The following is a 115,343-nucleotide window of genomic DNA, read 5'->3' as shown; positions in this document are numbered from 1 at the left end:
ATTTGCTTCAGCTTATTCAAGTGATTCAGGTAGTGCCAGAGAAACGACTGAAGTTCTACTAAATAATGATGGACAAAATGATTTGAACTATACAGAAGATAAGAGATTGCGTGAAATTTGTTTTGGTACTTATGAACACGATACAAATAACAACATGTGGGAAGCTGCCGCAAATTACAAGAATACTGAAAAGGTGTTGGTTGATGAAGAGTTTACCTTAGAAGGAATGTACGAAGCTATCTAATCGGCAGATGAAATTGGACTGGCAGAAGATCTTCCTACAGTGAAATCGAGGATGGTAGAAGCAATAGCACAACGCGAAAGTGATCGTCTCCTTGTTAAAATGAATAAGCTAGTTATTGAAAGCTTCTATGTCTGATTTTAGGATGTAGAAGTTTTTTTATTTTAAAAATCTTGACAGAATGTTGTTCATTTGATAGTATTCAATAACTTAAAACGTAATGATTACGATTTGCGGAAGGTGAATCGTAACCTAATGGGGGGATAATCAAATGAAAAAAACTCATTTTAGGTTCTAGTTTATTGGTAGTTGTCGGTTTGGTCAGTGTTTGTTCATCAAACAAGGAGGATGCTTCAGAAGAAAAGCTGCAAATTGTCACCTGCTTTTATCCTGTTTATGATCTTACAAAAAAGATTATGGGTGATGAAGGCGAAGTAGAAATGATGGTTTTAACAGAGGCAGAATTACTTTTAAGATATATATCCCATGTACAGGAGCTTTCAGATATATCCAATATAGCGACCACACGCTCACTGGTGTAGAAGAGGAGGTCTATCGTCTTTATTTTGGACGTGAAAAACAAAAGAAACTATAGAAATAATCAGATCATTGGTCCACTTATTATCAGTTAACTTAATAGGGTGGAAATTTGCTCAGGAAATATTGGTTCACTATTAAAAAGAAAAGGAGGAGGAAAATGCGTCAAACGATTATTTTAGAATGTATTGAAACAGGGGAACGCTTGTATTCCACAAGTAAAAATCAACGAAATACGCCTGGCAGACTAGAGTTGAAAAAATATTCTCAAAAGCTAAGAAGAAAAGCGATTTTTAGAGAAATCAAGAAATGAGGGAAAAGGAACTTGGCTAAGAAATCAAAAGTTGCAAAATATGAAAAGCAAAAGTATTTAGTAGAACACTATGCAGCATTGCGATATGAATTAAAAAAGAAGGGGGATTATGAAGCATTGCGTAAGCTTCCGAGAGATTCGAACCCCAATAGAATGAAGTTAAGAGACCGGATTGATGGAAGACCAAGAGCTTATATGCGTAAGTTTGGTATGTCAAGAATCAACTTTAGACAATTGGCACATCAAGGAAAAATTCCAGGTGTTAAAAAAGCCAGTTGGTAATATAGAAAAGTTAGGAGAGATAGCTAATGCCTATATCAGCAAGGGAAATTTCCCAAAAAAAGAAGCCGTGATGTACCTATTAAAGTTTCAAAGTCTGAAATTTCTTATGACGAAACTTTGAGAGACAATAGGCAAAGTCATCCTATCTCCTTGAAAGGATAGTATAAAGAAAAAAAGTAATCGAATAGCAGGTAAGAATTTCAGATGGACATTCAAGGCATGGATCAGCTTATTTAGTTCAATATGACGACTTGTGAAGCAAAAGAAAATAAGAATGAGCTGATCATCATTGGACAGAATTTAAGTGAGGAAACGTTTATAGACTTATAGGCTTTTCAAAAAAATTAGTTGAGAAATCAGCAAAATATAAGGATTTAAGCTTCCACATAAGGAGGAAAATATGGAAAAAACAGATTTATAAGGATTTAAGCTTCCACATAAGGAGGAAAATATGGAAAAAACAGATTTATCGAGTGCATATCGACGATTAAAAAGTCCGAATATCAAGACGCGTAAACGAGCATTAAAAATTATTAAAGAGACGAAAAGAAATAAACTAAGAAGATAGCGCTGTAGATACTTCAATGCAAATTATTGTGTTGGAGTATTCATTTTAACTACTCCTGGATATTCAGGCAAAGGAGTATGCAAATGAAAGAAAATATGGAAAATCCTTGAAAATATTTACTAAACATGATTAAATGATAATGAGAATCATTCTCAATTAAATTTTGTTAAAATAAATGAAAGGAGTTAAATGAATGAAAAACGAATCAGTTTTAATCCGATACATTAAACAAAAAAAAGGATTGCTGTCAATCTCGGGAATTTTAGCAACATTGGCGACCATGGTACAATTTATACCATTTTATTGTATTTATAAGATTATCGAATTATTGATGCTGGGAAACTATTCGGCGAATAGTCTTATTCATTGGAGTTTGATATCAATGGGAAGTGTTTTAGCCGGAATGGTTCTACTTTATGCCTCTGCCATGTGTTCTCATATTGCGGCTTTTGATATTTTATATGAAATTCGTATGGATATTTTGCAGCACTTATCTAAGCTTTCTATGGGTTTTTTCAATCAGAAATCCAGTGGACAATTAATGAAGATTATTGATCAGTGTGTTGAGAAGATGGAGTCTTTTATTGCTCATCAAATTCCAGACATTGTTTCTGCTTTAATTTTTCCCTTTATTTATCTTGGATTGATGATCACGATAGATTGGCGTTTAGGGTTGATTTCCCTGATTCCGCTTTTTTTAGCAGTTGGGATGTATTCTTATCTTATGGGACAAAGTATGAAGGGAAACAAGGTGAAGGAATATCATGATGCATTAGAAGCGATGAACAGTAATGGTGTGGAATATGTTCGGGCGATGCCGGCAGTCAAAATTTTTGGGTTGTCTGTGGACAACTTCAAACGATTTCATCAAAGTATCAAAGATTATCGAACCTTAGTAATGGGATGGTCACAAGAATTTCGCTCAGGTTATGTGCTGTTTACTACATTAATATCCTCTGTTGTCTTATTCGTAATGCCTTTTGGGGCTTTTTTAATCAGTCAAAACCCTCAGGATAAGTCGTTAGCTTTGACTGTCATGCTATTCATTATTTTAGCTTCGGGCACTACTGGGCCCTTCATGAAGTTGATGTATGCAGCTGCCACTTTTAGCAATGTAAATGAAGGTGTTAAGCGGGTGGATGAGATTTTTGCTGAATCGCCTGTAAAAGAAATCCAAACAGAGGGTACATTTTTTAATAATACTATTGCTTTTGAAAATGTTTCCTTTGCTTATACAGAAGGGAACCAGATTTTGAAACAAGTCAGCTTTGAGTTGAAGCCGAATACAATGAATGCGCTGGTAGGACCTTCCGGTGGAGGGAAAAGTACCATTGCACAGCTGCTTTTGAGATTCTATGAGCCGTCAGAAGGTACAATCAAAATTGGGAATAAGGATATCCGTGAGGTTACCATTGACACATTGATGCATGAAGTCTCTTTTGTTTTTCAGGATGTCACCTTGTTTAATGATACCATTGAAGAAAATATTCGAATGGGAAACAAGGAGGCTAGCTTAGAAGAGGTTAAGTATATGGCTCATCTGGCACGCTGTAATGAATTTATCCAAGAATTACCTAATGGCTATGCAACAAAGATTGGAGAAGACGGTGTTTATTTATCTAAAGGTGAGGCACAGAGAATTTCCATTGCTCGTGCTCTTTTAAAAAATGCGCCAATCCTTGTTTTAGATGAGGCGACAGCTTATGCGGATGCAGAAAACGAAGTATATATTCAACAGGCAATTAATGAGCTGGTCAAAGGGAAAACAGTGTTGATTATTGCTCATCGTTTATGGACCATTCAACATGTGGATCAAATCCTTGTTTGTAATAAAGGGGAAATTCAGGCAAGTGGGACGCATCAAGAATTGCTTTCAACTAATCCCTTATATTATAGGCTATGGACTATTAATGAAGAAACAAAGGACTGGGAGGTAAAGTAAGATGCGAAAAATGATTTATAATATTACTTCTGGAGAACCCCAAAATTTAGTTCAATCTACTATTTGGGCAACATTGGAATCCTCTGTAAGACTGATACCTCCTATCATTGCTTTTTATGGGATTTCTGAATTATTTGAAGCCTACCAGCAAAATCGGTTGTTAAATACAAAACTATATTTTTATTTGATTTTTGCCAGCTTTGTTTGGTTTTTGCTTCAACTCCTTATATCCACTGTTACGTATGATAAAGAGTATATTGCTGCTTATGAGGTTTCGGAAAAAGGTCGCACAAAACTGGCGAATCATCTGCGTAAATTATCATTGGGCTTTCTAGACAGTCGAGATCCTGGAGATCTCACAACAATGATGCTGGGGGATTACACGCTATTGGAAACGGCTGTTTCTCATATTGTTCCGCAAGCAGTATCTGCACTTATTCTTTTAGGGATTGCTTTTGTTTCCCTTTGTCTGATTGACTGGGAAATGACCATATGCTTATATGCTATGCTGCCCATTGCATTATTAGTGATAAAAGGTTCTAATATGCTAATGAATAAGCTGGGAGCCCAGCATATTCAAGCAAAGGTTGAGAGTGCTTCAAGACTACAGGAATATTTACAGGGAATTAAGGAAATTAAAGCTTACTCTTTAGGTGGAGAACAGTTTACCAGAATTCAAAAAGCATTTAATACACTGCGAAAAGAATCGATTCGGCTTGAAGGGGTACTGGGCCCAGTTGTGATGGTTTCTATTTCGCTGCTTAGAATGGGGCTGCCAATTTTAGTTTTTATGGGCTCTTATTTATTGGCACAAAAAAGCATTACAGAATCTATCTTTTTAGCTTTTATCGTTGTGGCTAGTCGGATTTATGATCCCTTTACAGCGTTAATGATGAATTATACTGAAATGCGTTATGCATTGATCAGCGGCGAACGAATCATGGCTATTCGCAATCAGCCGGAAGTTGAAGGAAGTGAAAAACTGGGCGATGATTACACTATTCGATTTAAGAATGTGGGTTTTGCTTATAAAGAAGAGGCGGTACTGAAAAATATTGATTTAGACATTCATCCAAAAACCTTAACTGCTTTGGTAGGTCCTTCTGGGAGCGGCAAATCAACCATCGTAAAATTGCTTGCTCGTTTTTATGATGTGAACGAAGGAGCCATTGAAATTGGTGGTAAAAACTTAAAAATGATTGATCCGGAAAATCTTTATTCCCATTTATCAATGGTTTTTCAAGATGTTTATCTTTTTAAAGATACTATTTTAAATAATATTTGTGTGGGAAATCAACATGCCAGCTTTGAGGAAGTGATGGAAGCTGCAAAAAAAGCGCATTGTCATGAGTTTATTAGCGAGCTGCCAGATGGCTATGATACGTTAGTTGGGGAAGGCGGTTCGACGCTGTCCGGTGGTGAAAAGCAGCGGGTCAGTATTGCACGGGCTTTTTTAAAGCAATCAGAAATTATTCTGCTGGATGAAGCAACAGCTGCTTTAGATTTAGAAAATGAAGCCGGCGTTCAACAGGCAATCAAAAAACTGGTAGAAGATAAAACAGTGGTTGTCATTGCACACCGCTTAAAAACAATTATGAATGCCGATAGGATCGTGGTGTTGGACAAAGGAACAGTCAAAGCACAGGGGACACACGATGAGCTTTATCAACAGTGTGAGCTTTACCATAGGCTGGTAGACATGCAGAATGAAGCCGCAAATTGGAAATTTAGTAATAATTAGCTGATATCAAAAAGCAGTAAAGCTAGTTTGATTGCTTATTAATGATAAAGGAGATGTATACAAATGAAAAAGAAGACTACGGCTTCACTTGCTTCAAAGGATTATTTAACAATCGGCTTATATACCTTAGTACAATTTGTCATAGTGATGACTTTATCAATGGTAACGGTTCCTTTTCTTTTATGGCTATATCCTTATGCAACAGCCTTTGTTCTGTTTTTTACCTGCCCGATTTACTTATTAATAGCTTTTAAAGTAGGGAAAAAAGGAACTTTGTTAATTTTTGGTGCAGTTAACGGCTTATTTTATGCGATTATGGGAACGATTTATGTGCTGCCATTTACATTAATCGGCGCACTGATTGGTGAATTTATTTTGGCAAAAACTAAAGGATATCGTAAATTGACAGCCCAGACTGCAGCTTTTACTATTTATAATTTATTTTACGGCTTTTCAAATTACATTATGTTGGCAATTTCTGCCGATTATTACTTTTCTACTATGCAAATTGAGGGAATTTTGTTAGAGGCATATACAAAATATATGATAACACCATTTTGGATTTTCATTTCTATTATGGCGCTAATTATGGCAATTAGCTTGGGCTGTTTATTTGGTTATCATTTATTAAGAAAGCATTTTATTAAAGCGGGGATTATTTCTCCTGTAAATTAAGTATTTGATTTGTAATGGGAAGCAATAAGCGTTGCTTCCTCTCTAACATGAAATGAAGGAGAAGATGATGAAAGGTAGTATTGATCCAAAAATTCAGTTTCTTATACTGATTGCTCAAAGTATTCTTGTCTTGGCTGCAAATGTAAATCAATTGATTTTATTAAATATTTTTGGCTTATTTTATTTAATTTATAATGGCTTTTTTAAAACAGCGGCTAAAATAGCTGTGTTAGTCTCAATAACAATAGGACTTCATTTATATATAGTGACTGCAGAACAACAATGGTTAAAATATATCGGTTTTTTTAGCTTTATGTTTTTAAGATTTGGACCGGTCTTAATGATAGCCAGAGTCCTGCAGGATGTTCCTGCTGGGCGGCTAATGTCTGCACTGCAATCCTTAAAATTACCGAAAAATTTTAGTGTTACCTTAGCAGTAGTATTAAGATTTTTTCCAACTATCAGGCAAGAAAACAGTATAATCCAACTCTCCGCTAAATTGCGAGGATTATCCTTTTCACAGCCTAAAAATTGGCTGCATCCTTTAAAAACCTTTGAACACACGTTTGTTCCTTTGATGATGAGAACCATGAAAATAACAGACGAATTGACTGTCTCCGCAATGACTAAAGGAATTGAGTATCCTGGACAGCGAACTTCTATTTATCAAAGCCGGATTACCATAAAAGATCTTAGCATGGTGTTGTTTTTTATCGGCTATGTATTCAATGTATTTGTATTCAAAGTTTGGAGGCTCTAAAATGAACAATCCCATAATTAGATTGAAAGAAATTTCATTTTGCTACGGAGCTGAGGGGCATCAGTTGAAGGATATTTCTCTAGATATTGCTGAGGGAGAATGTGTGCTGATGACAGGACCTTCAGGCTGCGGGAAAACAACATTAACTCGTTTGCTTAATGGGCTAATACCACATTATTACGATGGAGAACTTTCAGGAAGTTTCTATTTAAAGGAGAAAAATGTAAAGAATCTAGAGGTATGGGAGTATGGAGAACTTATAGGAAGTATTTTTCAAGATGCACGCTCTCAGTTCTTTACTTCCAATGTTTTAGATGAGCTCGCTTTTGCCTCTGAAAATTATTGCCTTGATTTACAATTGATTAATAGTCGAGTAAATAGGGTTCTTGAGGTAAATCAAATTGCGTATTTAAAGGAACAAAAGTTAGACAGACTTTCAAGTGGAGAAAAACAAAAAATTGCGATGAGTGCGGTAGAAGTTCATGGACCTGAACTTTTTGTTTTGGATGAGCCGTCAGCTAATCTTGATCATCAGGGAAGTCTACAATTAACTAAAGCCTTGCACAAGCTAAAAAAGGAGGGAAAAACAATTATAGTGGCTGACCATCGAATCTGCTATTTAATGGATGTAGTAGACCGAATCATTTATATGGCAGATGGGAAATTGATTCAGCAGTGGAGCAGAGAGGAATTTCAACAGCTGTCTAAAGAAACATTAGACAATTTAGGAATTCGTGAAAAGCAGGAGATCATAATCACAGAAATTTTGAAAAAACAGGACAAGGAGAATATAGAGAAGTCTCCTTTTTTGGAACTTTCAGATGTGGCTATTGGGCATCATCGTTTTTCTCCCAAGCTGCTCAGTAATATTAGTTTACAGCTGAACAAAGGAGATATTTTATTATTAACTGGAAAAAATGGTTTGGGAAAAACAACCTTGGTCCGTACTCTTTGTGGTTTAAATCATGAAAGGGGTGGGCAGATTTTCATTGATGGCAAGCAATCAGCTATGAAAAAAAGACGAGAAAAATGCTGGTTTGTATTGCAGGATGCTGATTACCAGTTATTTTCTGACAGTGTATTAAATGAATTACTACTGGGGATTAAACATGATGCTGCAAATCTGAAAAAAGCAGAGAAGCTTTTAAACGACTTAGGATTGTTAGAAGTTAGAGAACAACATCCAGCAACACTTTCTGGCGGACAAAAACAAAGATTAGTTTTTGCAGTAGGATTGATGAGAGAACCGGAGCTGTTGATATTGGATGAACCAACTTCTGGCTTGGATGCTGGCAATATGCTTCGTGTGCAGCAGATGATTTTAGATTATGCTAAACAGGGACTGTCTTTTCTGATTGTCACACATGATTTTGAATTTGCCAGAGGGTTTGGACAAAGAACAATTCAACTTATGGGAAATTAGTTTTTTTAAGTTCTGCATCATTTAAAAAAATCCGTATTCTGGGAGTAATTTTTCTATTAAAATGCAACTTCATGAATCGTTGTGGTCAAGCATTCGGACAGTGAGCCGCAAGCGATTCTACTGTGAAAAGCGGCTGCCCGATTTCATTGCTGAATTGAGTCAAATAAACGGCAGCTATTCTTTTAAAACAGCTGCTGATTCCTGATTTTCCTTTGATATTTCGGAAATTCTTGACTATCCGATTTTCTCGTTTTTTACTAGCTCAAACATAAAGTGAGTGGGACAGCAATAAAGTTCCAAACGCTCTTCGTATCTAACTCTAAATAAACGGCGGTATAAAAGCAAAAATTCTTTTTGCGACGAGTAACCGCAGGAGCAACTCCTTCGGAATTAAGCCAAACGATCCTGAAAATATGAGGCGCCCAGGTCCTTCACCGAGTAGGTAACAGAACTTCATCTACTCTGCTAAAGTAATCCTAGTGAAGCCTGTCAACTCTTGTATGTTTCATGCATCGAAGTTGATATGATCGCAGCACAGCGGAGTGTATCCATTCATAGCTAATCATTTTATGATTAGTGTTCCTTGACAATTTTCGGAGCTGATTGCTTTTGTCTCGATCTCAAACGTTCTCTTACCAGGCTGCCCTTATTAAACAGCAATAGAGTGGAGTAATGTATGGACAAAGTCTTAGTATATTGATGATATTAAAAATTATCCAGGTCTTTAAACCAAGAAACGTGGAGCATATCCAATAGTAACATATGAGACCAAACAAAGTAGGGCTTGTAAAATAAGCATACATATGAAATAATCGATAATGAGAATCATTCTCAATTGAGAGAGGGGAACAGAAGTATGATTAAATTTTATGACACTTGGTGGCAGGAAGGAAGTAAGGGGGATCAAGATATGGAGGACAGTCACCAAACAGGATGGCAAAATGTCATAGGTCTAATAGACAGGGATGATGTATTAGACCGGGATATTTTAGATTTTGGGTGTAATCAAGGTGGTTTTTTAAGGAAATTATATGATGAAATTCCTTTCCACAGTGCTTATGGAATTGATTTGGCAAAGCAAGCAATAAAAACAGCAAATCAGCGTGCAGGTACTTATCCGATCTGCTATGTCCAAACGGGAGAAGCAAGAGCGCTGAAGCAAAAGTTTCATACAATAATTAGTACCTCAGTATTGTACTTAATCAAAGATTTAGATAATCATTTTTCAATGATGTCAGATGTCTTAAATGAACAGGGTGTCTACTATGCTTTGTTTACAGATCAATCTAAGAATCCAAGCTTTGAGTATATGAGGGCTAAAATTGATCGTTTTGGAGCAACCAAAATGCAAAATAAAACGTTAACAGAAGTTGTGGATAGTTTAGTTAAAAATGGTTTTTCAGTTGAGCTGCGTAAAGAGTATACAAGTACAATTTATGATGTTACTAATTATCATGATTTTTATTTAACCGTGGATGACTATATTCTTTCTTGTGAAAGTTCATACTTGATTAAAGCTACTAAGAAAGGGGTGCAGCTATGAAGAAACTATCAGTAATAGGGGTAATTATGATCCTCTTTTCTTTAGTATTGACTGGCTGTAATGGTACAAACAAAGAATCATCCGATGAGAATAATCAGGAAGCAGAGACTGTCAATATTGCTATCTCGGATGAACCAAAAGCTGAACAATTAGATGCAACTACCTACAATTCTTCAATGGCGATTTACAGTGCAGTCTATGAACCTTTAGTGGAGTATGATGAAAAAGGAGCTTTTAAGCCGGGACTAGCTGCTTCTTGGGAAATTTCTGAAGATGGCAAAAAATATATTTTTTATCTGAATGAAAAAGTAAAATTCTCAGATGGCAGCCCAGTTGATGCAGAAGCAGTTAAATTTACTATTGAACGGGCAAAGTTTAATAACGAAATGAGCTCACTGCAATTGCTTTCTAATTTAGAAAAAATTGAAGTGATAGATGAACAAACAATCGAACTAACATTCACTGAGATTTCTAATCAGATATTAGCAGAGCTGTGCCAGACACGCCCATTAAGAATTATGAGTCCTCACTCCGTTGAAGAGGAGAAGGTATCTGGAAAATTCATAGAAGCGATTGGTTCAGGTGCATTTATGATCAAAGAAAGTTCTGCTGAACACGTGTTAATGATACCAAATCCTTATTACAATGATGAGAATCCTGTGAATTATCAAATAAACTTTAAGATGATCGAAGATGGAAGCTCAAGAACTTTGGCTTTAAAGAGTGGCGAAGCTGATATTATTGGCGGAACACTGGGAGCAGTAACAGATAGTGATATAGGTTCTTTTGAATCAGACACTGAGTATAATGTAGTAGAGTTTGAAGGGACGATGTCGCATTTTCTAGCGTTTAATCCTGATAATCAAGAATTAAATACAACCCTTCGGAATGTGGTTGAGCTGGCAATTGATAAAGCTTCTTTATCGGATAAGGAACTTGTAGGGTTATTTCGTGAAAATGTACAGTATGTTTCTGAAGTAAATCAAAAAGCCGTTACTTATGACATTGAAAAGGCAATGAGCATACTTGAAAGCGAAGGATACGCTAAAAATAAAGCAGGTTACTATGAAAAAGATCATCAGGAGCTTTCTTTTGATTTAGTGATTCAAACAACTGAATTCCCAGAATGGAAACAGCAGGCGGAATTACTTGAAAATGATTTGAAAAAAGCGGGTATTAAAATCAATATAACTATTTTGGACAGAGAAGGTTATTATGACGCTTTATGGAAAACGAAGGAATATGATTTGATTTTTTATCGAACCTATACAGACGCATTGCTGCCTTATAATTTTTTGAATTCACTCTATCATAATACAGAGGAAGAACATGGTGTGTTAGCTAATGATGAGGTGCTGTCTCAGTTATTGGATGAGTTTGGTCAAGTCATTGATGAACAGCAAAAACAACAAATAGCTGATAAATTATTTAAACGTATCTCAGATGAAACCTTGGCGATTCCAATTGATTACAAAGATGAAAAGTTTGTAGTCTCCGATAAAATTTCAGAATTTTCTTATTCTGGTTTATCTGATTCTCCGATTGATTATAAAAATTTAATGGTGAAGTAAAATGAAGAAAAGGTTTCTGTTGAAGAAAACTTTGCATTTATTGATAAGTCTATTGTTTTTTACTGTTTTGTTATACGGATTATTATATGTATCGACGGGTGATCCGGCACTGGGTGTTTTGCGCAGGTCGGGAGGACAGAATGTCTCGCTGAAAACAATTGAAGAAACAAGAAGGAAGCTAGGAATTGATGGTAATTTTTTTGAACAGTATTTCCATTGGCTGGGGAATATTTTAAAAGGCGACTTCGGCTATTCTTTTATGACGAATGTGCCTGTTCTTCAGATCATTGGCGAAAAGGCAAGTGTGACCTTTAAATTATTAGGGATTTCTTTTATCTTTAGTACAATCATTTCTTTAGGAAGTGGAAGTATTATTGGCAATTTTTCCTCTTTAAAGTGGGTTCAGCAGATTCTTTCTGTGGTATTGTCTTTTCCTATCTATTGGTTATCTCTTGTTCTCATTTTTATTTTAGGTGTTCAATTAAAATGGCTGCCATTTGTTGGCAGTAATTCTGGAAAGCACCTTATTTTGCCTGTGATGGTTATTTGCCTTTCTGAAGGAAGCTATTTGACAAAAATGGTCAGCGATTTGATTACTCTGGTCAGTGGTAGTGAATCACAAAGGATTGCAAAATTTAGAGGGGTAAAATGGTATTATCGCTTTTCCTATCAATTAAAAGAGTCTTTTGTACCCTTAATCTCTCTATATGGCAACAGTTTTACACATTTATTTGGCGGTACAGTAATGGTAGAAATCATTTTTAGCATTGCTGGATTAGGGAAGCTGTTAATGGAAGCTATTTCTACTAGAGATTATCCTGTTATCCAAGGAATTACGCTCTTTGTTGCTTGCAGTACGTTTTTACTTAATTATATAGTGGATGTTTTCATTCAAAAGGTGGATAGTCGTATACAGATCAATCAAGGGGGAGCTAAATGAAAAAGCGAGTCATTATTATTTTAGTCATCTGCCTGGCTGGTTGGCTTGTTATCAAGCATTTGAAAGACCCTTATGCGATTAACAAAATTGAAAGCTTGCAGGGGATAAGCTGGCGTCATGTATTTGGTACTGACTATTTAGGGAGAGATTTATTTAGTCGAATTGTGCACGGCAGTGTTTACTCTTTGTATATCGCTTTTCTTGCGCTGACAGGTGTTGTTATTATTAGTTTGCTGTTGGGCAGCTTAGCTGGCTGTATAGGAGGAAGAGCAGATACAAGTATAATGATTTTAGCTGATAGCTTGATTAGTATACCGTCCTTGATTTTAGCTTTGGTTTTTGCAGGTCTTTTTTCTAATTCAATTTCCACAGTAATGGTTGCTTTAGTGATAAGCTGGTCAGGAAAATATATTCGTTATGTCCGCAATTTAGTCTTGAATATTAAGAAAGAGGAGTTCATTCTTTTTGCACCTTTACGAGGCTCTTTTGGGAGTCATGCGTTTCTTCACCATATTATTCCTAATATGATGGCTGAGCTGTTTTCTCTATTTACGACTGACTTAGGCAAGATGGTTTTAAGTATTTCTGGTCTTTCGTTTTTAGGGATTGGTGCACAGCCGCCAACACCTGAACTAGGAACTATTCTTTTTGATGGAAAGGCGTATTTCTTTACTGCCCCGCAGCTCTTTATTTTCCCTGGAATAATTATTGCGATGATTGTACTTGTTACACAATCCATAAGTCGGCAAATAAATAAGTACTGGGAGGTAAATAATGATTGAATTAACAGAATGTTCAATTACCGCTGAACAAGGTAAATTATTAGATTCCATTTCTTTAAAAGTTCCCAAAGGTGCTTATTTCTGTTTGATTGGTGAAAGCGGGGGTGGGAAAACATTGTTAGGTAAAATGATTTTGGGAATTTTACCCCCCAATTTAAAAGTTAGCGGAAAAATAAATTGTGATCGTAAAAAAATGGAGATTATCCTGCAAAACCCCCTTGGAAGTTTGCAGAGTAATAGTAGGATTGACTCACAATTTCATCATTTACTAAAATCAAAAGGAATGAAGAATAAAGAAGATCGAAAAATGAAGATGTTCCAAGCGTTAAGCCGGGTTGGTTTTACAGCTATTCAAGAGATTGCTGCTAAACGTCCTTATCAATTAAGCGGCGGTATGTGTCAAAAGGCAGCTTTAGCAATGGCACTGATTTCACAACCGGAAATAATTATTGCAGACGAAGCAACTAGTGCACTGGATGAACAAAGTCAGGAAACAATTTTACAACTGCTAAGTAACATTTATTTAGAAAAGCAGCTGACTATTTTTTTCATTACACATGATTTATCTATTGCTAAAGCATACAGTACTCACCTGGGTGTTATGCAAAATGGACAACTAATAGAAGTTGGTCTGACAGAGCAGGTATTAAATCATCCTACAGAAAATTATACGAAGGAGTTGATCGGAATTTTTGAACAAGACGACTCATTTATTACAGGTAAGCAATTTAACTAAAAAGTTTAACAATCAATTACTATTTAAAGCTCTTGATTTTGTGATTGACAACAATCAGTGGGTCGGGATCGAAGGTGAGAATGGTATGGGAAAATCAACACTAGTCAAGATGATAATGGGGCTGGAACACTATTCTGAAGGTAAAATTTATTTTAACGGGCAAACCATTGCTGAACTGACTAGACAAAAATGGTACCAAGAGATTCAGCTAGTTCCTCAATATACCAGAAGGTCTCTGGACCCAACGAAAACGATTAAGCAAATATTGGTTGAGCCATTAAAAAGGTTTAAATTGGTTGAGCGTGGAAAGTATCAGCTGAAAATAGAAGAACTTTTGGATGTATGCAATTTACCAGCTGGACTGTTAGATAAAAGACCAGGGGAAATCAGCGGGGGACAATATCAAAGGTGTTGTCTTGTCTTAGCTTTATTAGTACAGCCTAAGTTGTTAATCTGTGATGAAGCAACAGCCGGTTTAGATAAAATTAATGAATTAAGGATGATTCAGCTCATAAAAAAGCAAAAGGAAATGGCTGTTTTATTTATTTCTCATAATAAAAAGTTGTTAACAGAGGTCTGTGATCAACGAGTCCATCTAAAAAATTTTAAATGATGTAAAATAAGTTGTTCAATTAATTGAAGTACAGCAGATAAAATGATTTTTATTTGGAGAGGAGAGTATGTAAGGATGATGAAAAAGAAAAAAGTAAGTGTTACATTAAAAAATGAAGCAGACAAAGAAGAACAAGCAAATCAAGAGATGGTAACTAGTTTTACATTGGCGACTTCATCAAAAATATCAGGAAGCCAGCAGACCAAACGATCTGATAGTTGTTGTAAAGCAGCTATCGAAGAATATGAATGTGATTTTTATGGGATTCGTCCTAAGGAAATGGATCAATTACAAAGCGAAGTGATTAATAACTTATTTGGAGCAAAAAAAGATAGAGAAACAGATATGTCTGTTCATGAGCTTATTGCCGGGATAATTAGAAAGGCAAATGATAAAAATGAAAAGTAGGAGTAGAGATTATGCTTATGGTTTTCATGATAATGTTCAGCCTCTATTTTCAAGCGGGAGCGGATTAACAGAAGAAGTGATCAGGAAGATGTCAAAGATAAAGGGAGAACCTGAATGGATGTTAGACTATCGATTAACTTCATTTGAAAACTTTAAAAGATTACCCTTACCAAAATGGGGTCCTGATTTATCAGGAATTCGCTTTGAAGATGTCATTTACTATCAAAAGTTGAGTGAGCGGGTATCAACTGATTGGGAAGATGTACCGGAAAAAATCAAGAATACTTTTGTACGTTTGGGAATACCTGAAGCAGAACAAAAATTTTTAGCTGGAGCTGCTGCTCAATATGAATCAGAGGTTGTCTATCACAATATGAAAACAGAGTTTGAAAAATTAGGAATCATTTTTACAGATACAGACAGTGCATTGAGAGAATATCCCAAGCTTTTCAAACAGTACTTTGGAAGGCTGGTTTCTTCCTCCGAACATAAATTTGCTGCATTAAATGGTGCTGTGTGGTCTGGAGGTACCTTCATTTATGTACCAAAAGGGGTAAAATGTGAAATCCCTGTTCAAACTTATTTCAGAATTAACGGAGAAAATGCGGGTCAATTTGAACGTACATTGATTATTGTTGAGGAAGACGCTTCTATTCAGTACATTGAAGGGTGTACAGCTCCTAATTATACAACCAATAGTCTGCATGCTGCTACAGTAGAATTATTTGTAAAAAAAGATGCATTTTTCCGTTATACGACTATTCAAAACTGGTCAGATAATGTCTATAATTTAGTAACAGAACGAGGTTCAGTTGAAGAAAATGGGATTTTAGAATGGATTGATGGAAATATCGGCAGTAAAGTAAATATGAAATATCCTTGTACTTATTTAAATGGTTCGCAAGCAAGAACTTCAATCCTGTCCATGGCATTTGCTAATTATGGACAACATTTAGATGCCGGATGTAAAGTGATTCATAATGCGCCAAAAACTTCTAGTACGATTGTCTCAAAATCAGTAGCTCGAGATGGTGGCAGAACGGATTATCGCGGCACAGTGAGATTTGGCAGAAAAAGTAGTGGAGCTAAATCTCATATCGAATGTGATACGATTTTGATGGATAATGATTCAAAGGCAGATACTGTTCCCTTTAATGAGATCTTAAATAGTAATGTAGCTCTGGAGCATGAAGCGAGTGTATCAAAAATATCAGAAGAAAAATTGTATTATTTGATGAGTCGAGGAATTAGCGAAGAAGAAGCCACGGCGATGATTGTCAACGGATTTATGGAACCGATTACAAAAGAACTGCCAATGGAATATGCAGTTGAACTGAACCAATTGATTACAATGAGTATGGAAGGGTCGGTTGGCTAGATCTATGTTTTAAACTAGAAATGTTGATTTTACAGCATTTCTAGTTTCTTTTTTTATATCTTGAATATACATTTTAAGTGCAACAGTTGATCATAAAAAAAGGCTCATAGCTAAAATCCAGTTAAAATAGGTTTGTCTAGAACACTATTTGAAAGGAAGATAGCTATGCGCCACTATAACCATCTTACAATACTTAAGCGAGAAAACATATTTTTATTATTCAACCAAAGCAGTCCGTACGCACCATTGCCTCTCTTATGGAGCGCAGCCCTTCTACAATCTCTAGAGAAATAAAGCATAAGCTTATTCTCCTGTCACTGCTCAGACCTTGTATTCCTATAGGAAGCAAAATTGTGGGCGGAAATTGATCTTGTTTAACGACAGAGTGTGGAAAATTGTTCGAAGGCTATTCGTAGAAGAACAATAGTCTCCCGAAGAAATCTCTCATCGATTGAAAAACGAACAGACAGGTATCGCTATAAGTTATACAACAATTTATCGCAGCATTTATAACGTTCTCTTTGAAACAGCGCCTATAAGCCAAGGGAATCGTGGACTGGTTCGTTCACTTAGACACCGTGGAAAAACCAGACACCTGTAAAGCAGAATTCGCATATTTTCGATTTGACATTCCAAGAGAATATAGTTTTAATTAATATAATAGCTTAAGTCCAACTAAAAAAGACCATGAAATTATTAGATGAGTTGAATTTCTTGATTCATGATCTTTTACTAAACAATAAAAAAATTTATGAGAATGGTAAAAATCTATCTGCTGCTCAAAAAAATACTAACTATTTTAAGAGGATATTATAGGAATAAAGAAATATTTCTTCTGGATGAACCTTTAGCTAATCTTGATGGGGACAATCAGAGATTAGTGATGAATGTTCTTATGAAATTAAAAAAAGAGAAAATTGTCATTGTTGTTGATCATTCATAGGAACTAGTTGAAGTTGCTGATCAAGAAATAGTAATAGAAGAGGAGTAACATTATGTATTTGAAGCAATTGAATTTCTATGGTGAAAGATACAATGAATTTCCTTTCAATCTTTCATTTTTAAAAAACTTGAATGAAATTGTATTTTCTAAAAACGTTACATTTATCACTGGAGAGAATGGGTCTGGAAAGTCAACTTTAATTGAGACAATTGCCGAGCTATTGGATCTAAATATGGAAGGAGGATCCAAAAATAATACTTTTGCTACATATGATTCTTACTCAAACCTAAGTGAAAAGTGTAGATTAATTAGATATCCTTCATATCCAAAGGATTTATATTTTTATCGAGCAGAGTCATTCTATAATCTGGTGTCTGATTTAGATTACTTAGGAGTCTCAGATGAATTATTTGATCAAAATTTACATAATTTTTCTAGAGGAGAATCCATCAAAAATTTGATAAAAAATAGGTTTTTTGGAAATGGCTTATACTTATTAGATGAACCAGAAACGGGTTTATCACTTCAATCGCAATTAGAATTACTTGTCATGATATACGACTTAGTTGATTCGAGTTCACAATTTATAATTTGTACACATTCTCCAATACTAATGATGTATCCAAATGCAGATATTTTAGAGTTTGATGACAATGGAATAAGCAATGTGACCATAGAAAAGTCAAAAATTATTGAACAATGGGAGATGGTTCTCAAAAGGAAAGAGGTATTTATTTCCCAGCTTTTTGATGGATAAAAAAATGTATAGTTTTTTTTAATATATGTAAGTAGAATGTGTGTATCAGAGCTGTCAGCCGCAATATCTCTATGTGATATTTTGAAATCTATAAAATTGATACTTGAAAATTATAGTATAATATTTTTGTTAATTTTTAAGATAGCTCCTCAATTTTTTGAATACAAATAGTGTGAATTTTAGTGATATTATATGCTTTCATACCTCTATTAAAAACCAATAGTATTACGATTTTAATACTCTATGAAAGGCTATAACCAACTTGGAAATCAAGAGGAAGGGGTTGTTGGCTAATAACAAAATAGAAGCTAGGAACACTGTTATATAGGCATTCCCATCTTTTTTTGAGTGTGCCAGGCATGGCAATTATCTAGTAGATAAAGGGATTATATTTTTTAAGCAGTAAGAAGGTTGCTAGAATAGCCTTATTACTGCTTTTCACATTGTCATAGACTCGATAAAATACCAGAATATTATCGAAATGCAGTAGAAGCAGGATTCAGATTTAGTGATCTGTAATGAGTTTACCTAGATACAAAGAGGTGAGAGTGTATTATTGTTCCGCTCTCTTTCAGAACACACGAAAAAACATTGAAGAAATGGGAGATTCTCTTTCCTCTGGAGGAATACTTCTGTATTAATTTAGTGCTTTTTCTGATGCTAACCAGTTGGCTTTGGTTGAAAATTAAAAAACGCTCCTCTAATTGAATAGAGGAGCGAAAAGGAGTATTTACTCAAAGAGTAAAATGAAAAATAAAAAGGTTGTTGTTGGTTTAAAGATATATTACCATCATCTATTTCATCCGACCAATAATAACACTTTTTATTGAAATCTCTTAAGGTTTTTTTAATAAATAACAAGTAGTATATTATGATTTGTTGGGAAATACGCAGTTGATAGCATACAAATACCAATATTCCAGTATCTGTTCTTATAAAATTAAAACAGTAAAAAGCTTAGCATTACAGCAATTCTTTTTTCAATTCTTCATCTGTTTTCGGTGAAAGGTATTTTGGTGCAATATCTAAAACAGTAAATGCTCCAAAGTTTTGTTCATCGGCTAAACGGACACAAGCTCTTGCATAAGCAACTAAGACACTGGCAGTGAATTCCGGATTACTGTCCAGATATAAATTGTACTCAATCACCTGATTGCTGGACTTATGTGTTGTTCCTGTATGAAGAACGGTTCCACCATGAGGCATTGTCTTGTGGTCGCGGTTTAATTCTTCTTGAGAAATAAAATGTACTTCTGTATCATAATCTGAAAAATAGTTTGGCATGGAAATAATTTCTTCCTGAATTTTTTTTGCATCAGCACCATCTTCCAAGACGACAAAACATTCTCTAAAATGCTTGTCACGGGTGGTGAGAGATAATTTTTCGCCTGCTTTTAATTTTTCAATAACTTCAGTGTTTGGAATGGTATATTGCGTTGCATCAGCCACACCGGAAATTCTTCTCAATGCGTCAGAATGTCCCTGACTGACACCTTTACCCCAGAAAGTATTCGTTTCTCCATTTGGTAAAATGCTTTGTGCGTATAGACGATTTAAACTGAACAGTCCCGGATCCCATCCAGTTGATATAATTGAAACGGTTTGATTTACTTTTGCAATTTCATTTACTTTAGCAAAGTGTTCTGGAATTTTAGCATGTGTATCGAAGCTGTCAACAGTATTGAAAGACTGGGTAAACTCTGGAGTTTGAACCGGCAAATCGGTTGCTGAACCACCGCATAAAATACAAACATCGATTTCTCCTTTTTTCTTCTTTAAATCATCGATATAGTAAGCTTTGGCTCCATCTGTTTCTACTTGTTCAGGAGCTCTTCTGGTATAGACACCAACCAGCTCGAAATCATTGTTTTGTTTTAATGCACGTTCAACACCTCTGCCTAAATTTCCGTAACCAATGATGGCTGCTTTTATCATTTGACACACTCCTTCCTATTTAAAATAAATTATACCAAAAAAGGATAGCTGACGAAAAGCAGCATTTAAATAAAAAGTACGGGGTCGGGACAAAAGCGATCAGCTCTGAGAATTAAGAAGGAATGTCCGAAGATTGTCAAGGAACACTATTCATAGAATGAATAGCTGTGAATTGTTACCTATCTGGAGGTCCTCATATTTTCAAGATAGTTCGGCTTAATTTCGAAGGAGTTGCTCCTACGGTTACTCGTTGCAAAAAGAATTTTTGCTTTTGTACCGCTGTTTATTCAGGGGTAGACACGAATAGAGAGTGAAACTTTATTTCTGTCTCACTCTCTATTGTATTAAAAATTTTCAGATACTCAGATGAAAATCGTCCTTTTTGAATTTACCTATTTTTCACTAAAAGCTCTATTATATCAAGTAGTTACAGAAGCTGCTTTCTAAACAAATAAAATACACTTCAAAATACTGTTAGTTCAATGATTTTCTGTATTAGTTTCAAAAATTTGGGCTAAATTCAAATTTTGAACTGTTGACAATTACTCTAGTTAGACTATAATAGTTTTCGTTCAATAGTCTAATTAGACTGGAATGGAAAATCTTCTGAAGTAGAAAAAAGACTAGTTGCAAATAAAAATTCTATTGTTGAATGATGTATTGGAGGAAAAACAGATGATAAAATCATTTTTGATGATCGGTCAGTCAAACATGGCAGGGCGGGGATTTCTTGATGATGTAGAACCGATTTACAATGAAAGAATAAAAATGCTGCGCAACGGAAGATGGCAGATGATGGCAGAACCGATTAATTATGATCGTCCAGTTGCAGGGGTAGGACTGGCAGGCTCTTTTGCTGCTGCATGGTGTCTGGAAAATCGGACAGATGAAATAGGCTTAATCCCCTGTGCGGAAGGCGGCAGTACGCTAGCGGAATGGGCTGTAGACGGGATTTTATTCAGAAACGCAGTCAGTCAAGCAAAGCTTGCTATGGAAAACAGTGAGCTGGCAGGGATTATGTGGCATCAGGGAGAGAGCGACAGTTATGGAGAAAGCTATAAAACCTATTACAAAAAGTTCCTGATTATTTTGGATACACTAAGAAAAGAGCTGAATGTACCTGATATACCAGTTATTATTGGCGGACTGGGAGATTATTTAGGACAATCTGGCTTTGGCAAAGGATGTACAGAATACAAACTGATAAACAATGAGCTGGAGAAAATCGCTTTTAAACAGCCAAACTGCTATTATGTTACCGGACAAAATTTGACTTGTAATCCAGATGGTATTCATATTGATGCAATTTCCCAAAGAAAATTTGGTTATCGTTATTTTGAATCATTCTCAAAGAAAAAGCATATTATGGATGTGTTAACCGATGAAGAGAAATTCATTAATCCGGACATAAACCGTGTATATACTAAAAATGAAAAAATTTATTTGGAAAGTATGGAGTTTGCACTGGGGAAAATTTCCTATGACACATTTGAAGCAAGAATGATTGCTGTGAATGAGGAGGGTGAATAAAAGTGATTCCTTTACTAATATTAGGCTTGCTAAAAGAGAATCCGGGTGCTCATGGTTATGAGCTTCTGGTACTGATGAGAGAACGAAACTATAAATATATTGTGAATTTTACAAAAGGGTCATTCTATTATAATTTGCAGCAACTGGAAGAAAAAGCACTGATAGAACGAATTGAAACAGAAGTAGCCAGTTCTTTAAAAGAAACACATAATTATATTTTGACGGACGCAGGAAATCACGAGTTTAATCTCTTGATGGAAAAATATGGCTCAAAAACAGACTATGTCAATTTAACTTTTTATGCTGCCATGTTGTTTGCAGAAGACTATGATCCGATAAAATTCAAGAAGCTGGTTCAAACTCAGATCAGTCAGACGAAAAAGAAAGTACAGAATATCGAAGAAGCATTGAAACATCGGGAAACAATTCTGCCTAGCTTTGCAAAGATGCTGGAGAATTCGCAGACACACCATCTTGTAAATATTCGGTGGTTTGAAGAATTACTGGAGGATGCAGAAAACATGCAGTAATGCAAAAAATGAAGAGCTGCTAAATAAAAAAGGGATAAGAGATTCTATTCGTTAATCAAGCTTCTATCCCATTGGTTTATGTACAGCAGTCTCAGTCAAAGGTTAGTTACTATTTCTAATAATTTCTGCTATTTCCTCTTTTGATAAATTTGTAATCGGAATAATTGGTTCCGGTGTTGTATAAGGACCTAGTTGTTTTTCATACCAGGCAACGTCAAACCATTGTCCGTTCTTAAATGCATTATTATGGTAGATCCCCATTTGCTCGAATCCAAGCTTTTCATGAAGCTGCTGACTTTTTCTGTTTGGCAGAGTAACTCCGCCTATCACTGTCTTAATACCCTGTTTTTTTAAAATAGAAATGAGAATTGTATAGAGTTGCATTCCAACTCCTTTGGCGGTTTGTTCCTTGTCCAGATAAATAGACAGTTCAGCGTTCCACTCGTAAGCTTTTCGTTCCATATGGCGATGAGCATAAGCATAGCCGATGATTTTTCCCTCTTCTTCACAGACCAGATAAGGGTAAGTTGTTGTAAAACTGTTGATGCGTTGGGTAAATTCATTTTTTGAAGGAAGAGCATATTCGCAGGTGATAGGTGTATCAATATATTGACTGTAAATACTTAAGACTGCTTCGATATCTCCCGGGGAAATAAGTCTGATTTTCATAGAGTCACTCCTGAATTTTTTATCTAATTTTAACGTAAACTATTAATAAATTCTAGTAAAAATAAATCAAAAAATTTCTTTGAAGTAAATGGAATGGAACGCTGTTGAGATAGGTTCTGAAATCAATTACCATAAATCTAAGAGGAAAGTCGTCAATATGAAGCGTTGTATTGTGCTCTTTGAAATAGTCTTTTATAAATGAACATTAAAGGTGGAAGCAATATGACTATTTCAGATAAAAAAATATATCCAAGAACAAATGATTTAGAAACAGCGTATTAAAGAAACAGCCATTTATAGGATATGTGTTGGATAGGAAATTGACCAAGGTACAACGAGTTGTATTACAAGGATTGTTTTGATCTATAGAAGAAATTCAGGTGCATATCACTGACCTGAACGACTATTTTGTCGAGTATACCACCAAATAACAGGAGGTATTCGAATGATTACAAGAATTGCCGGGAGCCAGTGCATGAACAGCAGAGATTTTCATGGTAGAAGTTGGCTGGAATGCTCAAGCATTTTCTACGAAAGAATATTTAACAAGTTGGGCTGGACTTTGTCTTGGGAGCTATGAAAGCGGAGGCATTCGCAAAAAAACTAAGAGTGGGACAGAAATAAAGTTCTGAACTTTCTTCGTATCTATCTCCGAATAAATGGCGTGACAAAGGGACTGTGACATAAGTATATCTGGGATCCCTAAAACCGAATAAACGGTGTTCTAGAAGCTGTCTCTTCGGAAATAAGTCGAACTATACTGAAAATATGAGTAGCTATTTTCGTATATTCCGACTTATTTCTTGAGACAGAACACTTCTGGCACAACCTCTTTGTCATAACATATACTTGTTTATATTAATGCCTTATTTTGGGGATAATGCATTAAAACAGATAATTATTTTTCCTGTAATATTTGCAGCCTATAAAGATAAACTACGAGAAGAAGTAGGTGCGTTTCACAGGTGCTTTCTTTTCATCGAGTAAATTTCGCTTATATATAATTGTGGGTGTATTTAAATTTGCTTTGTTGTCAGCAAATGCTGTTAAAGCATAGTATATTTTGTAGAAATTTTCAATGGGAGAGGTAAATTCATCATGCCATGGCTTAACATGTCCTGAATAATGAATGATATGAGGATGTTTTCTTGTTTCCTCATATTGCCTTTCTCCTTCAATAGTTGGATGCTTTTTTTCCTGATTAATAATATAGCTTTGAGCATTCCAGCTGGGATGAAGCGGCAGCCATTGGTCGTGAAGGATGGCATTCAGCGCATCCTGATCATGAAAACGAAGCTTCTCAGGATGATACTGGATATACTTCAGTACTTGTCTGGTTATATCTTTTTCAAGCCATGACTGGACATTAATCAGCATAAGTCCTGAATTAAAGTAAAGATCTGAGTCAGTTGAAATTCCCATTTTCTCAAATCTGTTATGAAAGCCGGCATCTTCAACAGCTGCCAAAGGATAATCCTTAAGATCGATCTCCCATAGATAGGAAAGGTCATCGACAGCAATCATATCACAATCTAAATAAAGGATTCTTTTTACATCCGTATCTCTGAAAAGCTCTGGAATAGCGATTCGATAGTAGGCAGTTTTTGGGATTCTTGAACTTTCAACAGCATTGGAAAAGAATCTTTTATTGATATGTAAAAGGTTTACTTGAGTATTGTAGTGACTCAAGGTATCAATTAAAAGTTTCTTATTTTGTTTGTTAATATTATCATCAATTACATAAAATGCGTATTCTTCATTTGATTCTTTTCTGTTTTCTAAAATAGACACAAAGAGTGTGGTCATATGTTTTGTGAATCCTGAATTGCAGCAGGAAACAATAATTCGCTTTTCTCTATTCATTTTGAGACCTCTCCCTTCTGCAGTATACTTTCAGATAATTTCTTCATGTAAAGATCCTGATAAGGATGGTTTTCCAGTGTATTCCAAGGTTTATCATGTCCGGTAAAATGAATAACAGCCGGATTCCGAGAACCTGCTTTGTAAAGCTTTGTATAATGTTCATTAGGAGCAGGGTGTTTTTCAAAAATCAGTGAACTTTGCATGTTCCATCTTGGATGAAAAGGAGCCCATTGCTCGTAGAGAACAGCATTCAAGGCATCCTGATCATGATAAATAATTTTGTCGCCATGATCTGTCAAAAATTGAATCGTCTTTTCAGTAATATTTTCCTTATTCCAGCGTTCCAAATTAATGACCATGACACCAGAATTAAAATAGAAGTTATTTGAATCAATACCCAGACGCTTTAGTGCTTTTGTCTGTCCAGGATCAATTACAGCACCGATTGTTTGATCGTGTAAATCTAAATTAAACAACGTAGTAATGTCATCGAGAATCAGTGTGTCGGCATCCAAATAGAGAACTTTACACGTATCATCTGCAGGTAAAAATTTTGGCAGCGATATTCTAAAATAAGCAGTTGTGGTGATATGATCGCTAACTAAGAAATCCTTATATAAGCTGTGATCAACACTTACAAATTCAATGGATGCTTGATCCGAATGTAAATTAACTGTCTTGCGAAGCTGTTCCTTACTCTTATCAGAGATATCGTCATCAATTACATAAAAGTGAATCCTTGAGTTAGGATCATTGACATTGTCAAGTAATGTAGCAATCATCACACTTAAATAAGGAGCATAGTGCTCATCGGATGCGGTCACAACGGGTACTTTATAAAAGTCCATAAATATCTCTCCCCTTTAAGGTTTATTAAATATACATTAAATGCATTTCTTTTTTTTTGCAAAAGATACACGCTTTTGAATATAGTGCAGTAAATACAACTTTTAGGTATACTCGATGGAAGTGCTTGATCTTCCAGCTTTTTTTAATGAATGATAAAAAAGTATTTTGTTGTTAAAGGAAGACTAAATCTTTTAGACTTAGAATGAAGGTGATAAGCGAATTGAAATGATTTTCAGTTGCTTTAGTGCATCGGATTGATGATTTCAATTGAATCATTGACTTTTTCTGAAAAATGAAAGGACACAAGAGGAGCAGGAAAATAAATAGCAGGTTAAATGAACATTAATTTAGGGAACATAGGTGAATTAAATTTTGAGGACAAAATGGCTGCTGCTATTTCACTGGAATCTGCAGACGGCTTGTTGAATATAAATGGAAAGATTTTTTCTCATGCAACAGAGAGATTGGATGAAAATGAAAAGATTAGTGCTGATATTGATGCGGAAGTAGCTCAAAAGAAAATCGTTATTCAGGTGAACAGTATCATTGAGTATATTAAAAGTATACCAGTAATGTATGAAGCAATACAGAAAATTGACTCAGAAGAGGTTGAGCACATGACTTCATTCAATGTTGCAGAGCTGAATGTAAACATTATTGATGGAAAAAAAGAACAGTTCAAAAAAAAGTTAGCTAAAGGATAAGAAGATGTAATTGTTCCTGCTAGTAAGGTTTCTGATAGAGAATAACAGGAGGAGAAAAGTATAGTATATTTGGTTTCAAAATTGATGTAATAAAACAGAAGTAAGATTCAAGAGCCTTTTGATTTTCTGCTATGTGCTGGGATCGAAAGTTTTTTTGTAGTGGTAATAGGGGAGCGTGTGCCTTTGTCATAATATAAATACTAATAAAGTTGACAGATCATCAAGACCTTGGTAAACTATGCTTAATATTTATTTGATATCAATTTGATATCAAAAAGAAGGCGGGGAAGAAAATGAATGAAGGATTGAAAAGTAAAGTTCCATCAACAGAAATAGAATTGAAGGCTCGTAATGGGATGCCGTTTTTACTCCTTAATATTTTGGGGATTATTCTATCAATCGCACTGTTTATCTTCGGCATTGTCTATTTAGAAAAAGAGTCATTTGTACTTGGAGGTATGATGCTGGGGCTTGCTATTTTTTACTGGTGTCTGCCAATGATTCTTTTATTCGCAGGGCTTAAAGTGATTCGTCCGAATGAATCAATGGTTATGACGCTATTTGGGCGCTATATAGGTACCTTAAAAGGGGAAGGATTTTACTTCGTTAATCCATTTACCACTGCTATCCCAGTTCCAGTGAATCTTTCAAATCAGGATGGTGTGAATATCCTCGAACAGGAAACTGCAGCTGCAAAAGGTGCAGCAGCGCAAAGAGCTGTTACGAAAAAGCTATCATTAAAAACGATGGCACTAAGTAACAATAAACAAAAAGTCAATGATCAGCAGGGGAATCCAATCATTATCAGCATTGTTGTCATTTGGCGTGTAGCTGACACTGCAAAGGCGATGTTTGATGTAGATAATTTTGTAGAATATCTGTCTATTCAATGTGATTCTGCTTTGCGGAATATTGTGCGGCTCTACCCTTATGATGCTGCTGATAACGAAGATGCCAATGAAAAAAGTCTTCGTGGTTCCAGTCAGGAAATTAGTACAAAGCTGAGCGAAGAAATTCAGTCAAAAGTGGAGGTTGCCGGTTTGGAAATTTTGGAAGCCCGCATTACTCATTTGGCCTATGCGCCGGAAATTGCGGCTGCAATGCTGCAGCGCCAGCAGGCTTCTGCAATTGTTGATGCACGTCAGCTGATAGTTGAAGGTGCTGTTGGTATGGTGGAAATGGCTTTAAAGGAATTAAACGCTCAGGGAATTGTTGATCTGGATGAGGAAAGAAAAGCTGCAATGGTAAGCAATCTGCTTGTTGTATTATGTGGAAATCGAGACGCACAACCTGTTGTCAACAGCGGGTCATTGTATTAAACTTAACCTGTTCCTTATTGACTGCTAAGGAGGTCTGCTGTTATGGAAGGGAAAGAGCAAAAAGCAAAAAAGCAAGTGCCCCTTCGTCTTTCAACCGCACTGTATAATGAATTGGCGGCTTGGGCAGAAGATGAATTCCGAAGTGTGAACGGTCAAATAGAGTATTTGCTGACAGAAGCAGTCAAAAAGCGTAAACACTCCGGAAAAACAAAAGAGTAATTAAAGCAACACCAAATAATAGTGGGAAATATATGAAGTACGGGACTGTAACATAAGTATGTCTGATACCCCTTAAAGCCGAATAAACGGTGTTCCAGTCTTTGTATGATTCGAGCATTCGTTAAGAAGCGTAGGATCAAGTTCTTACATGCCCCTCAGACATGCTTCGAGGATCGAAACGAAGACCTTGAATTCTTAGCGGCTCTGTCATTTAAAAAGTGATGAGATCGGAACGAAGTCCTTCAATTCTTAGTGGCTTTGCCATTTAGAAATTGATGAGATCGAAGTGAAGTGTAGTGAGAACCGAAGACGCAGAAAAACGGATACAGTGTAATGTTTTGTCTCGAGAATCGTTAGACTCGTAGAGACAGCAGTTTTTCTCCGCTCCGCATACAGTTCTACTACATCAAGTGAGCTGGTTTCATTCAAGGAATACTTATCGAAACTACGCATACCATTTTGCTAAAGTACAAATATGAGCAGAAGTGGTAAAGTAGAACTAGCACTTGTCGGTCCTAATCTGTGCCGAGTAATCGCAGGCAACATCTCAGAAATAAGGCGAACGATACTGAAACTATGAGCAGCTCCAGGGAGGTGTCAAGGAACACTATTCATTTTATGACTAGTGTTCCTTGACAATTTTCGTATATTCCGCCTTGGTGTCATAAATCACTACGATTGACTTGTCAGAGTAGATGATACCTGCTTGGTTCTTGAGCTAGAACACTTCTGCTCCTGCGGTTACTCGTCGCAATTAAGTTCGTGCAAGTGCTCCTGCGGTTACTCGTCGCATGGAGAAGCTTTGTCACAACCTCGTACTTCATTTTTGTATACTTTTTCAGGTTGCCGTTTTTCTTTAAATACTAAACATTCTCCTTATTCCAATAGCACAATTCTATTGGATGAATTGCTCACTACGAACAACATTTTTTATAATGAAGGAAGCGTTAGTAATTACTGGGTATCTTTTCATTTTCTGCTTCTTACAACTCCTTGCAAACACTTAGACTGGTTTTTAACATTTCTTTGATTTTGTATCAGTTTTCGGTTGACGAAAGTCTTTATTAATGGAAGAATGTTATGGGAAAGACAAGGAGGAGACTTAGTGAGGAAGATTGGATTTGATTCAGAAAAATATCTTACAGAGCAGTCCCAATATATATTGGAACGTGTGAACCAGTACGATAAATTGTACTTGGAGTTTGGCGGTAAATTAGTTGACGATAAACACGCTAAAAGAGTTCTTCCAGGTTTTCAGGAGAACAGCAAAGTCAAGCTGCTCCAAAAGCTAAAAGATCAGGCAGAAATCTTGATTTGTCTTTATGCAGGAGACATTGAAAGAAATAAAATCCGCGGCGATTATGGAATCACCTATGATATGGATATTCTTCGACTAATTGATGAATTGAGAGGATATGGTTTGTTTATTAACAGTGTGGTAATTACCCGTTATAATAATCAGCCGGCAACGAAAGTGTTTATCAATAAGCTCGAGCGCCGCAATATCAAAGTATATAAACATGAAGCAATCGAAAACTATCCTTTAAATGTTGAAAAAATTGTTTCTGAGGAAGGTTTCGGTAAGAATGAATACATTGAAACTGAAAAGCCGATCGTTATAGTGACTGCACCGGGTCCGGGAAGCGGTAAGCTATCTACTTGTCTTAGTCAGCTCTATCATGAAAGTAAAAAAGGACATAATGCAGGGTATTCTAAATTTGAAACATTCCCTGTTTGGAATGTTCCGCTGAAGCATCCATTGAACATTGCTTATGAAGCTGCTACTGCAGATTTGGGGGATGTCAATATGATCGACTCTTTCCACTGGGATTACTATCAGGAAATGGCTGTCAATTATAATCGGGACGTTGAAACATTTCCTGTTATAAAGCGGATTATTGAAAAAATAACCGGTCAGGAATCTGTCTATAAATCTCCAACAGATATGGGCGTTAACAGAATAGAATCTGGGATTATTGATGATGAAGTGGTTCAAGAAGCCTCTCGTCAGGAGATCATTCGACGCTATTTCCAAATAGAATGTGATTTTAAAAAAGGACTGGTGAATGAGGAAGCAGTCAGCCGTATCAGTTTGATTATGGAGGAAGTCGGTTTAAAACCGGAGGATAGAAAAGTTGTTACGCCTTCACACGATTATGCAGCAACATTCGAATCATCTACGACTGATCCAATTGCAGTGATTGCACTGGAATTACCGTCAGGAGAGATTATTACCGGCCGAACTACATCGCTGATGGAAGCTTCTGCATCGGTTATTTTGAATGCGATTAAGACATTGGCAAATATTGACGATGACATTCATTTACTATCACCAATTACACTGGAAACCATTCAACGATTAAAGAAGAATGAAATGCATATTTCAAACAGTTCTTTGACAATCAGCGAGGTACTGATTGCTCTTGCGATCAGTGCAGTTACTAACCCTACCGCACAGAGGGCTTATGAAAAGTTGGCAGAGCTGGAAGGAGCACAAGGGCATTCAACTGTTCTGCTGGGCAAAAGTAATGAACAGACATTGAGGAAATTAGGCATTGATATTACCTGTACACCTGCCTATCCATCAGAACAACTCTATTATCAATAGAATTTGAATAGGTTTGAATGAAAATAGATAAGTAAGAGGCTGTGCCAGTTTTTGCTTGTCTGAAGAGGGCATACAAGACATGCCAACGCTTTTCTAAATAGATGCATTTGTATTGAACATCGAATATTGTGAGACTCGTAGATACAAGGATTTTATTTATTGTAGGAATATCTAGTGAAATTGTCAGTTCTGCTTCTAACCTAAGAAATGTGCATTCAGCATGGGAGAACAACTCGGTAGAAAACACCAAGTTGTTCTCTTCTGTTAATTGGAACAGCTGCCAATTAAGGATGAATGTTTACACATTCAAAGATTGTCGTCTGTATACCATTCCACAAAGCATACAAGTTAAAAATTTCCTATCATTGAACATCATTAATAGAATATTTTTTATGTAATTTATATTTTGGTCAGAGCACCAGCAGCAAGTTGGCATGAAATGCTCTGATTGAGATAGACAGGTAAAACATTTATATTCATATTGAAAAAGTTTGATTCCTTTTTTTGAAGAAATCAAACTTTTTATTGTTATCACTAAGGAATTAAAAAAAATTGTTCAAAAAAGTGAAAAAATTAATTTTTAGTGTAACCTTTTACCAAGTTATAAGGTATTATATATATATACTGATGTGAAAGCGTTATTTGAAAAGACATGTTATTGTTGTTATTTGTTAGTTAGCTGCAAAGTTTTTTTATTGGCTTCAATTATCAGTAAAAAATATTAATTACCCAGAAAAGGAGAAAGAAATGAAAAGTAAGAAAATGGTTAAATTAACACTGGTGACACTGCTGGCACCAACATTATTAAATGCTCAAGTTGCATTGGCAGATTCAGTTGAACAGACAGCAGATTCAACAGCAACAGCTGTTTCAGAAACAGTTGTACCTGCTGCTGAGGAAATTACACCTGCAGCACCTGTTGCAGAAGCTCCGGTGGTGGAAGAGGAAGCAGTAGTGGAAGAACCTGCCGCTGAAGAAGCTGCACCTTCAAATGAACTTCCATCAGTTGAGCTGCCTTCAGCAGAACTGCCACCAGTAGAACTGCCAGGAGCTACGCCTGCTGAGCCTGAAGTACCTGGTACAACTCCTGATGTTGACATTACGCATATTCCACCAGTTCCTAGTGAAGCGGATGCACCGATAATTTCAGTAGTTCCAATTAAAACAATCAGATTGGGTAAAGCATTTAATCCTCTGGAAGGTGTATATGCTTTCGATAATGTTGATGGAAATATTTCATCTAAAATAGTTGTAACAAGTAATAACGTTAATATTAATGTAGAAAATGAGACTCCTTATACTGTTACTTATTCAGTAGAAAATTCTGCTGGTAAAGTAACTACGGCAACAACGGATGTCTATGTTGTTGATGACAGTTATTATGGTATGCTGGATGTGTCAATTTCAGATTTCACAGTTGCACAAAATGGTGATTTCATAACTGAAATCAAAAATCGTATAGTTGTAAAAAATCCAGATGGCAGTATAACTGATCCTTCTGAATATCATCTCTATACTAGTGGTTCTGCTGGCGGAGGAGATGTGGGTGATTACCAACTCTCTGTCGTTGTAGAATCCTTAAAATACGGAACTTTTGCAGAGACAACAGTAAATATTAAAGTAATTAAAGGAATTTCATTGGAAGCTTCAGATCGCACTGTTTTCTTGGGTGATACATTTAACCCATTAGAAGGTGTGACTGCAAATGAAATTAAAGCGGACGGCTCTACTGTTACTTTAGGAGCCTATGATGGAGCTTCTGATAAAGGAATTGCTGTTTATGGAACAGTTGATACAACAACACCAGGAGACTACCCAATCACTTACTCAGCTAAAACAGCCAGTGGTGTTGTTGAAAGAAAAACAGTAACCATTACAGTTGCAGCAAGTATAGTGACAATTACTGCTGAGGATGTAACTATTATGCAGGGCGAAGCATTTGATCCATTAGCTTATGCAAGTGCAACAGACGAAAAAGACGGTACACTTGCAGTAACAGTTACTGCAAACGATGTTGATGCAAGCACCACGGGAACATATAATGTGACTTATGCAGCAACTAATTCTTACGGAACAACTGAAACAAAAACTATTACAGTAAATGTAGTTGAGAGAACAGCAACTATTACTGCTGCAGATCAGGAAGTTTTTGAAGGTCAGGAAGTTACATCTGATATGATTCTAGGGTGGGCAACAGTGACAGATCCTGTGGATACAGACCTTGCGGTTTCTTATACAGTTGTTGAAGGTGATATTGATACATCTGTAATAGGTGCTGTTTATACAGTGGATTACTCAGTAACCAACTCTGCAGGAAATACAACAACTGCACAAATCTCTGTAACAGTTATTGAAAGAGAAGTGACAATTGAAGCTGCTGATCAGACTGTTGAAATCGGTACAGCTGTTACTGATGAGATGATTCTGAGCTGGGCAACAGCAAGTGATTCAGTTGATGGAACAGGTTTAGCAGTTACAGATTTTACAGTACTTGACGGACCAATTGATACAACCGTACCGGGTACATTTACAATTGAATATTCATTTACAAATTCTATTGAGAATACTGTGACAAAAACAATTACACTGAATGTCGTAGATTCAATCGAACCGACAATTTCTGTTGAAGATAAGGTTATGTATGTTGGTGATAAACTGACTGAAGATATGATTCTTGAGTGGGCAGTGGCTGAAAATGCTGAAGCTGTTGGTTTTGAAATAGCAGGTGATCCTATTATGGTTAAGGCTTCGGACAGTACGTTGGTTGAAGCCGGCGTACACACCATTCGCTTCTATGCACTACGTGGAGAAAAAATGGCGGAAACAACAATGACTCTGACTGTAAAAGATAAAGAGGTTGTAACACCGGCTGATCCAGCTCCTGATGCAGGAAATGAACAAAAAGCTGTTAAAACAGAAGCAATTAAGTCTTCAGAAAAAGAATTACCAAAAACAGGGGTTAAAGAAAGCAGCTTCATGTCTGCTATTTCAGGTATGATTATGGTAGCTGGTGCTTATTTCCTGAAAAAGAAAAAAGATAAAGAAAATAATTTAGACTTGTTTTAAAAATGATAGAAGAATAAATTGATTTTTGGTGAAGGTTTCTTATTAATTAAGGCAGGATTTGCATTTAGGCAAATCCTGTCTTTCGTTTGTCTGGCAGGGTCAAATTCTAAAGGTCAAAGTCCCTGATTACATCCTATTAACGAAAAGTCCTTAGTTGAAAACAAGGGTATCTATAGTGACGTGGAAACTGAAGGAAGTTGTAGACAAATCTCTGTTCCAACGAACAGGAATCATATAGAAAGCAGGGGTTGAGGAGAGGACTGCAAGAGAAGTTGAAGCCCAATAGTTACTGGGTCAATCAAACGATGTAAATGTGACGGATAGATGGGGAGGAAGAGTTTGAGCTTTAATCCCATATCTCTGTACCAAAAGTCTTCAGTGGTAGAAACCCGGAATGTGAGAAGTTAGCCAAAATTCTTTTTGTACCTGCGGTTATTCCGCAAATATAAAGACTGTGATGAGTAATCACAGGAGCGGATACTATAGTAATGAAGGCAACTAGCGAAAGCTGGTAAAAGTGAACGGCTGAACAATTTTATTGTTAGGAAATTTCAATTGAGAGAAGATACAAGGCCACTAGCAGAATACGAGAAAGAAGGGAGTAACACACATGTATACAGAAAACAAATAATTCAAATTCTAGAACCAGAAAATCTAAAGGAAGCAATGAAACAAGTGAAGCGAAAACAACGAGCTACTCCTTGTTTTGCTATATGATTTTTCGCTCATTTGAATAATTGATTCCTATTTGAGTTGCAGTCAATGCTTGTATGTTGGACCAGATTTTCATGAAAATAGATCGTTGTAAATTTTCTCGAGAAAGTCATACTCTATGTTAGAACAGCTTCTTTTTAATGAAAGATGAATATTCTGTTTTCTTTTATGTAATACTAATGTTTTACAATATAATCACACACTTTAAGAGGGTAGGGAAAAACTAAAAAATTGCGAAAAAAATAAATTTTTAATACAGGTTCAGTACAGGTTTGGATGTTATTATTTCTATTATATGAGTTTTAGGAGGAGTTTCCATGCGTGTTTTAATGGTTGAAGATGAAAAATATATGGCGAAAGCTGTTGCCGAAATATTAAAAAAAAATCATTATACTGTGGATTTAGTACATGATGGATCAGAAGGGCTTGCTTACGCACGTTCGTCCATTTATGACATAATTATATTAGATATTATGTTGCCTGGAAGAGATGGTCTAACAATACTCAGTGAAATTCGAAAAATCGGAATTGGTACCCCGGTAATTCTATTGACTGCAAAAGGGCAAATTGAGGACAAGGTTAAAGGTCTTGATTTTGGAGCAGATGATTATCTTGCAAAGCCTTTTCATACCGATGAGCTTTTAGCACGCTTGCGTGCTCTACACCGCAGAAAGCCGGAACTACGCAACAATGGTGTGATTACTTTTGGAGATATTGAATTTTCGCCTCATACGCTTGTATTGAAATGCGTCAAAAATGAGACTATGCTTAAATTAAAAGAAGGGCAGCTTTTAGAACTTTTAATTGATAATAGAAATATCGTGGTTTCAAAGAATACTATTATTGAAAGAGTTTGGGGGTATGATACTGAAGCGGAGGACAATCATGTGGAAATCCACATATCACGTTTACGCAAACAATTAACGCGAGTCAAATCACGAATATCTATAAATACCATACGTGGAGCCGGATACACGTTAACCGGAGGGGAATAAAAAATGTTTAAAAAGCTACGCAATAAATTTTTGGTTTTGAATATACTTGTTACATCAATTGTGATGTTGACCGCTTTTTGCGTTGTTTATTTGACTACATACAGAAATACCCAGTCAGAAATTGAACAAAAGCTCAATAATGTGACAGGATCGTTTACCGTTAGTGAATCGGAATCTCCAGAAGATTCTGGTGTAGATTCGTCGGGCAAAAGCGTTGATGAGAAACGGGTTACTTCATTTAATAAGGTCACCTCCGACTATGCTCCCTCGTTTATTCTCACTGTTGACAAGTTTGGAAATATTTTGGAAATAAATAGTTTGATTGATATATCCGGCACTCAATATGCCGAGGCTGCAAGTATTGCATGGGAAGAAAATAACGATTCCGCTATTGTTATAGCAGGACGTACATGGAGGTATAAAATTGCACCTTTGCAAATTACCCATATACAAAATGGCGAGCAAACAAGGTTTGAATCCGAAGAGCAGTTTCAAATCTTGTTCTTAGATGTTACTGATATGCAGAAGAATTTAAGTAACTTAGCAATAACCTTTTTACTTGTAGGAATGGGAATGTTGGCTGTTATTTTTGTTATCAGTATCATTTACGCCAATCGAGCCATCGAGCCTATCTCGGAAAGCTGGGAAAAGCAGAAGCAATTTATAGCCGATGCATCTCACGAATTAAAAACACCGTTGACTACTATCATGACCAATTGTGATGTTTTAGAAGCCAATGAGGATGAAACCATCAAAAGCCAAAAGGAGTGGCTTGGTTATATTAGAATCGGTACTGATAGAATGAGTAAACTTATAAATAGACTTTTAACTCTTGCAAAGATAGAGGGAATGGAGACCAAAACCGAAAAGCAATCTTTTGATATATCAGCGATGATTCATGAGGTTATGCAGTCAATGGATGCCGCTGCTGCAATCAAGAATTTACGAATAGAACGAAGAATCGAGTTTGCTGGGGATATTTATGGATATGTGGATTTTCTCCGTCAAGTATTTATTATACTATATGAAAATGCAATCAAATATACGGATGAAAGCGGCAGTATTGAGATAACGGTACAGAGGATGAGAAACCGTGTATCCTGTACAGTGAAAAATACGGGAAAAGGAATCTCTGCAAAAGACCTCCCCCATGTTTTTGACCGCTTCTACCGTTCTGATACTGTACGAAGCAATGATGAAAATAGTTATGGACTTGGATTATCTATCGCTAAAAGTATAGTGGAACAGATTGATGGGAAAATTACCGCTAAAAGCATGGAAAATGAATGGACTGAATTTACTTTTACATTTGAAATCTAAAACATATCTGATATTTTATCCTTTTTCCAGTACCTCGGAGTCGAAAAGTATTTTTTACTTTTCGACTCCGAGGTGTTTTATTGGTAAGTTTTTTTTGAAATTATTTTCAGAGAATTCTAAATTTTTTATTTCAGTACAGGTCCATGCAAGGTTCGGATATCAAACTATTAACCATAGCAAGGCAGCAGCTATGGAAAGCAATTGGTATTGACAAAACAAACCAAAATTAGAAAAGGAGTTTATGAATATGTACATTGTCAAAAATGCATTACAAAACCTTGTTCGCAACCGTGGACGAAACTTGATGATTGGTGGAATCATTTTTGTCATAATCGTGTCAGTGGTAACGGCTCTGATGATTAACAACACCGCAAATGGTGCAATAACTGATTATAAAACACGATTTGGCTCGGAAGTCAACATTTCGCCTAATATGCAGAGGGTGCAAGAGGAAGCAATGAAAAATAACACAGGTGATAATCTTATAATAAGACAACCTAAAATCAGTTCGGAGGATTTAATTAAATTCGGGGAATCGGATTATTTACAAAGCAGTATTTATACCGCAACTACTAAAGGCAACAGTGACCAGTTAAACCCTATCGATAAAGAAAAAGGTACGGGCGGCGGTCCATCTCTCAGCTCTAAAACCGAGGGAGGAGATTTAATAACTGAGCAAGTCGGCAGGAATTATTACCACAAAATTATGGCAGGAGATTATATGGATTTTGAAAACGGCCTGCGTGAACTTACTACTGGTAGCAGTTATCCTAAAAATAGAGATGAATGTATAATCAGTAAAGAACTTTTGGAGAGCAGCGGACTTAAAATTGGTGATACAATTACGGTTACTTCTGCACTGGAGGAAGTAGGGGATACTCCCGAAAATTCAAATTATACTGATATTGAATGGAAAATGACTATTGTTGGGACTTATACCGATATCACCGATGAATACAGCGCTGGTATGATGGAAAATGCTTATGCTAACCGCCGTAATGAAATTCTGACTACTTTTGAAACACTGAGTGAAAAAATTGTGGATGGATTGTTTGGGATTGAAGTAGCTGCAAAATATTATCTTAAAAATCCTGATTTGCTCGATGCTTTTACTGCTGAAGTTAAGGAAAAAGGACTTGAAAGTGTGTTTGATGTTACAACCGACTCAAGTAGCTACAGCAAGGTAGTCGGTCCTGTTGAAGGACTGAAAAATATATCAGTCACTTTTGTTATCATTGTACTTGCTTTTGGAGCAATTATCTTAGCATTGCTTTCTTCTATCGCTATCCGTGAACGTAAATATGAAATCGGTGTTCTTCGGGCAATGGGTATGAAAAAATCTAAAATCTTAGCAGGGCTTTGGTGTGAAACCTTAGTTATAACCACGATATGTCTGATTATCGGGCTTGGAGTTGGCGGTCTTGCTGCACAACCCGTAACTAACATGATGCTGGAGCAACAGGTTGCGGCAGCTGAAGAAGCTGCAAACAATAATAATATTTTGTCGCCAGGTGCATCATTAACACAAATAGGGGGAAATCCTGATGAATCCAATACACAACCACTTAAAAATCTTGATATTTCTCTTGAACTTATGACGATTATTGAAATTGTGGGGATAGCACTTCTATTATCTTCACTATCCGGTATTATCACTACAAGAAAGATTGTAAAATATGAACCGATTAAAATACTCATGGAAAGGAACTAGGTGAGAAAAATGACAAACGTATTAACACTGAACAACGTGACCTATCAATATGAGGATACAAAAAAGAATGTATTAAAGGGCATTGATGCCGCTTTTGAGAAAGGTTATGTTTATACTATTGTAGGTAAATCGGGGGCTGGTAAATCCACACTGCTTTCTCTTATTTCAGGATTAGATACAGCTACAAGCGGTGAAATTTTGTGCGGAGATATGAGTTTGAAAAAAATTGATAGAGACAAATACCGTGCTGAGAATGTTGGCGTTATTTTTCAAGGATATAATCTCTTAACGAATGCAACTGCGGTACAGAATATTGTATTGTCAATGCACATCAGTAAGTCTCATGAAAAAGATAAAAAAACTTATGCCTATAGATTGCTTGAAAAGGTAGGTATTGATAGGGAAACTGCAGACCGTAAAATTCTTAAGATGTCTGGTGGCGAACAGCAACGAGTGGGCATTGCGAGAGCTTTGGCACATAATCCTGCTATACTCATTGCCGATGAGCCTACTGGAAATCTTGATAAAGATACTGAAAAAGATATTTTGAATACTTTCACAGCCTTGGCACATGAAGAAAATCGCTGTGTTATTATTGTGACCCATTCACGAAAAGTGACTTCTATTGCTGATGTGGTATATGGTATACAGGATGGACGGCTTAATGTAATAAAGCAAAGAAGGGAGTCGTAGCAGATGAATGGAAATAATGATAATGAAGGGTATGCATTGGACGAGTTTTTGGATGAAACTCCGGCACAGCCGTACCTGTACTCTAATCCCTCGCAGGGACAGCCCTATCGCTATCCTAAAGATGTATCGATGAAAAAGAAGAGTCCAGTTATTCTCACTCTGCTTTGCGGTATTTTTATTACTGGTATTGCAATGTTCGCTTTTCAAATTTGGAGATCTTTAGACAATAATGGCAGTCAAATTCCGCAAAATCAGCCAAGTTACGGACAGCCGTTTCAAAACGGGGAGAATGCTTATGGCAATAGGGATAATGATACGTATGGGAATCATAATGGCGGCGAGGCTGACGGTGGTGAGCAATTTGGGCAATATCAGGCAGACGACGGCACGGTGATACAATTCCGCATAAACGACGGAAGAACTGAATACTCCACGGATAACGGCAAAACATGGAGCGAAACTTCACCAGAAGGAATGCCGCCTTTACCATGAAAATAAATGATGACCATAAAAGGATAACTACCCTTGTATATAGAAAAATCTAAAGGAAGCAAAGAAGCTGAGTAATGGAATACAATAAAAGTATGAAGAAATATTTTTCTGAAATGCATAGCTATTGATCAGAAAATTTGCAATTGATAAATAATAATCGTTTATTTCTAATAATCTGCCATCAATAAAAGTGTGTAGGAAATAGCAGAGAAATTTTTGATTCAGAACATAAACGATATGATTTTCATTGTTATTTTTTCTAGACTTTTGTACTGGTAAAGGAGTCGTTGGCGTGGACAGATACGAAGTTTCAAATTTGGGGGATGTGTTTTCTTCTATAATTCTCAAAGAAGAGAGGACCAAGCGAACCCCTGCCAGCTATCACTAGAATAATTAAAATATAAGTTAAATTGTCTGGCGAAGAAATGTCGGGATAGGTGTACAACATATCGTGCAGAGAAAATCAATCAGCTACTCAGTGTTTTACTGGTGGAGGATGAAGAAAGTCTGGACAATTTTATTTCTGAAGAATTGAAGGTTGAGGAGTACAATGTAATCCATGCCTAAGACGGAGCAGAAGCATTGGGGCTTTTTAACGAGCATCAGGAAGAGCTGACACTGTTTGTGAAGTAAAAATAGAGGCGAAAACGGGAGCTGTGGCGAAAAAAGAAGAATGTCTGGATTTTAGATGAGCAGAACGGTGCGGAAAGAAACAACCAATAGCTTGATTTGGATGAGATTATGATATCGGTAAAGCGATGGTTGTCGCTGTGAAAACAGCAGGATAGGACGAAGTAATCAAAGGGTCTCTTGAAAGAGATCGGATAACTATTTACTGGAAAGTAAAAGGTCAAAACGGTCGTTCAGAAGCTTTTGTGAAAATAGATGTGAAAACAGGCGATAGTTTAGAAATAGGATTAGATAACTAACATTAACTTACGCTTGAAAAAACAAAAGAAACTATAAAAAGCAGCCGTGAAAACTTTTCATAATAGAAGGTTTTCCGGCTGCTTTTTTTTAAGATAGACTAGAGCAAAATAGATAATCTCTTTGTAATTTTTCATGCCTCTTCCCTAAGTATTCCCGATTGAATCAGGTCCTGTTTTTTCTTCAAATCCTTCAGATTTTTTTGAAATTCTCTGGCGTACAGCATGGAGAAAAGTGTATCCAGAATATATTCAAATGAAACTTGAGATGAAAATGTTCCGATTTTAACAAAATCATATTCGTCCTGTATCGTAATAATTGGCAGAGAAACCTGTTTGACTAAAGGTGATTTATTGTTCCCTGTCAATAAAATACTGGGAACCCTTTCCTGTTGAAAATAGGACAGGATACGATGATATTTTTCGTTCCTCCCTGCATAAGAAATAAAAATGGCACAGTCTTTTTTTGTTAAACTTGCTGCATTCCAGGATTCATCTGAATACTCTTCAGCAATAATGACAAATTTATTTATTTTAATCAGTTTATTTTGAAAGCTCCGTGCCCGGAGCTGCGAATCACCTTTGGAAAATAGAAAGACTCTTTCTGCGGAAGAAATCATTTCAACCGCATTATTAAGTGTTTTGTCATCTAGCTGAACAAAGGTTTTTCTCACTGCATCCATGGTTAGATCAGCCATTTTCTTGGCAATAACCATTGGAGGATCATTTGGCTCAAAAGGAAAATTAACATTCACAGGTCCAGGTTTATGCAATTGACTGTGAACAACAGCTGAAACAGCCAGTTTAAATTCCCGGAACCCATTGCAGCCGATTTTCTTGCACAATCGAATCACTGCTGAATGTGAAGCATACGTCAGCTTGGCCAAATCTGCTATATAAATCGTTGGGATATCGGCTGTATTTTGTAAAATATAATCAGCTATTCTCTTTTCTGTAACAGTGAACATTTCCTGATCTTTCAGTTTATCAATCACTAACATACCAATTCCTCCCTGATGCTGTTTATTGTAACGCATTTTGGTTGTTTGGGCGACTATTTTCAGTTAAAGATGTTCAATATCTTTGAACATTATGTTCAAGAATTTGCTGGTGTTTAGCAAAATTATGAAAATGATGACCTGTTTTATATGTTTGTCTTATCAAATCAAAGAATGCAGCTATAATTAAAAGTGCAAGTAAATGACAGGAGGAATTTCAATGTTAACAATCGCTTATATAGGAAATGGGAAAAGTACCAATCGCTATCATTTACCATTTTCAACAAAACTAACAGATAAAATCAAGGTTAAGACAATTTATTCGCCGAGAGAAAGTACTGCTTGGGCAAAGCTGCCTGGTGTGCATTACACTACAGAGATTAATGACATCTTTAGTGATTCTGAGATTCAGCTGGTTGTGGTTTCCACACCAAGCAACCTCCACTTTCATTATGGAAAGATGATCTTGGAGCATGGTAAGAATGCGCTTGTTGAAAAGCCATTTACTGAAACTGCTGAAGAAGCAAGAGAGCTGTTTGCTTTAGCTGGAGAAAAAGGTTTACTTGTTCAATGCTATCAAAATCGTCGGTTTGACTCAGATTTTCTGACAGTTCAAAAAGTGATCGAAAGCGGCATTCTGGGTGACATATTAGAAGTGGGAATGCATTATGATTATTTCCGTCCAGAAGTTCCGGAAAGTGTAGAAGCATACTCCAAAAACTCAAGCTATTTGTATGGTCATGGCTGTCATACTATTGATCAGGTACTGTCCTATTTTGGGAATCCGGACAGTATCCGCTATGATGTTCGTCAACTGCTGGGAGAAGGTCGGATGAATGACTATTTTGATCTGGATTTTTATTATGATGTGAAGAAGATTTCTGTTAAATCGAGCTACTTTAGATTGAAGGAGCGACCAAGCTTTGCAGTGTATGGTAAGAAGGGAACTTTTGTGAAGCAGACGAAGGATCGTCAGGAAGAGCATCTAAAAATGTTTTATATGCCTGAAAATAGTGATTTTGGGATTGATTTACCGGAGCATTATGGTATTCTGACTTATATTGATGAAAATGGTGTGTACCATGAAGAAAAAGTAGTATCCGAGGTGGGGGACTACAGTCGTGTCTATGACGGGTTGTATGAAACAATCATCAATGGAAAAGAAAAAGTGATTAAGGATAATGAAACAATCCGACAACTGGAAATACTTGAAGAAGGAAGCAAAATGATTCAGAAATAATCAGTAATAGAAAAGGAGCTGTATCTATGAAACTGGCAATTCTCGGAGCGGGAATGATTGTAAAAGATTTTTTGACGATGGTGGGAGCAATACCGGAAATAGAATTAAAGGCTATTGTCGGAACAACAAGAAGTATAGAAAATTTGCAGAATTTAAAAGAAAACTATGGGATTGAAGCGATGTATACGGATTTTGACCATTGTCTGACCGATAATTCATTTGATACTGTCTATGTAGCTCTTCCTAATCATTTGCATTATGCATACGCTAAAAAGGCCTTGGAATATGGGAAAAATGTTATCTGCGAAAAGCCATTCACTTTGAGGCTGTCTGAGCTGGTGGAGTTGAAGGAAATTGCGCACGCAAATGACCTGATACTGATTGAAGCAGTGACTAACCAGTATTTAGCAAACTATCAGGCGGTCAAAGACGCTTTGCCGAAGCTAGGTGAATTAAAAATTATTGAATGCAATTATTCTCAGTATTCATCACGTTACGATGCGTTTAAAGAAGGGACAATCCTGCCTGCTTTTGATCCCAAAAAAGGCGGAGGGGCACTGATGGATATCAATATTTATAATATTCATTTTGTGGTTGGATTGCTGGGAATGCCAGAAAGTGTTCAATATAAAGCAAATGTTGAACGGGGAATCGATACATCCGGGTTATTATTTTTGAATTATCCGAATACAAAGGTTGTCTGCATTGGTGCGAAGGATTCTGCTTCAGCGATTCGCTCGACCATTCAAGGGAATCAGGGGTCAATGATAATTAATGGACCTACAAGTATTATCAATCAGGTTGAACTGCAGGTGAATAAATCTGAAGCTCAGGTTATTGATCAAAAACTGGGAGAGCATCGTTTGTATGAGGAGTTTTGGATCTTTAATCAGGTCATCGCTGCACATGATACTAAATTTGCGGAAAGAAGGCTGGAGCACAGTCTGAAAGTAATGGAAGTCGTTGAACTTGCTTTGGAAGATGCAGGGATTCAATTAGGCTAAAATGATAAGAAAAAAATCATTTATAAAAAATAATCTGCAAAAAAATTGCGGTCATCGGACAATGAAAGATTTAATCTTTATTGTCTGATGACCATTTGTTCTATTCAGTCGAAAAGAATAGGGGCTAGTGGTTCAATAGCCAAGACTATAAGAGCAGCAGCAGCACAGCCCTAGCCGAGAACTGTAGTTCAGAGTGGACGTTTATATCGTTTACCCATGATTTTTTAGGGCAAGTGAGGGATCATGAAAATAGGTAAAGTAATATTCAAAAAGGGCTGGGAATAGATCAATAGATTGCAGAGTGCTGTTTCATTTCCGCCAAAATAGAGTATACAAATCATTACTGGTACAACAGAAAGTACACATGTAATGCTCCTTCTTGATCAGGTAGGAATTTTTAAGCTGATACAATACACAATAACAATCTATCAGGGGGAGTGTCCCAGTGTATGATTAATTTTAGATAAGTTGAGGCTGTTTGCATAGCGGAGAAATTTATTCTTTGTGTTATCCGTTGTTTTTTCTATAATGAATCTGCTCTCGTTTTTAGGGTAACCTAAATTCAATCAAATGATTGTCTTTAAAATAAGAAAGCTCAAGTGGAAACAATTGGAAATCCTCTACCAGTTGATAGTGATTGATATTTTTTGTATGGTGGTATCATAAATACTGGGGAATAGGATGGAATGAACAACAAGAAGAAATAGTTGTATCAGCTTTGTTTAATTGTAAAAAATTACAAATAGCATGCTGGATTTCTCTTGACTTAAAGTTCGCTTCAACTGTTATAGTTACAGTAAGTAAAGAGAGGAGCGTTATGGAATGGAGTATACAAAACTTGGGAATACTGGTATGGATATTTCGAGAATTTGTTTAGGAGCAATGAGCTTTGGTGACCGGGGAAACTGGGTTCATAAATGGGTATTGAATGATGAGGAGAGCCGTCCTATTATCAGAAAGGCGATCGAGCTGGGAATTAATTTCTTTGATACGGCCAATGTGTATTCGATTGGTCGAAGTGAAGAAATTCTAGGAAAGGCATTGAGGGACTATGCGAATCGGGATGAAATTGTGTTAGCCACCAAAGTTCATGGGAAAATGCACGAAGGACCCAACAGCTCAGGGTTATCCAGAAAAGCAATTTTATCTGAAATCAATCATAGCCTGAAACGTCTGCAGACAGATTATGTGGATTTGTACATTATACATCGCTGGGATTATAATACACCGATTGAGGAAACAATGGAAGCGCTGCATGATGTTGTGAAATCAGGAAAAGCACGTTATATTGGCGCCTCAGCAATGTATGCATGGCAATTTCAGAAAGCTCAGAATATTGCTGAACAAAATGGCTGGACCAAATTTATTTCCATGCAGAATCATTTAAATTTGATTTATCGTGAGGAAGAACGGGAAATGATTCCGTACTGTCAATCTGAAAAAATTTCGTTAACACCTTATAGTCCGCTTGCTTCCGGAAGATTAACAAGGGAGCTGTCTGTCCAGACTGAGCGAAGTACAACAGATGATATTGCCCGTTCAAAATATGATGGAACCGCTGATAAAGATCGTTTAATTATTGAACGAGTGGCAGAGCTTGCTGAGAAATATCAGGTGAGCAGAGTGCATATTTCATTAGCATGGCTGTTACAGAAAGATTCGGTAGCTGCGCCAATTATTGGGGCAACAAAGAGTAGGCACGTGGAAACAGCAGCTTCAGCGGTAGATTTTCAGCTGTCTGCATCAGATATCTTTTACTTGGAAGAACCTTATATTCCACATAATATTGTTGGGTTCTCCTAGAAACGGAAGGACAGGCAGAAAAAGGACGTAGGCTGGAATGCTTTACTGAAAGGAAATCAGATAGTTAGTAGTACTGGTTTCTATTTTTATGTTTTTCTACAGCGTATTGTCATGCTTAAAAAATTCAGAAAAAAATCTTTATTGACTGGAATGAAAAGTACCGATTAGTTTCAACACAAAAAGCACTATGCTATTTGCTATAAAATTTTGGGCAATGAACAGGGTTGCTAGTGATGAGAGAATGTGATTTTTAGAATATGGGAAGGATGCTTTTTCAATAATTTTTCTCTATTCGCATCAAAAAGATATTTTGATTTTTTTCAAGATTTCCTGTAGACTGAATAGGATTTGACCAAGAAGAAAGGAATTCTGAGAGTAAAACAGCTTGGAACCTCCTTTTAATGCTTGAAAAATAGAATCATTCCATATTTTTGGAAAAAACAAAATACAATTGAAAAATAGAAGGAGTATAACAACCATTGGATATCTATTTAAAAAAAGCGACATTACATATTATTGACCGGGAAGCCGGTACACCGGTTTTTTCTGAACATGAGCTGGATTTGACCACAGAATACATTCGTATTTATCTGACGAACAAAATAAATAAGCTGTCAACTGCTCAAACAAAAACAGGACTTCTGGTTGCTGAAAGTCCATTCGTGGAAAAAATAAATGGTATTCCTTCCGAATTCATTCCAAAGAGTCAGGAAATTGTTCAGCACTGGTACGATAGTTATTCTGGAAGCGAGGATGGTCCCAGTGCGGATATTCTTGTCGTTCTATATGAAGAAGATACTGTTCTGCATTTGGCGATGTTGAAACTGAACTATAAAGAAAACTATACACATTTTGTCGATTATGAAAATGAAGCTGTTTATAACAAACTGATTATTAATCGGGCAATCCTTCCTTCTAAAACGCAGAAACCTGATGAAGGAATTATTATAAACCTTGATACTCTGAGTTACGAGCTTTTGGAAAAACGTTACGAATTCTCTGGGGAAAAGATTTGGTATTTTTCTGAAAAAGTCATTCAGTCTCAGCCGGCTCCTTCATTGGAAGAAAATATCAAGGAAATAAAAAAAGCGGTCAAACGTATCGGAAAAAAATATGATGAGGATGAGTTTGAACTGATTGCTTCTGTAAAGGAAGCTGTTTATGAGAGTATTGAAGAAACTGGAACCATCGATAACCAGCAGATTGCTGAGCAGGTGTTCAAGGAAAATATTTCTGCTCGAATGGCTTATCAGGAAGAAGTAAACGAATCGAAGTTTGTCGATAAAACACCTCCGGTTCGGGAGGCCAGGGAAATATCCGAGAAGAAATTCGGAAAGCAAAAACTGAAAATGGACAACGGCATTGAACTAATTGTACCAATTGACGTATACAGAAACAGTGATCTGATTGAGTTTGTCAATAATCCAGATGGAACAGTTTCCATCACGTTGAAAAATATTGAAAAAATCAGTAATCAATTATAAAAAAGACAGTTCCAGGATATTCTCAATAATTGGAGAATTCCGGAGCTGTCCTTTTTCTTACTTTGCTGCTTCTATTTGGTTCAAAGCCTTTTCTGGAATATCTTTTTGTGATACTTCTTCCCAGCTGAGGACTCCTTTACGTTTGTTTACTTTCAATTTTAAGTAGGCACCGATGCGTAATGGTTTTTCACGGTATTCAGTCATTTTTTGAGTGACTTCATGCCCATCTTTATCGTAGGCTTTTTGTGTGTAATGATAGCTTGTAAATGGTTCTCCAGTTGAGCTTATTCCATTTTCAGCATCTCCTGTAACTGTGATCTTTGTGTAATAATCTTTTCCTCCGTAATAGTAATTGTAACCATACCAAGCACCTCCAGAAAGAAGCAGAAAGATGATTAGTAGTCCAATCAATTTTTTCATTATGTTCACCTCTTTTCTTAGTATCGCTTTTTTTAAAATTTTTTTCCATAGAAATATCTTTCTATGAGGTGACAGTTTTGTTAGTCTGATAATGAGAATGAACGAGGAGGGAATAGTGTGAAAAAAGTAAAAGTTTTCATGGATCGTTCCATAGGATATAAAGATGACTTTGGGAATATTGGATAAATGTCAATAAAGTAGACACACAAAAAGAGCAAATACCTAGTGAGAATCAAAGTATTTATCCTCCATTTCATTTGGTAAGCATATTTAGGGTGCCATGAGGGCGTTGGGAGTTATAGAACCCTTCGATGTACTCAAAGCATGCCAGTTGTACTTCTTTGAAAGAAGAAAAAGCTCTTTTGTTAAGTTAATAATTTTTTCTGGCATTTAAAGTGTACCGTGCGGTCAGAGTGTTCTCATTTTGCCTTGTCCTAATTCTATGCTAACATCAGGACCAGAGATCTCAACTCCAGGTTCCGAGACTTCAAATGAAAACATTATTACAATGAAACAGGCAATTGAAGAAGCTAATGAAACTTTAGCATGTTTGGACGATGTACCATTGCCTTACCCTGATGATGTTCAAGCTACTAAAGAACAACTAGTTTCAGTGTCAAAAGAACAGAATGTAACAGTAAAACAAATTTAATCAGCAACGAAGCAATTAGAAGAAGCGATTAACAAAATAGATAAATAGAAAAATGTGTAGAATGGTTTTCTGATTTCAGGAAACCATTTTATCAGTATTTATTATGTTGTTTATTAATATATATTATGTTGTTTTGTGTTATAATATAGAAAAGAAAGGAAATGAGGGATAGGGATGTCAACAACTAAGAAAAAGCCAATTCATATTTCAGTTGATGAAGATTTAAAGGAGCAAGCAGAAATGTTGTTCAATGATTTAGGACTAAATATGACAAGTGCAATTACTGTCTTTTTAAAACAGGCTGTAAAAGAACAAGCTATACCGTTTGAAATTCGTAAAATAAATAGTGAGACTTTACAAGCAATAAAAGATGTAGAAGATGGGAATTTGCAAGGAGGCTTCTCTTCGGTTAAAGAGTTAATGGAGGATTTAAATGCTTGATATTTTTTATACCTCTAAATTTAAAAAAGATTACAAAAAAATGGTAAAACAAGGGAAGCCACTTCAAGAACTTGAGAAAATAATCACGTTGCTTCAAAAGCAAGAAGCTCTACCTGAAAAACATAAAGACCACCAACTAACGGGCAACTACGCAGGCTTTAGAGAGTGTCATATTACTCCTGACTGGCTATTAATCTATCAAGTTAAAGAAGAACAGCTGATTCTTGCACTAGCAAGAACAGGTTCACACAGCGAATTATTTTAGAAAAAACCAACTTTCTTACTGAGAGTTGGTTTTTTCATAACTTCTTAAGCAAGCTTTTTGTGCGACGAGTAACCGCAGGAGCAAGCTTTTTGTGCGACGAGTAACCGCAGGAGCAGAAGTGTTCTGTCTCAAGAACCAGGTAGGTAACATGCACATAGCCATCAAGCTAAGAAATAACTATTTTTTCGAAAGAGACCTCTATCAAAAATCTCAAAAAACAAAGTAAAATAAGGTGAGGATAGAAATTTTTGATAGGAGGACTCATTATGAAAACATCAAAAGAGAGACAATTCCAACACTTTTGCGAGACACTCCATCAACTGTTTGATACAAAGAAACTTCAATCACTTGCTCGCGATACTCATTTTTCCGTTAGAAACAGTAAATTCAGCGGCAATGAATTACTTGCCTGTGCTTTTTTCTCTCAGTCAATTGCGACAGAAAGTTTGGTAGAATTATCTGCTCATTTAGCGCGACATCTCCACTTGTCGATTACGCCTCAGGCATTACATGAACGCTTCAATGAGACCGCCGTACTTTTTTTAGAATCTTTTTTTCACCAGTTAATACAAGAAAAAATGCCCACATCGGGCTGCTCTTTTATGAATGAACAAACTTTTTTTCGACGGATTCGGATCGCAGATGCAACGACCTTTTGTGTAGATTCGAAGCTTCATGACTCTTTTCCGGGTTCAGGTGGTGTCTGTCATACTGCCGGTGTGAAAATACAATTGGAGTACGATCTGACAACCGGTCAAATGATTGAAGTATTTCTAGGGGCTGAAAAGGATAGTGATCATCTGTTGTACTTAAGAAATACCGCGCACATTCTTCCAGGTGATTTAGTCATTCGAGACCTGGGCTATTTTAAACTTAAAGAGTACCAAGCCATCCAAGCGGATGGTGGATACTATGTGACTCGTACGAAGATCAACACGCTATTTACTGTGAAACATTCCGCACCCGAATACTCTAAACGAACCGGAAAAATCAAGAAAAAGGAAGAGTATCTTCGTCTGGATCTCAAACGCCTGGCAGATGAACTACCGCCTGGTGAGAGCCTAGAATATCCCGAAGTATACTGTGGAAAACAACACTTATTAGGTCAGCGACTGATTGTCTATGCCCTAAAACCAGAAGAACAAGCCACACGTGAAAAACAAATCGCACGTGTAGCGAATCGCCGAAAAGTTCTGAGCAAAGAAAGCCATCACTTAAAGAAACTCAATGTATATCTGACCAATTGCCCTGTTGAAAAAGTAAGCATCCAACAAGTGCATGAATTATATTCTTTAAGGTGGCAAATTGAACTTTTATTCAAGATATGGAAATCTACTTTTGCGATTGATAAGGTAAAACCAGTCAATGTTCAGCGGTTAAAATGTCATGTCTACAGTAAATTGATAGTGATTTGGCTACTGTCTACTACCATGTTCAAAATGCGGGAGCTACTCTATGAAAAAGCGCAGAAAGAATTAAGTGAGCAGAAGGCTATGTCTGTATTGGTTCCTTTTTTACCTGATTTATTTCCAGCGATACAGGCAGATGGCATTCTTTTACGTAATCTTCTGGGCGAAATCTTTCGTTTCTTAGAGCAGAACGGGAAGAAGTCACGACGCAAGGGCAAAAAGACCAGTCTTGATATTTTGGTAGCTATTTCATTAGGATAAAACAGCGTGTTTGTCCTTCTTTAGATTCGTGCGGTCTTTTTTTGACAGATAATCATTAGACAAAGTGACTTTCTATATTTATTTCTTAGCTTGATGGCTATGGGTAACATGCATCATATACTCTGACAAGTCAATCGTAGTGATTTATGACAATACGTCGGAATATACGAAAATTGTCAAGGAACACTAGTCATAATATGACTAGCTGTGAATTGATACCTCTTGGAGATTTCTTTTCTGAAGCTGTTTAAACTGACGAGCTGTGAGGATCGTATTGTCATCGATTTTAACTTCAGAATATTGTTTCACCCATCGAGTGACAGAAGATAGGGCAATACCATATTCTTTAGCTAATGCGTTTTGTGATTTTCCACTTTCATAAAGTTTTACGATTGATTTTTTTAATTCCTCGTCAAACTTTCGCTTTGTTTTACGTTTGTCTCCCATAATCAAAAGTCCTTTCTTAAATAGTGTCTACTTTATTAGCATACATGCATATCTACCCAATTAATTATGGCTATGTTGAAGGAGTTATCGGCGATGATGGCGAAGAATAAGATGTCTATATTTTGGATATGTCAGAGCTCTTGAAAGAATTTGAAGGAGAAATAATTGCGATAGTTCATCGAAGAGATGATGTGGAAGAGAAGTGGGTGACAGCTTCTTATTCAGTTCGTTTTTCAAAGGAACAGATTGAAGATGCAATCCATTTTATTGAACGATATTTTGATTCGTATGTAGCATTGCTTGAGTGAAGACTTCAGACAAGGTGCCTCTTAAAAAAATCAGATGTTAAATCATACTTTTTTCATGCCGTCATGGTAAAATAAGGTCAAAGAAAGGAGGCATTTACTATGTTGCCGATATACGGTTTTTTTCATCCATCCTATTTTCTGGTAATTATCGGACTGGTTATTTCCATGATTGCTTCAGCTTATGTGAACAGTACATTTAAAAAATACGATCAGGTGAAGAGTAGAAATAATGTTACAGGAACGAGAGCTGCACAGTTTATTCTGCAGTCTGAACATATTGGAGATGTTGGTGTGCAGCAAATTTCCGGTCATTTAACAGATAATTATAATTCAGGAAAAAAAATACTCAGTTTATCTGCTGCGACTGCTCAATCCACTTCTGTAGCAGCAATTGGTGTTGCAGCCCATGAATGTGGTCATGCTGTTCAGGATCACACAGGGTACAGCCCTTTAAAAATCAGAGCTGCGATTGTTCCAGTCGCAAATTTTGGTTCCATGCTGTCATTTCCAATCATTATGATTGGTGTGCTGCTGAGCTGGAATCAAACGTTGATTAATATTGGTATCCTTGCTTTTTCATTGGTCTTACTATTTCAACTGGTCACTTTGCCGGTTGAATTTAATGCATCAAAACGAGCGTTGAAAATCTTATCTGATGGGAACTTGTTAACAGAAGAAGAAGTACCTATGGCTAGAAAGGTTTTGTTAGCAGCGGCGCTTACGTACGTTGCAGCAGCTCTTTCCACTTTTCTTCAGCTGTTACGTTTAATTCTCCTGTTTAGTGGAAATAATCGCAGAAATTAACTAAGAATCAGTTGAATTACTGTGTTGTATTTTGGCTTTATGTTATGATTAATGTAAATTTAATTAGCAGGGAGACGATACAATGAAAGCATCAACAAAAATAACTGTCGGACTAAGTATTGCTGCTGTGGCAAGTGTAGTAGTTGCTGTAACTGCTTCAGAAAAAATTATTAAAAAGGTTTCTCAATTATCAAATCGCTGCAAAGCTAAAAAAATCGTTAACGATAGATTTGGCGGCAATGAAAAGGTAATGGAGGTTGTCGATCATCTTTCAGATGATGAGCTGGACTCAATCCTAAATTTATTGGATAAAGTAAAAGAAGGTCGCGATAAGACTTCTGAGTATGCAGATAAACTTAAGGATAACGCAGGCGGAATGAAAGATAAATTCACTTCATTCTTGGAAGATTTACTGCAAAATTAATAGAAATTTTTAGACAGAAAGAATGCTGGAAAGGTATTTGCTTCTGTCTTTCTTTTTACAGAGAAAGAGAATAGACAGCTGTCCTGTCAATCAGTATAATAAAACAGGTATTGTGGAAATTAGCGGAGGGACAATGATGAAAGAACAACTGTCAGAACTGACGTTGACTAATAAAGAATATTATATGAATAAAGCTATTCGTATGGCAGAAAAAGCTGCTTCTATTGATGAGGTTCCGATTGGAGCGGTTATAGTTTTGGATGGAGAGATTATTGGAAGAGGCTATAATCTTAGAGAGCATACACAACAGGCAGCTTCACATGCAGAAATGTTTGCGATTGAAGAGGCATGTAAGCATGTGGGCAGCTGGCGACTGGAGGGAGCACAACTCTTTGTGACATTGGAGCCTTGCCCAATGTGCAGCGGTGCTATGCTTTTGTCCAGAGTCGATGAAGTTTATTATGGAGCTCCTGATCCCAAGGGAGGAACAGCAGGAACATTCATGAATCTGCTGGATGATGAACGTTTTAATCATACTGCTTATGTAGAGAGCGGTATTTTGGGAGAAAAATGCGGACAGCTGTTGACTGATTTTTTTAGAGAGCTTCGACAAAAAAAGAAAGAATTAAAAAAACAAAAGAAAGACTAGCCAACGAAATAAAAATGCGGTATACTATAAAAGCCGAAAGGCAGGACAATGGTGGGCCAGTGAAGCGTGTCAGATCTGGAAGGAAGCAGCACTAAGCAGGTGCCACCATGTGTCTGAATTATTTCAATGATATCAAGCCTTAGAGGGCTTTTTTATTTTACTTTTTGGTCCAGAGGACAAAAAGGGGCAATTCCATAGTATAAAAAGAGGTTGGGACAAAAGCGATCAGCTCCGAGAATTAAGAAGGAATATCCGAAAATAGTTTCTCATATTTTCAGGATAGTTCGGCTTAATTCCGAAGGAGTTGCTTTTGTACCACCGTTTATTCGGGGTTAGATACGAAGAGAGTTTGGAATTTTATTTCTGTCTCACTCTCTTTTTTATCTGTAGTATTTGATGTGTTTCTTATAATGGGAATATGATATCCTCTTCGAATAGTACGTCAGATTAATGCCACTGTAGCAAACATATTTCTAGGTGAAGGTTCATTAGTCAATTCGATCTCAATTATTTCATCTGCAAATGTATCATTTACTTTGTATTTGAATAGCCCATTTTCTTTACGTCCTCCCCAGCAAATTTCAATAGAATTGTCAGCGCTGTCTAGTAAAGCAGTTTTGGTTGTACCGAAATAATCGTCAAAGTAAAAGCAGCAAAGCCCATTGGGGTAAGGAGTTAAGAAGAAATTAAATAAATTATCTCGAGTAACGATAGTGTTTTTCTTAGCGAAATCTTCTAATAACTTATATCGATTAATGGAATTTTCTTTTGCATAAGGGTCTTCTTTTTTTATAAAAGGAAGTATAGGATGATTTGTTACAAAAAGATGGTTTTCAGGACTTCCTTTTGTTACTGCTCGGTCTTCTTTCATTCCATCTACTATTTCATAAAGCAGCAGATCGCCATTTTTATCTGCCAACAGATAATTGACATTATCACCGATTGGCAGCTCATCTAATAATACTTTTGCCTCTTGGACAGTGGAACAGGTTTCTAAAATTAATCGAATGGCAATCCAAAATCTCAAGCCCTCAACTTTTGGCTTCCGAAAAGGACCGACTGGAGAACCACAGGCAGACATGCTGACAGATAATCCATGCTCATTTACACCACAATCAATACCGAAAAGCAGCATACTTGTTCCGATAAAATGATTTGCTCCTGTATTTGTATAATGAACCAGACAAAAATCCTCACTTTCTGCATCAAAATCATAATTTCTCATCACAATTGGATGCTTGGTTTCACCATTCAATGAATGACTTGCAAATTGGCTGCATCCAGGGGTAGTAATGCTGTAGTGATAAAAGAAAAATTCATTTGGAGTAAGCCCTGTTCTCTCCATAAAACCTTTGATTTCTTCATTAATTGAGGGACAATATTTTTCAAAATAGTCGACCGCTCTTTTGGCATCCTTATCAGACAGCTGTTTTTTCAAGCCTAACAAGTTGGTAGTATGTAAAACAAGTTGTTCTCCTATCCTATAACCTATATCAAAATTCTTCCCTGTACGATTATTAACCGTAACTTTTTTCTTTAAAACAGATTTTTTATTAGACATCTGAATAAACTCCTTTGGAATACCTGTTTTTATTAAGCTTATTATAACAGAATACAGAAGTAAGACGACCTGATAGGCTTCAGATAAATAATGGATTTCGAAACCTTCAAAATAGATTAGAAGTCGGCTCACCTAATTATTTGAGGTAGTCTTGAAACGGGAAATTTTTAGTTGTGGAGCATAACTTTTCAATTTTTTTGTAGTTGTTAATGCTTGTTGACTTTTACAAAAAGATACTCAATGAAATTTACAAATGATATTTCCCTTTCACGAATGTGAATCGTGTGGTATAGTTTTTCTGAGAGCAAGAAAAGGAGAAGAACCATGGATGAAGAAAAATTATTGATAAGAATTGCAGAAATGTATTATCAGGAAGATAAAAAGCAAAGCCAAATATCAAAAGAACTAAATATCCATAGAACAACAATCAGCCGGCTGTTAAAGCGATCCAGAGAAGAAGGGATTGTTCAAATTACGATCAATTATGATAAATCCGGCAGTTATTCATTGGAGCAGGAGCTGGAAAAGCGATTTGGTTTGGAGAAGGCGATTGTAGTTCCTGTTGCATCAGATTTATCAGCTCAGCAAAAAGAACAAATCTTAGGGAAATCAGCCGGAGAATATTTTTTAGGCTTGTTATTAAATGGAATGAAAATCGGCTTTTCCTGGGGGCATGCACTGGCAGCCATGGTTGAAGAAATGGGCAACATTGAATTAAACGAAGTAACTTGTCTTCCCATGATTGGAGGACCTTCCGGGAAGCTTGCCAGTGCGTATCATGTGAACACTATTGCCTATGCTGCATCTAAAAAAATCGGCTGTAATGCGCTGATGATTGACTCGCCTGCTGTAACAGAGACAAAAGAATTGCAGACAGCTTTAATGAAAAATTCTTTCAATCAGGAATTATCCAATCTATGGAAAGAGCTTGATATTGCAGTTTTTGGTATCGGCAGTCCAAGTATGAGTGAAAATGACAGATGGAAAGGGTTCTATGGAGAAGATGTAATGAAGGAGTTGGAAACAAAAGAAGTTGCTGGTGATATTCTCTCCCGTTTCTTTGATTATTCCGGAAATACGATTGACAGCAACCTTAACGATCGTATTATTGGCATATCAATGAAGCAACTAAAAAAGGTACCTCAACGAATTGGAATTGCAGAATCGGATGAAAAAGTTGGAAGTATTCAAGCTGCGTTAAAAGGACAGCTTCTTACAACGTTGGTTACAACAGAAGAAACAGCTGTGAAAGTTCTTAAGATGGAATAATCCGCATGATAAAAAATAAGTTTGAAAGTGTTTAGTCTATGTATCAGACTAAGCACTTTTTATTTTATCAAAAAAGATAAAGATAGCATCGTTTGTGATTTCTTGAAATCAAATGTGAAAAAAGTGGTTGACATTGTGAATTTATGATCATATAATAAAAATGTGATATCACAAATGTTGATCGTAAATATCAAATGTGAAAAGAGGCTGTGAAATGAACTGGTTGAATATTGAAAAAAGAGTCGTAATTGTTACTGGAGCTTCATCTGGTATTGGGGCAGCAATTGCTGAGGAATTATGCGAACTGGGTGCTTTTGTTATTAATGGAGATATAAATGAGGGGGATTATTATCATGAAAATCTTCATTTTGTGCGGACCGATGTAACCTCTAGGGAATCTGTAAAGCAGCTGGTTGATTTTACAATAAGCATGTATGGAAGAATTGATGCTCTGGTTAATAATGCTGGTGTGAATGTTCCAGCATTGCTGGCTGATAAAAAAGAACATAGTGAATATGAACTGACAGATGAGCTGTTTGAAAAGATGACCAGCATTAATCAAAAAGGGGTTTATCTGGTTAGCCAGCTGACAGGTAGAGTAATGGTAAAACAGAAAAAAGGGGTCATAATCAATATGTCTTCTGAAGCTGGGCTCGAAGGCTCTGAAGGCCAGAGCTGTTATGCGGCAACAAAGGCGGCCGTGAACAGCTTTACACGATCATGGGCAAAGGAACTGGGAAAAGAAGGAATTCGTGTAGTTGGTATTGCACCGGGGATCATGGAAGAGACCGGTCTTAGAACACTGAATTATGAAACCGCATTAGCTTACACCAGGGGGAAAACGGTTGAGGATATTCGAAAAGGCTACAGTCAAACCAGTACGATTCCTTTGGGAAGGAGCGGGAAATTATCTGAGATCGCTGACACAGTAGCGTACTTGATTTCAGACAAGGCAAGTTATATCAGCGGGGTTACGATCAATGTAGCTGGAGGAAAAACAAGAGGATAGGAGAAACTAAAATGGCAAATGTAATTCTGGTTGCTCATGGACGTTTGGCGGTGGAAATGAAGCATTCTCTGGAAATGATATTTGGAACAGTAGACCGATTTTACCCAGTTGCTTTTGATCAGCAGGATGGATTGGAGAGTTTGGAAGAGAAGTTGAGCAATGTCCTGAATCAGACAACAGGAGAAACATTAATTCTGGCTGATCTCTTTTGCGGCACGCCCTATAATGCAAGCTGCAGTCTGGCGATGAAAGAACCGAAAAAGAATATTCAAGTCTTGTCAGGCATGTCGTTACCATTAGTTTTGGAAATAGCAAGCTTGATTGAAACACTGCCGATAAATGAAATCGTATGCATAGTAAAAAAAATGGCAGAGGAAACGGTACAATCTTTTAGTGGAAAAATAGAAGAAGAAGAGGAGGAGGAAGATTTTTAATGAAAATTAAATTGGCAAGAATTGACGATCGTCTGATTCATGGACAGGTTGCAACAGTCTGGGCAAAAGAAGCAGGTGCGGGCCGGATCATTGTTGTGAGCAAAGAAGTGAACGAAGATACCATTCGAAAAACACTTGTGAAGCAGGCGGCACCTCCGGGAATTAAAGTGAATATTGTGGATGTTGAAAAAGCAATTAAAGTTTTTAATAATCCGAAATATGATGAGGAAACAGTTTTTTATTTATTTACAAATCCAAGTGAAGTTTTTGAACTTGTTGAAGGAGGAGTTCCCATAACGTCAATCAATATTGGAGGAATGCAATTTAAGACTGGAAAAACGCAGATAACCAAGGCGATTTCAGTCAGTGCTGAAGATGTGGAGGCATTTAAGAAGTTGAAACGTGCAGGGGTCGAACTGGATTGTCGGGTGGTTGCAACAGATCCAAAGATAAACTTTGAAGCTAAATTGAGTGAGGCTGTATTGTAAAAAGCATGGGAGAGAAAGCACCTTCGTTGATTTTAAGAATCATCAATTGACCGTCGTACTGCTCGTTGCCAGGCGGCTTCACCGGGAATCAAGGAGGGAAAGACTACTAGTTATTTTATTTAATTATCGATGATCAAGTACTTGTATCAAATTTGATGCTTACAAATATATTTTATGAGGAGGAGAAAAGGTGGAACTTTCAGTAATTCAAATTATTCTAATCTTTGTTTTTTCAGCTGTTTCAGGGATGGGCAGTGTTTTGGATGAATTTCAGACACATCGACCGTTAATTGCCTGTACAGTAACAGGATTGATTTTAGGAGATATGACAACAGGTATTATCTTAGGCGGTACTCTGGAACTGATTGCATTAGGCTGGATGAATATTGGTGCAGCTCAATCACCTGATTCTGCATTGGCAAGTGTAATCTCAACTATTTTAGTTGTTGTGGGGCAGCAGGATATTCAAGCTGGAATTGCGATTGCATTGCCGGTTGCAGCAGCTGGACAGGTGTTAACTGTCATCGCTCGAACAATTACTGTTGCTTTTCAACATGCTGCAGATCGAGAAGCGGAGAAAGCGGCATTTAACAAAATTATTTTCCTGCATTTCAGTGCACTGTTTGTTCAGGCAATGCGGGTGGCTGTTCCGGCTACTATTGTGGCGGCATTTGTCAGTGCAGAAATGGTTGATAGTATGTTATCCATGATTCCAGAGGTTGTGACAGGCGGACTTGCAGCAGCAGGGGGCTTTATTGTTGTTGTTGGATATGCAATGGTTCTAAACATGATGAGTGTAAAATACCTAATGCCGTTTTTCTATCTGGGGTTTGTTTTAGGCGGTTATCTGGATTTTAGTCTGCTTTCCTTTGGGGTGGTGGGTCTGATTAATGCACTTGTCTACGTTCAGCTGAATCCAAATTTTCGACAGCAGGGACAGCCTCAGTCTGAAGCAACGGTAGCAGCAGCTGGTATTTCTTCTATAGCAGAAGATGAACTGGAAGATTAAGGAGGAAGAGTAATGGAAGCAGCAGAAACAGAAGTAAATACAGAAAAACAAATACAGTCTTTAATTACAAAAAGAGATTTACTTACGACCTTTGTTTTTTCAAATTTCCAACAGGCTTCATTCAACTATGAAAGAATCCATGCCCTGGCTTTTTGTGTAGATATGATTCCAACGATAAAGCGAGTGTATAAAACGAAAGAGGAGCAGGCAGAAGCATTAAAAAGACATCTGACTTTTTTTAATACGACTCCTGCAGTCTGCGGTCCGGTTATTGGTGTGACCATCGCCATGGAAGAGGCAAAAGCCAGCGGAGCTGATATTGATGACGGAACAATTAACAGTTTGAAGGTTGGATTGATGGGCCCTCTGGCCGGTGTCGGCGATCCGTTAGTCTGGGGAACTTTACGACCCATTACAGCTGCAATCGGTGCTTCATTGGCTTTGACTGGAAGTATACTAGGTCCTGTAATTTTCTTTATTGCCTTTAACACGGTTCGTCTGGCAATGAAATGGTTCGGTTTGACCTATGGCTTTAAAAAAGGTCTGGACATTGTTCAGGATTTATCTGGCAGTCTTCTGCAGAAATTAACGGAAGGAGCAACAATACTTGGGCTGTTTATTATGGGTGTTCTAGTAACTAAATGGACCACTATCAACATTCCTTTAGTTGTTTCAGAAACACCGGGAACAGATGGAGAAATGGTTGTAACGACTGTTCAAAATATTTTGGACGACTTAGTTCCGGGCTTGCTGGCACTGGGATTAACTTTGCTGATGATGAAATTGTTGAAGAAAAAAATCAGTCCAATCTTATTAATCTTTATTTTATTTGCAATTGGAATTATTGGTTATGGTGCAGGTATTTTACAGTAGAAGGGAAGCATAAGAAAAATGAAGACAAAAGCAGTGCGACTATATGGGAAAAAAGATCTTCGTCTGGAAGAATTTGAACTGCCAAAAATTAATGAAGATGAAATACTGGCTTCAGTTATTACCGACAGCATTTGTATGTCCACATGGAAACTGTCAAACCAGGGAGCAGATCACAAAAAGGCGCCGGATAATTTGGCAGAACAGCCAATTATTGTTGGACATGAATTCTGTGGTGAGATTTTAGAGGTAGGTGCAAGCTGGCAAAGTAAATACAAACCGGGTGAAAAATATGTTGTTCAGGCAAATTTACAGTTGCCGGATCGCCCGGATTGTCCAGGGTACTCATATCCATTTATGGGCGGAGATGCGACGTACATTATCTTGTCAAAAGACGTTATGGTACAGGATTGTTTAATTCCTTATAATGGCGAAACGTATTTTGAAGGTTCGTTGATTGAACCATTGTCCTGCGTTATAGGTGCTTTTGAAGCGAACTATCATCTAATTGATAACAGCTATGAACATAAAATGGGAATTAAAGAGGATGGAACATTATTAATTATGGGAGGTACCGGACCAATGGGGCTGTTGGCGATTGACTATGCACTTCATGGGCCCGTCAACCCGAAAAAGATCGTTGTTACCGATGTGAATGAAGAAAAACTAAAGCGGGCGGAAGCACTTTACCCAAGCCAAAATGGGATTGAAGTATTTTATGTAAATGTGAAAGATGAGTCAGATCAGACTGAATTCTTGAAAAAGACAGTCGGAGGGAAATTTGATGATATCTTTGTGATGATTCCGGTGTCTAAAGTCCTGAGTGAAGCGTCAGCACTGCTGAATCCTGATGGCTGTTTGAATTTCTTTGCTGGACCACAGGATAAAACTTTTTCAGCAGAAATCAACTTTTATGATCTGCATTATTCCTTCACCCATTATGTTGGAACTTCCGGGGGCAACACAGAGGATATGCGAAAAGCAGTCGAATTAATTGAAGCCAAAAAAGTAAATGTTGCCAATGTTGTTACACATATATTGGGGCTAAATGCGGTAGGAGAAACAACGCTTAATCAGCCGGAAGTAGGCGGCGGGAAAAAGCTTGTTTATACACATAAAAATTTTGAACGTACAGAATTATCTGAGCTGGAAGATCTTGACAACGAATTGGCTAAAATTGTGGCAGAAAATCAAGGAATTTGGTCAAGACAAGCAGAAGATTATGTATTGAGACACTTTGAAGAAATTTGAGGAAGAGTCAAATTAAGAAGTACAAATAGAAAGAAAGGATTTCTCTTGTCCTTGATAGAGAAATCCTTTCTTTCTATTTTAGCCAACTACTTTTATTTTTTAAAAGCTTCTGCCTCCGCCGCCGAAGGTTCCTCCACCGGTCGAGTGGGTAGTACTTCCACCACCACCACTGCTGCCGCCGGAGCCGCCATTGCTTTTTGGAATTCTTCGCTGTGTAACAAATGAATTTGTGAGACGATCTTCTTTACTAGTAAGCTGCAAAGCGGATTTCTCACGATATGGATAATTGTAGGAATCAAATTTCAGGCGATAGCGCGAAACAGCAATTCCGACAAAAATTCCTGTAATAACCAGAGCTGCAGCAACTGCAATAATAATTTCGGTTATAGTCAATGTTTTATAATACGTAATTTTCCCGGTTTCACTGTCAATTCGGTAGTGCCCTTTAGGAACTCCGGCATCAACGTAACGGCTGACATTTTTCAGGAAGCTTTGTGCTGCCTGAAAGTAGTTCCCATCGATCATGTAAGGCTCTATATCATCTAGGGTGTTTTCGATTCTGCTGTCAGTCATGTAGTCAATCATGTTGCCGGAAGTGGAAATAATAAATTTCCGGTTGTTCATATCAATATAGAAGGTGATCCCATTCTCGTTTTTTCCAATTCTGTCCATCATATACAAGTCGGCAAAACGGGTAGAATCATCTGTATTCGTTGTATTAGTCACTATAAAGACTGAGGCTTTTGCTTTCGTTTCGATTTCTTCCGCTGCTTTATTCAATTGTTGAATCTGTTCAGCAGTCAGCAATCCTGCCTGATCATCAACGGTATTATTTCCAGCTAGAGCAAAGGAAGGGAGCAGAAACAAAGAGCCGATCAGCGCTATAAAAAGTATAAAGTGCTTTCTCATATCATGTAGCCCCCAATCAAAAAGAGAATCAGAAGAACTGCAAACATACCCAAACTGAACAAGCCTAATCGTTTGCCGCTGATTGGCAGTACACCGTTCACTTTACCTGTTCGACCGTTCATTGCGTAGTAATAAACCTGATCACCGCCGGATTGATTACGATACGTGACCAGCCACATCGGAAGTAAGACATAATTGGATTTTTGCCTGTCAACAGAAATGGATGTTCGGACATTTGAGAGCGTTGTATAACCTACTGCGGAATCTTTTAGCAAAGATTCCGAATAACCCTTCAGTTCCTTGTTTACCTGATCTTTGATTGCTTCATATTCAATATCCCTTTTCTCGGCTTGAAACCCTGCCAGATATTGGCTTTTAAAATCAACAGCTTGATTGATCGGGAAGGGCTGAACCCCCTCCATCATTTTTTGCTGAGTATTTTTAGATAAAGCATTTTTCAGCAGCTCCCGAAAGTTCAATTTTCCTTTTCTTCCTACTGCAAATTGCTTTGTTTCAGTAAATTCAATATCTCCAACCCGCCAAATTCGAATCGCTGTTCCAGCTGCATCCATTTCTCCGCTAATCTCAGAATCAACAGACCAATAGGGAAAATAGACGCCAGTCAATTTTTCAATCTGCTGTTTGTTGAAAAAATCTTTAGGAATAAACCACTTCTTTTTAGTCCAAGCTAAAAATTGTTCAACAGCTTCTTCTTTTTCAATGGAAAAAGGCAGCACTTTGTCAGGTAAAAATTTTCCGCTGAGTCTGCCGGAAAGAACGACTGGATTATGACAGTAATAACAGTATGTTGCTGCTGTGGTTGCATCAGTAACGATTTCAGCACCACAGCTGTTACAAATAAAAAGTTCCATATTTTCAGATTCAGCCTGTTGTGTCTGACTATCTGAAGAATCAGGTGTTTCGATTGGTTGAGTAGTATCGTTTGCTGAATTGTTCGTATTTTCTTCCAGCTTTGCCTCACGCTGTGCCCGCTCATAAGCAGTAACTTCTTCCTCTGTATAAATATTTAAGCAATATTCACAATGAAATTTTTGATCTTTCGGATCAAATAACAGCGGACCGCCGCAATTAGGGCATTTATGAGTAAAAGAGTCCATTGCAATTTCCCTTTCTATCGTTAATAAGAAAGAGAGCAGGAAATGTTCACTGCTCCTCTTTCAAGTATGCTGCATATCCAAAAATTAAATAGGGACACCTTGGAAAGGTTTGCCGCAATTAGGGCAGAATTTAGGAATCCCGCCTGCTAAATCAACAATTTCCCCACATTCGCTGCATTTCATTTCTAATTTTGGTTTTTCATCTGTCGGTTTAGGTGTCCCGCAGTTAGAACAGAATTTTCCGGTGTTCTCAGTACCACACTGAGGGCAGACCCAACTGCCGCCGGTGCTATTTTCAGCTGCCTGATTTTGTTGGGCAGCTTGCTGCTGTTGCATCTGCTGCTGATTTGTTTGAGAGGCTTGACTGAAATAGTTCCCGGTAGTATTCATCCCCATGCCGACTCCCATAAACCCGGACATTGAACCACCAGGGTTTTTCCCGGCTTCCTCTATTCCACGAGCTATAGAGCCTTGAACATATCCTTCACGTACACTAGCATCACCTAGCATTGCTCCCTGATTTCTCATGTTAATCAGTTTTGTAGAGTCATCTGTATAGGAGATACTGGAGACTGCCGCCGAAACAATTTCCATTCCTCTCAAAGCACGCCAGTTATCATCCAAAATATTGGATAAATAGCTGCTCAGCTCCATACTTTTTGAAGGGACATAGGAAATTCTTTCACCGTCAGCTGACATTTTATTGATAGCTGATTGAAGAGCTGTTAAAAATTCTGCCAAATACTGTTCATTGATATCGCTGATTTCAACCCGGTCTTTGTTTCTTGGAATCGCATTGGTGAAGAACAGCAGAGGATCAGTAATCTTAATTGAATAGGTTCCATGAGCTCTTAAAAACAGCTCTGCGTTATAAAAGTTATCAAAATAGTTAATTGGTGAAGAAGTACCGAATTTGATTCCTTTGATTTCCTGTAAATTGATATAATAAACTTGTTGTTTTTGAGGAGTTGTTCCGCCAAATTTTACCCGGCTGAAGGTTTCCTTAACAGCTTCTTTCAGACTTCCGTTAAATAGAGAAGGGGCAGAATCATTTTTAACGATATAATAGCCTTCTTCTGCTGTATAGTCGATGACTTTTCCGCCATCTACAAGGATCATCATCATATTAGGATATACGTGGACAACAGAATTGTCTGTGATTACGTCACTTGTTCCTTTAGTATTTGATCCCCGACGATCATTTTTTCTGGCAAAAATACCTTTAGTCATGACAGTAGTATCTGACATATCACTTGGTTCAATAATTTCAACCCACTGATCTGCCAAGCCGCCAGTAACTGAATCAATTGCTGCTTTAATAATTCCCATTATTATTCCTCCTTGAAAAAGACTTTTCGTTTTATTATACCATAGCTGTTGAATGGAAAGACATGAAGAATACTTAACTTATAAATAAAAATAAGCAGATAAATCAGGGCATATTTTGTAACCAGTTCAACCTTTAAAAAAGATGTTTTTTGTTTTTTTACCTTCAATCAAAAATATGCTACAATAAATCGACAACAAGAGGGAAAGGCGGATTTTTTGTGCGCATTTTAGCAATTGATACATCAAATCAAACATTAAGTGTAGCTGTATGTGAAAACAACCGAATACTAGGTGCATATACCAGCACTGTACAGAAAAATCACAGTACAACATTAATGCCGGCAATATCGAAAGTGATGGAGGATAGTCAACTGAAGCCAAAGGATCTGGATCGAATTGTGGTAGCTCAGGGACCCGGCTCATACACAGGCTTGAGAATTGGAGTAACCACAGCCAAAACTCTGGCTTATTCTTTATCGATTGATTTGGTGGGGATTTCCAGTTTGTTGACTTTAGCAGCTAACTGCCTGAACATGGATAGTCTGATTGTTCCTCTATTCGATGCGCGGAGAAACAATGTCTACAGTGGTGCTTATCAATATGACAAAGTAAATGAAAATTGGGAAACAGTGATCCCTGATCAGCATATCTCAATGAATCAATGGCTTGAAAAATTAAAAGATTTTCCATCCATCTATTTTGTTGGGGAAGATGTTGAGAAATTTCGAATAACTATTGAAGAGAAGTTGGACAATGCTGAAATAAATAAGCATCCTCAGTGGCAGATTCCTTCTGGAGCTGTTTTGGCTCAATTAGGGGCTGGTAAGGAACCAGTAAAAGAAGTTCATCACTTTCTGCCCGAATATCTTAAACGGGTGGAAGCTGAAGAAAACTGGTTGAAAGATCATTTTCCGGGAGATGAGAACTATGTTGAAAAAATTTAATTTTATAGAAAAATTATTTGGAAAAAAGGAACTGCCGAAAGAGTATGAAAGTGCTGTTATTGCGATTGGAAACAATGAATACTTTGTAAGAGAAATTACGCAGGATGATATCAAGGATCTTCTGATGATTGAACGAGAAGTCTATGAAGGAGAGGTTCCCTGGACACGCTCTGCGTTTTTGAATGAACTGCATTCAAAAAATCCGCATTTATATATCCTTGTTCAAAAAGAGGGGAAAACTGTCGGATTCATCGGCTGTAGGGTCATTGAAGCGGATGGACACATTACAAATGTTGCAGTGGCAAAAAAAGAACAGGGAAAAGGGATTGCTGTATACTTATTAAAAGAAGCGATAGCCTTCTCTAAAAATCATCAATGTACAAATATGTCATTGGAAGTGAGGCTGAGCAATAAACATGCTCAGGGAATCTATCGTAAGTTGGGATTTTCATCCAATAAAATCACTGAGGGCTATTATGATGATGGCGAGCATGCACTGGAAATGAAAATGGACTTGTGAGATGTGTAAATGATGAGTGAATTAAAAGAATTGCCAAGTGTCTCTCAATCAGAAGAAAAGCTGTGGCTGTTAAGTGAAAACAGTTACTTCCATGGCTCTCCCTGGACAAAGGATCAATTTAAAGAAGACATTTCTCAACCCAACAGTCATTACCTGATTTATACTGCAAATGAGGTTTGGTTAGGTTTTGTGAGCTATTATCAGACGTTTGATGAAGCGGATATCACACATGTGGTGGTTGAAAAATCCAGACAAAGCAGCGGTGTTGGCAAAAGGATGTTAAAGAGTGTCATTCAATGTATGAAAGAAAGTGGTGTGAAAACAGTCTTTCTGGAGGTCAGAGAATCGAATGAGCCTGCAAAAAAACTCTATAAATCACTTGGCTTCCGGCAGATTGGCAAACGAAAAAATTATTATCATCAGCCAACTGAAGATGGAATGGTGATGGAAATGAGAATGGAGGAGTTGAATTAAATGACTGTTTCTGAAAAAGAAAACAATTTGCTTTTGGCTATCGAAAGCAGCTGTGATGAAACGAGTGTTTCTGTCATAAAAAACGGCGGTGAAATTCTTTCCAATGTTATTGCTTCTCAAATTAAAAGCCATCAGAGATTTGGCGGTGTTGTTCCTGAAGTGGCCAGCCGTCATCATGTAGAACAAATTACTATTTGCATAGATGAAGCGTTGACAGAAGCAGCCGTTTCGCCGGATGAACTTTCTGCGGTTGCTGTTACTTATGGTCCGGGATTAGTTGGTGCTTTGCTGATTGGCGTGTCGGCAGCCAAGGCCTTTGCTTGGGCTCATGACTTGCCGCTGGTTCCTGTCAACCATATGGCAGGTCATATATATGCTGCAAAACTGGTACAGCCTTTGGAATTTCCGTTAATGGCTTTGCTGGTCAGCGGCGGACATACGGAGCTTGTCTATATGAAAGAAGATGGCGAGTACGAAATTATCGGTGAAACACGAGATGATGCTGCCGGGGAAGCCTATGACAAAGTTGGACGAGTACTTGGTCTTGCCTATCCAAGTGGAAGAGAAATTGATATATTGGCCCATCAAGGGTCAGATACTTTTCATTTTCCAAGAGCAATGATGAAAGAATCTAATTATGATTTCAGCTTCAGCGGACTAAAGAGTGCTTTTATCAATACCGTTCATAATGCAGAACAACGTGAAGAAGTGTTGAATAAAGAAGATCTAGCTGCTAGTTTTCAGGCTAGCGTAATTGAAGTTTTAGTTTCCAAGACAATACGAGCCTGTCAGGAGTATCAGGTAAAGCAGCTGATTGTGGCAGGAGGAGTTGCCGCAAATCAGGGCTTGAGGACAGTATTGGAACAGGAAACAGCAGATCAGCTTCCAAATGTTCAGCTGATCATCCCGCCATTAAAGCTTTGTGGAGATAATGCGGCAATGATTGGAGCCGCAGCGTTTATTGAACAGAAAAAAGGCAAGTTTGCAGATTATCATTTAAATGCAGTGCCGGGCCTCAGTTTTTAGCAGCAGAAGAAGCACAGGAGCAAAGCCCTTCATGCAACGAGTAATCGCAGGAGCAAATCTCTTCATGCGACGAGTAATCGCAGGAGTAAAGCCCTTCATGCGACGAGTAATCGCAGGAGCAAGGCCCTTCATGCGACGAGTAATCGCAGGAGCAAGGCCCTTCATGCGACGAGTAATCGCAGGAGCAAGTTATGCAAAAAGTCATAAGACACACGCCAATATATATGGGACTGTGACAAAAGTATGTCTGAGATCCCTAAAACCGAATAAACGGTGTTCCAGTCTTTGTATGATTCGAGCATTTGAAGAAACTGTAGGAGCAAGTTCCTACATGCCCCTAAGACATGCGACGAGCATTCGAAGAAGCGTAGGAGTAAAGCCCCTCCATGCTTCGAGGATCGTGTTCGATTCTCGATACAAACGCGTCTGGTTGGAAAAGCGTTGACAACCCGTTTTCCTCAATAGTTTTCAGACAGCCTCTAGCCAAGGAGCAAATTTTTTGCTATACTTTGCAATGAATTGAATAGAAAATTTACAGTCAAAGAGAGTACTAGTTTCGGCATTCAGATCAGCGATCCCGGGAAGGTGTAAGCCGGGAATGGAGGAAATTGGGAAGCGCACTTTGTAGTTACTGAATAAAAGCAGTCGGCTGACAGCCGTTATCTGTCAAAGCAGGTCTGTTTATAGACAGACAATCAGAGTGGTACCGCGGGAATTTCTCGTCTCTAATAATCCTTTAATGGATTTATTAGAGGCGTTTTTTATTTATATTTAGGAGGGAAATAAATGAACAATAAGCAAATTGTAGCAGAAGCGATCTTCACTGCTGTAAAAGAAGAATTGAGTTTTGAGCAGGTCTTAAGTCTGCTGGAAAATCCCAAAACATCAGATCATGGAGATGTTGCCTTTCCGGCTTTTTCACTGGCGAAGGTTTTCAGAAAAGCACCTCAGCAGATTGCAGCAGAGCTGGCAGAAAAAATAGATCCAGCTTCATTCGAAAAAATTGAAGTGGTTGGTCCATATCTAAATTTTTTCATGAATAAAAAAGTAGTCAGTGGATCAGTAATCAAAGAAGTTATTGAAAAAGGGGCTGACTTTGGTGAGGCTTCAATTGGAAATAACGGAAATATTACAATCGATATGTCTTCTCCAAATATTGCCAAGCCTATTTCGATGGGGCATCTTCGGTCTACAGTAATTGGAAATGCAATTGCAAATATTCTCGAAAAAATCGGCTATAAGCCTGTCAAGATTAATCATCTGGGCGACTGGGGAACACAATTCGGAAAATTGATTGTTGCATATAAAAAATGGGGTTCAGAAGAAGCTGTGAAAGAGGAACCAATTAATGAGCTTCTGCGTTTATACGTTCATTTTCATGAGGCAGCAGAAACAGAACCAGAATTGGAAGAAGAAGCAAGAGCATGGTTTAAAAAGCTTGAAGATGGAGATGAAGGAGCTATTCAGCTGTGGCAATGGTTCAGAGATGAATCATTAAAGGAATTCAATAAAATCTATGATATGCTGGAAGTTTCTTTTGACTCTTTCAATGGAGAAGCATTTTTCAATGACAAAATGGATGAGATCGTTACATTATTGGAAGAAAAGCACTTGTTAAAAGAAGACAAGGGTGCAGACATTGTTGATTTAACAGCTTATAACTTAAATCCTGCTTTAATTCGTAAATCAGATGGGGCAACACTTTATATTACCAGAGATTTGGCGGCTGCCGTTTATAGAAAACGGACATACAATTTTGCGCAATCAGTCTATGTTGTAGGAAACGAACAGTCTAATCATTTCAGACAGCTTAAAGCAGTATTAAAGGAAATGGGCTTTGACTGGTCTGATGATATGCATCATGTCCCCTTCGGGTTAATTACTCAAGGCGGTAAGAAGCTTTCAACCCGTAAAGGAAAAATTGTTCTCTTGGAAGAAGTACTGAATGAAGCAGTGGAATCTGCGGAACAGCAAATACTTGAGAAAAATCCTAGTTTGAAAAATCGACGGGAAGTAGCAGAACAAGTCGGAATTGGGGCTGTTATTTTCCATGATCTGAAAAATGACCGCCTGAATAATTTTGATTTTGTCTTAGATGAAGTGGTTCGATTCGAGGGTGAAACAGGACCGTATGTTCAATATACACATGCAAGAGCCATGAGTATTTTGAGAAAAGCGGACTTTAAAGCGAATGGGTCTGATGACTATAGTTTGAATGACAAAGACAGTTGGGAAGTAATTAAATTATTGCAAAAATTCCCGGAAACTGTTTTGCAGGCTGCTGAAAAATATGAACCTTCTGTGATTGCCAAGCATGCTATTCAGCTGGCTCAAGCTTTTAATAAATACTATGCTCATGTAAAAATCTTGGCTGAGGATGAACAAAAAGAAGCTCGTCTTGCTCTTGTTTCAGCAATGGCTGTATTACTTAAAGAGGACTTGCGTTTGCTGGGACTTCATGCCCCGGATGAAATGTAACAGGATTGTTTTATGGGGATTCCAAACAGAGACTAAATCTTTTCGTTTAATCTATGGTGCTGGAACGGAATCAAATGAAGAGTATGAAACTGTTATGAAAGAATTACTGGAAGCCGCGTTGTATGAAGGCTGCTGCGAATCAGAAAATATCAGAGTTTTTAATTTAATGAAAAAGTTAATGGATATCTAAAGCTGGAAGTAATTTTGAAAGAGGAGTTGGCTAGAACAACGTTCCAACTATCTGAAAACAAATAAGTCATACATCAACAACTTCTTTTTTGAAATCAAAGAGTTGTTGGTGTTTTTTTAAAAGAGGTGGAAATAAATTGGTAAGAAAAATTGAAGTCGTTCCATATAATCCGTTTTGGCCAAGTCAATTTTTAGAGGAGAAGAAAAAGATTACAGAGGTTCTTCCTGCAGCTTTGATTATAAACATCATTCATATTGGAAGTACTTCTGTTCCTAATTTAGCAGCAAAACCAGTCATTGATATCTCATTAATTGTTGATGATATAAATCAGCTGGATCAATACATTAATAATATGGCGGAGCTTGGCTATGAATGCTGGGGAGAGTATGGGTTGCCGGGAAGAAGGTACTTTCAAAAAGGCGGAGATGAGCGTACCCATCAAGTACATGCTTATCAATATGATAATCTGAAAGAAATAGGACGACATGTTGCGTTTAGAGATTATTTACGTACACATCCGAAAGTTGCTTCAGAATATGGTGCAATAAAAATGGAGGCAGCCAATCAAAATCCGACAGATATTGACGGATACATGGCTTATAAGGATGAGTTTGTGAAGAAATTCGAAAAGGAAGCATTGAAATGGATTTGGAAAAATAAATAATAGATAGATATTTCAATTCAATGGACTGTCAACCCTGCATGTTTGAAGACTGCTCTACCATAAAGTATTTTTAATAATCCTAGTGAAGTCATTACCATAAAGGATAAATATTAAGCTTTTTTTACGTCTTTTAAATAATCTAGTATTTTTAAAAAAAGGGTGCTATACTTTTCACAAGTTTAGTGAATTAACTTCAAAAAAGGTGGAACCCATATCTATGACAGAAAATTGGACTGAAGATAAAGAATATATGTCTTATGTAGAAGATTTATTGGCAACTGAAGAAGTACAGAGGTTGGGAAATTACATTCAACATATAAATTCTACTCGTTTAGAGCATTGTATCAGTGTTTCTTACAACAGTTACAAGCTTGCCAAACGATGGAATGGTGATGCCAGAGCGACAGCAAGAGCTGGACTGCTTCATGATTTGTTTTATTATGACTGGCGTACAACTAAATTTGATGAAGGCTCTCATGCATATATGCATCCAAGGATTGCTGCCAGAAATGCAGAAAAAATTACAGACTTATCTGACTTGGAACGTGACATCATCATCAAGCATATGTGGGGAGCAACTATTGCTCCGCCAAAATATAAAGAAAGCTATATTGTAACGATGGTTGATAAATACTGTGCCATTAAAGAAGCCTCTACACCTTTATTGGAGGGCGTTAAAGGAAAATGGGCACAATACTTTGGAAGAAAAGAATCTGTACAGGTACAACCAGTACAGATAAAAAACGAGACACAGCTGTAAGACATGATGAAAGAGCTGCAGGGCTGACTTGTCCTAACTGCAGCTCTTTTTGAATTCAGCTTTAGAATATGTATTAACTTAAAGTATTTCTGTCTGTTTCTAAAAGAGGATTGTGGTAAAATAGTAATAGTTGAATAACTAGAGATGGCGATGGTGTTCGCCGATAAGCATTTATTCCAGTAATAAATTAATGACGCCTACTAAATTAGGAATTATTTTCCTGTTTGGTAGGCGTTTTCATTTTGGATCGGGGGGAATTTGTAATGGGGAAAATGAAGAATCAAATAATAACAATAGGAATGTATATGTTGAAATGGCTGGTGATTTCTGTGATTATCAGCATAATAATGGGATCATTATCTGCATTTTTTCTGACCAGCCTTACATGGGTTACAAATTATCGAATGAGTCATCAATGGCTGTTGTTTTTGTTGCCGATTAGCGGAGCAATCGTTGCTTTTCTTTATAGTCATTACGGAAAAACTGCTGTTGGCGGAAATAACTTGGTTATTAAGGGGGCCAATGGGAGTGAAGAGAAGATTCCGTTGCGCTTAATTCCGCTTACTCTATTTGGAACAATCACAACTCACTTGTTTGGAGGCTCTGTTGGACGAGAGGGGACAGCGGTACAAATGGGCGGAGTAACAGCAGAATTTATTGCCAAGCTATTTAAACTTTCTGGTTATGAACGAGAGATGATACTTATCAGCGGTATTAGTGCAGGGTTTAGTTCTGTTTTTGGAACTCCGCTTGCAGGAACCTTATTTGGCATTGAAGTTCTTGTCTTAGGGAAGCTCCGTTCAGAGGCTGTTTTCCCTAGTTTTTTCTCTGCATTCTTTGCAAATGCTGTAACAGAAATGTACGGTATAACACATAGTCATTATTCAATGGGGGCAATTCCAGAGTGGTCGCTATGGTTGTTTATGAAGCTGCTGATAGCGGGGATTTGTTTCGGTCTGATTGGGTGGGGGTTCAGTCATTTAATTGTTTTTCTAAAAAAAGTCTACAGTAATTGGTTTGAAAATGCTATTGTATGTAATTTTATAGGAGGAGCAGTTGTTGTTACGGCAGCTCTTTTACTTGGGAGCCAACGGTATTTGGGATTAAGTTTACCGTTATTATCGGATGCCTTTCAAGGACATGCTTATATGTTTGATTTTGCAGGAAAGTTTTTCTTTACTATCCTTTCGTTGGGTGCAGGGTTTCAAGGGGGCGAAGTTACACCTTTATTTGAAATTGGCGCAACTTTAGGAAGCAGTCTGGCACAGGTTTTACATGTTTCGATACCGTTTTTAGCAGCGCTCGGCTTTATTGGTGTTTTTTCCGGCGCCACGAATACACCAATTGCCTGTTCTGTTATGGGGATAGAGCTGTTTGGGAGTGAAGCAGCTGTTTTTCTTGTTATGATTTGCATTGTCAGTTATTTGTGTTCAGGTAATGCTGGAATTTATTCAGCACAAAAAGTTGAACAGGGAAAGGGACAGCTTTCTTTGCCTCTGTTTGACGACTGGAAAAAGAAGCGTTACAGTAAATAAAATTGAGTGATTACTTTCGACGATTTTCCACTTGTGCTACACTAAATTGGATGGGGTGAATTTATGAAGGAATATCAATATCCGTTGGACTTAGACTGGACAACGGAAGAAATGGTTATTGTGACCAATTTATGGTCTGCCTTAGAACAGGCAAATGAATCAGGGATTACTGTTGAAAAATTTCTGGAAAGCTATACAGCATTCAAAAAAATAGTAAAAAGCATTGGTGAAGAAAAGCGATTGGGCAATGAATTTGAGAAAGCATCGGGCTACTCATTGTACCGTACCGTTCAAGAAGCCAGGAAAAGAAAAAACGGAAAGTTAAAAATGGGAGGTTGATCAAATGAAGACAGTAAATATAGAACAAGTAAAAAACTGGCTGATGGAAGCAGGCGAGTTTATTAAAGAGAGTTTGACAAAAACATTGGAAGTTAAGGAAAAATCTAATCGTAAAGATTTAGTGACTAATATTGATGAAGAGACACAACAGTTTCTTATAAAAAAAATACAGGAAGTTTATCCGAAAGATAAAATTCTTGGGGAAGAGCAGGGCTACAGTACAATTGATTCTTTAGATGGACGTATTTGGATCATTGATCCGATTGATGGAACGATGAATTTTGTGATAGAGCAGGAAAATTTCTGTATTATGCTTGGTATATTTGAAGACGGTATTGGACAACTGGGGTTTATCTATGATGTGATGCGCGGTGAATTGTATTGGGGTGGGAAAGAGCTTGGTGTCTATCGAAATAAAGAAAAGCTGTCGGCTCCTGACCCCGTTGATTTGCGTGACGGTCTTTTAGGCTTCAATGCTTATATGTACGGGGAAAATGTTCATGGGGCTAAAGCGGTGGCAAATGCAAGTATGGGAATTCGGGTGAGCGGATGTGCCGGTCTGGAAATGATTGCACTGCTCAAAGGGAGTCATGTTGGGTATATCTCTAACCTGGCACCATGGGATTATGCACCTGGGATGGTTCTGCTTGAATCTTTCGGCTATCAGTCAACTACTCTTACAGGGGAAGCATTGTCGTTTGATGGAAGAGAATATTTTGCTGCGGCAATGCCGGAGAACCATCAGAAAATTGTTGCAATGTTTAAAGAAAATATGACTGAAAAGCAAAGGAATGAATGATTATTTTCAGAAAAAGTATGCACAGTCTAAAGTTTTCAGCATTTATGAAAACTTTGGGCTGTATTTCATGAAAAAAATTTGTTATAATAAACAGTCGGATTTAGATAGTAAATTGTGTAGTAAGCAAACGGATAGGAGCAAACAATGGTAAATTATAGAAATGATATCCGGAACGTAGCAATTATTGCCCACGTTGACCACGGAAAAACAACACTGGTAGATGAGTTATTGAAGCAGTCATCTACATTAGACGGACACACTCAATTACAAGAACGCGCAATGGATTCCAATGCAATTGAAAAAGAACGCGGAATCACAATTTTAGCAAAAAATACTGCTGTTGATTATCAGGGAACTCGCATAAACATTATGGATACACCAGGACATGCGGATTTTGGTGGTGAAGTAGAACGAATCATGAAAATGGTTGATGGTGTCTTACTGGTTGTTGATGCCTATGAAGGAACAATGCCTCAAACACGTTTTGTTTTGAAAAAAGCATTGGAACAGCATTTGACTCCAATTGTTGTAGTAAATAAAATTGATAAACCTTCTGCTCGACCTGAGCATGTTGTAGATGAAGTACTGGAACTGTTTATTGAATTGGGAGCAGATGAAGATCAGCTTGAATTTCCTGTTATTTATGCTTCTGCTTTGAATGGAACATCCAGTTTGTCAGATGATCCTGCAAATCAGGAAAAAACAATGGGACCAATTTTTGATACAATTATCGAACATATTCCGGCTCCAGTTGACAATAGCGACGAACCGTTACAATTTCAGGTTTCTTTACTTGATTATAACGATTATGTTGGGCGTATCGGAATTGGCCGTATTTTCCGTGGTACGATAAAAGTTGGAGATCAGGTTGCTTTGCTTAAGCTTGATGGAACAGTGAAAAAATTCAGAGTAACCAAACTATTTGGCTTCTTCGGTTTACAGCGTTTGGAAATTCAGGAAGCAAAAGCTGGAGATTTAATTGCTGTTTCAGGGATGGAAGATATCTTCGTTGGTGAAACAGTTACACCGATTGATCATCAGGATGGTTTGCCGATTCTTCATATTGATGAGCCGACACTGCAAATGACTTTCCTTGTTAATAATTCTCCTTTTGCCGGCAGAGAAGGAAAATTTGTTACAGCTAGAAAGATTGAAGAACGTTTGATGGCACAATTGCAGACAGACGTATCTTTACGAGTAGAACCAACAGATTCACCGGATGCCTGGACTGTTTCAGGTCGCGGGGAGCTTCATTTATCTATTTTAATTGAAAATATGCGTCGGGAAGGGTATGAGCTGCAGGTTTCACGTCCGGAAGTTATCGAACGTGAGATTGAAGGAATCAAATGTGAACCTTTTGAACGTGTTCAAATCGATACTCCTGAGGAATATATGGGAAGTGTTATTGAGTCATTGAGCCAGCGTAAGGGCGAAATGCAGGATATGATTCATACGGGGAATGGGCAGATTCGTCTGATTTTCCTTGCACCTGCTCGTGGATTGATCGGTTATACAACAGAGTTCCTGTCTATGACAAGGGGCTATGGAATCATGCACCATACATTTGATCAGTATCTTCCTATGATTCAGGGAACAATTGGCGGACGTCACCAGGGCGCGCTTGTTTCCATTGATACAGGAAAAGCAACTACTTACAGTATTATGAGTATTGAGGAACGCGGAACAGTTTTTGTAGAACCGGGAACAGAAGTATATGAAGGTATGATCATTGGAGAAAACAATCGTGATAATGACCTGACTGTAAATATTACCAAAGCAAAACAAATGACTAACGTTCGTTCAGCAACGAAAGATCAAACTTCTGTAATCAAGAGACCAAAACTTTTAACACTGGAAGAATCACTGGAATTTCTTAACGACGATGAATATTGCGAAATAACACCGGAAAGTATCCGTTTGCGTAAACAAATTCTAAATAAAAATGAACGTGAAAAAGCTTCTAAGAAAAAGAAAAAAGCTGACTAAGATTGCCTGGTAGTTGGTAAATGCATTAAGAGAATAGATTAATTACAAGTAGGATGAGACTAAAAATAGTCCTAAAACAAAAACGGAAATCAAAAAATCTGTTGAACAGATTTTGATTTCCGTTTTTACTTATTTTTTGATGATAACTACATCCTATCTAGTTTCCAAATGATGATAACGGATTCTCATTGATCGTTTTTAACTGTCGAACGTGCTAGTGAGTTCGATCTAAACAAACCTTTATATGCCCAAAAATGAGTGACTGTGAGTTTAGACACAAACTCTCTTCATATCTAAACACTCATGCGTGTTTGTCCGCCCTCTAACCAATGAGTTGAAAGATTTTATTCTGCTAATTGTTGGACTTTTCGACTACTGAAGATACTTTGTGTGTAGAGAAATAAAGGAGTACCTATGTCATCTTCTCCAAGCTTTTCGAGAAGATGAGCGCCGAAAAGCTGAAGTAGCTCCAACAAGGTTAGTAATGAAGCAGAAAGTATTATTTTTTGACAGTAAGATAACCTAATTTTAGGCTGCTAAGCTTCTCATTCTACTGATTTAAGTTGAAAAAAAGCACTGGTATCAATTTTTACTCAGTACTTTTTTAGTTGCTCTTAAGCTTACCTTTTTCATACAGCATCTGTTACGTACTACACAGTCAATAATACTGTGTCTGTTTTACGCGTGACAAAGCTTTTATTCTTTTCGTAGGAAACAACTTATCGTATACTAATCAGATCAATGATTTCGGCAGCCTGTTGATCATATGCATTTGGGATGCTGAGCGTTTGAATATTGTTCAGTAAATTACCAGTTTCTTGGGAAACCCAGTCAGGATCTGATTCATATCGTGGGTCTTGATAGTGATTTGGAATTTTATAAAAACGAATTGAACCATTATGGTTAGACAGATAGGTTACAATCACTGTAGAAGCCATTGTTCCATCCATACTAAAGCTAAGTTGGAAACTTGGTTCCGTCAGTGTCTGTGAACCGTTAAATGGTAGTACTTGGGCACCGGCTGCATTTTTAGTTACTGAGACTTCAATCGGTTGCCCTGTAATGCCATAGTATTGCAAAAGTGCTTCGGTCACACGTGCGTATTCAATCTGTTCTTCAGAGTAGCCTGCTAATGGTGTGGGTACAGTTGCCGTATTTCCTTGCAATACTTCGGCCATCACGTCTGCCTCTTCTATCGGATAGTTCCCGGCATAATTTGATGTAATCAGAGACAGCCCACCATTATTATTGACAAATAGATAGAGTTTGTTGCTATTGTTCCCACCAAAAAAATAAGTATCTTCAGCTACTGGTTGTAGAGCAATTTCTGTATTTACATTTACTGTCCGAAGCTTATTGCCAGATGTGCTGTTTGCACTATAAATTCTGATTAACTTTGTTGAAATAGTGTTGAAGGTGGCATTGTATTCATACGTTTGTTCACCCATAAGAAAAGTTACTTTACCTGAGTTTCCGTAAGTAAAGTCCAGCGTAACGGAATCTGGCATATTTATTCCATTAAAATAAAAAGCTAGTGGATAACTTAAGGATTCTCTGGTCACTGCATAAGGATAACTTGAAACTTCTTGCTCGGAAGCTTCACCAATCTCTTTTTCCTGATTGATTTTATCCTTTTCATTTATCACAGATTGAGAGTAAATAGAACCGTCAGCATCCTTTACAGTAACTACACCTTTACTGAACATAAGAACTCTGCCAATAGGTAATGTATATTGCTCTCCTGACTTCAGATCTATACCATTGACTTCCGCTAGCTTTTCATGCTTAATATTCACTTTTTGACCAATTGCCCAAAGGGTGTCACCCCATTTCATTGTATATTCCTTCTGCCCATCTACGATTTGGATGGTGTCAGGACTATTGGGGCTCCATTCCTTCGCTAAAACCGTAGAACCTGCAAGCATTCCCAAAATAAAGAGACATCCCGTCAATAGCATGACAGATAATCTTCTCATTTTCTTTACCTCCTTCTATATTTCATTTTGGTTACGATTTCATTGTATTATCTTTACGAAATTATTTCAATAAATATCACATATATTCGTAGTATTTATTTTTAATCTGTATCAGTTTGATTCGATCACCTAATTTTTTTCGATCTCTTACTGTCTCAAGAGAATCGATAGAAAATGTAGATTCTTCGCCATCTTGTTGAATTGCAGAAATGGTAAATTCTAATACCTCACTTTGATCATTTTCTGCCAGCATATGTGGATGGTTTTTATAAAAGACCGTAATAATTTCAAACTCACCTTTATCTACTATTTGTGAACCATATTATTCTTCTAGTTCGGATAAATTTGGCAGCTTCTTAGTGGCTTCTATACTTGTTCCTGCTGTTTCAAGAGTAATGGAAGAGAAAGATATTGTTTTTCTATCAACCTCTTTTTTTTGATTTACTGCTAAAAAAACAGTAATACCAATCACAGCCAGCAAACCAAGAATTAGTCCTCTGTTTTTCATATTCACACCCCAAATGTTTTTTGGTAACTTAAAATCTATTCAGCTAAAACTTTCATTTGATAATTTAATTGTGTTATCTTACGGTGAGGAACGAACATTTTATATTGAGCGGCACCGAGCTGCAATAATTGTTTTTGCGAGTTTCTTTGTTGCGCTTTTTATTGTCGGAGTGCTCAATGATGGTGGTTCTTTGTCAAATCCAACGGTTATTTAATTGATCAGTTTTTCATATTTCTTTGATTTTTAATAGCTTTTATAACAGGTATACTTTTTTTTTCAAGAAAACCAAGAATTGAGATGAGGAAACGAAGTTAGGACAAAAATGAGCTTATCCAATAATGAAGAAGGAATAGATGAAAATGGTTTTTTTAATATTTCAGTTTATCTTGGTATACTTTCAAAAGGACAGCTGTCGGTTAGCCACATTTTCAGGTTTTGAAAGTGTGGCAATTTTCAACATGATTATTGTTCAACCGCGGTCTGTAAAAAAGTACTTATAGTTATCATTATTTTTCTAAGCAGTGCATCAAGATAGCAAAAAACTCCATTAAAAATTAAATTTTTCACAAATATTAACAGAGGGTATAATATTTGTGAAGATGATCAAGTTCTTTTCGTATGGTACCGTTTCAAAATTCTTTCTACTAGATTGGTCACCATAAATCCTGCTGCAAGAGAAGCTGCGGTCATAATAACTGTCATTGCATACTGAAACCCTGACATGTAGCTCCCTAGAACAAAGCTTCTGATAGCCTGGTAGGCGGGACCGCCAGGCACAAGAGGAACTATGCTGGGAATATTAAAAAGTATGGTCGGCATTTTTTTCTTTCTTGAAAAATAGACACTGAGCAAACCAATGCAGACTGCACTGAAAAAGTTTGCAAAAACTTCGCCAGCTTCTAAATGTTTAGCTGCAATAAAAAGCATCCAGCCGGCAGCGCCTGTGATTCCACAGGCATTAAGGGCTTTTCTTGGAATATTGGTAATAATACCAAACGTAACAGTACTCAAATAGCTGAATACCAGATTTATCACTACATTCATATCTTTTCTCCTATAAAAATAAAATAAAAATCATCGAAATACCAATCCCGATAGATCCCGCAACAAAGATGGCTTCAGTTGCCCGAGCCATTCCACTGATTAAATGACCGGCAAGTATATCTCTAAAGGCATTTGTAATTGCTACACCCGGAACGAGCGGCATGACTGAACCAATGATGATATGATCCATATTGACTGCTAAATTCAGCTTCACTGAAAGATAAGCTAAAAAGCCAATTAGGAAAGCGGCAATAAAATCATCAAAAAATTTCAGTTTCAAAAATTTATTGATTACGAATGATGCTGAAAATCCAGCCATACCAATAAAAAAAGTAGGAATAAAATCTTTCCAGGAACCGCCAAAAATATACATCAGTGTACAGCTGACAATTCCTGCTGACAAGATTTGCAGAGGTATAGAGAAGGTTGGAGTATTAAAGTCAATCTCGTTCAAATTTTTTTGAAGTTTCTCAATTGAAATCTTTTTTTGCTCAAATTCCCTGGACAACTGATTGACAGTAGCCACTTTCTGGAGATTAATTCTTCGCTCTCTTATATTTTCTAATTGGGTGTAAGGTAATGACTTAAAGCCCATGAAAATGCCGGTTACAGTTACATGGCTGACACTGTCCTTATATCCTGCGTTGGCGGCAATGCGTTCCATCATTTCTTCAGTTCGGTAGACTTCAGAACCATTTTCCATCATAATTCTGCCTGCAGTCAAACAGATATTGAGTATGAGCTTTATTTCTTTATCAATTTGTTTTTCCATAGTAAAGACCTCTATAAAAGTAATTTGATGCAACAAAATTAGTTTACCATTTTTTTAGGGACTATAAAATAAAAGATATAATTGTCTGCACATATTCATTAGAATTTCTTAATGAAACTGAAGAACAAATAAAATATACTTGATTTTTAACTGAATTAGTCCTATGCTTGTCGTAACAAACCAAAGGGGTCCTTTGAACATGGATAAACAGTGGTCGCTGTATTTAGGAAGCAGTTTGATTGTCGTGATTTTACTTAGGAGAGCAATTCTTCAGGAGAAGTTTTTTCTCAGTGGATTTTTAATCACTCTTTTACTGGTACAGGTGACAGGTGGTATATTATGTTATTATCAAAGTAAAAAGAAAAAGAGAATCCCGACTTCTAAATAGAAGGTTGGGGTTTTTATTTTGCTTGTTTTAAGAAAAAATGAGATGGAAGCTGTGGAAAATACTTCAAATATTGAATAAATACCAAACCTTTCTTGAAGAAAGATAGAATTTATTGGAGCGGTTGTCTTTTTAGAGTATACTAAAGGTAAATATTATTGTTGATAAAGGAATGAAGAATAATGAACGTATTAATGATAGAAGATAATGAATCAGTTTCAGAAATGATGCAAATGTTCTTTTTAAATGAAGGCTGGAAAGCAGTCTTTGAATATGATGGAAAGAAAGGTCTGGACACATTTCTTGAGCACCCGGAAAAATGGGACATGATTACACTTGATTTGAATCTGCCTACAATGGATGGGATGATGGTGTGTCGGGAAATTCGTAAAATTTCTCAGACGGTTCCGATTATTATGCTGACAGCAAGAGATTCAGAAAGTGATCAGGTAATTGGTTTGGAAATGGGAGCCGATGATTACGTAACGAAGCCTTTCAGCCCATTGACTCTAATTGCAAGAATAAAGGCTCTTCATCGACGTTCTGAAATTGTTGAGCATGTGGCTGGGGATGAAGAATCTGATGAATCGTTCGATGTTATGACACAACATTTCAAAATGAATACAAAGACGAGAGAGGCTTATTTGGATGATCAGCTGATCGAAGGTTTGACACCTAAAGAATTTGATCTGCTCTATACACTGGCTAAAAAGCCGAGGCAGGTCTTTTCAAGAGAACAGCTGTTGGAAATGGTTTGGGATTATCAATACTTTGGTGATGAGCGAACTGTGGATGCTCATATCAAAAAACTGAGACAAAAAATTGAAAAGGTAGGTCCTCAGGTTATTCAAACAGTTTGGGGAGTAGGGTATAAATTTGATGATTCTGGGGTAGCTTCATGAAATACCTGTATCAGCAGCTTTTGGCTTTTGGGGGCCTGATTCTCTTAATCATAGTTATTGTTGGAACGTCATTTACACAGATGACGAAAAAAACAATGCAGGATGCAAATTATGATCAGCTTTTCAGGTATGCGGAAGCCGCACTTAAAGCTAAGGATTCGTTCAGTCCAGCACTTTTTACAGAAACTGAGCGGGTAAATTTGGCTTTTCAATTTACTGAAAATACATTTGAAACTCAAAACCTTCAGTTTGTATACCTGGATACTAATATGAATAGAATATTTCCGGAGCAGCTTGAAAAGCCTTTGGAAATTAAAATTTCGGATGCTGAGCTGGAGAGGATGGCTAAAGGTGAAACGGTTTACAAAACAATTGACAAAGATATTTATGGAAATAAAAATGCAACCTCATATGTGATTACACCAGTAACTTATAGTTATGGCGGTAATGAGCAGAGCAATTTGGCCGGTTATTTAATGGTCACTCAGCCTGCAAAAAACGTTACGGACAGTGTAAATGAAGTAACGTCCAATTTATCCAAGGGCTTTATTATCTCAAGTGTGGTTGCTGTCATAGTGAGTTATGGGTTTGCGGCCTTTCAGGTGCAGCGGATTAATCGTATGAGAAAAGCTACCCGTGAGATTACTAATGGTAATTTTGATATTAAGCTCCCTGTCCATGATAAGGATGAGTTTGATGATTTGGCTGAGGATTTTAATAAGATGGCTGAATCGTTGGCATATTCACAGGAAGAAATTGAACGGCAGGAAGAACGGCGAAGACAATTTATGGCAGATGCTTCCCACGAAATGAGAACTCCGTTAACGACTATCAACGGACTTCTGGAGGGCTTGGAATACAACGCCATACCGGAAGATCAAAAAGAAAATGCGATTAAGCTAATGCAGAATGAAACGGCACGACTTATTCGACTAGTTAATGAAAATCTTGATTACGAAAAAATAAGGACAGACCAGATTAGTATTGTCGTCAAAAAATTTAATGCAACAGAAACATTAAAAAATATTCTTACTCAGTTGCAGGGGAAGGCTGAAGCAGCAGGAGATACGCTGTATTTGGATGCAGAGGAATCTGTTGATGTTTATGCTGACTATGATCGCTTTACTCAGGTTATTGTGAATATTGTTCAGAATGCCATTCAGTTTACAACGGATGGAGAAATACATGTGAGTCTGGAAAAAGGATATCTGGAAACAATCGTAAAAATCTCAGATACTGGAATAGGAATGACAGAAGAGCAGTTGAAAAATATCTGGGATCGCTACTACAAAGCTGATCCATCCAGAAAGAATACGAAATATGGAGAGTCCGGATTAGGATTGCCGATTGTACAGCAGCTGGTTCGTCTTCATAAAGGAAAGATTGCCGTTGAAAGTGAAATTGGCAAAGGAACAACCTTTACCGTAACCTTCCCGGATATTGAAGTGGAAAAAGCTTAAAAAGCTAGTAGTCTGACCACATTATAAATTATAATAAAAGATAGTCTATAAATGATATTCAATGATAGAAAATTTCAGCTTGTATACTTCAATGACAAGAACGAGCAGCTGTTAGTCCCGTTTGTGCAGGAATAGTTATGCAAAGCTATGATGGGAATAAATTCGTCAAAATTATTCTATATACGAAGAGATAGCTGTATGCAGATGACAAGCTTTGAAGGTGTAAACATTCAAGATTTAAACGGAGTCTGCCTCTCTTGATCCAGTAAAATGCTAGACGAATGATGATCTTCGAATGTGAAACATTCATTCCATAATTGGAGCAGTTGTTCATTTATATTGGCACATGTCTAATAGTCTGGTGTATAACTTGCTGCGCTTGTCGCAGCTTAAGGTCATACAAGAACTTGCGCCTGTGCTTCTTCAGATGCTCGCTGCATACCCAGTAGTCTCATATGTAATACTACTGGATATGCTCCACGTTTCTTGGATTAGAAGCATATCTTGTTTTTAACGTGTAATACACTAGCTGGAAGTACACAAAAAGTTCTGAGTCAAAAACTCAGAACTTTTTTTAAACCTTATATAATTAGCTGATTTTCTTATCAACGTAAGGACTGTTAACAATTTTTTCATCAGCGGTAACTAGCCAGATTGAAATATTTGCTTTCTTTGTCAGAACTTTGAGAAGGGGAAGAAGGAGCTGCGTTTGGAATACTGTCAGTTTTGAAAAATCGTTGAGGAGGATGATTTTTTCTTTTCCTGATAAGATCATCTGCAGCAGCTGCAGTTTAACTTGATCAAGGAGAGAAAGCTCATCGAATTTTTCTAAAAAGGTAGACATTGAGAAATCGAATATTGAGAGCCATTCTCTGAGAACGGCTTTATGATCACTAAATTTGATTGAGCTGCAGAAAAAAAGATTTTCTGTAATTGAAAGATGGGGGAAAAAAGCTGCTTCATCCACAATGAGTCCCATCTGCTTACTATGCTTTTGGAGGACTGCTTCAATGAAATGAGGTCGTTCTTTTTCTATGTTCTCTTTTTCTTTAAAGAAAGCATAGACACTATGATTCGTTGAATCTGAATCATCAATCTGTGAAATTATATAATTGTAATCTGTGGTAGAGGCTGCATGAATCATTTAAATCACTTCCCAAAAAAATTTTTATTTCGATAAATACCCCAGTTAGTGAAGATGATGGAACAGCTTACTGTAATTAATAAGAGAATAAGGCTGTTCTGGATAAGTCGTTCACCAATTTTATTAAATGAAAGTGTCTGCGTTCCCATTGATATCACTTCGGCAGTCTGATTTGTGTCCAAACTGCTGGAGGGGACAGACTCTGTGATTGTGGCATGAATGCCCAGGCGAAAATCTTCACGTTCAAGTAAAGAATGAATCTTCAGTAAAACAGCTTCGTATGTATTTTGAAAAATAATCAGCAGCAAACTGACAAGAATTAATGAACTGAAAAGTAAAAGAATGATTTCCAGCAAAACCTGCATCATAATATAGATTTCCGAAAATCCAAGTAAACGCCATTTCTTTATTGTAGACTGGCGGCTGGTAACCCCAAAATAGGAAGCTGTGATAAGGGCTGCTAAATATACAAAAATAACACCTATATAGCCGTACAGATAAAATGAATTCCAGCTTTGATAGGAGGTGATTGTAGCTTGATCAGGAGAAAAAAGGATTAGCCGATCAATTCCCAGCTTATTGATATCAATTAGATTGAGTAATATATTTGCTGTGAGTAAAAAAACAGAAAAGACTATGATGGAAAGTACAGTAGATTTTCTGTAGTAAAGTAAATCTGCAAAAGCATAACGAATGCTTTTCAAAAGTCATCACCTCTTTAAATGCTTATATTTAAAATTATAGAAAAAGAATATGAATTAATCATGAAGAACTAACAAAAAAGCTGGAACAATTTAAAAGCGTTCCGTAATTTTTCATCACGAAACGCTTTAATAATATAAGCTTGTTTATTGCTGATTGCTATATCCCTGATACGTATCAGTAATATATTCATCGACAGTAGATTTCCCGTCATTTTTACTGAAGGCACTTGTTGACTCGTCGTCTTTTTCTTTCTCGATTTTTACGATCTGTTCCAATTGGCCTTTGTAGTTGTAGGATGTAGGATCAACTGTTTTAAGTCCACTCTTCGTATAGAACCGTAGAAGATCACCTGAGTTAATTTGATCTGACATGCTAAGCTGTGTATTCGCAGCTTCCTTCATTGCTTCTGCTTCCTGCTGCACCTCTTCTGATGGCTCTACAAGCAACCTGCCTGTTGCTGTTTCATAAATGTTTGAACCAAGCATTGTATATTTGGAAGAAACATAATTGCCGTTTCTAAAGGCAACAATCTGATCATGATCAGAAGAGAAAAGGTCTTGTCCAAGCAGAATATAATTCTCTGTATCTACTCCCAACAAATGGAGCAGAGTAGGTAAAGCATCCACTTGCCCACCATACGTAGTGTTAATCCCTCCATCTTCTTGTCCAGGTATGTGAATCATATAAGGAACACGCTGCAGTTGAGCATTGTCGAAGTCATTCCATAAAGATTTTGATTTACCCAACAGTTCTGCCAAATCCTTCGTTCTTGAAGAAGAGATTCCGTAGTGATCTCCATATAGTACGATTACAGAGTTTTCATATAAACCGGAAGCTTTCAGATAATTAAAGAACTCTTCAACTGATTTGTCCAGATAGTTTGCTGTAGCAAAATATCCGTTAATTGTTTCGTCAGGCGTGTCCGCAAGTGGGAAGCCTGCTTCGTCATCTGTAAACTGTGAATAAGGATAGTGATTTGAAACAGCCAGGAATTTTGTATAGAAAGGCTGTTGCAGATGTTCCAGATATTGAACAGACTGCTCAAAGAAGGGTTTGTCATGCAATCCGTACTGGAACGAATTTTCATCGGTTACATCATAATAATTGGCATCAAAAAAGTAATCGTACCCTAAATGCTTATAGGTTTCATTTCTGTTCCAGAAGTTACCGGCATTTCCGTGGAAGACGGCGCTGGTATAGCCCTGTGTTTGATCAAGAATGGCTGGAGCTGCTTCAAATGTGTTTTTCCCGCCAATTTGAGTAAACATTGAACCCTGACTCAAACCGAATAATGAATTTTCAAATAAGGTTTCAGCATCACTTGTTTTTCCCTGCCCTACTTGGTGGAAAAAGTTTTCAAAGCTAAAGGTACTGTTGCTGTGATACAGGCTGTTTAAAAATGGCGTCACTTCATGTTCAACACCATTCTCATCTTTTAATTTATAATCAATGATAAATTGCTGCAGACTCTCCAAATGGATATAGATCACATTTTTACCTTTGGCAATTCCAAAGGTTTCGTCGTTAGGAGCGGCATAGTGGTCATTCACATATTCTTCAACAGCAACCATATCACTGTCGCTGGCTTCTGCTCGAACCTGATTGGTCTGGTAGGTTTTTACTCCGTCATAAACGGTAAAAGCATTTAATCCTAAAAATTTCACGATATAGTCACGAGAGAACTCTCTCCCTAAAAGTTGAGGACGCTCTGTCTCGGCAAGAAACAGATTGAACAGGAAGAAGGCAGCGGATAACAGACTGATTGAAACGGCGACTCGTGCTCGAACCGGTCGGTCTTCCATTTTGATCTTTTTAGTAAGAAGAAGTCCACCGACAATGATAAAGTCAATCCAGTAGAAAATATCGTAAGCTCTGAATAGCCGAAGGGCACTTTCTCCAAGACCACTAGCAACTTTTCCGGCACCAAGCATTGTGTTAACTGTAATAAAGTCAGTAAACTCTCTGTAATAAACTAGGTTAGAGAATAAGAGCAAGGTCATCAGGAAATAAATGACCATCATTGTGATATAGGCACGCCTTGTTTTACGTACATATAGAGCGACTGCCAATAGGAAAAATGTAGTGGCAATTGGATTTATTACTAAAATGATCCACTCGTTGAAGTTTTCCAGTCTTAAATGAAAATCTGTTGTGTAAGCCAAAAGGTTCTTGAACCATAAAAGAACCCCCACTGTGGTAAAAAGACCCAGACGCGTATTTAAAAAGTGCGGTAATCTAAAATTTTTCCAGCCTGATAAACGACCGGATGCTTTTTTTTCTGTGTTTAATTGGTTATTTTTCGTTAACATAATAATTCCTTTCCAACATTAAGTTCGAAAAAAACACTGAACATGTTTTCATGAAAATAGTTGTTTGCATACAGATAATTTTACCTTTTTCGCTGTTTACTGTCAATTATCCGTATAAGTATTTGCTTGTTTTGTCCGTATTTTTGTGAAACTTTAATAATCTGGGTGAATAAAGACATATGCTTCTTTTTTTGCTATACTTTTTTATGCAAAGCTGTTCTCATTTCTATGACTGATTATTTGAAGGATACGGCTAATTACTTTGGAAAGAACCAGGTGAAAATAAATGAAAATACAAGTGACAAAACAGGCAGTCAGTAAATTGATGAAAGGCTGTCCTCTGATACAGGAAGAGGATCTTCTCCACCCATTGGAGCAGTTCCCAAAAGAATGGGTCACATTTACAGATTCTTCAAACCGATTTATCGCTTACGGGTATTTGGCAAATCAGAACAAAGGAATTGGCTGGCTGTTAAGCTGGAAAAATGAATTGACTGCTTCTTTTTTTGATAAACTTTTTCTCAAAGCCAAGGAAGCACGCAGCTTTTATTTTAATGATGATAATACAACTGCTTTTCGTTTGTTTAACGGAGAAGGAGATGGGTTAGGCGGCTTGACTGTTGACTGTTATAACGAATTTGCAGTTTTTTCATGGTATAATGATACAATTTATGCCAACCGGGAAATGATTATTGCCAGTTTTCGTAAAGTTTTTAAAAATATTGAAGGAGCCTATGAGAAAATTCGTTTTTCGTCTGACCAGCTGCCGGAATCTCAGAAAATGTTTGGCAAGAATGCTTCAGAACCACTTATAATAGTAGAAAATGGCGTTTCATATGCTGTCTATCTTAACGAGGGGCTGATGACCGGTATTTTCCTTGATCAGAAGGACGTGCGAAGTGAACTGATTAACGGTTATGCTGCAGGCAAACGAGTATTAAATATGTTCAGCTATACCGGGGCATTCTCGGTTGCTGCAGCAATGGGAGGAGCAGCTGAAACGACCAGTGTTGATTTGGCAAAAAGAAGCTCGCCTAAAACAGCTGAGCAATTTGCTGTCAATCAGTTTCCGCTGGATCATCAGAAGATTGTTGTGATGGATGTTTTTGAATACTTCAACTATGCGAAAAGAAAAGCTTTCACATTTGATTGCATTATTCTGGACCCTCCAAGTTTTGCAAGAAATAAAAAGAAAGTATTTACAGTTGCCAAAAATTATGGCGACTTGGTAAAGCAGTCCGTTGATATCCTTTCAAATAAAGGAAGTCTTATCGCTTCAACAAATGCGGCAAATATATCTCTGAAACGATTTAAAAAGATGGTGGAGGAAGCACTCTGTGATAAGAATGTCCGCTATAAAATAGAAGAAATTTATCAGCTCCCAGCAGATTTTAAAGTAAATCCTGATTTTTCCGAGGGGAACTATTTAAAGGTTCTATTATTGAGAATAGAAAAGTAAAAGAGAAAAATTAAGGGACAAAGACCACAGGGATACATACACTGAAGGGGCATCTCAACTTAGGAATTTCTGTTATAGAAGCAATGACAGCTTGTTGTAGTGCATATAAGCTAAATTAATCTAGGGTGTGTCTGAAAATTCAAGCGGCGAATAGTTTGATGATTTTTATCGAACTCCTCATCATAAATACTCGGGACTGTGACATAAGTATATCTGAGATCCCTAAAACCGAATAAACGGTGTTCCAAAGCCCCTCCATGCTTCGAGGATCGGAACGAAGTCCTTCAATTCTTAATGGCTCTGACATTTAGAAATTGATGAGATCGAAACGAAGTGTAGTGAGAACCTTAGACGCAGAAAAACGGATACAGCGTAATGTTTTGTCTCGAGAATCGTTAGACTCGTAGAGACAGCAGTTCTGGAAATAAGTCGAACTATACTGAAAAATTTGAATGCTACTAACTTTTCAGACACGTCCTAATTATTTGGTAAAAAACAGGAGTTGAATTGTTGCCTGTTTTTTATTTCTGTTAAACTTTATCTGCGAGGTGGAGAGTAATGGCAAAGAAACAAAAAAAACACAAGACAAATGCAATGAGAATTTTGGAGCAAAAAAAGATATCCTATAAAGAGTACGAATTTCCATGGAGTGAAACCCATCTGGGAACAGATAGTGTTTCAGCTTTAATTGGAGTCAATGAAGACAGAATTTTTAAAACGCTCGTAGCTGTAGGGAATAAAACGGGTCCGATTGTTGCAGTTATTCCGGGAAACAAAGAGTTGGATCTGAAAAAGCTGGCAAAGGCGAGTCATAACAAGAAGGTAGAAATGCTTCTTTTACGAAATTTGGAAGAGACAACGGGCTATATTCGTGGAGGCTGTTCCCCAATTGGAATGAAAAAGCTATTTCCCACTTACTTTGCTGTGGAAGCAGGAATGTATTCAGAGATCATTGTTTCTGCCGGTCAAAGGGGACTTCAGTTTGAGCTGTCACCAAGAGATATTATTGAGGTAACAAATGCTGAAGTGTCGGATATTACTCTGTTATCGGAAACCTGAAAAAAACGGATGTAATAGACTGTAAAGAAGGAATACTGTTCCAAATTTAAACAAAATAGATTATTTCATTACTTTTTGTAATGCCTGTTTGGCTAAATTGTCTGCACCTTTATTTTTGTTTTCCGGAATCCATTGAATGATTAAAAGAGTAAACTGCTGCTCCAGTTCCTGAAATTTTTTTAAATAGGGCTGAAAATCAGAATTTCCTGTATATTTTTTTTCGATGGTTTGAACAACTATTTTACTGTCTGAATGCAGTAGAATTGTAGTCTGAGTGTAGTGATGCTCAATCAGCCACTCTATGGCAAGAATTAACATTCTGAATTCCGCTTCATGATTGGAGCATTCGCCTAATGGAAAATGCAGTTGTTCATGGATTCCTTCACCAGTGACAACCATTCCGCCGCCGCTTGGGCCCGGATTTCCTTTTGTTGCAGCATCGACATAAATTCGTAACATAAATATCTCCTTATAATTTTCAGATTAGCAGCTAAATGTGATACTATTATAGCATATGAATTTTTAGATAAGGGGTCAGCGTATGAAGCAAAAAAAATATTTTTGGCAGCCGGAGCTGTCAATGACCATTATCTATTGGTCCTGTACTTTTGCAATATTGTTTATGAGCCTGATTTTGTCATTAGAGAATACAAAACCCTATTTGGTTAGTAATATAGTCATGGTCGTTTTCTTTATATTTGTTTTTTTAGGGATCAAGCGTTATTTTAAGTTAACAGAGAAGAGTATAATGATCCAGTATTTACTACCATTTTATAAAAAAGAACTTTCGTTTGAAGAGATTTCTACAATTAAAGTAGGCATAAAAAGTATTGAAATAAATTCCACTAGATTGTCTTCAAAGCCGAAGCTTTTCATTATGACAAAGAAACAAAAAGAACAGCTGATAGAAGTATTAAAAGAAGAAAGAGCATTTCAAGATAAAATTATTTATGATGATCAGTTAAAATTGGGTGAACAATAGATAACCATTGGAGAAACGAACTGTAAACGGGTAAAGTTTATAGTTCGTTTCTGTTTAATTAACTTTCCATTTACAAAAAAATAAGCTAAGATAAAAAGGAACTTTTAAAAAAGGGAGTTGTACCTATGTGGAAAAGTGAGCTGCAAAAGAAAGAAAGTTATGAGTTGATGCTCCAGCAATTAAGCGGACTTACCGAAATTGAGCATAATAGTATAGCAAACTTGGCAAATTCCTCTGCTTTACTGGGAGAGACATTGCCGGAAACTGTTTTTGCAGGATATTATTTATTTGATGGGACTGAATTGATTCTTGGTCCCTTTCAGGGAAGAGTCTCCTGTACCAGAATAAAAATGGGAAAGGGCGTCTGCGGTGAAGCTGCTGAAACCCGTGAAACACTGATTGTTGAAGATGTAAAGAAGCACGGAAATTATATTTCCTGCGACTCGGCTGCTCAATCAGAAATTGTGGTCCCAATGGTTAAAGAGGGGATGCTTATTGGTGTGCTTGATATTGATAGTGGTGTGACCTCAGCGTATGACCGAATAGATCAGGAATATCTGGAAAGATTTGTTCAAGTGCTAATAGAGCATACAGAATTTTAGAAAAACAGAAGCATTGTCTTCGCACAGTAAACTCATTTATGAGATAATTCAGAAAAGTGGATAGGAGATAGTAAACTGATGGAAATCTATTTGAATTTCAAAACAGAAGCAGCAGAGGTCATTAAATTTTACGAAAAAGTTTTTGATACAAGTACAACCAGTATCATGACTTTTGGTGAAATGCCGGAAGATCCTGAACACCCAGTAGCTGAAGAAGCGAAAGATCTGATTTTAAATGCAAGTATGATTATTGAAGGAACTTATGTCATGTTTTCTGATGTTCCTGAAGGGATGGGTCTTCCTTTAGTTGTAGGGAATAATGTTTCGCTGGTTGTCAGTACGGATGATGAGGATAAAATTGAACGGGAATTTAACCTTTTGGCAGAAGGTGGAAATGTGACAATGCCTCTTGGACCAACATTTTGGACAAAGAAGTATGGCATGGTAACAGATAAATTCGGTATTAACTGGATGTTCTCTTATTATAAAGAAGATGTTTAACTCTGGAGCCAAATGAATCAACTCAATAGAAGACAGAACAGGGGAATGGACAATTTTTTCCTGGGATGTAAGGGAAAGATTGTTTACTTGGGGATGGAAAGATAGTTGAAATTTTGATACTGAGATCTGGATTGCTATCCAGATTTCAGTAATGTTTAATTTTATAGCTGGATTATAAAAAAATCTGATTTGGAAGCTGTTTTTCTTATTTTTCAATTGAAGTATGGATGTTCTTTAATTCAATAGAAATGGATTAGAAAATGGGAGTAATTTCTTTATTTGAAAGAGAAAATCTGTTATACTATGAGGGTAGCATTCATCTGGGGGCGTTACGGATTCGACAGGCATAGTTGAGCTTGAATTGCGTTTCGTAGGTTACGTCTACGTAAAAACGTTACAGTTAAATATAACTGCTAAAAACGAAAACAATACTTTCGCTCTAGCTGCGTAAAACCAGCGGGTGAAGATCCTCCCGGCATCGCCCATGTGCTCGGGTAAGGGTCTCAAATTAAGTGGGATACGCTGAATTTTTCCGTCTGTAAAATTTAGAGGAGATCATCAGACTAGTGAAAGCTTGGGCCAGTTGTGCGGCATGAGCTTTAGCGAAATCTAAATAGTACAACTATGAGCGTAGATATTTAAGTGGCAATATGTTTGGACGCGGGTTCGACTCCCGCCGTCTCCATAGAGTTTTAATAAAATAGAGCTAGAAACGTTGATTTGTTAGGGTTTATCAATTGTTTCTAGCTCTTTTTATTCGGACTAAATGCCATATTAAATGCCATTTAATTTAAATTCCAGTGTAACTGGCAAACAAGGCAGCAGTTCTTTCTTTTCGTTCTTTGGTCATATGAGCATAGATGTTTATTGTAGTTTAAATGTCCTGAACAATTTTGAATTTCCTTGATTGAAGCGTTGGCTTCAATCAGTGAGAGCGCCTAAAACCATGAGTTATGATTTTCTTAAGCTTATTTTTTTGCATATGCGATCTAAATATTTCTTTGTAACAGCAGGCTGCAAAAATTCATTTTCAGAATTAGAGAAAAGCAGCTGATTTTTATTTATCATATTAATGCCAAAAAATAAATACTGCTTCTTTGTGTTTTACGCCATTCTTTTAGTATTCCAAGTGGGTTTTATCGTCAACATGAATAAATCGCTTTAGATTACTTGTTTTTGGCGTTTGAATGATAAGTTTTGACTCTTCACCACGAGTTAGAGTTTTGTTCATTCGGATGATTTGTTTTTCAAAATTTATATCTTTCCATATTAAAGCTAAAGCTTCGACTTTTTTCATTCCGATAAAAGCTGACACTCTAAATAAAGTGTACATTTTCGGGTTATTTTTTCTAAATATGAGAAAAAGAAGGAAAGTTCTTTTTAGAATAATAAATCGCCTCTTTTTCATTACTATTATTTTTAGCTATCGGCAGTGTAATGAGTTTAGTTGGATTGTTGGCTATATCAAGTTAATCTGAATACTATAATCAAACACTATGTCGGCATAATTTAAGACTATTTTAGAACATTTTAATTTCTTAGCCCATAAGTTTATCACTTCTTGACAATGTGTAGTATTAACTTCCTCTCTCCCTGTTTCTCTAAAATGGGGAGTTTTTTCAATAGTTATCTTTTTGGTAACCCCTTCATTCTAAAAAGTTTACCTCTGAACTATACTGTTCACGCACTTCTCTAGCCAGCTGCGAATCAGTGATCAAGGCAGTCAATTGATCCAATGCAGCAAAAGTAGCAATTGATTTTTTTTCAAATTTACTGCTGTCAACCAAGGCAATTGTTTGCGAAGCAAATTCAACCATTCGTTTTTTCAGTTCGACTTCGTAAAGATTAAAATCGGAAAGTCCGCCTGTTGTTGAAATTGCGTAAGAAGAAGTGAAAAGTGTATCAATATTTACCTTTCTTAATATCTCAATGCCCAACACACCTTCTACTGCATTAGAGGTTCCTTTTACGACGCCACCAATCAAAATTACAGTCAAGTTCAAATTTTCCTTGAGTAAAGAAGCCGTGCGTAACCCATTTGTTAGAACAGTAATTCTTAAATCGGATTGACTAATGAGTTTAGCTAATTCATAACAAGTGGAACTAGCATCCAAAATAATACATTCGCCGGTTTTGATTAGCTGAAAAGCAATCTTTGCAATTTCAGCTTTTTTTTCAATGTTTTTTTGTTTTCGAATATCATAGTTTTTATCAACCTTTATCACTTCGTCTTCTTTCGTACAAACGGCACCGCCGTGCGTTCGAACCAACATATTGTTCATATCGAGATAATTCAAGTCAGATCGAATCGTTGCTTTTGATACGTTAAAAACCTCTGTTAGTTCATTTACAGAGACAGATCCCGTTTCTTGAAGTATAGATAATATTTTATTTCTTCGCTCACTTGTATACATAAAAATTCCTCCGAATTCTCTCTATTCTCCATAAATTATAAACAATATCTTTAAACCATACAACTTTTTCCTTTCGTTTTGTCTTGTGATGTAGATAATAAATTAGAATGATTACTAACTGAAGTGAATTTTTGTTAAATCGAAAACAATCGAAAATAAACGAAATTAAATGTTGACAAAGCGAAATCTCGATATTATTATTAGGGTATAAAAAGAAAGGAAGTGATGGAAATGAAAATTGGAATTGGCTCAGACCATAATGCGTTTGAGATGAAACGGCAATTGCAATCATATATTCAATCAAAAGGAGTTGAAGTGATTGATTACGGCTGTTTTTCTGCTGAAGAGGTTGATTATCCAGATATTGCTTTTCACGTGGCGAATGCTGTACTGGAGCAAGAAATTGAACGCGGGATTCTGTGCTGCGGTACTGGGATAGGAATGGCAATGGCAGCAAATAAAATTCCAGGTGTTCGTGCAGCACAGGTACATGATACGTATTCAGCAGAGCGAGCACAATTAAGCAATAACGCACAAATTATCACATTAGGCTCCAAAGTTATTGGTATAGATGTAGCGAAGAAAATCGTTGACGAATATTTATCAGTTCAATTTGAAGGGGGCAATAGCGAAAGAAAAATTAATCAAATTATGGAAAAAGAAGCAGAATTTATAAAAAAATAGTAAAGGAGAATACCCCATGAAGTTCTTTTTAGATACTGCAAATGTTGAAGAGATCAAACGAATCAATACATTAGGACTAGTTGACGGTGTCACAACCAATCCTACGATTATTTCCAAAGAAGGACGTGATTTTAAAGAGGTGATCACCGAAATTTGTGAATTGATTGACGGACCTGTCAGTGCAGAAGTTATCGCACTTGACACAGAGAATATGGTGAAAGAAGCTAGAGAGATCGCGACCTGGGCAGACAATGTTGTGGTTAAAATCCCGATGACTGAAGAGGGGCTGCGTGCTGTAAATATTTTGTCCAGCGAAGGAATCAAGACAAATGTCACATTAATTTTTACTGTTGCCCAAGGCTTGATGGCAGCTAAAGCTGGCGCAGCATATGTTAGCCCCTTTGTCGGACGGCTTGATGATATTGCGACAGACAGCTTGGGATTAATTAGTAATCTAAAGAAAGTACTGACACAATATGGCTATCAAACGGAAATTATTTCTGCAAGCATTCGCAGCTTAAAGCATGTGGAAGAGGTAGCTGAACTAGGTTCAGACATTGCGACTATTCCAGGAACCCTGTTTCCTAAACTCTGGTCTCACCCATTGACCGATGCAGGAATTCAAGCGTTCTTAAAAGATTGGGAGGCGTTTAAAAAATAAATCACAGAGACAAAGGAGGAAAAAATCATGCGAAGACCAGTTGTAGGAATCAGCTTAAAAATGTATCAAAATCAAATAGATGATGCGCGTGATTTCGCTCATGCAATTGTTGAAGAAGTCGGTGAGAAACAAGAAATTGAACAATTTATGTGTCCTGGTATGGGTGTTCTTTATCCTGTTGCAATGATTTTAAAAGACTCAGAAATAGGTTTGGGGGCACAAAATATCTCTTTTGCTCCAAATGGGGCATATACGGGTGAGTTTTCGGTGGAGTCATTAAAGGATATGAGAGGCAGCTATGCTGAAATCGGACATATTGAACGACGGACGCTTTTTTGTGAAAGCGATAACATGATTAATCAAAAAGTTCGTCTTGCTTTAGCTCATGATGTGATACCGGTTTTGTGTATTGGCGAAACAGAAAAAACAGATAATCATCAGGAAGTCAAAGCAATAATTAAAAAGCAGCTTTTTCTTGATTTATTCCAACTGGAAAATAGTCAGGTTGAAAAAGTTATTTTGGCTTATGAACCAGCTTGGGCGGTGGGGAAAACTAGTGCGGCTAGTGCGGCTTATGTGCATCAGATACATTCTTTGATTCGTGAATGCGTGGCAGAATTATTTGATAAAAAAACAGCTGAAAATATTCGAATTATCTATGGTGGTTCTGTTTCACAAGAAAATAGTGAACGAATTGTATCTGATGACAATGTGGATGGTGTCTTTGTGGGCCGCTTTGGTCATCAGCCTAAACAATATGCTTCGATTGTTAAAATAGTGAAAAAAATAAAGGGGGTTTGACAATGATTGGCATCGTTTTAGTTTCTCATAGTCGAAAGATTACTGATGGAACCAAAGAAATGATCGAAGAAATGAGCGGCATCAATGGGTCTGTACGGATCATCTCAGCAGGCGGCACGGGGGACGGACGTCTTGGAACAAATGCAATTATGATTATGGAAGCCATCGAATCTTTGGCGGCTTGTAATCATATTTTAGTTTTCTGCGATATTGGAAGCGCTATACTTAGTTCTGAAACAGCCATTGAATTGATTGAAGACGAGTACTTGATGAGAAAGATAGAATTAATGGATTGTCCTTTAGTGGAGGGAGCGTTTGCGGCTGCTGTACAAGCAACAGTATGCCAGGAAAAAGAAGCAATTCTACAAGAATTATCTCAATTATGATTTTTTAGCAACACTAATTATAAAAAGAAATGAGGAATAAAGACATGAAATTTCTGAGAAGCATAGTTGGTTATATGATTGCTGGAATTATTGTTATGGCAGTTTGGGGAGAACTGGGAAGTTTTGGTATTTTTGGCGGATATTTAGCAGCAGGAATTATTATTGGTCCAATGTGGTTTATGAATCATTATCTTAATTTGACTGGTAATGAAGAGGACGCAGCATTTGTTGACATGGGGCTGGCAATCGCAATTTGCGGTCTTGCTCGAGACACATTTATGCATGGCGGTTCTGCTCTGTCTGCATCAATTCCCACGATTGCATTAGTTGCAGGAGGTGCAGCTTTTGGCGGGCTGGCTGCAGCGGTTTTTGAAAAAAGTATGTCGGTTGAAAAAGCAGCAGAAGAACAAGCACCAGAACCAGGAATGACTGAAAAAGAGTTAAAAAAACTGGCGATTGAAGAGTAAACCGAAACAATCAAAAAAACAGCGGTCAAATGACTGAAGAGGAGGAAATACAGTGACTATTGGTTTAGGAATTGCAACGTTTTGCGGCGGCTTTCTATTTCCCTTTGTGATCAGAATGGCTTGGGGGAAAATGGTTGAAAAATGGGGACCGGTCGGCGGCTGGATGGCAGCACTATTTATCGTTGGTACCATTTGGTGTATCAATCATGGGATTGCAACCCCGATGATCACACAATCCGGTGCTGCGTGGGTCGATCAGGGACTTGCGGCTGGTGTGGGTGTCTGGGTAGCTTCTGCATTGGTTGGAGGGAATATAAAAAAATCATTTCCTAATATAATTGCAGCAGTATCAGGTGGTGTACTTGGCGGGCTTTTATTATCTTTATTCTTATAAAAAAGGAGACTTGAAAAAATGAAACGATTAATTAACGATGGCTATGATGTAGTAGAAGAAATGTTGGCAGGCTATGCAAAAGCAAACAAAAAATACGTTACTTTGGACGCAGAAAATCGGATCGTTGTAAGTAAGCTGATGAGTGAAGAACCTCGGGTACGTGTGATAGTTGGCGGCGGCTCTGGTCATGAACCAATGTTTTTGGGCTATGTCGGTAAAGATTTTGCCGATGCTGCAGTAGTTGGAAATATCAATACGTCTCCTGCTCCAGATGCTTGCTACGAAGCTGTTAAAGCTGTTGACAGCGGCAAAGGGTGTCTTTACGTTTACGGAAATTATGCTGGAGATGTCATGAATTTTGATATGGGTGCTGAAATGGCGATGGAGGAAGAGGGCATTCGTGTAGAAACAGTTACGACAACGGATGATGTCTATTCAGCTAAGGATAAAAAAGATCGGCGAGGTGTAGCCGGCGACTTGCCTGTTTTCAAAGTGGCAGGCAGTGCTGCTGCGAAAGGGTATGATTTAGATCAAGTGAAAGCGGTGACGGAAAGAGCCAATGAAAATACGTATTCATTAGGTGTTGCTTTATCTTCCTCTACTTTACCTGTGACTGGAGAAGCGATTTTCCAAATGGATGAAGGTGATATGGAGATTGGTATGGGCCTTCATGGTGAACCGGGGATTGAAAGACGAAAAATTGAAAAAGCAGATGTGATTATTGATGAGATTATGGCAATCATCTTAGAAGATGCACAATTAAAAGCGGATGATGAGGTCTACGTTTTGGTCAATGGGTTAGGCGCACTGCCTTTATTAGATCAATATATCTGTTATCGTCGTGTGGATCAACTTTTGAATGAGAAAGGAATTGTGATTCATCGGACAGATGTCGGAAACTATGCAACATCAATGGATATGGCAGGTATGTCCGTAACGCTGATGAAATTAGATGATGAGATCAAAGAATTACTTGATGCTCCTTGCGATACCCCTTATTACAAATTATAGATAAATTTGCAAAGCTGCTTTCTTGTTTTCATTTGATTCGCAAGAAAGCAGCGGGTCTAACGAACGCCAAGTTCAAGTAAAAGTGATTTTTAAAACATAATGAGGTGGACTTATGAGTGAACAAGTATTTGATAAACAATTTTTTGCGGATAGTTTAGTAAAAATGGCAGAGCTGACCGAAGCTAATCGTGACTATTGGACAAAACTGGATTCAGATATTGGGGATGGTGATCATGGAATCAACTTAAGCATTGGGTTTCGGGAAGTTTCAGCAAAGCTGGCTGAGAAACTGGCAGAATCGCCTGATACTGCTACATTCTTAAAAAAATCCGGAATGATTTTATTAAGTAAAGTTGGGGGTGCATCCGGTCCATTGTACGGCAGCTTTTTTATAAAAATGGGTAAAGATCATATAGGAAAAGAAACGGTCACTTTTCCAGAGTTTGCGGATATGATAAAAAATGGTGTTGAGGCTATCCAATTTCGGGGAAAGGCTGAGTTGGGTGACAAGACGATGCTGGATGCACTTTTGCCAGGGATAGACTATTTACAAGCACATAAAGAGGATACTGATCATTTGGCAGTAATGGAAAAAATGATTGAAATTATGAGAGAGGGAGCCGAATCGACGATTCCGTTGATTGCCAAAAAAGGACGCGCCATGCGTTTAGGCGAACGTGCGATAGGGCATAAAGATCCCGGTTCAGAATCCTCGTGGATGCTGATGAATGTATTCTTGGAACAAATGAGAAAATGAAGGGATTGGGCATGAAAACATGACGGATTTAAAACAAAAAGCAAATGAACTGCGTAAAGCAGTGATCCAATCATTGACACAGGCAGGCTCAGGGCATCCCGGAGGTTCTCTTTCAGCTATTGATATTTTAACCATTTTGTATTATCAAGAAATGGATATTACATTAAATAATTATGATCAAAATGATCGGGATCATTTTATTCTTTCGAAAGGGCATGCAGCACCTGCTTTATATACTGTATTGGCAGATAAAGGATTTTTCCCAAAAGATGATTTAACTGATTTAAGAAAGTTTGGTTGTCATCTACAAGGTCATCCGGATCGCATCAAAACAAGAGGGGTGGATTCGTCCAGTGGTTCTTTAGGTCAAGGGCTTTCAATTGCTAATGGTTTAGCATTGGCAAAACGTTTGGATAGTATTGAAAAAAACACGTATGTGTTGCTCGGTGATGGGGAATTACAAGAAGGACAAGTCTGGGAAGCAGCAATGACCGCCGCTCATTATAAATTGGATCGAGTGATTGCTTTCATTGATAACAATGGCTTACAGATCGATGGCACCAACGATGAGGTCATGGCTGTCCAGTCAATTGATGAAAAATTTGCTGCGTTTAATTGGCATGTGATTCAAGCTGACGGACATGATTTCACTTCCTTGACTCATGCAATTACTACAGCAAAAAGGTTTACAGACGGGCCGTCGGTTATTGTGTGTCAAACAGTTAAAGGAAAAGGGATCAGCTTTATGGAAAATCAAGTGGGCTGGCACGGCAAAGCACCTTCTCCGACAGAAGCTGAAAAAGCTTTGGCTGAGTTGAAGGAGGTATTTTAAGTGAAAAAAGCCACTAGACAAGCGTATGGTGAAACATTGATAAAGTATAAGGACAAGAAAGAGCTAGTCGTGTTGGATGCGGATTTATCTGCAGCAACAAAAACAGATGGATTTTCAAAAGAAGCACCAGAAAAGTTTTTTAATTTGGGGATTGCAGAAGCAGATATGATTGGGACAGCGGCAGGTTTGGCTTTAGGCGGCAAACGTCCATTTGCCAGCAGTTTTGCAATTTTTGAGGCAGGTCGAGCCTATGAGCAGATTCGTAATGCAGTCGCTTACCAAAAATTAAACGTGACGATTGCTGCAACGCATGCCGGAATTACAGTAGGTGAAGATGGCGGTTCTCATCAGGCAATCGAAGATATTGCATTGATGCGAGTCATACCAGGCATGACAATTATCAATCCGTCTGATGATTTAGAAACCGAAGCAGCGATTGAAGCGATCATGCAACAAGAAGGGCCGGTTTATTTACGATTGGGTCGTTTAGCTGTTGCGCGTATTCATGAACAGAAGAAGCCATTTATCATCGGGCAAGCAGAAATGCTGAGGCAGGGAAATGATGGTACGATTATTGCAACTGGTTTGATGGTACAAGAGAGTCTGGCTGCTGCTGAACAGCTGGCACAACAAGGAATAGAAGTACGAGTGTTGAATTTCTCCACGATCAAGCCGCTGGATGAAGAGCTTGTATTACGAGCAGCGCAAGAAACGCCATGGCTCATCGTTGCTGAAGAACATAGTGTGATTGGCGGTTTAGGCAGTGCCGTTTCCGAATTTTTATCTGAAAATTATCCTACAAAAGTAATCAAAATTGGAATTCAAGACAAGTTTGGTCAATCTGGTGAGCCGGAAGTGTTAAAAGAATTTTACGGACTGACCATAAAAAACATCACTGAAAAAGCAATTCAGGCAGCCAAATAAGAAGAAAAAAAGCAAATGTTCATTATTGACGGCACGAGAAAAAGACAGTAAATCTTACCAGGGTCTATATAACATATAATTGATTTCCGCTGTCTCCATAGAATCTTAATGAATAGGACTGAAACTGTTGATTTGTTAGGGGGGATCAATGGATTTCGGTCCTATCTTATTTAGATAATGTACATTATTTATGTTTATATAATCAGCTGGTTATTATTTTTCAATGGTCTGAAAAATCGGTCGGTTAGGATCAGTTTAAAATACAATGCTAATCCTGCTTAATAGAATTTCAACCATTGTATTAGGGTGTGTCTAAAAACTCAAGCAGCGAATATTTTGATAATTTTTATAGAACGCATCGTCATAAATACTTGCTTATGACCCACATAAGCTGTGTTTTTTTCCTTGATTTTAACAAAAATCACTGAAGAATTCGAATGCCACCGACTTTATAGACACGCCATAACCGATTTAAAACTAAGACATGCTTCTAATCCAAGAAACGTGCGGTTGATATGAGAGCAACTTCAAGGATAGATATGTCACATTCAAAGCTTGTCGTCTACATACAGCTATCTCTTTGTATGATGAGCTAGCTTTATTCAAGGAATATTTATCAAGACTACGCATATAGCATGTCTTGTATGTCCCTAAGACATGCGACGAGCATTTGAAGAGCAGGAATGAATTAGTGCTGATTCATCTATATTGGATTGCTTCCATTCTTGAATAAGACTCATTTCCTGTGGTTTGCTTTATTGCTGGTTTTTCTATAATTAGAAGTACCCTCTAGATCCTTTGATGTGAAGCAAGAGGTTAGCAACCATGTGATAAGTAGTAAGACTGCCAGTATTTTCATTATCTATGAGCACCTGCTTTTTCAAATTTTTCTGATAAGTAACTTTTGGTACTCTTGTTATCCTTATTATGAGTAAAAGATATATAGCTTCTTTGATGAAGTTATTATTGAGTCTTTGAATATAATTTCTGTTGATTTTGTGAAAAACTCCTCGGAAAAAATAAGGGTCAACTTTATTTTTAGAAAAAGCTTTTACCGACTTTTATTATTTTTCCTCAATAAATGGCTTCTGATTGATAACTAATATCCGGCTTAATGGCATTTCAAACAACTTGAAGCAACTAAAAAAGATATGATTCTTTATAGACTGTTATCATAAATTTATTTTTATAGGTATGTATCAATGATTTATAAAATCTTCTAATTTATCAGTTTCAGAATCATACATACTGATTTTTTGACCGATAATTTTGATAAAACTAGGGACAAATTCGATTTCATAAGTGTCTCTAATATCTTGAATATCAGGATCAGTTTCTGTATTTTCTGTATCAATGTAATATATCGTAGGAGTTTGTGAATCTATCAACTTATCCAATTCGGCAACAAAGTTTCTGCAATATGAACAGGTAAGACGACCAAAATATACAAATATTGTTTCTTCACTAGATATTTCAGTCAATTTTTGTGTGAAGTCAAGTGGGGATATTAATGACAACGAGTCTGTGTTTTGTTTATATGCCTCTTTCTGTTCAGAAGTTAATGATAGGCTTGAACTGGTAGTTTCCTGTGTTGGGTTATCATTTGTGATTGAATTGCATCCCACTAAAAATAAAGAAATACAAAAATATGCTATCAATTTAAATGTTTTTTTATACATTTGAACGCCTCCGAATTATAAATAGTTTTAATTTTATTAATTTTATGATAACATAAATTATCAAGTAAGGAGGAATAAGAATGCAAAAAGTTTTAAAAGTATTTTCAGTATTCATTATGTTAGTAACAAGTTTGATTGGTTTGTCACAAGTGACATTTGCAGAGACGTCAGAAGCAGAAACTCTTACACCAAAAGAGCAACAAACGGCAGAAGTGGTTCTCGGAGGTATATCTCGTTATGTTGATAAAAATGGTGATTTTCAGCTGAGAATCAATGATATTGAGAATTTGCAAGTAGAATTAGAATCAATAAATGCGTCTGTTTCTGCAATTGAATTGAAAGAGGCTATTGATCGCTTTAACTACTTGATAGTTGCAGAAGACGGCGAAGGAGCGATTTCTAATCTTGTTGAAGATGTGTCAGAAGTTTTACCTGATCCTAATTCACGATTAAGAGGTAAACTGGTTACATGTAGTAATGTTATGGGAGCTATTGGACTTATTCATGCAGGTTCCTATTCAGCGGCTGCTTATCTTTTAGGAATCACAGGTCCAGCAAGTCTTTTAATTCCACTGATTGTTTCTACAGCATACTATTTAGGAGGTTTATTGTGCTAACAGGAGGTATTAAAATGGTGAACAAACTAGCTCAACATTTTTTTGTTGTTTTTTCTATTTTAAGTGTTATGTTTGTTTTAACAGCATTTAGAGATAGCCATACTATATTAATTCCACTTGTTTTCCTATTGATTGTTGTATGTACGATAGTTGCTAATTTATTTTTTGCTGTTTCATCTTTAAAAAAAAATTTTTTCAAGCATGAAAATAAGGTGTTTAGCGTACTAGCTTTGGTACAAGTTGCTTTTATATTAGCATTATATACAATTTTTGTATATTTAGGCTTAGTATAGCATAGATTGAATAGTAAAAAAGACAAGATTCTTTGAATTTACCCAAAAATGAGCTAAGCCAATCAAAAAGGAGAAGTCTAAAGAACAACCTTGTGGAAAACAAGCGGTTCTTTGGGCTTCTCTTTTGAAATCTGTGGATAAAAAAGCCCAAGTTATGGTAAAGTTAAGTCGACAAAAACAAAAACTTTATAACAAGGAGCTGTCTTTATTTTATCATGAATTCTTCTGAGTTGTATCAATCAAAACGTTTTCTTCTTTCTTTTTCTGAAAAACTTTCCTTAGGTCTCTCAAAAACGAAACAATGCTTTATTCGAGAGTTGCTGTATGGCATAAGTAAAGCCCAAACGGTCATCATTTCTGATATTGCTCGGGCACTGGAAGAATCGTCTCCTTTTCAAACAACCAAAAGGCTTTGTCGAAACGCTTCTTCTTTTTCTCACTTTCGCAGCCTCCAAGATAACTACCTACATTCCCTTAAAAAGCAGTTGACCGATGACAAGCTTCTTTTAGTAGACAGTTCAGATATTACCAAGCCGTATGCTCAACACTTTGAGGCTCTCGGTCACGTACACGACGGGTCTAGCGGACGAATAGAAAAAGGCTATACCATAATCAACTTTTCGATTGCTTCTCCTAAGTCAAAACACCCAATCCCTATCTATTCTCATCGTTGTTCTGCTGCTGAAGACCAATTTGACAGTATGAACGTAGAAACCATGAAAGGGGTGAACCAAATGCCTATTTGGTGATCGTTCCTATACATTCGTAATGGATCGTGGCTATGATTCCAAAGCACTCTACCAAGCCTTTATCTAACAAAGTCAACTATTTGTTACACTCTTGTGTGAGAAACGATCCCTCTACTATCAAAACAAACGATTGAAGGTTCCTGAATTAGCTCAGCGTCGAAAAGGAAAAATCTCCTTTCAAGCAACGATCAAAGGAACCACCCATGACTTAAAAATCAGCCATATTCCTGTTACACTTCCTTGTTTGAAGGGGATAGCTCTAAATAGGGTCATTATTTATGGGGATGGAAAAAAACCAATGAAACTCCTGACAAATAAACCTATTCACTCAAAAAAAGACGTGCTAAGCATTGTTAAATGCTTACTGCACCCGTTGGAAAATCGAGGAATTGTTTCGTGTACAAAAACAAGAAGTTCAACTAGAAAAAATGCGCACTCTTTCACTCAATTCGCTACGACTTGTTTATCGTTTAATCAATTATTTAATCGGCGCCTATTCATTAAAATTGGAAAAGGACACCCTTTTAACTGCACATATTCTCGCATGTTCTAAAGCACATCGGGCGGCGAAGACCGTTGCATTTCACTTGTATCGATTCATTCGTGGGATGGCTCGCTTGTTGGCTTGGGATCATGCAACGCTTAAAGCATTTGCGACGCAGAGACAGACCTCTTTAAACCAGTCTTTTTCTTGTTTTTCAGTTTGAACCTTAAATTTAAATTTTGTTGTGAAATTTGTTCAATTTAGGCAGACTGAAAAAAATAGTTGAATTTTGTATTGTATATTTCACAAAATATTGGTAAGATAAAAATGATAGCGCTTACTAATATTGATTGAGGATTACGGGAGAGAACAGGCGATCTGTCACCGAAGGAATAAGCAGCAAACCTCGCAGGCATTTGCTGTGAAGATCTCAGGTAAAAGGACCGTAATCTGACAAACCTCTGGAGAGCATTATGCACCGAAGGAGCAACCCTTGAAAAAGGAGAATCTCTCAGGTTAATAACAGAGGATAACTGCAAGGATTTTTTTGCTGTTATCCTCTTTTTGTCGCGCTCAAAAAGTTAGACGGCAATAATTAAAAGAAAGTGAGGGTGAAGAATGGAGAAAAAGACGTCATTGTATGAATGCCATGTAGAAGCAGGCGGGAAAATTGTTCCCTTTGCCGGTTATCTTTTACCGGTACAGTATCAGGAAACAGGAGTAATCAAGGAGCATTTGGCTGTAAGAAATGAGGCTGGACTGTTTGATGTTTCACACATGGGGGAAGTTCTTTATGAGGGGAAGGATGCGACAGCGAATATCCAGAAACTTTTGACGAACGACTTTTCGAAAATGCCGATTGGACGGGTGCGGTATAGTCTGATGTGCAATGATCAAGGCGGAGTTTTGGATGACTTGCTGGTTTATAAAATGGGAGAAGAAAAATATCTGCTGGTTGTGAATGCAGGCAATCGTGAGAAGGATATTCAATGGATGCAGGAGCATTTATTTGGAGAAGTATATTTTGAAGATGTCTCAGACAGCTATGGTCAAATTGCCTTGCAGGGCCCTGCATCAAGAGAAATAATTGAGAAATTGACTGAAGCAGCTATGATACCGGAAAAATATTATACATTTACGGATAATGCAGTGGTGGCAGGTGTTTCTTGTATCATTTCGCGAACCGGCTATACAGGCTCTTTCGGATACGAATTATATTGCTCATCAGAAAAGGCGCCGGAACTTTGGCGGGCTTTACTGGCAGCGGGTGAAGAGTTCGGATTGGTTCCCTGTGGTCTAGGGGCAAGGGATACATTGCGGCTGGAAACAGCAATGCCTCTTTATGGACATGAAATGGATGAAACCATCACTCCTTTTGAAACGGGCTTAAACTTTGGTATTAAAATGGGAAAAGATGATTTTATTGGGAAATCAGCACTGGTTGGCAAGGAGGCGCCGTCAGTAACCCGTGTCGGAATTGAATTGACGGGGCGTGGAATTGCAAGAGAGCATGTGGAAGTCTATTTAAAAGACGGGGACAAGATCGGAGAAACAACGTCGGGAACCCATTGTCCTTTTATTGAAAAGGCAGTTGCTATGGCAATTGTTGATAAGGACCATTCAGCTGTTGGTACTGAAATTGAGTTGGCAGTCAGGAATAGGCGAATTCCAGCAAAAATAGTAAAAATGCCGTTTTATTCGGTTTAATTTGAGAGGAGAAAATGTAATGAGCGAAGTAAAATTTACAAAATCACATGAGTGGGTAAAGCTAGAAGGGGATACAGCGAAGGTGGGTATTTCTGATTATGCACAGGAAGAATTAGGCGATATTGTGTATATTGATCTTCCTGATATAGATGATGAAGTATCAACAGGAGAAGGATTTGCAGATATCGAATCGGTAAAGACAGCATCAGAGCTTTATTCACCAATCAGCGGAACGGTGTCGGCAGTTAATGAAGAGCTTGAAGACAGCCCAGAGCTTATCAACTCAGCCCCATATGATTCTTGGATTATGGAAGTGAAGGATTTGGGTGAGACAGCAGAACTGATGACAAAAGAAGAGTACGAAGTATTCGTTCAAAAAGAATCAGAGAAGTAATAAGCAAAAATTTTGAGGAGGTTGTCAGATGGGCAATTATTTGGGAACGACCGAAAAAGAACAGCAGGAAATGTTAAAACTGTTGGGACTGAATACGCTGGATAAGCTGTTTGAAGAAATACCTGACAAAGTGAAGATTAGTGAACTTAATCTTCCAAAGGGCGGTTCTGAGCGTGAGGTTAAAAGGAAGATGCAGGAACTTGCAGAAAAAAATAAAGTGTTTTCGACAATATTCCGTGGTGCGGGTGCTTACAGACATTATATTCCAGCTATTGTAAATCAGATAGCAGCTAAGGAGGAATTTGTTACTGCATATACACCTTATCAGGCAGAGATTAGTCAGGGGCTGCTGCAGTCAATTTTTGAATATCAGACAATGATTTGTGAACTGACTGGAATGGACGCAACGAATGCCTCTGTATATGATGGTGCAACAGCTGCTGCCGAGGCAATTAATATGTGCATAGAAAAGAAACGTAAAAAAGCATTGATTGCAGCAACTGTTCACCCAATGACACTATCAACGATTAAAACCTACTATGATTCGAGAGGAATCGAAATTGTTGTCATTCCGGAAAAAGACGGTCAAGTCGATTTGAATAAGCTTGAAGAATTGATGGATGAAACTGCAGCATGTGTGCTGGTTCAACAGCCGAATTATTTTGGAAACCTTGAAAAGGTAGAAGAAATCATTCGTGTTACGAAGGAATACAAAGCCAAGGCAGTTGTAGCTGTGAATCCGCTGTCGATGGCAGTATTGAAGACACCGGGAGAAATGGGTGCAGATATTGCTGTAGGCGAAGCACAGCCTTTGGGACTGCCATTGAATTTTGGCGGAGCCTATATTGGTTTTATTGCGACAACCAATAAGATGATGCGCCGTCTTCCAGGGAGGATTGTCGGTGAAACTGCAGATGTTAAAGGCAAACGCTCCTTTGTTCTGACGCTGCAGGCTCGAGAACAGCATATTCGCAGAGAAAAAGCGGCATCCAATATTTGTTCCAATGTGGCCCACTGTGCGCTGACTGTTTCAATTTATTTAAGTGCAGTTGGACCTGAAGGGTTGAAAAAAGCAGCAATGCAGTGCTATGACAAAGCTCATTATATGGCCGACAAACTCTCTGCTCTTTCAGAAGTTGAACTGGTAAATGATACTGATTTTTTTCACGAATTTGTAATAAAGATCCCGGTAGAGGATGAAAAGCTGCTGCAACGATTGGAAGAAAGAGGAATACTTGGCGGGTTGCCGACAGAAAGAGGTCTCCTGTGGTGTGTGACTGAAATGAATACCAAAGAAGAAATCGATGAGGTCGTTTCAATAGTAAATGAACTCATTAGAGAGGAGGCTGCAATATGAAGCTGATATTTGAACGTTCGATTGAGGGATATGAAACTGACTGGATCGGTCAAAGTGAAGTTCCTCCATGTGAACTGCCGGAAGAGTTGAGTCGCACAAAGAAACTGAATTTGCCGACAGTTTCTCAAAATGAATTGAGCCGCCATTATACAGAACTTGCAAATGCGACCTTTGGTGTGAATGATGGCTTCTATCCTCTGGGCTCATGTACGATGAAATATAATCCTAAAATCAATGATGAAGTTGCCAATTTTTCCGGATTTAGAGATATCCATCCGCTGCAGCCGGTTGACTCTATCCAAGGTTGTCTGGAAACTTATGTATTGGCAGAAAAATGGTTTTCAGAAATCAATGGAATGGATGGGTTTACCTTCCAGCCGGGTGCAGGGGCACATGGTGAGTTGACAGCACTCTTAATGATGAAAGCATACCACAAGAAAAACGGCGACAGCCACAGAAATAAGATCATTATTCCGGACTCAGCGCATGGTACAAATCCGGCAAGTGCAGCAATGGCTGGGTTTGAGATTGTAAATGTTGTTTCAGATGAATACGGCTGTGTTGATTTGGCAGCGCTTAAGAATGCTGTGGGAGAGGATACTGCAGGCTTGATGCTGACGAATCCAAATACAATCGGTATTTTTGATAAAAATATTCTGGAAATTACTGAAATAATTCATCAGGCAGGTGGTTTAAATTATTATGATGGTGCCAATTTAAATGCCATTATGGGTGTGGTGCGACCTGGTGATATGGGCTTTGATGTTGTCCATTTGAACATTCATAAGACATTCTCTACGCCTCATGGCGGGGGCGGACCAGGACTGGGACCGGTTGGTTGTAAGGACCTGCTGAAAGAATTTTTGCCTGATTTTTATCCGGTTGAAACAAAGGAAGGGGTTGAATTTTCAACTCCTGCAAATTCTATTGGGACTGTAAAAGGATTCTATGGTCATTTTTCTATTTTAACACGTGCCTTAACTTATGTACTGTTCCTTGGTTCTGAGGGAATCTCATCTGCTTCAAAAACAGCTGTTTTACATGCAAATTATCTGTTGAATGGATTGAAGGATAAATTTGAGGTTCCGTATGGTGAACGATGCATGCATGAATTTGTTTTGAGTCTGGACAAGCTGAAGAAAGAAACTGGTGTATCGGCACTAGATATGGCAAAAGGACTCCTTGATCATCGGATGCATCCGCCAACCATGTATTTCCCTCTGATTGTTCCCGAGGCGCTGATGCTGGAGCCGACGGAAACAGAATCTAAAAAGACAATGGATGAGGCACTGCAGATTTATCGAGATTTGCATGAGCTGGCTTATAGGGATGGCGAGAGTTTCCATGATTTCCCGAAGACGACCATTATTGGTCGAGTAGATGAAGTAACTGCCGCACGCAGCCCGAAAATTCGTTATGAATTTTCTGAGGAGGTTTAGTTTATGTATGATTTGATTGTAATTGGTGCTGGTCCCGGAGGCTATGTGTCAGCTATTAAAGCTGCTCAGCTGGGAATGAAGGTTGCTGTCGTCGAAAAAGGGAAGGCGGGAGGTACGTGCCTGAACCGCGGGTGTATTCCTACTAAAACACTTCTTCATGCTGCAGAGGTGATCGAAGCAGTGAAAAAGTCTTCAAACAGCGGGGTGAGCTTTGGGGAAGCGAATATTAATTTAGAAGAATTGTATCAAAGAAAAAATGCTGTTGTTTCTAAGCTTGTAGAGGGTATTGAGAACTTATTGAGCGCTAATGGTGTTGACCTAATAGTGGGAACAGCTAAAATAACCGGTCCTCATGAGGTGACTATCGGGACAGAAATTCTGGAGGCGAACAATATACTGATCGCAGCTGGTGCAGCTCCACAGATACCGCCAATCAAAGGAGTCGATCTGTCCAAGGTTATTACGAGTGATGGTCTTTTGGCAGAAGTACCTGATTTTAAGCGGCTGGTTATTGTGGGCGGTGGGGTCATAGGTGTTGAATTCGCAAGTGCATTTCGGGCTTTCGGTTGTGAAGTAACAGTCATTGAAGCCTTTGATACATTGTTGTCGAATTTTGATAAAGAAATATCTAAGAAACTGGCACTTTCACTTAAGAAAAAGGGAATTGCGGTTCATACGAAAGCAAGTGTCTCTGAAATACAAAGTCAGGCGGGTTCTTTAAAGTGTCTATTTACCAGTAAAAATAAAGAGCAGTCGGTTGAATGTGATAAAGTTCTGATTGCTGCAGGAAGAAAAGCATATGTGGATGGATTATTTGCCGAGGGCTGCATGTGTCATACGGACGAGGACGGCATTATTGTAAATGAGAATTTCCAGACCAATATTCCGTCTATTTACGCTATCGGGGATGTAGTCAGCGGAGCTGTTCAGCTGGCTCATGCAGCATCCGCTCAGGGAGTGAATGCAGTTTTAACCATCAATGGACAGGCTGCTGAGTATGACCTTTCTTTAATTCCCTCCTGTGTCTACACCTCACCGGAGATTGCTTCTGCAGGGATGGATGAAAAAGCTGCAAAAGTGTCAGGCATTCCAATAAAAATCGGGAAATATAATATGGCTGGCAATGGGAAAAGCATGATTGCTGAAAGCGATATGGGTTTTATTAAAGTAATAAGCCATGGGGAAACAGGCGAACTATTGGGGGCTCAGATGATGTGTGATCGGGCAACGGATATGATTATGCATTTTACACAGATGATCCATCAGAAGGTGACGGTATCAGAAGCAATTGAAGTGATCTATCCGCATCCGACATTCAGTGAAGGGATCGCTGAAGCATTGGAAAATACGTTCGGGAATGCCATTCATGTCATGCCGATGCGGAAATAAGGTTGTTAACAAAATTAAAAAGAAGCAGGTAGGATATGATTAATACAATTAATGACTATATTAAAAACTATGATTCAGCAGTAGGTTCGGCAATTGCTGCAGAGCTGGGAAGGCAACAGCAAAATTTGGAGCTGATTGCTTCAGAAAATATCATTTCTGAACCAGTAATGCTGACTATGGGCACTGTACTTGCCAATAAATACGCTGAAGGCTATTCCGGCAAACGGTATTACGGAGGCTGTGAGCATGTTGATGTCGTAGAGGATATTGCGAATGAACGATTAAAGGAATTATTTGGTGCGGGCTATGCAAATGTACAGCCCCATTCAGGAGCACAGGCAAATACTGCAGTTTATTATGCATTGCTGGAACCGGGAGACACAGTTATGGGAATGAACTTAGCCCATGGCGGACATTTGACACATGGCTCTCCGGTAAATATCTCTGGTAAATACTATAATTTTGTTCCATATGCTATTGATGAAATGAGCGGTTTTATCGACTACGAAAAAGTAAGGAAAACTGCATTGGAATGCAAGCCCAAAATGATTGTTGCTGGTGCTTCAGCTTATCCAAGGGCAATCGATTTTAAACGTTTTTCTGAGATTGCAAGAGAGGTAGATGCCTATTTGTTTGTTGATATGGCTCATATTGCCGGGATGGTCGCAGCAGGACTTCATCAAAATCCGGTAGAGTATGCGGATGTAGTGACATCAACGACCCACAAAACATTAAGGGGTCCTCGCGGCGGAATCATACTGACAAAGGATGAGGAATTCGGCAGGCAATTTAACAAAGCCGTTTTCCCTGGTATTCAGGGCGGACCGCTAATGCATATTATTGCTGCTAAAGCTGTCTGCTTCGGTGAAGCTCTTAAACCGGAATTCAAAGTGTATCAGCAACAAGTCATAAAAAATGCCAATGCTTTGGGTGAAGCAATGGTTTCAGAAGGCTTCCAACTGGTTTCAGGAGGAACAGATAATCATTTGATGCTGGTGGATCTCCAAAATTTTGATATTACGGGGAAAGAGCTGGAAAAAAGATTAGATGATGTGTATATCACTGTAAATAAAAATGCTGTTCCGAATGATCCGAAAAGTCCTTTTGTAACCAGCGGCATTCGCATTGGCACACCGGCAGTGACAACAAGAGGCCTCAAAGAAGAAGATATGCGGAAAATTGCGTATTTTATTAAGCAGACAGTTACTGATTTTGATAATTCCGCAGAGAGAATCCGAAAAGGAGTTACCGAAATATGTGAGAGATATCCGCTTTATGAGTAAAACAGAAAAGCAGAACTTTTTCTGAAGGAGAAAGCGAATGACAAATCAGTATACAAGTGTTTTTGATAGTATTGGTCCTGTTATAGTAGGAGGTTTTGACAGAAGTATGCCTGAGTCCAAAGCCGAATAAACGGTATTCCGATTCGAGCATTCGAAGAAGCGTAGAAGCAAGTTCTTGCACGACCTTAAGACATGCGACGAGCATTCGAAGAAGCGTAGGAGCAAGTTCATACATGACCCCCAGACATGCGCCGAGCATTCGAAGAAGCGTAGAAGCAAGCTCTTGCACGACCTTAAGACATGCGCCGAGCATTCGAAGAAGCGTAGAAGCAAGTTCTTGCACGACCTTAAGACATGCGCCGAGCATTCGAAGAAGCGTAGAAGCAAAGTCCCTTCATGATTCGAGGATCGGAACGAAGTCTTTCAATTCTAAATGGCTCTGCCGTTTAGAAAGTGATGAAATCGAAACGAAGTGTAGTGTAGTGCAGTGAGAACCGAAAACGCAGAAAAACGGATACCCGTAATGTTTTGTCTCGGGAATCGTTAGACTCGTAGAGACAGCTGTTCTTCTATGCTACGCATACAGTTCTACTACATCAAGTGAGCTAGTTTCATTCAAGGAATACTTATCGAAACTACGCATACCATTCTGCTAAAGTACGAATATAAGCAGAAGCGGCAAAGTAGAACTAGCACTTGTCGGTCCTAAACTGTGCCGAGTAATCGCAGGCAGCATCTTGGAAATAAGTCGAATGATACTGGAAATGAGCAGTTCAAGGGAGATAAGCGATCAAGGCATAATGTTTTGTTTTCTCGTGCAAATGCTTAGCACAGTTTAGAACTTGCTCGTCACATGGAGAAGCTTTGTCACAATCTCGCTTGGATCGGCAAAGTAGTTCGCAAGATTTTTAATTGTTTGAATCGTTTGCTAAAACATATCGCAGGTACGGTACAGATAGTGCACTGGTAGGCGGCTTGTTGGGAATGGAGCCGGATGATGGTAGGCTGGCAGACTCTTTGGAAATTGCCCCTGAACAAGGTATGGAGGTTTTGCTTACACTAGCAAAAGCTCATGCGGATCATCCAAATACAGTTTGAATCAGCTTAAAAAAAGAGAGTACAAATTAAGTCCCACAGGTATTTCAATAGGCGGCGAAAGTATTCAAATTTCTGAAATCAATGGGTTTAAACGCCATTTATCCATAACCATTCCGACATACCTGGTTGCTCACTGGGATATGCCGGGCTTAATTTCTAAAACAGCCGGTGCTTTTTCTGAATATCAGATTAATATTGCTATGCTGACGATAACAAGAGAGTCAAAAGGAGAAAAGGCAATTATAGTTTTGGAAGTAGATTCACAAGAAAAAAGTGCAGAATTGATAAATAAAATTCAAACTATTTCAGGTATCCATTCTGCAAGTTTTTTCTTTTAATATAGCAGAAATGAGGCATAGATATATTTGAAAGCGCTTTATATCCAGCGGCAATGACAGAGAAAATTTGGTCTGCCAGTGCTATGGTCAGCGCAGCAATTGTGATAACAATGGGTGGAACACCAAAACAAGCTGCAAATGCTCTTGCCATAACGCTGAAAAATATGCTAGGGTTGATATGCGACCCTGTAGCAGGTCTGGTGGAGGTACTCTGTGCAACGAAACATTGAGTGCTTCACAGGCGTTTATTTCAGCTGACATGGCTCTTGCAGGAATAAAATCAGTCATTCCAGCTGATGAAGTAATTGAAGCCTTGAATAATGTTGGGAGACAGATAACCAGCATTTTTAAAGAAACAGCGGAAGGAGGATTAGCCAGAACAGCAGCAGGAATAGCAATTGGCAAAAGGATATTTAGGAGTCATTAAAAAATCTTTATTGATTGAGAGGGGAGCATTGTTTTTGTTTTTGGAGACAAAGTATGAAGTAATCAATGAAAGGGAAGAGACGTACTATGGAAAATAAAAAGAAAATGTTTTATGGCTGGTGGATTGTTGCAGGATGTGTTGTCATCACAGCAACTGTCGTGCCTTTAGTCATGTCGTTGTCAGGAAAGTACGCTTTAGCGGTAACAGAAGAGTTGGGCATTAACCGCAGTCAATTTATGCTGGCGAATACAATTGTACAAATGATTGGGATATTTCTTTCGCCGATTGTATCCAAACGAGTTGCTTTAGGTCAGATGAAAATGCTGCAGGTTGGGGGAATCATTGGATTTTGCATTAGTTATTTTACTTATTCTTTTGCTCAAAACGCGATGCATTTGTATATTTCCTCCTTCTTTATCGGAATCTTCTTCTGGGCTTCTGCACTTATTCCAATCAGCTACATGGTAACAATGTGGTTCAAGGAAAAGCGTGGACTGGCTATGAGTATTGCCATGGCAGGGATTGGTTTAGGCGGAACAATATTTTCTCAGGTAGTTACTATTTTCCTGGATAATTATGGCTGGAGGACAACGTATCAGCTGATGGCGGGGATTGCGCTGGTTTGTTCATTACCAATTGTACTTTTTGTATTTAAAAGCTCTCCGGCTGAAAAAGGGTTGGTTGCCTATGGTGCTGATGTTGAACCAGCTAAGCAATCTGAGGGAGCGATTGAAGAAAGTAAGGACTCTGCGATTACCGTAAAGGCTTCTTATGGAAAATTCTTTTTCTGGCTGGTCATGATTGGCATGTTCCTTAATGGTCTGATTAATACAGGTGCCTTGTCCAACTTTCCTGCAGCGATTCAGGAAATGCATGATCCGACAACATCTGCAAATATTATTTCTATTTACTCATTTGTCGGAATTTTCGGAAAACTGCTTCTTGGTTGGATCAATGATCGATTTGGCGTGGTAGCAAGCAGTATCTTTGGCTGTGGTGCATTTTTTATTGCATTTATTTTGATGCTTTTTGGGCAAAATCTAGGAGTAATGTATCTAATGGCATTTTCTTTTGGGCTGGGTA

At 37.6% G+C, this 115,343-nt stretch carries 115 protein-coding genes, 2 other RNA genes, 4 pseudogenes and 2 riboswitches (2 of these 123 cut by a window edge); of the genes and pseudogenes, 98 read left to right on the top strand and 23 right to left on the bottom strand.

All coding sequences use genetic code 11. The features are described 5' to 3' along the window. The 20 genes from LI951_RS02450 to LI951_RS02360 all read left to right on the top strand — a co-directional run. Positions 1–244, top strand: the 3' portion of a protein-coding gene (locus LI951_RS02450) for a histidine phosphatase family protein (RefSeq protein WP_324254775.1). It extends 50 nt beyond the left edge of the window; the window shows 244 of its 294 coding nt (coding positions 51–294); the start codon falls outside the window, past its left edge; it ends in the stop codon at positions 242–244. A 299-nt stretch (positions 245–543) separates the two neighbouring features. Beyond that, positions 544–783 (top strand): hypothetical protein, encoded by a 240-nt coding sequence (locus LI951_RS02445; RefSeq protein WP_229441153.1) that lies wholly within the window; start codon positions 544–546, stop codon positions 781–783. Positions 784–938: 155 nt separating this feature from the next. After that, entirely contained in the window at positions 939–1,091 is a 153-nt protein-coding gene (gene rpmG / locus LI951_RS02440) for a 50S ribosomal protein L33 (RefSeq protein WP_202068725.1), read from the top strand. A 12-nt stretch (positions 1,092–1,103) separates the two neighbouring features. Continuing rightward, positions 1,104–1,373, top strand: coding sequence for a 30S ribosomal protein S14 (gene rpsN / locus LI951_RS02435; protein WP_229441152.1), 270 nt, complete (start codon positions 1,104–1,106; stop codon positions 1,371–1,373). 451 nt (positions 1,374–1,824) lie between these two features. Beyond that, the gene (locus tag LI951_RS02430) at positions 1,825–1,941 is read left to right on the top strand and encodes a putative metal homeostasis protein (protein WP_202068722.1); all 117 of its coding nucleotides are present in this window, start codon (positions 1,825–1,827) and stop codon (positions 1,939–1,941) included. Positions 1,942–2,134: 193 nt separating this feature from the next. Beyond that, positions 2,135–3,883, top strand: a complete 1,749-nt coding sequence (locus LI951_RS02425; RefSeq protein WP_229441151.1) for an ABC transporter ATP-binding protein — start codon at positions 2,135–2,137, stop codon at positions 3,881–3,883. A gap of 1 nt (position 3,884) precedes the next feature. Then, positions 3,885–5,624, top strand: coding sequence for an ABC transporter ATP-binding protein (locus LI951_RS02420; RefSeq protein ID WP_229441150.1), 1,740 nt, complete (start codon positions 3,885–3,887; stop codon positions 5,622–5,624). A 63-nt stretch (positions 5,625–5,687) separates the two neighbouring features. Beyond that, positions 5,688–6,299 carry an MptD family putative ECF transporter S component gene (locus tag LI951_RS02415; protein WP_229441149.1) on the top strand — a complete coding sequence of 204 codons (612 nt, stop codon included), beginning with the start codon at positions 5,688–5,690 and terminating at the stop codon, positions 6,297–6,299. A gap of 67 nt (positions 6,300–6,366) precedes the next feature. Continuing rightward, positions 6,367–7,059: an energy-coupling factor transporter transmembrane component T gene (locus LI951_RS02410; protein ID WP_202068715.1), complete on the top strand. Its 693-nt coding sequence runs from the start codon at positions 6,367–6,369 to the stop codon at positions 7,057–7,059. A gap of 1 nt (position 7,060) precedes the next feature. Further along, on the top strand, positions 7,061–8,482 hold the full coding sequence (locus LI951_RS02405; RefSeq protein ID WP_229441148.1) for an ABC transporter ATP-binding protein: 1,422 nt from the start codon (positions 7,061–7,063) through the stop codon (positions 8,480–8,482). 856 nt (positions 8,483–9,338) lie between these two features. Further along, positions 9,339–10,025: a class I SAM-dependent methyltransferase gene (locus LI951_RS02400; protein ID WP_202068711.1), complete on the top strand. Its 687-nt coding sequence runs from the start codon at positions 9,339–9,341 to the stop codon at positions 10,023–10,025. Next, positions 10,022–11,596, top strand: coding sequence for an ABC transporter substrate-binding protein (locus tag LI951_RS02395; protein ID WP_229441147.1), 1,575 nt, complete (start codon positions 10,022–10,024; stop codon positions 11,594–11,596). The genes LI951_RS02400 and LI951_RS02395 overlap by 4 nt, the downstream gene beginning before the upstream one ends. A gap of 1 nt (position 11,597) precedes the next feature. Then, the gene (locus LI951_RS02390; protein ID WP_202068707.1) at positions 11,598–12,536 is read left to right on the top strand and encodes an ABC transporter permease; all 939 of its coding nucleotides are present in this window, start codon (positions 11,598–11,600) and stop codon (positions 12,534–12,536) included. Next, a complete protein-coding gene (locus LI951_RS02385; protein ID WP_229441146.1) occupies positions 12,533–13,318 on the top strand; it encodes an ABC transporter permease in 786 nt (261 codons plus the stop codon). The genes LI951_RS02390 and LI951_RS02385 overlap by 4 nt, the downstream gene beginning before the upstream one ends. After that, a complete protein-coding gene (locus LI951_RS02380; protein WP_229441145.1) occupies positions 13,311–14,054 on the top strand; it encodes an ATP-binding cassette domain-containing protein in 744 nt (247 codons plus the stop codon). The genes LI951_RS02385 and LI951_RS02380 overlap by 8 nt, the downstream gene beginning before the upstream one ends. Next, entirely contained in the window at positions 14,011–14,667 is a 657-nt protein-coding gene (locus LI951_RS02375; RefSeq protein ID WP_202068703.1) for an ATP-binding cassette domain-containing protein, read from the top strand. Before LI951_RS02380 ends, LI951_RS02375 begins: the two co-directional genes overlap by 44 nt. Before the next feature lie 75 nt (positions 14,668–14,742). Next, entirely contained in the window at positions 14,743–15,075 is a 333-nt protein-coding gene (locus LI951_RS02370; protein ID WP_229441144.1) for a hypothetical protein, read from the top strand. Continuing rightward, on the top strand, positions 15,065–16,453 hold the full coding sequence (gene sufB, locus LI951_RS02365; RefSeq protein ID WP_229441143.1) for a Fe-S cluster assembly protein SufB: 1,389 nt from the start codon (positions 15,065–15,067) through the stop codon (positions 16,451–16,453). Before LI951_RS02370 ends, sufB begins: the two co-directional genes overlap by 11 nt. Before the next feature lie 209 nt (positions 16,454–16,662). Beyond that, a complete protein-coding gene (locus LI951_RS15315; RefSeq protein ID WP_420705907.1) occupies positions 16,663–16,821 on the top strand; it encodes a helix-turn-helix domain-containing protein in 159 nt (52 codons plus the stop codon). A gap of 627 nt (positions 16,822–17,448) precedes the next feature. Beyond that, on the top strand, positions 17,449–18,153 hold the full coding sequence (locus LI951_RS02360) for an AAA family ATPase (protein ID WP_229441142.1): 705 nt from the start codon (positions 17,449–17,451) through the stop codon (positions 18,151–18,153). Positions 18,154–19,116: 963 nt separating this feature from the next. Here the strand turns inward: LI951_RS02360 and LI951_RS02355 are convergent. Continuing rightward, complete coding sequence (locus LI951_RS02355; RefSeq protein WP_229441141.1) at positions 19,117–20,088, bottom strand: diaminopimelate dehydrogenase; 972 nt, start codon at positions 20,086–20,088, stop codon at positions 19,117–19,119. A gap of 675 nt (positions 20,089–20,763) precedes the next feature. On the opposite strand from LI951_RS02355, the gene LI951_RS02350 reads away from it, so the two are divergent. Continuing rightward, the gene (locus LI951_RS02350; RefSeq protein ID WP_229441140.1) at positions 20,764–21,618 is read left to right on the top strand and encodes a sialate O-acetylesterase; all 855 of its coding nucleotides are present in this window, start codon (positions 20,764–20,766) and stop codon (positions 21,616–21,618) included. A 2-nt stretch (positions 21,619–21,620) separates the two neighbouring features. Further along, positions 21,621–22,148 carry a PadR family transcriptional regulator gene (locus tag LI951_RS02345; protein WP_202068694.1) on the top strand — a complete coding sequence of 176 codons (528 nt, stop codon included), beginning with the start codon at positions 21,621–21,623 and terminating at the stop codon, positions 22,146–22,148. Between the two features lie 102 nt (positions 22,149–22,250). On the opposite strand, the gene LI951_RS02340 is transcribed toward LI951_RS02345, so the two are convergent. Further along, a complete protein-coding gene (locus LI951_RS02340; RefSeq protein WP_202068692.1) occupies positions 22,251–22,817 on the bottom strand; it encodes a GNAT family N-acetyltransferase in 567 nt (188 codons plus the stop codon). A 488-nt stretch (positions 22,818–23,305) separates the two neighbouring features. On the opposite strand from LI951_RS02340, the gene LI951_RS15310 reads away from it, so the two are divergent. Further along, on the top strand, positions 23,306–23,449 hold the full coding sequence (locus LI951_RS15310; protein ID WP_420705906.1) for a transposase: 144 nt from the start codon (positions 23,306–23,308) through the stop codon (positions 23,447–23,449). 304 nt (positions 23,450–23,753) lie between these two features. On the opposite strand, the gene LI951_RS02335 is transcribed toward LI951_RS15310, so the two are convergent. Then, the gene (locus LI951_RS02335) at positions 23,754–24,680 is read right to left on the bottom strand and encodes a glycosyltransferase family 8 protein (protein ID WP_202068688.1); all 927 of its coding nucleotides are present in this window, start codon (positions 24,678–24,680) and stop codon (positions 23,754–23,756) included. Further along, on the bottom strand, positions 24,677–25,528 hold the full coding sequence (locus LI951_RS02330; protein WP_202068687.1) for a glycosyltransferase family 8 protein: 852 nt from the start codon (positions 25,526–25,528) through the stop codon (positions 24,677–24,679). Before LI951_RS02330 ends, LI951_RS02335 begins: the two co-directional genes overlap by 4 nt. 336 nt (positions 25,529–25,864) lie before the next feature. Here LI951_RS02330 and LI951_RS02325 point away from each other — a divergent pair, with 336 nt between their 5' ends. The 10 genes from LI951_RS02325 to LI951_RS02280 all read left to right on the top strand — a co-directional run bounded on the left by LI951_RS02325 (position 25,865) and on the right by LI951_RS02280 (position 39,370). Beyond that, on the top strand, positions 25,865–26,233 hold the full coding sequence (locus tag LI951_RS02325; RefSeq protein ID WP_229441139.1) for an Asp23/Gls24 family envelope stress response protein: 369 nt from the start codon (positions 25,865–25,867) through the stop codon (positions 26,231–26,233). Positions 26,234–26,526: 293 nt separating this feature from the next. After that, complete coding sequence (locus LI951_RS02320) at positions 26,527–27,552, top strand: SPFH domain-containing protein (RefSeq protein ID WP_202068685.1); 1,026 nt, start codon at positions 26,527–26,529, stop codon at positions 27,550–27,552. Positions 27,553–27,594: 42 nt separating this feature from the next. After that, a complete protein-coding gene (locus LI951_RS02315) occupies positions 27,595–27,771 on the top strand; it encodes a ribbon-helix-helix domain-containing protein (RefSeq protein ID WP_202068684.1) in 177 nt (58 codons plus the stop codon). A 1,105-nt stretch (positions 27,772–28,876) separates the two neighbouring features. Then, entirely contained in the window at positions 28,877–30,379 is a 1,503-nt protein-coding gene (locus tag LI951_RS02310) for a DUF1846 domain-containing protein (protein WP_202068683.1), read from the top strand. Between the two features lie 747 nt (positions 30,380–31,126). Then, the gene (locus LI951_RS02305) at positions 31,127–33,445 is read left to right on the top strand and encodes an immunoglobulin-like domain-containing protein (RefSeq protein WP_229441138.1); all 2,319 of its coding nucleotides are present in this window, start codon (positions 31,127–31,129) and stop codon (positions 33,443–33,445) included. 1,031 nt (positions 33,446–34,476) lie between these two features. After that, a complete protein-coding gene (locus LI951_RS02300) occupies positions 34,477–35,154 on the top strand; it encodes a response regulator transcription factor (RefSeq protein WP_229441137.1) in 678 nt (225 codons plus the stop codon). 3 nt (positions 35,155–35,157) lie between these two features. Continuing rightward, entirely contained in the window at positions 35,158–36,474 is a 1,317-nt protein-coding gene (locus tag LI951_RS02295; RefSeq protein WP_229441136.1) for a sensor histidine kinase, read from the top strand. Between the two features lie 247 nt (positions 36,475–36,721). Beyond that, entirely contained in the window at positions 36,722–38,185 is a 1,464-nt protein-coding gene (locus tag LI951_RS02290) for an ABC transporter permease (protein WP_229441135.1), read from the top strand. Positions 38,186–38,194: 9 nt separating this feature from the next. Then, entirely contained in the window at positions 38,195–38,878 is a 684-nt protein-coding gene (locus tag LI951_RS02285; protein WP_202068676.1) for an ABC transporter ATP-binding protein, read from the top strand. Between the two features lie 3 nt (positions 38,879–38,881). Then, entirely contained in the window at positions 38,882–39,370 is a 489-nt protein-coding gene (locus LI951_RS02280; protein ID WP_202068675.1) for a hypothetical protein, read from the top strand. A 1,060-nt stretch (positions 39,371–40,430) separates the two neighbouring features. On the opposite strand, the gene LI951_RS02275 is transcribed toward LI951_RS02280, so the two are convergent. Beyond that, a complete protein-coding gene (locus LI951_RS02275) occupies positions 40,431–41,297 on the bottom strand; it encodes a MurR/RpiR family transcriptional regulator (protein WP_202068674.1) in 867 nt (288 codons plus the stop codon). Between the two features lie 217 nt (positions 41,298–41,514). Here LI951_RS02275 and LI951_RS02270 point away from each other — a divergent pair, with 217 nt between their 5' ends. The 4 genes from LI951_RS02270 to LI951_RS02255 all read left to right on the top strand — a co-directional run bounded on the left by LI951_RS02270 (position 41,515) and on the right by LI951_RS02255 (position 46,825). Then, the gene (locus LI951_RS02270) at positions 41,515–42,534 is read left to right on the top strand and encodes a Gfo/Idh/MocA family oxidoreductase (protein ID WP_229441134.1); all 1,020 of its coding nucleotides are present in this window, start codon (positions 41,515–41,517) and stop codon (positions 42,532–42,534) included. 26 nt (positions 42,535–42,560) lie between these two features. Next, a complete protein-coding gene (locus LI951_RS02265; RefSeq protein ID WP_229441133.1) occupies positions 42,561–43,538 on the top strand; it encodes a Gfo/Idh/MocA family protein in 978 nt (325 codons plus the stop codon). 822 nt (positions 43,539–44,360) lie between these two features. After that, complete coding sequence (locus tag LI951_RS02260; RefSeq protein WP_229441132.1) at positions 44,361–45,341, top strand: aldo/keto reductase; 981 nt, start codon at positions 44,361–44,363, stop codon at positions 45,339–45,341. Positions 45,342–45,820: 479 nt separating this feature from the next. Continuing rightward, on the top strand, positions 45,821–46,825 hold the full coding sequence (locus LI951_RS02255; RefSeq protein ID WP_202069286.1) for a nucleoid-associated protein: 1,005 nt from the start codon (positions 45,821–45,823) through the stop codon (positions 46,823–46,825). 57 nt (positions 46,826–46,882) lie between these two features. On the opposite strand, the gene LI951_RS02250 is transcribed toward LI951_RS02255, so the two are convergent. Beyond that, complete coding sequence (locus LI951_RS02250; protein ID WP_229441131.1) at positions 46,883–47,245, bottom strand: YxeA family protein; 363 nt, start codon at positions 47,243–47,245, stop codon at positions 46,883–46,885. A 253-nt stretch (positions 47,246–47,498) separates the two neighbouring features. Then, positions 47,499–47,600, bottom strand: a pseudogene (locus LI951_RS15305) (IS3 family transposase); the annotation flags it as partial. Positions 47,601–47,753: 153 nt separating this feature from the next. Between LI951_RS15305 and LI951_RS02245 the strand changes: the two are divergent. The 4 genes from LI951_RS02245 to LI951_RS02230 all read left to right on the top strand — a co-directional run bounded on the left by LI951_RS02245 (position 47,754) and on the right by LI951_RS02230 (position 50,273). After that, positions 47,754–47,897 carry a hypothetical protein gene (locus LI951_RS02245; RefSeq protein WP_202069284.1) on the top strand — a complete coding sequence of 48 codons (144 nt, stop codon included), beginning with the start codon at positions 47,754–47,756 and terminating at the stop codon, positions 47,895–47,897. Between the two features lie 174 nt (positions 47,898–48,071). Continuing rightward, positions 48,072–48,338 carry a type II toxin-antitoxin system RelB/DinJ family antitoxin gene (locus LI951_RS02240; protein ID WP_202069283.1) on the top strand — a complete coding sequence of 89 codons (267 nt, stop codon included), beginning with the start codon at positions 48,072–48,074 and terminating at the stop codon, positions 48,336–48,338. Then, entirely contained in the window at positions 48,331–48,603 is a 273-nt protein-coding gene (locus LI951_RS02235; protein ID WP_202069282.1) for a type II toxin-antitoxin system YafQ family toxin, read from the top strand. The genes LI951_RS02240 and LI951_RS02235 overlap by 8 nt, the downstream gene beginning before the upstream one ends. 266 nt (positions 48,604–48,869) lie before the next feature. Beyond that, a complete protein-coding gene (locus LI951_RS02230) occupies positions 48,870–50,273 on the top strand; it encodes an IS4 family transposase (RefSeq protein WP_229441130.1) in 1,404 nt (467 codons plus the stop codon). A 201-nt stretch (positions 50,274–50,474) separates the two neighbouring features. Here LI951_RS02230 and LI951_RS02225 read toward each other — a convergent pair whose 3' ends face one another. Further along, positions 50,475–50,720, bottom strand: a complete 246-nt coding sequence (locus tag LI951_RS02225; RefSeq protein ID WP_229441129.1) for a transposase — start codon at positions 50,718–50,720, stop codon at positions 50,475–50,477. 122 nt (positions 50,721–50,842) lie between these two features. On the opposite strand from LI951_RS02225, the gene LI951_RS02220 reads away from it, so the two are divergent. From LI951_RS02220 to ffs, 5 genes are all read left to right on the top strand, one after another. Then, on the top strand, positions 50,843–51,028 hold the full coding sequence (locus LI951_RS02220; protein WP_324254757.1) for an Inorganic pyrophosphatase: 186 nt from the start codon (positions 50,843–50,845) through the stop codon (positions 51,026–51,028). A gap of 99 nt (positions 51,029–51,127) precedes the next feature. Further along, a complete protein-coding gene (locus LI951_RS02215) occupies positions 51,128–51,832 on the top strand; it encodes a zinc metallopeptidase (RefSeq protein ID WP_229441128.1) in 705 nt (234 codons plus the stop codon). A gap of 82 nt (positions 51,833–51,914) precedes the next feature. Continuing rightward, complete coding sequence (locus tag LI951_RS02210) at positions 51,915–52,256, top strand: hypothetical protein (RefSeq protein ID WP_229441127.1); 342 nt, start codon at positions 51,915–51,917, stop codon at positions 52,254–52,256. Between the two features lie 136 nt (positions 52,257–52,392). Then, the gene (gene tadA, locus LI951_RS02205) at positions 52,393–52,905 is read left to right on the top strand and encodes a tRNA adenosine(34) deaminase TadA (protein WP_229441126.1); all 513 of its coding nucleotides are present in this window, start codon (positions 52,393–52,395) and stop codon (positions 52,903–52,905) included. Between the two features lie 32 nt (positions 52,906–52,937). Next, an RNA gene (gene ffs, locus LI951_RS02200) (signal recognition particle sRNA small type) lies at positions 52,938–53,036 on the top strand. A 311-nt stretch (positions 53,037–53,347) separates the two neighbouring features. Here the strand turns inward: ffs and LI951_RS02195 are convergent. Next, a complete protein-coding gene (locus tag LI951_RS02195; protein WP_229441125.1) occupies positions 53,348–54,466 on the bottom strand; it encodes a C45 family autoproteolytic acyltransferase/hydolase in 1,119 nt (372 codons plus the stop codon). A 324-nt stretch (positions 54,467–54,790) separates the two neighbouring features. On the opposite strand from LI951_RS02195, the gene LI951_RS02190 reads away from it, so the two are divergent. The 7 genes from LI951_RS02190 (at position 54,791) to LI951_RS02160 (ending at position 60,796) form a co-directional block, all read left to right on the top strand. Next, on the top strand, positions 54,791–55,735 hold the full coding sequence (locus LI951_RS02190; RefSeq protein ID WP_229441124.1) for a sugar-binding transcriptional regulator: 945 nt from the start codon (positions 54,791–54,793) through the stop codon (positions 55,733–55,735). 214 nt (positions 55,736–55,949) lie between these two features. Beyond that, positions 55,950–56,744 carry an SDR family oxidoreductase gene (locus LI951_RS02185; RefSeq protein ID WP_202068539.1) on the top strand — a complete coding sequence of 265 codons (795 nt, stop codon included), beginning with the start codon at positions 55,950–55,952 and terminating at the stop codon, positions 56,742–56,744. Positions 56,745–56,755: 11 nt separating this feature from the next. Continuing rightward, positions 56,756–57,178 carry a PTS sugar transporter subunit IIA gene (locus LI951_RS02180; RefSeq protein ID WP_229441123.1) on the top strand — a complete coding sequence of 141 codons (423 nt, stop codon included), beginning with the start codon at positions 56,756–56,758 and terminating at the stop codon, positions 57,176–57,178. After that, a complete protein-coding gene (locus tag LI951_RS02175; protein ID WP_202068537.1) occupies positions 57,178–57,666 on the top strand; it encodes a mannose/fructose/sorbose PTS transporter subunit IIB in 489 nt (162 codons plus the stop codon). The genes LI951_RS02180 and LI951_RS02175 overlap by 1 nt, the downstream gene beginning before the upstream one ends. A gap of 190 nt (positions 57,667–57,856) precedes the next feature. Further along, positions 57,857–58,675 carry a PTS mannose/fructose/sorbose transporter subunit IIC gene (locus LI951_RS02170; protein ID WP_229441122.1) on the top strand — a complete coding sequence of 273 codons (819 nt, stop codon included), beginning with the start codon at positions 57,857–57,859 and terminating at the stop codon, positions 58,673–58,675. A 12-nt stretch (positions 58,676–58,687) separates the two neighbouring features. Continuing rightward, positions 58,688–59,548, top strand: coding sequence for a mannose/fructose/sorbose PTS transporter subunit IID (locus LI951_RS02165; protein WP_202068532.1), 861 nt, complete (start codon positions 58,688–58,690; stop codon positions 59,546–59,548). An 18-nt stretch (positions 59,549–59,566) separates the two neighbouring features. Beyond that, positions 59,567–60,796, top strand: a complete 1,230-nt coding sequence (locus LI951_RS02160; protein ID WP_229441121.1) for a zinc-binding dehydrogenase — start codon at positions 59,567–59,569, stop codon at positions 60,794–60,796. A gap of 99 nt (positions 60,797–60,895) precedes the next feature. Here LI951_RS02160 and LI951_RS02155 read toward each other — a convergent pair whose 3' ends face one another. The 4 genes and pseudogenes from LI951_RS02155 to LI951_RS02145 all read right to left on the bottom strand — a co-directional run bounded on the left by LI951_RS02155 (position 60,896) and on the right by LI951_RS02145 (position 64,152). After that, entirely contained in the window at positions 60,896–61,705 is an 810-nt protein-coding gene (locus tag LI951_RS02155; protein WP_202068530.1) for a TPM domain-containing protein, read from the bottom strand. Then, a pseudogene (locus tag LI951_RS02150) lies at positions 61,702–62,577 on the bottom strand (TFIIB-type zinc ribbon-containing protein); the annotation flags it as partial. The gene LI951_RS02155 and the pseudogene LI951_RS02150, both read right to left, overlap by 4 nt. A 101-nt stretch (positions 62,578–62,678) precedes the next feature. Beyond that, positions 62,679–62,823 (bottom strand): annotated as a pseudogene (locus tag LI951_RS15300) (TFIIB-type zinc ribbon-containing protein); the annotation flags it as partial. Positions 62,824–62,907: 84 nt separating this feature from the next. Continuing rightward, positions 62,908–64,152: an SPFH domain-containing protein gene (locus LI951_RS02145; protein WP_229441119.1), complete on the bottom strand. Its 1,245-nt coding sequence runs from the start codon at positions 64,150–64,152 to the stop codon at positions 62,908–62,910. A gap of 218 nt (positions 64,153–64,370) precedes the next feature. Here LI951_RS02145 and tsaB point away from each other — a divergent pair, with 218 nt between their 5' ends. The 13 genes from tsaB (at position 64,371) to typA (ending at position 75,867) form a co-directional block, all read left to right on the top strand. Beyond that, the gene (tsaB, locus tag LI951_RS02140) at positions 64,371–65,096 is read left to right on the top strand and encodes a tRNA (adenosine(37)-N6)-threonylcarbamoyltransferase complex dimerization subunit type 1 TsaB (RefSeq protein WP_202068526.1); all 726 of its coding nucleotides are present in this window, start codon (positions 64,371–64,373) and stop codon (positions 65,094–65,096) included. Next, complete coding sequence (gene rimI / locus LI951_RS02135) at positions 65,080–65,616, top strand: ribosomal protein S18-alanine N-acetyltransferase (RefSeq protein ID WP_202068524.1); 537 nt, start codon at positions 65,080–65,082, stop codon at positions 65,614–65,616. The genes tsaB and rimI (LI951_RS02135) overlap by 17 nt, the downstream gene beginning before the upstream one ends. 9 nt (positions 65,617–65,625) lie before the next feature. Then, positions 65,626–66,090, top strand: a complete 465-nt coding sequence (rimI, locus tag LI951_RS02130) for a ribosomal protein S18-alanine N-acetyltransferase (RefSeq protein ID WP_229441118.1) — start codon at positions 65,626–65,628, stop codon at positions 66,088–66,090. After that, positions 66,091–67,116: a tRNA (adenosine(37)-N6)-threonylcarbamoyltransferase complex transferase subunit TsaD gene (gene tsaD, locus LI951_RS02125; protein WP_202068521.1), complete on the top strand. Its 1,026-nt coding sequence runs from the start codon at positions 66,091–66,093 to the stop codon at positions 67,114–67,116. Between the two features lie 31 nt (positions 67,117–67,147). Then, positions 67,148–67,561 (top strand): hypothetical protein, encoded by a 414-nt coding sequence (locus LI951_RS02120; RefSeq protein WP_229441117.1) that lies wholly within the window; start codon positions 67,148–67,150, stop codon positions 67,559–67,561. Between the two features lie 341 nt (positions 67,562–67,902). Continuing rightward, positions 67,903–69,594, top strand: coding sequence for an arginine--tRNA ligase (gene argS, locus LI951_RS02115; protein WP_202068520.1), 1,692 nt, complete (start codon positions 67,903–67,905; stop codon positions 69,592–69,594). Then, complete coding sequence (locus LI951_RS02110; RefSeq protein ID WP_229441116.1) at positions 69,584–69,784, top strand: hypothetical protein; 201 nt, start codon at positions 69,584–69,586, stop codon at positions 69,782–69,784. Before argS ends, LI951_RS02110 begins: the two co-directional genes overlap by 11 nt. A 136-nt stretch (positions 69,785–69,920) precedes the next feature. Beyond that, positions 69,921–70,448: a GrpB family protein gene (locus tag LI951_RS02105; RefSeq protein ID WP_229441115.1), complete on the top strand. Its 528-nt coding sequence runs from the start codon at positions 69,921–69,923 to the stop codon at positions 70,446–70,448. A gap of 217 nt (positions 70,449–70,665) precedes the next feature. Next, on the top strand, positions 70,666–71,208 hold the full coding sequence (locus LI951_RS02100; protein ID WP_202068518.1) for an HD domain-containing protein: 543 nt from the start codon (positions 70,666–70,668) through the stop codon (positions 71,206–71,208). Between the two features lie 137 nt (positions 71,209–71,345). Further along, positions 71,346–71,415: riboswitch (Fluoride riboswitch) on the top strand. Positions 71,416–71,471: 56 nt separating this feature from the next. Next, positions 71,472–72,743 carry a voltage-gated chloride channel family protein gene (locus LI951_RS02095; protein WP_420705901.1) on the top strand — a complete coding sequence of 424 codons (1,272 nt, stop codon included), beginning with the start codon at positions 71,472–71,474 and terminating at the stop codon, positions 72,741–72,743. Between the two features lie 63 nt (positions 72,744–72,806). Next, positions 72,807–73,082 carry a UPF0223 family protein gene (locus tag LI951_RS02090; RefSeq protein WP_229441114.1) on the top strand — a complete coding sequence of 92 codons (276 nt, stop codon included), beginning with the start codon at positions 72,807–72,809 and terminating at the stop codon, positions 73,080–73,082. Positions 73,083–73,086: 4 nt separating this feature from the next. Beyond that, positions 73,087–73,881 (top strand): inositol monophosphatase family protein, encoded by a 795-nt coding sequence (locus tag LI951_RS02085; RefSeq protein WP_229441113.1) that lies wholly within the window; start codon positions 73,087–73,089, stop codon positions 73,879–73,881. A gap of 144 nt (positions 73,882–74,025) precedes the next feature. Then, positions 74,026–75,867: a translational GTPase TypA gene (gene typA / locus LI951_RS02080; protein WP_202068513.1), complete on the top strand. Its 1,842-nt coding sequence runs from the start codon at positions 74,026–74,028 to the stop codon at positions 75,865–75,867. A gap of 719 nt (positions 75,868–76,586) precedes the next feature. Here typA and LI951_RS02075 read toward each other — a convergent pair. The 4 genes from LI951_RS02075 to LI951_RS02060 all read right to left on the bottom strand — a co-directional run bounded on the left by LI951_RS02075 (position 76,587) and on the right by LI951_RS02060 (position 80,167). Next, a complete protein-coding gene (locus tag LI951_RS02075; RefSeq protein ID WP_229441112.1) occupies positions 76,587–77,843 on the bottom strand; it encodes a LysM peptidoglycan-binding domain-containing protein in 1,257 nt (418 codons plus the stop codon). A gap of 322 nt (positions 77,844–78,165) precedes the next feature. After that, positions 78,166–78,351, bottom strand: a complete 186-nt coding sequence (locus tag LI951_RS02070; RefSeq protein ID WP_202068511.1) for a hypothetical protein — start codon at positions 78,349–78,351, stop codon at positions 78,166–78,168. Positions 78,352–78,954: 603 nt separating this feature from the next. Beyond that, on the bottom strand, positions 78,955–79,395 hold the full coding sequence (locus tag LI951_RS02065) for a threonine/serine exporter family protein (RefSeq protein ID WP_229441111.1): 441 nt from the start codon (positions 79,393–79,395) through the stop codon (positions 78,955–78,957). A 10-nt stretch (positions 79,396–79,405) separates the two neighbouring features. Continuing rightward, on the bottom strand, positions 79,406–80,167 hold the full coding sequence (locus LI951_RS02060; RefSeq protein ID WP_229441110.1) for a threonine/serine exporter family protein: 762 nt from the start codon (positions 80,165–80,167) through the stop codon (positions 79,406–79,408). A gap of 199 nt (positions 80,168–80,366) precedes the next feature. On the opposite strand from LI951_RS02060, the gene LI951_RS02055 reads away from it, so the two are divergent. From LI951_RS02055 to LI951_RS02045, 3 genes are all read left to right on the top strand, one after another. Beyond that, complete coding sequence (locus LI951_RS02055) at positions 80,367–80,555, top strand: hypothetical protein (protein ID WP_202068505.1); 189 nt, start codon at positions 80,367–80,369, stop codon at positions 80,553–80,555. A gap of 179 nt (positions 80,556–80,734) precedes the next feature. After that, positions 80,735–81,454, top strand: coding sequence for a response regulator transcription factor (locus LI951_RS02050; protein WP_202068504.1), 720 nt, complete (start codon positions 80,735–80,737; stop codon positions 81,452–81,454). Further along, positions 81,451–82,914, top strand: coding sequence for a sensor histidine kinase (locus LI951_RS02045; RefSeq protein WP_229441109.1), 1,464 nt, complete (start codon positions 81,451–81,453; stop codon positions 82,912–82,914). Before LI951_RS02050 ends, LI951_RS02045 begins: the two co-directional genes overlap by 4 nt. A gap of 589 nt (positions 82,915–83,503) precedes the next feature. On the opposite strand, the gene LI951_RS02040 is transcribed toward LI951_RS02045, so the two are convergent. From LI951_RS02040 to LI951_RS02030, 3 genes are all read right to left on the bottom strand, one after another. Further along, positions 83,504–84,058, bottom strand: a complete 555-nt coding sequence (locus LI951_RS02040) for a hypothetical protein (RefSeq protein ID WP_202068502.1) — start codon at positions 84,056–84,058, stop codon at positions 83,504–83,506. A 5-nt stretch (positions 84,059–84,063) separates the two neighbouring features. Beyond that, positions 84,064–84,762 carry a hypothetical protein gene (locus LI951_RS02035; protein WP_229441108.1) on the bottom strand — a complete coding sequence of 233 codons (699 nt, stop codon included), beginning with the start codon at positions 84,760–84,762 and terminating at the stop codon, positions 84,064–84,066. Between the two features lie 144 nt (positions 84,763–84,906). Continuing rightward, positions 84,907–87,072, bottom strand: a complete 2,166-nt coding sequence (locus tag LI951_RS02030; RefSeq protein ID WP_229441107.1) for an LTA synthase family protein — start codon at positions 87,070–87,072, stop codon at positions 84,907–84,909. A 286-nt stretch (positions 87,073–87,358) separates the two neighbouring features. Between LI951_RS02030 and LI951_RS02025 the strand changes: the two genes are divergently transcribed. Together LI951_RS02025 and ybaK are read left to right on the top strand one after the other, a co-directional pair. Further along, complete coding sequence (locus LI951_RS02025; RefSeq protein WP_229441106.1) at positions 87,359–88,531, top strand: class I SAM-dependent rRNA methyltransferase; 1,173 nt, start codon at positions 87,359–87,361, stop codon at positions 88,529–88,531. Positions 88,532–89,089: 558 nt separating this feature from the next. Then, positions 89,090–89,590 (top strand): Cys-tRNA(Pro) deacylase, encoded by a 501-nt coding sequence (gene ybaK / locus LI951_RS02020; protein ID WP_229441105.1) that lies wholly within the window; start codon positions 89,090–89,092, stop codon positions 89,588–89,590. A gap of 60 nt (positions 89,591–89,650) precedes the next feature. Here the strand turns inward: ybaK and LI951_RS02015 are convergent, their stop codons facing one another. Further along, the gene (locus LI951_RS02015; protein WP_229441104.1) at positions 89,651–90,049 is read right to left on the bottom strand and encodes a ribonuclease HI family protein; all 399 of its coding nucleotides are present in this window, start codon (positions 90,047–90,049) and stop codon (positions 89,651–89,653) included. 82 nt (positions 90,050–90,131) lie between these two features. Between LI951_RS02015 and LI951_RS02010 the strand changes: the two genes are divergently transcribed. From LI951_RS02010 to ssrA, 4 genes are all read left to right on the top strand, one after another. Next, positions 90,132–90,572: an EbsA family protein gene (locus LI951_RS02010; protein WP_202068492.1), complete on the top strand. Its 441-nt coding sequence runs from the start codon at positions 90,132–90,134 to the stop codon at positions 90,570–90,572. A gap of 125 nt (positions 90,573–90,697) precedes the next feature. Further along, the gene (locus LI951_RS02005; protein WP_202068491.1) at positions 90,698–91,174 is read left to right on the top strand and encodes a GAF domain-containing protein; all 477 of its coding nucleotides are present in this window, start codon (positions 90,698–90,700) and stop codon (positions 91,172–91,174) included. 78 nt (positions 91,175–91,252) lie between these two features. After that, complete coding sequence (locus LI951_RS02000; protein WP_202068490.1) at positions 91,253–91,675, top strand: VOC family protein; 423 nt, start codon at positions 91,253–91,255, stop codon at positions 91,673–91,675. Between the two features lie 322 nt (positions 91,676–91,997). Then, positions 91,998–92,363, top strand: a transfer-messenger RNA (tmRNA) gene (gene ssrA / locus LI951_RS01995). A 958-nt stretch (positions 92,364–93,321) separates the two neighbouring features. Here ssrA and LI951_RS01990 read toward each other — a convergent pair. Next, positions 93,322–94,089, bottom strand: a complete 768-nt coding sequence (locus LI951_RS01990) for a DeoR/GlpR family DNA-binding transcription regulator (protein WP_229441103.1) — start codon at positions 94,087–94,089, stop codon at positions 93,322–93,324. 231 nt (positions 94,090–94,320) lie between these two features. On the opposite strand from LI951_RS01990, the gene rpiB reads away from it, so the two are divergent. From rpiB to LI951_RS15220, 10 genes are all read left to right on the top strand, one after another. After that, complete coding sequence (rpiB, locus tag LI951_RS01985) at positions 94,321–94,773, top strand: ribose 5-phosphate isomerase B (RefSeq protein WP_229441102.1); 453 nt, start codon at positions 94,321–94,323, stop codon at positions 94,771–94,773. 16 nt (positions 94,774–94,789) lie between these two features. Then, on the top strand, positions 94,790–95,434 hold the full coding sequence (fsa, locus tag LI951_RS01980) for a fructose-6-phosphate aldolase (protein WP_202068484.1): 645 nt from the start codon (positions 94,790–94,792) through the stop codon (positions 95,432–95,434). Positions 95,435–95,461: 27 nt separating this feature from the next. Further along, positions 95,462–96,235 carry a triose-phosphate isomerase family protein gene (locus tag LI951_RS01975; RefSeq protein WP_229441101.1) on the top strand — a complete coding sequence of 258 codons (774 nt, stop codon included), beginning with the start codon at positions 95,462–95,464 and terminating at the stop codon, positions 96,233–96,235. A 2-nt stretch (positions 96,236–96,237) separates the two neighbouring features. Beyond that, positions 96,238–96,621: a dihydroxyacetone kinase phosphoryl donor subunit DhaM gene (gene dhaM / locus LI951_RS01970; protein WP_229441100.1), complete on the top strand. Its 384-nt coding sequence runs from the start codon at positions 96,238–96,240 to the stop codon at positions 96,619–96,621. Positions 96,622–96,665: 44 nt separating this feature from the next. Continuing rightward, on the top strand, positions 96,666–97,088 hold the full coding sequence (locus tag LI951_RS01965) for a Lin0368 family putative glycerol transporter subunit (protein ID WP_202068480.1): 423 nt from the start codon (positions 96,666–96,668) through the stop codon (positions 97,086–97,088). 52 nt (positions 97,089–97,140) lie between these two features. Then, on the top strand, positions 97,141–97,482 hold the full coding sequence (locus tag LI951_RS01960) for a Lin0368 family putative glycerol transporter subunit (protein WP_202068479.1): 342 nt from the start codon (positions 97,141–97,143) through the stop codon (positions 97,480–97,482). Between the two features lie 18 nt (positions 97,483–97,500). Then, a complete protein-coding gene (locus LI951_RS01955) occupies positions 97,501–98,493 on the top strand; it encodes a dihydroxyacetone kinase subunit DhaK (RefSeq protein WP_229441099.1) in 993 nt (330 codons plus the stop codon). 112 nt (positions 98,494–98,605) lie between these two features. Continuing rightward, positions 98,606–99,250: a dihydroxyacetone kinase subunit DhaL gene (gene dhaL, locus LI951_RS01950; RefSeq protein WP_229441098.1), complete on the top strand. Its 645-nt coding sequence runs from the start codon at positions 98,606–98,608 to the stop codon at positions 99,248–99,250. A gap of 19 nt (positions 99,251–99,269) precedes the next feature. After that, the gene (locus LI951_RS01945) at positions 99,270–100,082 is read left to right on the top strand and encodes a transketolase (protein ID WP_229441097.1); all 813 of its coding nucleotides are present in this window, start codon (positions 99,270–99,272) and stop codon (positions 100,080–100,082) included. After that, positions 100,083–101,006, top strand: a complete 924-nt coding sequence (locus LI951_RS15220) for a transketolase family protein (RefSeq protein WP_229441096.1) — start codon at positions 100,083–100,085, stop codon at positions 101,004–101,006. It abuts the gene before it with no gap. A 1,199-nt stretch (positions 101,007–102,205) separates the two neighbouring features. Here the strand turns inward: LI951_RS15220 and LI951_RS01935 are convergent. Continuing rightward, the gene (locus tag LI951_RS01935) at positions 102,206–102,685 is read right to left on the bottom strand and encodes a hypothetical protein (protein ID WP_229441095.1); all 480 of its coding nucleotides are present in this window, start codon (positions 102,683–102,685) and stop codon (positions 102,206–102,208) included. An 80-nt stretch (positions 102,686–102,765) separates the two neighbouring features. Here LI951_RS01935 and LI951_RS01930 point away from each other — a divergent pair, with 80 nt between their 5' ends. The 13 genes and pseudogenes from LI951_RS01930 to LI951_RS01870 all read left to right on the top strand — a co-directional run. Continuing rightward, positions 102,766–103,302 carry a hypothetical protein gene (locus tag LI951_RS01930; RefSeq protein ID WP_229441094.1) on the top strand — a complete coding sequence of 179 codons (537 nt, stop codon included), beginning with the start codon at positions 102,766–102,768 and terminating at the stop codon, positions 103,300–103,302. A gap of 14 nt (positions 103,303–103,316) precedes the next feature. Beyond that, positions 103,317–103,595 carry a hypothetical protein gene (locus tag LI951_RS01925; protein ID WP_229441093.1) on the top strand — a complete coding sequence of 93 codons (279 nt, stop codon included), beginning with the start codon at positions 103,317–103,319 and terminating at the stop codon, positions 103,593–103,595. A gap of 215 nt (positions 103,596–103,810) precedes the next feature. Beyond that, complete coding sequence (locus tag LI951_RS01920) at positions 103,811–104,344, top strand: hypothetical protein (protein WP_229441092.1); 534 nt, start codon at positions 103,811–103,813, stop codon at positions 104,342–104,344. Between the two features lie 834 nt (positions 104,345–105,178). Beyond that, positions 105,179–105,284, top strand: a riboswitch (glycine riboswitch). A gap of 162 nt (positions 105,285–105,446) precedes the next feature. Then, positions 105,447–106,535, top strand: coding sequence for a glycine cleavage system aminomethyltransferase GcvT (gcvT, locus tag LI951_RS01915; RefSeq protein ID WP_229441091.1), 1,089 nt, complete (start codon positions 105,447–105,449; stop codon positions 106,533–106,535). Between the two features lie 19 nt (positions 106,536–106,554). Further along, a complete protein-coding gene (gcvH, locus tag LI951_RS01910; RefSeq protein WP_202068471.1) occupies positions 106,555–106,929 on the top strand; it encodes a glycine cleavage system protein GcvH in 375 nt (124 codons plus the stop codon). A 28-nt stretch (positions 106,930–106,957) separates the two neighbouring features. Continuing rightward, positions 106,958–108,286, top strand: coding sequence for an aminomethyl-transferring glycine dehydrogenase subunit GcvPA (gcvPA, locus tag LI951_RS01905; protein ID WP_229441090.1), 1,329 nt, complete (start codon positions 106,958–106,960; stop codon positions 108,284–108,286). Beyond that, positions 108,283–109,725, top strand: coding sequence for an aminomethyl-transferring glycine dehydrogenase subunit GcvPB (gcvPB, locus tag LI951_RS01900; RefSeq protein ID WP_229441089.1), 1,443 nt, complete (start codon positions 108,283–108,285; stop codon positions 109,723–109,725). Before gcvPA ends, gcvPB begins: the two co-directional genes overlap by 4 nt. A gap of 3 nt (positions 109,726–109,728) precedes the next feature. Beyond that, positions 109,729–111,114: a dihydrolipoyl dehydrogenase gene (lpdA, locus tag LI951_RS01895; RefSeq protein WP_229441088.1), complete on the top strand. Its 1,386-nt coding sequence runs from the start codon at positions 109,729–109,731 to the stop codon at positions 111,112–111,114. A gap of 35 nt (positions 111,115–111,149) precedes the next feature. Further along, positions 111,150–112,397 carry a serine hydroxymethyltransferase gene (gene glyA / locus LI951_RS01890; RefSeq protein WP_229441087.1) on the top strand — a complete coding sequence of 416 codons (1,248 nt, stop codon included), beginning with the start codon at positions 111,150–111,152 and terminating at the stop codon, positions 112,395–112,397. Between the two features lie 912 nt (positions 112,398–113,309). Beyond that, positions 113,310–113,495: a hypothetical protein gene (locus LI951_RS01885; RefSeq protein ID WP_202068466.1), complete on the top strand. Its 186-nt coding sequence runs from the start codon at positions 113,310–113,312 to the stop codon at positions 113,493–113,495. Beyond that, positions 113,492–113,833, top strand: a complete 342-nt coding sequence (locus LI951_RS01880; protein WP_229441086.1) for an ACT domain-containing protein — start codon at positions 113,492–113,494, stop codon at positions 113,831–113,833. The genes LI951_RS01885 and LI951_RS01880 overlap by 4 nt, the downstream gene beginning before the upstream one ends. Positions 113,834–113,895: 62 nt before the next feature. Further along, positions 113,896–114,260: pseudogene (locus LI951_RS01875) on the top strand (L-serine ammonia-lyase, iron-sulfur-dependent, subunit beta); the annotation flags it as partial. A gap of 86 nt (positions 114,261–114,346) precedes the next feature. Next, positions 114,347–115,343 carry the 5' portion of an MFS transporter gene (locus LI951_RS01870; protein ID WP_229441085.1) on the top strand. It continues 287 nt past the right edge of the window, so only the first 997 of its 1,284 coding nucleotides appear in the window; its start codon is at positions 114,347–114,349; its stop codon lies beyond the right edge, outside the window.

It is taken from the genome of Enterococcus sp. BWT-B8 (assembly GCF_020567625.1).
In the GTDB taxonomy this organism is placed as follows: domain Bacteria; phylum Bacillota; class Bacilli; order Lactobacillales; family Enterococcaceae; genus Enterococcus_L.
Note: the sequence above shows the minus strand (reverse complement) of the source record. Positions and strands in the feature narration are given on the sequence as shown.

What these genes read in the sequence shown, in the direction of transcription:
- LI951_RS02085 (WP_229441113.1), top strand. Translation starts at nt 73,087, where the DNA reads ATGAAGACAGTAAATATAGAACAAGTAAAAAACTGGCTGATGGAAGCA.
- LI951_RS02015 (WP_229441104.1), bottom strand. Translation starts at nt 90,049, where the DNA reads ATGTTACGAATTTATGTCGATGCTGCAACAAAAGGAAATCCGGGCCCA.
- rimI (WP_202068524.1), top strand. Translation starts at nt 65,080, where the DNA reads ATGTTGAAAAAATTTAATTTTATAGAAAAATTATTTGGAAAAAAGGAA.
- LI951_RS02300 (WP_229441137.1), top strand. Translation starts at nt 34,477, where the DNA reads ATGCGTGTTTTAATGGTTGAAGATGAAAAATATATGGCGAAAGCTGTT.
- LI951_RS01920 (WP_229441092.1), top strand. Translation starts at nt 103,811, where the DNA reads ATGAATTCTTCTGAGTTGTATCAATCAAAACGTTTTCTTCTTTCTTTT.
- LI951_RS02395 (WP_229441147.1), top strand. Translation starts at nt 10,022, where the DNA reads ATGAAGAAACTATCAGTAATAGGGGTAATTATGATCCTCTTTTCTTTA.
- LI951_RS02335 (WP_202068688.1), bottom strand. Translation starts at nt 24,680, where the DNA reads ATGAATAGAGAAAAGCGAATTATTGTTTCCTGCTGCAATTCAGGATTC.
- LI951_RS02175 (WP_202068537.1), top strand. Translation starts at nt 57,178, where the DNA reads ATGAAAATTAAATTGGCAAGAATTGACGATCGTCTGATTCATGGACAG.
- LI951_RS02100 (WP_202068518.1), top strand. Translation starts at nt 70,666, where the DNA reads ATGACAGAAAATTGGACTGAAGATAAAGAATATATGTCTTATGTAGAA.
- LI951_RS02325 (WP_229441139.1), top strand. Translation starts at nt 25,865, where the DNA reads ATGAACATTAATTTAGGGAACATAGGTGAATTAAATTTTGAGGACAAA.
- tsaD (WP_202068521.1), top strand. Translation starts at nt 66,091, where the DNA reads ATGACTGTTTCTGAAAAAGAAAACAATTTGCTTTTGGCTATCGAAAGC.
- LI951_RS02405 (WP_229441148.1), top strand. Translation starts at nt 7,061, where the DNA reads ATGAACAATCCCATAATTAGATTGAAAGAAATTTCATTTTGCTACGGA.
- LI951_RS02290 (WP_229441135.1), top strand. Translation starts at nt 36,722, where the DNA reads ATGTACATTGTCAAAAATGCATTACAAAACCTTGTTCGCAACCGTGGA.
- LI951_RS02260 (WP_229441132.1), top strand. Translation starts at nt 44,361, where the DNA reads ATGGAGTATACAAAACTTGGGAATACTGGTATGGATATTTCGAGAATT.
- LI951_RS01930 (WP_229441094.1), top strand. Translation starts at nt 102,766, where the DNA reads ATGCAAAAAGTTTTAAAAGTATTTTCAGTATTCATTATGTTAGTAACA.
- ybaK (WP_229441105.1), top strand. Translation starts at nt 89,090, where the DNA reads ATGGCAAAGAAACAAAAAAAACACAAGACAAATGCAATGAGAATTTTG.
- LI951_RS02305 (WP_229441138.1), top strand. Translation starts at nt 31,127, where the DNA reads ATGAAAAGTAAGAAAATGGTTAAATTAACACTGGTGACACTGCTGGCA.
- LI951_RS02240 (WP_202069283.1), top strand. Translation starts at nt 48,072, where the DNA reads ATGTCAACAACTAAGAAAAAGCCAATTCATATTTCAGTTGATGAAGAT.
- LI951_RS02270 (WP_229441134.1), top strand. Translation starts at nt 41,515, where the DNA reads ATGTTAACAATCGCTTATATAGGAAATGGGAAAAGTACCAATCGCTAT.
- LI951_RS02370 (WP_229441144.1), top strand. Translation starts at nt 14,743, where the DNA reads ATGATGAAAAAGAAAAAAGTAAGTGTTACATTAAAAAATGAAGCAGAC.
- LI951_RS02050 (WP_202068504.1), top strand. Translation starts at nt 80,735, where the DNA reads ATGAACGTATTAATGATAGAAGATAATGAATCAGTTTCAGAAATGATG.
- LI951_RS01975 (WP_229441101.1), top strand. Translation starts at nt 95,462, where the DNA reads ATGCGAAGACCAGTTGTAGGAATCAGCTTAAAAATGTATCAAAATCAA.
- dhaM (WP_229441100.1), top strand. Translation starts at nt 96,238, where the DNA reads ATGATTGGCATCGTTTTAGTTTCTCATAGTCGAAAGATTACTGATGGA.
- argS (WP_202068520.1), top strand. Translation starts at nt 67,903, where the DNA reads ATGAACAATAAGCAAATTGTAGCAGAAGCGATCTTCACTGCTGTAAAA.
- LI951_RS02355 (WP_229441141.1), bottom strand. Translation starts at nt 20,088, where the DNA reads ATGATAAAAGCAGCCATCATTGGTTACGGAAATTTAGGCAGAGGTGTT.
- LI951_RS02340 (WP_202068692.1), bottom strand. Translation starts at nt 22,817, where the DNA reads ATGAAAATCAGACTTATTTCCCCGGGAGATATCGAAGCAGTCTTAAGT.
- LI951_RS02280 (WP_202068675.1), top strand. Translation starts at nt 38,882, where the DNA reads ATGAATGGAAATAATGATAATGAAGGGTATGCATTGGACGAGTTTTTG.
- LI951_RS02190 (WP_229441124.1), top strand. Translation starts at nt 54,791, where the DNA reads ATGGATGAAGAAAAATTATTGATAAGAATTGCAGAAATGTATTATCAG.
- LI951_RS02120 (WP_229441117.1), top strand. Translation starts at nt 67,148, where the DNA reads ATGCAACGAGTAATCGCAGGAGCAAATCTCTTCATGCGACGAGTAATC.
- LI951_RS01945 (WP_229441097.1), top strand. Translation starts at nt 99,270, where the DNA reads ATGACGGATTTAAAACAAAAAGCAAATGAACTGCGTAAAGCAGTGATC.
- tadA (WP_229441126.1), top strand. Translation starts at nt 52,393, where the DNA reads ATGAAAGAACAACTGTCAGAACTGACGTTGACTAATAAAGAATATTAT.
- LI951_RS02425 (WP_229441151.1), top strand. Translation starts at nt 2,135, where the DNA reads ATGAAAAACGAATCAGTTTTAATCCGATACATTAAACAAAAAAAAGGA.
- LI951_RS02055 (WP_202068505.1), top strand. Translation starts at nt 80,367, where the DNA reads ATGGATAAACAGTGGTCGCTGTATTTAGGAAGCAGTTTGATTGTCGTG.
- LI951_RS01955 (WP_229441099.1), top strand. Translation starts at nt 97,501, where the DNA reads ATGAAACGATTAATTAACGATGGCTATGATGTAGTAGAAGAAATGTTG.
- LI951_RS02075 (WP_229441112.1), bottom strand. Translation starts at nt 77,843, where the DNA reads ATGAGAAGATTATCTGTCATGCTATTGACGGGATGTCTCTTTATTTTG.
- LI951_RS02025 (WP_229441106.1), top strand. Translation starts at nt 87,359, where the DNA reads ATGAAAATACAAGTGACAAAACAGGCAGTCAGTAAATTGATGAAAGGC.
- LI951_RS02165 (WP_202068532.1), top strand. Translation starts at nt 58,688, where the DNA reads ATGGAAGCAGCAGAAACAGAAGTAAATACAGAAAAACAAATACAGTCT.
- LI951_RS02090 (WP_229441114.1), top strand. Translation starts at nt 72,807, where the DNA reads ATGAAGGAATATCAATATCCGTTGGACTTAGACTGGACAACGGAAGAA.
- LI951_RS02275 (WP_202068674.1), bottom strand. Translation starts at nt 41,297, where the DNA reads ATGTTAGTGATTGATAAACTGAAAGATCAGGAAATGTTCACTGTTACA.
- typA (WP_202068513.1), top strand. Translation starts at nt 74,026, where the DNA reads ATGGTAAATTATAGAAATGATATCCGGAACGTAGCAATTATTGCCCAC.
- LI951_RS02010 (WP_202068492.1), top strand. Translation starts at nt 90,132, where the DNA reads ATGAAGCAAAAAAAATATTTTTGGCAGCCGGAGCTGTCAATGACCATT.
- LI951_RS02215 (WP_229441128.1), top strand. Translation starts at nt 51,128, where the DNA reads ATGTTGCCGATATACGGTTTTTTTCATCCATCCTATTTTCTGGTAATT.
- LI951_RS02230 (WP_229441130.1), top strand. Translation starts at nt 48,870, where the DNA reads ATGAAAACATCAAAAGAGAGACAATTCCAACACTTTTGCGAGACACTC.
- LI951_RS02390 (WP_202068707.1), top strand. Translation starts at nt 11,598, where the DNA reads ATGAAGAAAAGGTTTCTGTTGAAGAAAACTTTGCATTTATTGATAAGT.
- LI951_RS02410 (WP_202068715.1), top strand. Translation starts at nt 6,367, where the DNA reads ATGAAAGGTAGTATTGATCCAAAAATTCAGTTTCTTATACTGATTGCT.
- gcvH (WP_202068471.1), top strand. Translation starts at nt 106,555, where the DNA reads ATGAGCGAAGTAAAATTTACAAAATCACATGAGTGGGTAAAGCTAGAA.
- LI951_RS02415 (WP_229441149.1), top strand. Translation starts at nt 5,688, where the DNA reads ATGAAAAAGAAGACTACGGCTTCACTTGCTTCAAAGGATTATTTAACA.
- LI951_RS02045 (WP_229441109.1), top strand. Translation starts at nt 81,451, where the DNA reads ATGAAATACCTGTATCAGCAGCTTTTGGCTTTTGGGGGCCTGATTCTC.
- dhaL (WP_229441098.1), top strand. Translation starts at nt 98,606, where the DNA reads ATGAGTGAACAAGTATTTGATAAACAATTTTTTGCGGATAGTTTAGTA.
- LI951_RS02295 (WP_229441136.1), top strand. Translation starts at nt 35,158, where the DNA reads ATGTTTAAAAAGCTACGCAATAAATTTTTGGTTTTGAATATACTTGTT.
- LI951_RS02245 (WP_202069284.1), top strand. Translation starts at nt 47,754, where the DNA reads ATGAAACAGGCAATTGAAGAAGCTAATGAAACTTTAGCATGTTTGGAC.
- LI951_RS02110 (WP_229441116.1), top strand. Translation starts at nt 69,584, where the DNA reads ATGAAATGTAACAGGATTGTTTTATGGGGATTCCAAACAGAGACTAAA.
- rpiB (WP_229441102.1), top strand. Translation starts at nt 94,321, where the DNA reads ATGAAAATTGGAATTGGCTCAGACCATAATGCGTTTGAGATGAAACGG.
- LI951_RS02145 (WP_229441119.1), bottom strand. Translation starts at nt 64,152, where the DNA reads ATGGGAATTATTAAAGCAGCAATTGATTCAGTTACTGGCGGCTTGGCA.
- LI951_RS02320 (WP_202068685.1), top strand. Translation starts at nt 26,527, where the DNA reads ATGAATGAAGGATTGAAAAGTAAAGTTCCATCAACAGAAATAGAATTG.
- LI951_RS02235 (WP_202069282.1), top strand. Translation starts at nt 48,331, where the DNA reads ATGCTTGATATTTTTTATACCTCTAAATTTAAAAAAGATTACAAAAAA.
- sufB (WP_229441143.1), top strand. Translation starts at nt 15,065, where the DNA reads ATGAAAAGTAGGAGTAGAGATTATGCTTATGGTTTTCATGATAATGTT.
- gcvT (WP_229441091.1), top strand. Translation starts at nt 105,447, where the DNA reads ATGGAGAAAAAGACGTCATTGTATGAATGCCATGTAGAAGCAGGCGGG.
- fsa (WP_202068484.1), top strand. Translation starts at nt 94,790, where the DNA reads ATGAAGTTCTTTTTAGATACTGCAAATGTTGAAGAGATCAAACGAATC.
- LI951_RS01935 (WP_229441095.1), bottom strand. Translation starts at nt 102,685, where the DNA reads ATGTATAAAAAAACATTTAAATTGATAGCATATTTTTGTATTTCTTTA.
- LI951_RS02315 (WP_202068684.1), top strand. Translation starts at nt 27,595, where the DNA reads ATGGAAGGGAAAGAGCAAAAAGCAAAAAAGCAAGTGCCCCTTCGTCTT.
- LI951_RS02265 (WP_229441133.1), top strand. Translation starts at nt 42,561, where the DNA reads ATGAAACTGGCAATTCTCGGAGCGGGAATGATTGTAAAAGATTTTTTG.
- LI951_RS02380 (WP_229441145.1), top strand. Translation starts at nt 13,311, where the DNA reads ATGATTGAATTAACAGAATGTTCAATTACCGCTGAACAAGGTAAATTA.
- glyA (WP_229441087.1), top strand. Translation starts at nt 111,150, where the DNA reads ATGATTAATACAATTAATGACTATATTAAAAACTATGATTCAGCAGTA.
- LI951_RS01925 (WP_229441093.1), top strand. Translation starts at nt 103,317, where the DNA reads ATGGTGAACAAACTAGCTCAACATTTTTTTGTTGTTTTTTCTATTTTA.
- LI951_RS02030 (WP_229441107.1), bottom strand. Translation starts at nt 87,072, where the DNA reads ATGTTAACGAAAAATAACCAATTAAACACAGAAAAAAAAGCATCCGGT.
- LI951_RS02070 (WP_202068511.1), bottom strand. Translation starts at nt 78,351, where the DNA reads ATGAAAAACAGAGGACTAATTCTTGGTTTGCTGGCTGTGATTGGTATT.
- LI951_RS01990 (WP_229441103.1), bottom strand. Translation starts at nt 94,089, where the DNA reads ATGTATACAAGTGAGCGAAGAAATAAAATATTATCTATACTTCAAGAA.
- LI951_RS02195 (WP_229441125.1), bottom strand. Translation starts at nt 54,466, where the DNA reads ATGTCTAATAAAAAATCTGTTTTAAAGAAAAAAGTTACGGTTAATAAT.
- LI951_RS02360 (WP_229441142.1), top strand. Translation starts at nt 17,449, where the DNA reads ATGTATTTGAAGCAATTGAATTTCTATGGTGAAAGATACAATGAATTT.
- LI951_RS02060 (WP_229441110.1), bottom strand. Translation starts at nt 80,167, where the DNA reads ATGGAAAAACAAATTGATAAAGAAATAAAGCTCATACTCAATATCTGT.
- rpmG (WP_202068725.1), top strand. Translation starts at nt 939, where the DNA reads ATGCGTCAAACGATTATTTTAGAATGTATTGAAACAGGGGAACGCTTG.
- LI951_RS02155 (WP_202068530.1), bottom strand. Translation starts at nt 61,705, where the DNA reads ATGAGAAAGCACTTTATACTTTTTATAGCGCTGATCGGCTCTTTGTTT.
- rimI (WP_229441118.1), top strand. Translation starts at nt 65,626, where the DNA reads ATGATGAGTGAATTAAAAGAATTGCCAAGTGTCTCTCAATCAGAAGAA.
- gcvPB (WP_229441089.1), top strand. Translation starts at nt 108,283, where the DNA reads ATGAAGCTGATATTTGAACGTTCGATTGAGGGATATGAAACTGACTGG.
- LI951_RS02095 (WP_420705901.1), top strand. Translation starts at nt 71,472, where the DNA reads ATGGGGAAAATGAAGAATCAAATAATAACAATAGGAATGTATATGTTG.
- LI951_RS02210 (WP_229441127.1), top strand. Translation starts at nt 51,915, where the DNA reads ATGAAAGCATCAACAAAAATAACTGTCGGACTAAGTATTGCTGCTGTG.
- gcvPA (WP_229441090.1), top strand. Translation starts at nt 106,958, where the DNA reads ATGGGCAATTATTTGGGAACGACCGAAAAAGAACAGCAGGAAATGTTA.
- LI951_RS02040 (WP_202068502.1), bottom strand. Translation starts at nt 84,058, where the DNA reads ATGATTCATGCAGCCTCTACCACAGATTACAATTATATAATTTCACAG.
- LI951_RS02330 (WP_202068687.1), bottom strand. Translation starts at nt 25,528, where the DNA reads ATGGACTTTTATAAAGTACCCGTTGTGACCGCATCCGATGAGCACTAT.
- LI951_RS02385 (WP_229441146.1), top strand. Translation starts at nt 12,533, where the DNA reads ATGAAAAAGCGAGTCATTATTATTTTAGTCATCTGCCTGGCTGGTTGG.
- LI951_RS02285 (WP_202068676.1), top strand. Translation starts at nt 38,195, where the DNA reads ATGACAAACGTATTAACACTGAACAACGTGACCTATCAATATGAGGAT.
- LI951_RS02400 (WP_202068711.1), top strand. Translation starts at nt 9,339, where the DNA reads ATGATTAAATTTTATGACACTTGGTGGCAGGAAGGAAGTAAGGGGGAT.
- LI951_RS02225 (WP_229441129.1), bottom strand. Translation starts at nt 50,720, where the DNA reads ATGGGAGACAAACGTAAAACAAAGCGAAAGTTTGACGAGGAATTAAAA.
- LI951_RS02250 (WP_229441131.1), bottom strand. Translation starts at nt 47,245, where the DNA reads ATGAAAAAATTGATTGGACTACTAATCATCTTTCTGCTTCTTTCTGGA.
- LI951_RS02065 (WP_229441111.1), bottom strand. Translation starts at nt 79,395, where the DNA reads ATGAATGTAGTGATAAATCTGGTATTCAGCTATTTGAGTACTGTTACG.
- LI951_RS02000 (WP_202068490.1), top strand. Translation starts at nt 91,253, where the DNA reads ATGGAAATCTATTTGAATTTCAAAACAGAAGCAGCAGAGGTCATTAAA.
- LI951_RS02160 (WP_229441121.1), top strand. Translation starts at nt 59,567, where the DNA reads ATGAAGACAAAAGCAGTGCGACTATATGGGAAAAAAGATCTTCGTCTG.
- LI951_RS02180 (WP_229441123.1), top strand. Translation starts at nt 56,756, where the DNA reads ATGGCAAATGTAATTCTGGTTGCTCATGGACGTTTGGCGGTGGAAATG.
- LI951_RS02420 (WP_229441150.1), top strand. Translation starts at nt 3,885, where the DNA reads ATGCGAAAAATGATTTATAATATTACTTCTGGAGAACCCCAAAATTTA.
- LI951_RS02430 (WP_202068722.1), top strand. Translation starts at nt 1,825, where the DNA reads ATGGAAAAAACAGATTTATCGAGTGCATATCGACGATTAAAAAGTCCG.
- LI951_RS02005 (WP_202068491.1), top strand. Translation starts at nt 90,698, where the DNA reads ATGTGGAAAAGTGAGCTGCAAAAGAAAGAAAGTTATGAGTTGATGCTC.
- LI951_RS01965 (WP_202068480.1), top strand. Translation starts at nt 96,666, where the DNA reads ATGAAATTTCTGAGAAGCATAGTTGGTTATATGATTGCTGGAATTATT.
- lpdA (WP_229441088.1), top strand. Translation starts at nt 109,729, where the DNA reads ATGTATGATTTGATTGTAATTGGTGCTGGTCCCGGAGGCTATGTGTCA.
- LI951_RS02185 (WP_202068539.1), top strand. Translation starts at nt 55,950, where the DNA reads ATGAACTGGTTGAATATTGAAAAAAGAGTCGTAATTGTTACTGGAGCT.
- LI951_RS02350 (WP_229441140.1), top strand. Translation starts at nt 20,764, where the DNA reads ATGATAAAATCATTTTTGATGATCGGTCAGTCAAACATGGCAGGGCGG.